General features: G+C 69.7%; 97 protein-coding genes (1 of these 97 cut by a window edge). 44 read left to right on the forward strand and 53 right to left on the reverse strand.

Features of this window, described 5'->3' with window-relative positions:
* Positions 1-246 carry the final stretch of a KpsF/GutQ family sugar-phosphate isomerase gene (locus ACT541_RS16815; protein ID WP_476138253.1) on the forward strand. The gene continues 723 nt to the left of window position 1, outside the view, so 246 of the gene's 969 nt are visible here — the last part of the coding sequence; the start codon falls outside the window, past its left edge; its stop codon occupies positions 244-246.
* Between the two features lie 39 nt (positions 247-285).
* Here the strand turns inward: ACT541_RS16815 and ACT541_RS16820 are convergent, their stop codons facing one another.
* The 3 genes from ACT541_RS16820 to hemH are packed head-to-tail and all read right to left on the reverse strand — an operon-like array spanning position 286 to position 2867.
* Positions 286-741 carry an NfeD family protein gene (locus ACT541_RS16820; RefSeq protein WP_476138254.1) on the reverse strand — a complete coding sequence of 152 codons (456 nt, stop codon included), beginning with the start codon at positions 739-741 and terminating at the stop codon, positions 286-288.
* A gap of 30 nt (positions 742-771) precedes the next feature.
* Positions 772-1761 (reverse strand): SPFH domain-containing protein, encoded by a 990-nt coding sequence (locus ACT541_RS16825; RefSeq protein ID WP_476138255.1) that lies wholly within the window; start codon positions 1759-1761, stop codon positions 772-774.
* A 53-nt stretch (positions 1762-1814) separates the two neighbouring features.
* Positions 1815-2867: a ferrochelatase gene (gene hemH / locus ACT541_RS16830; RefSeq protein ID WP_476138256.1), complete on the reverse strand. Its 1053-nt coding sequence runs from the start codon at positions 2865-2867 to the stop codon at positions 1815-1817.
* A 127-nt stretch (positions 2868-2994) separates the two neighbouring features.
* Here hemH and ACT541_RS16835 point away from each other — a divergent pair, with 127 nt between their 5' ends.
* From ACT541_RS16835 to ACT541_RS16860, 6 genes are read left to right on the forward strand one after another with little or no spacing between them, the layout of a single operon-like run.
* Positions 2995-3270 (forward strand): hypothetical protein, encoded by a 276-nt coding sequence (locus ACT541_RS16835; protein WP_476138257.1) that lies wholly within the window; start codon positions 2995-2997, stop codon positions 3268-3270.
* Entirely contained in the window at positions 3267-4007 is a 741-nt protein-coding gene (locus ACT541_RS16840; protein ID WP_476138258.1) for a metal ABC transporter ATP-binding protein, read from the forward strand. Before ACT541_RS16835 ends, ACT541_RS16840 begins: the two co-directional genes overlap by 4 nt.
* Before the next feature lie 14 nt (positions 4008-4021).
* On the forward strand, positions 4022-4891 hold the full coding sequence (locus ACT541_RS16845; RefSeq protein WP_476138259.1) for a metal ABC transporter permease: 870 nt from the start codon (positions 4022-4024) through the stop codon (positions 4889-4891).
* A 60-nt stretch (positions 4892-4951) separates the two neighbouring features.
* Positions 4952-5905 (forward strand): metal ABC transporter substrate-binding protein, encoded by a 954-nt coding sequence (locus ACT541_RS16850; RefSeq protein ID WP_476138260.1) that lies wholly within the window; start codon positions 4952-4954, stop codon positions 5903-5905.
* Between the two features lie 36 nt (positions 5906-5941).
* Positions 5942-6913, forward strand: a complete 972-nt coding sequence (locus ACT541_RS16855; RefSeq protein WP_476138261.1) for a CobW family GTP-binding protein — start codon at positions 5942-5944, stop codon at positions 6911-6913.
* A gap of 4 nt (positions 6914-6917) precedes the next feature.
* Positions 6918-7895, forward strand: coding sequence for a WD40 repeat domain-containing protein (locus ACT541_RS16860; protein WP_476138262.1), 978 nt, complete (start codon positions 6918-6920; stop codon positions 7893-7895).
* A gap of 13 nt (positions 7896-7908) precedes the next feature.
* Here ACT541_RS16860 and ACT541_RS16865 read toward each other — a convergent pair whose 3' ends face one another.
* The 6 genes from ACT541_RS16865 to ACT541_RS16890 form a co-directional block, all read right to left on the reverse strand.
* Positions 7909-8439 (reverse strand): hypothetical protein, encoded by a 531-nt coding sequence (locus tag ACT541_RS16865; RefSeq protein WP_476138263.1) that lies wholly within the window; start codon positions 8437-8439, stop codon positions 7909-7911.
* Positions 8440-8515: 76 nt separating this feature from the next.
* Positions 8516-10192: a methyl-accepting chemotaxis protein gene (locus ACT541_RS16870; RefSeq protein ID WP_476138264.1), complete on the reverse strand. Its 1677-nt coding sequence runs from the start codon at positions 10190-10192 to the stop codon at positions 8516-8518.
* Positions 10193-10356: 164 nt separating this feature from the next.
* Positions 10357-11787, reverse strand: coding sequence for a homospermidine synthase (locus tag ACT541_RS16875; RefSeq protein ID WP_476138265.1), 1431 nt, complete (start codon positions 11785-11787; stop codon positions 10357-10359).
* 173 nt (positions 11788-11960) lie between these two features.
* Entirely contained in the window at positions 11961-12452 is a 492-nt protein-coding gene (locus ACT541_RS16880; protein WP_476138266.1) for a hypothetical protein, read from the reverse strand.
* Between the two features lie 99 nt (positions 12453-12551).
* Positions 12552-13112: a GNAT family N-acetyltransferase gene (locus ACT541_RS16885; protein ID WP_476138267.1), complete on the reverse strand. Its 561-nt coding sequence runs from the start codon at positions 13110-13112 to the stop codon at positions 12552-12554.
* A 102-nt stretch (positions 13113-13214) separates the two neighbouring features.
* The gene (locus ACT541_RS16890) at positions 13215-14345 is read right to left on the reverse strand and encodes a type III PLP-dependent enzyme (RefSeq protein ID WP_476138268.1); all 1131 of its coding nucleotides are present in this window, start codon (positions 14343-14345) and stop codon (positions 13215-13217) included.
* Positions 14346-15158: 813 nt separating this feature from the next.
* Here ACT541_RS16890 and ACT541_RS16895 point away from each other — a divergent pair.
* The 3 genes from ACT541_RS16895 (at position 15159) to ACT541_RS16905 (ending at position 17862) form a co-directional block, all read left to right on the forward strand.
* Positions 15159-16067: a LysR family transcriptional regulator gene (locus tag ACT541_RS16895; RefSeq protein ID WP_476138269.1), complete on the forward strand. Its 909-nt coding sequence runs from the start codon at positions 15159-15161 to the stop codon at positions 16065-16067.
* 89 nt (positions 16068-16156) lie between these two features.
* A complete protein-coding gene (locus ACT541_RS16900; RefSeq protein ID WP_476138270.1) occupies positions 16157-16828 on the forward strand; it encodes a DUF1007 family protein in 672 nt (223 codons plus the stop codon).
* The gene (locus ACT541_RS16905; RefSeq protein ID WP_476138271.1) at positions 16825-17862 is read left to right on the forward strand and encodes a nickel/cobalt transporter; all 1038 of its coding nucleotides are present in this window, start codon (positions 16825-16827) and stop codon (positions 17860-17862) included. The genes ACT541_RS16900 and ACT541_RS16905 overlap by 4 nt, the downstream gene beginning before the upstream one ends.
* Positions 17863-17883: 21 nt before the next feature.
* Here the strand turns inward: ACT541_RS16905 and ACT541_RS16910 are convergent, their stop codons facing one another.
* The 9 genes from ACT541_RS16910 to ACT541_RS16950 form a co-directional block, all read right to left on the reverse strand.
* Positions 17884-19131: a phenylacetate--CoA ligase family protein gene (locus ACT541_RS16910; RefSeq protein WP_476138272.1), complete on the reverse strand. Its 1248-nt coding sequence runs from the start codon at positions 19129-19131 to the stop codon at positions 17884-17886.
* 13 nt (positions 19132-19144) lie between these two features.
* Complete coding sequence (locus tag ACT541_RS16915; protein WP_476138273.1) at positions 19145-19972, reverse strand: ABC transporter ATP-binding protein; 828 nt, start codon at positions 19970-19972, stop codon at positions 19145-19147.
* Between the two features lie 215 nt (positions 19973-20187).
* Positions 20188-21516, reverse strand: coding sequence for an ABC transporter substrate-binding protein (locus ACT541_RS16920; RefSeq protein WP_476138274.1), 1329 nt, complete (start codon positions 21514-21516; stop codon positions 20188-20190).
* Between the two features lie 112 nt (positions 21517-21628).
* The gene (locus tag ACT541_RS16925; RefSeq protein ID WP_476138275.1) at positions 21629-22705 is read right to left on the reverse strand and encodes a branched-chain amino acid ABC transporter permease; all 1077 of its coding nucleotides are present in this window, start codon (positions 22703-22705) and stop codon (positions 21629-21631) included.
* Between the two features lie 15 nt (positions 22706-22720).
* Positions 22721-23677: a branched-chain amino acid ABC transporter permease gene (locus tag ACT541_RS16930; protein ID WP_476138276.1), complete on the reverse strand. Its 957-nt coding sequence runs from the start codon at positions 23675-23677 to the stop codon at positions 22721-22723.
* A gap of 13 nt (positions 23678-23690) precedes the next feature.
* Positions 23691-24485: an ABC transporter ATP-binding protein gene (locus ACT541_RS16935; RefSeq protein WP_476138277.1), complete on the reverse strand. Its 795-nt coding sequence runs from the start codon at positions 24483-24485 to the stop codon at positions 23691-23693.
* On the reverse strand, positions 24482-26461 hold the full coding sequence (locus ACT541_RS16940; RefSeq protein ID WP_476138278.1) for an AMP-binding protein: 1980 nt from the start codon (positions 26459-26461) through the stop codon (positions 24482-24484). The genes ACT541_RS16935 and ACT541_RS16940 overlap by 4 nt, the downstream gene beginning before the upstream one ends.
* Positions 26462-26989: 528 nt before the next feature.
* Positions 26990-28579 carry a TRAP transporter large permease gene (locus tag ACT541_RS16945; RefSeq protein ID WP_476138279.1) on the reverse strand — a complete coding sequence of 530 codons (1590 nt, stop codon included), beginning with the start codon at positions 28577-28579 and terminating at the stop codon, positions 26990-26992.
* Between the two features lies 1 nt (position 28580).
* Positions 28581-29123, reverse strand: coding sequence for a TRAP transporter small permease subunit (locus ACT541_RS16950; RefSeq protein WP_476138280.1), 543 nt, complete (start codon positions 29121-29123; stop codon positions 28581-28583).
* A 246-nt stretch (positions 29124-29369) separates the two neighbouring features.
* On the opposite strand from ACT541_RS16950, the gene ACT541_RS16955 reads away from it, so the two are divergent.
* A complete protein-coding gene (locus tag ACT541_RS16955) occupies positions 29370-30128 on the forward strand; it encodes a gamma-glutamyl-gamma-aminobutyrate hydrolase family protein (RefSeq protein ID WP_476138281.1) in 759 nt (252 codons plus the stop codon).
* A gap of 247 nt (positions 30129-30375) precedes the next feature.
* On the opposite strand, the gene ACT541_RS16960 is transcribed toward ACT541_RS16955, so the two are convergent.
* Entirely contained in the window at positions 30376-31089 is a 714-nt protein-coding gene (locus ACT541_RS16960) for a GNAT family N-acetyltransferase (RefSeq protein WP_476138282.1), read from the reverse strand.
* A gap of 184 nt (positions 31090-31273) precedes the next feature.
* On the opposite strand from ACT541_RS16960, the gene ACT541_RS16965 reads away from it, so the two are divergent.
* The 3 genes from ACT541_RS16965 to ACT541_RS16975 all read left to right on the forward strand — a co-directional run bounded on the left by ACT541_RS16965 (position 31274) and on the right by ACT541_RS16975 (position 36285).
* Positions 31274-33514: a heavy metal translocating P-type ATPase gene (locus ACT541_RS16965; RefSeq protein WP_476138283.1), complete on the forward strand. Its 2241-nt coding sequence runs from the start codon at positions 31274-31276 to the stop codon at positions 33512-33514.
* Between the two features lie 158 nt (positions 33515-33672).
* Positions 33673-35268, forward strand: coding sequence for an OpgD/OpgG family glucan biosynthesis protein (locus ACT541_RS16970; RefSeq protein ID WP_476138284.1), 1596 nt, complete (start codon positions 33673-33675; stop codon positions 35266-35268).
* 186 nt (positions 35269-35454) lie between these two features.
* The gene (locus ACT541_RS16975) at positions 35455-36285 is read left to right on the forward strand and encodes a tellurite resistance TerB family protein (RefSeq protein WP_476138285.1); all 831 of its coding nucleotides are present in this window, start codon (positions 35455-35457) and stop codon (positions 36283-36285) included.
* Between the two features lie 79 nt (positions 36286-36364).
* Here the strand turns inward: ACT541_RS16975 and ACT541_RS16980 are convergent, their stop codons facing one another.
* The 3 genes from ACT541_RS16980 to ACT541_RS16990 form a co-directional block, all read right to left on the reverse strand.
* Positions 36365-37399: a LacI family DNA-binding transcriptional regulator gene (locus ACT541_RS16980; RefSeq protein WP_476138286.1), complete on the reverse strand. Its 1035-nt coding sequence runs from the start codon at positions 37397-37399 to the stop codon at positions 36365-36367.
* A 172-nt stretch (positions 37400-37571) separates the two neighbouring features.
* Entirely contained in the window at positions 37572-38060 is a 489-nt protein-coding gene (locus ACT541_RS16985) for a MarR family winged helix-turn-helix transcriptional regulator (RefSeq protein ID WP_476138287.1), read from the reverse strand.
* Positions 38061-38110: 50 nt separating this feature from the next.
* The gene (locus tag ACT541_RS16990) at positions 38111-38878 is read right to left on the reverse strand and encodes an ABC transporter ATP-binding protein (RefSeq protein ID WP_476138288.1); all 768 of its coding nucleotides are present in this window, start codon (positions 38876-38878) and stop codon (positions 38111-38113) included.
* A gap of 126 nt (positions 38879-39004) precedes the next feature.
* Between ACT541_RS16990 and ACT541_RS16995 the strand changes: the two genes are divergently transcribed.
* Together ACT541_RS16995 and ACT541_RS17000 are read left to right on the forward strand one after the other, a co-directional pair.
* Positions 39005-40345 carry an 8-oxoguanine deaminase gene (locus tag ACT541_RS16995; RefSeq protein WP_476138289.1) on the forward strand — a complete coding sequence of 447 codons (1341 nt, stop codon included), beginning with the start codon at positions 39005-39007 and terminating at the stop codon, positions 40343-40345.
* Positions 40346-40356: 11 nt separating this feature from the next.
* On the forward strand, positions 40357-41157 hold the full coding sequence (locus ACT541_RS17000; protein WP_476138290.1) for a creatininase family protein: 801 nt from the start codon (positions 40357-40359) through the stop codon (positions 41155-41157).
* Between the two features lie 170 nt (positions 41158-41327).
* Here the strand turns inward: ACT541_RS17000 and ACT541_RS17005 are convergent, their stop codons facing one another.
* The 5 genes from ACT541_RS17005 to ACT541_RS17025 all read right to left on the reverse strand — a co-directional run bounded on the left by ACT541_RS17005 (position 41328) and on the right by ACT541_RS17025 (position 48250).
* Positions 41328-41762: a GlcG/HbpS family heme-binding protein gene (locus tag ACT541_RS17005; RefSeq protein WP_476138291.1), complete on the reverse strand. Its 435-nt coding sequence runs from the start codon at positions 41760-41762 to the stop codon at positions 41328-41330.
* Positions 41763-41773: 11 nt separating this feature from the next.
* Positions 41774-43072 (reverse strand): glycolate oxidase subunit GlcF, encoded by a 1299-nt coding sequence (gene glcF, locus ACT541_RS17010; protein WP_476138292.1) that lies wholly within the window; start codon positions 43070-43072, stop codon positions 41774-41776.
* An 11-nt stretch (positions 43073-43083) separates the two neighbouring features.
* Positions 43084-44298: an FAD-binding protein gene (locus ACT541_RS17015; RefSeq protein WP_476138293.1), complete on the reverse strand. Its 1215-nt coding sequence runs from the start codon at positions 44296-44298 to the stop codon at positions 43084-43086.
* A complete protein-coding gene (locus tag ACT541_RS17020) occupies positions 44298-45791 on the reverse strand; it encodes an FAD-linked oxidase C-terminal domain-containing protein (RefSeq protein ID WP_476138294.1) in 1494 nt (497 codons plus the stop codon). Before ACT541_RS17020 ends, ACT541_RS17015 begins: the two co-directional genes overlap by 1 nt.
* 293 nt (positions 45792-46084) lie before the next feature.
* Entirely contained in the window at positions 46085-48250 is a 2166-nt protein-coding gene (locus ACT541_RS17025; protein WP_476138295.1) for a malate synthase G, read from the reverse strand.
* Positions 48251-48477: 227 nt separating this feature from the next.
* Between ACT541_RS17025 and ACT541_RS17030 the strand changes: the two genes are divergently transcribed.
* Positions 48478-49314, forward strand: a complete 837-nt coding sequence (locus ACT541_RS17030; protein ID WP_476138296.1) for an IclR family transcriptional regulator — start codon at positions 48478-48480, stop codon at positions 49312-49314.
* Positions 49315-49391: 77 nt separating this feature from the next.
* Positions 49392-50489: a GNAT family N-acetyltransferase gene (locus ACT541_RS17035; RefSeq protein WP_476138297.1), complete on the forward strand. Its 1098-nt coding sequence runs from the start codon at positions 49392-49394 to the stop codon at positions 50487-50489.
* 47 nt (positions 50490-50536) lie between these two features.
* Here ACT541_RS17035 and bcsN read toward each other — a convergent pair whose 3' ends face one another.
* From bcsN to bcsA, 5 genes are read right to left on the reverse strand one after another with little or no spacing between them, the layout of a single operon-like run.
* Positions 50537-51427, reverse strand: coding sequence for a cellulose biosynthesis protein BcsN (gene bcsN, locus ACT541_RS17040; RefSeq protein WP_476138298.1), 891 nt, complete (start codon positions 51425-51427; stop codon positions 50537-50539).
* A gap of 1 nt (position 51428) precedes the next feature.
* Entirely contained in the window at positions 51429-53456 is a 2028-nt protein-coding gene (locus ACT541_RS17045; RefSeq protein ID WP_476138299.1) for a hypothetical protein, read from the reverse strand.
* On the reverse strand, positions 53447-54640 hold the full coding sequence (locus ACT541_RS17050; protein ID WP_476138300.1) for a family 8 glycosyl hydrolase: 1194 nt from the start codon (positions 54638-54640) through the stop codon (positions 53447-53449). Before ACT541_RS17050 ends, ACT541_RS17045 begins: the two co-directional genes overlap by 10 nt.
* Entirely contained in the window at positions 54637-57015 is a 2379-nt protein-coding gene (locus tag ACT541_RS17055) for a cellulose biosynthesis cyclic di-GMP-binding regulatory protein BcsB (RefSeq protein WP_476138301.1), read from the reverse strand. The genes ACT541_RS17050 and ACT541_RS17055 overlap by 4 nt, the downstream gene beginning before the upstream one ends.
* A gap of 22 nt (positions 57016-57037) precedes the next feature.
* On the reverse strand, positions 57038-59272 hold the full coding sequence (gene bcsA, locus ACT541_RS17060; RefSeq protein ID WP_476138302.1) for a UDP-forming cellulose synthase catalytic subunit: 2235 nt from the start codon (positions 59270-59272) through the stop codon (positions 57038-57040).
* 512 nt (positions 59273-59784) lie between these two features.
* On the opposite strand from bcsA, the gene ykgO reads away from it, so the two are divergent.
* The 4 genes from ykgO (at position 59785) to ACT541_RS17080 (ending at position 61996) form a co-directional block, all read left to right on the forward strand.
* Positions 59785-59910: a type B 50S ribosomal protein L36 gene (ykgO, locus tag ACT541_RS17065; protein WP_333825316.1), complete on the forward strand. Its 126-nt coding sequence runs from the start codon at positions 59785-59787 to the stop codon at positions 59908-59910.
* A gap of 92 nt (positions 59911-60002) precedes the next feature.
* The gene (locus tag ACT541_RS17070; RefSeq protein WP_476138303.1) at positions 60003-60641 is read left to right on the forward strand and encodes a tetratricopeptide repeat protein; all 639 of its coding nucleotides are present in this window, start codon (positions 60003-60005) and stop codon (positions 60639-60641) included.
* Between the two features lie 24 nt (positions 60642-60665).
* Complete coding sequence (locus ACT541_RS17075; RefSeq protein WP_476138304.1) at positions 60666-61055, forward strand: YbaN family protein; 390 nt, start codon at positions 60666-60668, stop codon at positions 61053-61055.
* Entirely contained in the window at positions 61052-61996 is a 945-nt protein-coding gene (locus ACT541_RS17080) for an alpha/beta fold hydrolase (protein ID WP_476138305.1), read from the forward strand. Before ACT541_RS17075 ends, ACT541_RS17080 begins: the two co-directional genes overlap by 4 nt.
* Before the next feature lie 45 nt (positions 61997-62041).
* On the opposite strand, the gene pyk is transcribed toward ACT541_RS17080, so the two are convergent.
* The 3 genes from pyk to ACT541_RS17095 all read right to left on the reverse strand — a co-directional run bounded on the left by pyk (position 62042) and on the right by ACT541_RS17095 (position 65145).
* Complete coding sequence (pyk, locus tag ACT541_RS17085; protein ID WP_476138306.1) at positions 62042-63478, reverse strand: pyruvate kinase; 1437 nt, start codon at positions 63476-63478, stop codon at positions 62042-62044.
* A 100-nt stretch (positions 63479-63578) separates the two neighbouring features.
* Positions 63579-63998 carry a DUF1036 domain-containing protein gene (locus ACT541_RS17090; protein WP_476138307.1) on the reverse strand — a complete coding sequence of 140 codons (420 nt, stop codon included), beginning with the start codon at positions 63996-63998 and terminating at the stop codon, positions 63579-63581.
* A gap of 229 nt (positions 63999-64227) precedes the next feature.
* Entirely contained in the window at positions 64228-65145 is a 918-nt protein-coding gene (locus ACT541_RS17095) for a DMT family transporter (protein WP_476138308.1), read from the reverse strand.
* A 124-nt stretch (positions 65146-65269) separates the two neighbouring features.
* On the opposite strand from ACT541_RS17095, the gene ACT541_RS17100 reads away from it, so the two are divergent.
* Together ACT541_RS17100 and ACT541_RS17105 are read left to right on the forward strand one after the other, a co-directional pair.
* A complete protein-coding gene (locus tag ACT541_RS17100; RefSeq protein WP_476138309.1) occupies positions 65270-66112 on the forward strand; it encodes an N-formylglutamate amidohydrolase in 843 nt (280 codons plus the stop codon).
* 129 nt (positions 66113-66241) lie between these two features.
* Positions 66242-66505, forward strand: a complete 264-nt coding sequence (locus ACT541_RS17105; RefSeq protein ID WP_476138310.1) for a DUF2312 domain-containing protein — start codon at positions 66242-66244, stop codon at positions 66503-66505.
* 88 nt (positions 66506-66593) lie between these two features.
* Here ACT541_RS17105 and mepK read toward each other — a convergent pair whose 3' ends face one another.
* The 3 genes from mepK to ACT541_RS17120 all read right to left on the reverse strand — a co-directional run bounded on the left by mepK (position 66594) and on the right by ACT541_RS17120 (position 72959).
* The gene (gene mepK / locus ACT541_RS17110) at positions 66594-68372 is read right to left on the reverse strand and encodes a peptidoglycan L,D-endopeptidase MepK (RefSeq protein ID WP_476138311.1); all 1779 of its coding nucleotides are present in this window, start codon (positions 68370-68372) and stop codon (positions 66594-66596) included.
* Positions 68373-68746: 374 nt separating this feature from the next.
* Entirely contained in the window at positions 68747-71278 is a 2532-nt protein-coding gene (locus ACT541_RS17115) for a L,D-transpeptidase family protein (protein WP_476138312.1), read from the reverse strand.
* A gap of 106 nt (positions 71279-71384) precedes the next feature.
* The gene (locus ACT541_RS17120) at positions 71385-72959 is read right to left on the reverse strand and encodes a sigma-54-dependent transcriptional regulator (protein ID WP_476138313.1); all 1575 of its coding nucleotides are present in this window, start codon (positions 72957-72959) and stop codon (positions 71385-71387) included.
* A 230-nt stretch (positions 72960-73189) separates the two neighbouring features.
* On the opposite strand from ACT541_RS17120, the gene ACT541_RS17125 reads away from it, so the two are divergent.
* The 7 genes from ACT541_RS17125 (at position 73190) to pntB (ending at position 81010) form a co-directional block, all read left to right on the forward strand.
* Complete coding sequence (locus tag ACT541_RS17125) at positions 73190-75031, forward strand: M3 family oligoendopeptidase (RefSeq protein WP_476138314.1); 1842 nt, start codon at positions 73190-73192, stop codon at positions 75029-75031.
* 349 nt (positions 75032-75380) lie between these two features.
* On the forward strand, positions 75381-75605 hold the full coding sequence (locus tag ACT541_RS17130; protein ID WP_476138315.1) for an AbrB/MazE/SpoVT family DNA-binding domain-containing protein: 225 nt from the start codon (positions 75381-75383) through the stop codon (positions 75603-75605).
* A complete protein-coding gene (locus ACT541_RS17135; protein WP_476138316.1) occupies positions 75602-76030 on the forward strand; it encodes a type II toxin-antitoxin system death-on-curing family toxin in 429 nt (142 codons plus the stop codon). The genes ACT541_RS17130 and ACT541_RS17135 overlap by 4 nt, the downstream gene beginning before the upstream one ends.
* Positions 76031-76122: 92 nt before the next feature.
* Complete coding sequence (locus ACT541_RS17140) at positions 76123-77484, forward strand: ABC1 kinase family protein (protein WP_476138317.1); 1362 nt, start codon at positions 76123-76125, stop codon at positions 77482-77484.
* Positions 77485-77653: 169 nt separating this feature from the next.
* A complete protein-coding gene (locus ACT541_RS17145) occupies positions 77654-77788 on the forward strand; it encodes an aa3-type cytochrome c oxidase subunit IV (RefSeq protein ID WP_476138318.1) in 135 nt (44 codons plus the stop codon).
* 231 nt (positions 77789-78019) lie between these two features.
* Complete coding sequence (locus ACT541_RS17150; protein WP_476138319.1) at positions 78020-79591, forward strand: Re/Si-specific NAD(P)(+) transhydrogenase subunit alpha; 1572 nt, start codon at positions 78020-78022, stop codon at positions 79589-79591.
* A gap of 12 nt (positions 79592-79603) precedes the next feature.
* Positions 79604-81010: a Re/Si-specific NAD(P)(+) transhydrogenase subunit beta gene (gene pntB / locus ACT541_RS17155; RefSeq protein ID WP_476138320.1), complete on the forward strand. Its 1407-nt coding sequence runs from the start codon at positions 79604-79606 to the stop codon at positions 81008-81010.
* A 148-nt stretch (positions 81011-81158) separates the two neighbouring features.
* On the opposite strand, the gene ACT541_RS17160 is transcribed toward pntB, so the two are convergent.
* The 6 genes from ACT541_RS17160 to ACT541_RS17185 all read right to left on the reverse strand — a co-directional run bounded on the left by ACT541_RS17160 (position 81159) and on the right by ACT541_RS17185 (position 85001).
* Complete coding sequence (locus tag ACT541_RS17160; RefSeq protein ID WP_476138321.1) at positions 81159-81428, reverse strand: bacteriocin; 270 nt, start codon at positions 81426-81428, stop codon at positions 81159-81161.
* A gap of 177 nt (positions 81429-81605) precedes the next feature.
* Positions 81606-82451 (reverse strand): tetratricopeptide repeat protein, encoded by an 846-nt coding sequence (locus tag ACT541_RS17165; protein WP_476138322.1) that lies wholly within the window; start codon positions 82449-82451, stop codon positions 81606-81608.
* Positions 82452-82633: 182 nt separating this feature from the next.
* Complete coding sequence (gene rpsU, locus ACT541_RS17170; protein ID WP_333825715.1) at positions 82634-82864, reverse strand: 30S ribosomal protein S21; 231 nt, start codon at positions 82862-82864, stop codon at positions 82634-82636.
* Positions 82865-83115: 251 nt separating this feature from the next.
* Positions 83116-84219, reverse strand: coding sequence for a 5-(carboxyamino)imidazole ribonucleotide synthase (locus ACT541_RS17175; protein ID WP_476138323.1), 1104 nt, complete (start codon positions 84217-84219; stop codon positions 83116-83118).
* Entirely contained in the window at positions 84212-84709 is a 498-nt protein-coding gene (gene purE / locus ACT541_RS17180) for a 5-(carboxyamino)imidazole ribonucleotide mutase (protein WP_476138324.1), read from the reverse strand. The genes ACT541_RS17175 and purE overlap by 8 nt, the downstream gene beginning before the upstream one ends.
* An 85-nt stretch (positions 84710-84794) precedes the next feature.
* Entirely contained in the window at positions 84795-85001 is a 207-nt protein-coding gene (locus ACT541_RS17185; RefSeq protein ID WP_476138325.1) for a YdcH family protein, read from the reverse strand.
* A 310-nt stretch (positions 85002-85311) separates the two neighbouring features.
* Between ACT541_RS17185 and ACT541_RS17190 the strand changes: the two genes are divergently transcribed.
* The gene (locus ACT541_RS17190) at positions 85312-85491 is read left to right on the forward strand and encodes a YdcH family protein (RefSeq protein WP_476138326.1); all 180 of its coding nucleotides are present in this window, start codon (positions 85312-85314) and stop codon (positions 85489-85491) included.
* Positions 85492-85558: 67 nt separating this feature from the next.
* Here the strand turns inward: ACT541_RS17190 and ACT541_RS17195 are convergent, their stop codons facing one another.
* On the reverse strand, positions 85559-86320 hold the full coding sequence (locus tag ACT541_RS17195) for a sulfite exporter TauE/SafE family protein (protein WP_476138327.1): 762 nt from the start codon (positions 86318-86320) through the stop codon (positions 85559-85561).
* Positions 86321-86565: 245 nt separating this feature from the next.
* Between ACT541_RS17195 and ACT541_RS17200 the strand changes: the two genes are divergently transcribed.
* The 4 genes from ACT541_RS17200 (at position 86566) to ACT541_RS17215 (ending at position 94003) form a co-directional block, all read left to right on the forward strand.
* Entirely contained in the window at positions 86566-88467 is a 1902-nt protein-coding gene (locus tag ACT541_RS17200; RefSeq protein ID WP_476138328.1) for a propionyl-CoA synthetase, read from the forward strand.
* Between the two features lie 309 nt (positions 88468-88776).
* A complete protein-coding gene (locus tag ACT541_RS17205) occupies positions 88777-92892 on the forward strand; it encodes a Pls/PosA family non-ribosomal peptide synthetase (protein ID WP_476138329.1) in 4116 nt (1371 codons plus the stop codon).
* Positions 92892-93365 (forward strand): GNAT family N-acetyltransferase, encoded by a 474-nt coding sequence (locus tag ACT541_RS17210; RefSeq protein WP_476138330.1) that lies wholly within the window; start codon positions 92892-92894, stop codon positions 93363-93365. Before ACT541_RS17205 ends, ACT541_RS17210 begins: the two co-directional genes overlap by 1 nt.
* Complete coding sequence (locus ACT541_RS17215; protein ID WP_476138331.1) at positions 93362-94003, forward strand: 4'-phosphopantetheinyl transferase family protein; 642 nt, start codon at positions 93362-93364, stop codon at positions 94001-94003. The genes ACT541_RS17210 and ACT541_RS17215 overlap by 4 nt, the downstream gene beginning before the upstream one ends.
* Here ACT541_RS17215 and ACT541_RS17220 read toward each other — a convergent pair.
* Complete coding sequence (locus ACT541_RS17220; RefSeq protein WP_476138332.1) at positions 93990-94343, reverse strand: DUF6476 family protein; 354 nt, start codon at positions 94341-94343, stop codon at positions 93990-93992. The two genes, ACT541_RS17215 and ACT541_RS17220, sit on opposite strands and share 14 nt — an antisense overlap.
* A gap of 18 nt (positions 94344-94361) precedes the next feature.
* Here ACT541_RS17220 and ACT541_RS17225 point away from each other — a divergent pair, with 18 nt between their 5' ends.
* The 5 genes from ACT541_RS17225 to ACT541_RS17245 all read left to right on the forward strand — a co-directional run bounded on the left by ACT541_RS17225 (position 94362) and on the right by ACT541_RS17245 (position 99593).
* Positions 94362-95540, forward strand: coding sequence for an RluA family pseudouridine synthase (locus ACT541_RS17225; protein ID WP_476138333.1), 1179 nt, complete (start codon positions 94362-94364; stop codon positions 95538-95540).
* A 194-nt stretch (positions 95541-95734) separates the two neighbouring features.
* Positions 95735-96622 (forward strand): RNA polymerase sigma factor RpoH, encoded by an 888-nt coding sequence (gene rpoH, locus ACT541_RS17230; protein ID WP_476138334.1) that lies wholly within the window; start codon positions 95735-95737, stop codon positions 96620-96622.
* A gap of 110 nt (positions 96623-96732) precedes the next feature.
* On the forward strand, positions 96733-98322 hold the full coding sequence (locus ACT541_RS17235) for a peptide chain release factor 3 (protein WP_476138335.1): 1590 nt from the start codon (positions 96733-96735) through the stop codon (positions 98320-98322).
* Positions 98323-98454: 132 nt separating this feature from the next.
* Complete coding sequence (locus ACT541_RS17240) at positions 98455-98889, forward strand: c-type cytochrome (RefSeq protein ID WP_476138336.1); 435 nt, start codon at positions 98455-98457, stop codon at positions 98887-98889.
* Positions 98886-99593: a cytochrome b/b6 domain-containing protein gene (locus tag ACT541_RS17245; RefSeq protein ID WP_476138337.1), complete on the forward strand. Its 708-nt coding sequence runs from the start codon at positions 98886-98888 to the stop codon at positions 99591-99593. Before ACT541_RS17240 ends, ACT541_RS17245 begins: the two co-directional genes overlap by 4 nt.
* A 72-nt stretch (positions 99594-99665) precedes the next feature.
* Here the strand turns inward: ACT541_RS17245 and ACT541_RS17250 are convergent, their stop codons facing one another.
* The 5 genes from ACT541_RS17250 to ACT541_RS17270 form a co-directional block, all read right to left on the reverse strand.
* Positions 99666-100571: a PfkB family carbohydrate kinase gene (locus ACT541_RS17250; protein ID WP_476138338.1), complete on the reverse strand. Its 906-nt coding sequence runs from the start codon at positions 100569-100571 to the stop codon at positions 99666-99668.
* Between the two features lie 109 nt (positions 100572-100680).
* Entirely contained in the window at positions 100681-102498 is a 1818-nt protein-coding gene (locus tag ACT541_RS17255; protein ID WP_476138339.1) for a cation:proton antiporter domain-containing protein, read from the reverse strand.
* A 108-nt stretch (positions 102499-102606) separates the two neighbouring features.
* Positions 102607-103218: an HAD family hydrolase gene (locus ACT541_RS17260; protein WP_476138340.1), complete on the reverse strand. Its 612-nt coding sequence runs from the start codon at positions 103216-103218 to the stop codon at positions 102607-102609.
* 77 nt (positions 103219-103295) lie between these two features.
* Positions 103296-104459, reverse strand: coding sequence for a polyphosphate kinase 2 (ppk2, locus tag ACT541_RS17265; protein WP_476138341.1), 1164 nt, complete (start codon positions 104457-104459; stop codon positions 103296-103298).
* A gap of 153 nt (positions 104460-104612) precedes the next feature.
* Positions 104613-105425, reverse strand: a complete 813-nt coding sequence (locus ACT541_RS17270; RefSeq protein ID WP_476138342.1) for a class II glutamine amidotransferase — start codon at positions 105423-105425, stop codon at positions 104613-104615.
* Between the two features lie 253 nt (positions 105426-105678).
* Here ACT541_RS17270 and ettA point away from each other — a divergent pair, with 253 nt between their 5' ends.
* The gene (ettA, locus tag ACT541_RS17275; protein ID WP_476138343.1) at positions 105679-107346 is read left to right on the forward strand and encodes an energy-dependent translational throttle protein EttA; all 1668 of its coding nucleotides are present in this window, start codon (positions 105679-105681) and stop codon (positions 107344-107346) included.
* Positions 107347-107621: 275 nt separating this feature from the next.
* Entirely contained in the window at positions 107622-108914 is a 1293-nt protein-coding gene (gene lysA / locus ACT541_RS17280; RefSeq protein ID WP_476138344.1) for a diaminopimelate decarboxylase, read from the forward strand.
* 150 nt (positions 108915-109064) lie between these two features.
* Here the strand turns inward: lysA and ACT541_RS17285 are convergent, their stop codons facing one another.
* Entirely contained in the window at positions 109065-110876 is a 1812-nt protein-coding gene (locus ACT541_RS17285) for an ABC transporter transmembrane domain-containing protein (RefSeq protein ID WP_476138345.1), read from the reverse strand.
* Between the two features lie 310 nt (positions 110877-111186).
* On the opposite strand from ACT541_RS17285, the gene rpmE reads away from it, so the two are divergent.
* Complete coding sequence (gene rpmE, locus ACT541_RS17290; RefSeq protein WP_476138346.1) at positions 111187-111408, forward strand: 50S ribosomal protein L31; 222 nt, start codon at positions 111187-111189, stop codon at positions 111406-111408.
* Between the two features lie 153 nt (positions 111409-111561).
* On the opposite strand, the gene rcdA is transcribed toward rpmE, so the two are convergent.
* Positions 111562-112092, reverse strand: coding sequence for a protease adaptor protein RcdA (rcdA, locus tag ACT541_RS17295; RefSeq protein ID WP_476138347.1), 531 nt, complete (start codon positions 112090-112092; stop codon positions 111562-111564).
* Between the last annotated feature and the right edge of the window lie 513 nt (positions 112093-112605).

Raw genomic sequence — 112605 nt, forward strand, 5'->3', positions numbered from 1 at the left:
GAGGGGCTGCTGATCGGCATCGTCACCGACGGCGACCTGCGCCGCCATCTCTCGGACGATCTCCTGTCGGCCCGGGTCGACGACGTGATGACGCGCAACCCCAAGGTCACGCGCCCCGACGCGCTGCTCGGCCGGGTGATCGCGACGCTGAACGTCGCCTCGATCACCGCGCTCTTCGTCGTCGAGGACGGCCGCCCGGTCGGCGTCGTCCACGTCCACGACCTGCTGCGCGCCGGCGTGGCGTGAGGCCGACGGCCGACCGCGCGGAAGCCGTATCCCGCCCGGTCAGCCGGCCTCGACCACCAGGATCGGGCCTTCGACCGAACGGACGACGACGCGGCTGCCGGCGGGCAGCAGCGGGCCGCGGATGCGCCAGAGCGTGTCGTCGATGGTGAGGTGGCCGCCGTTCTCGCCCAGCGGTTCGGCCAGCGTGAAGGTCCGGCCGATCAGGCGGCCGGCACGATCGTTGATGAAGGGGTCCTGCGACGCCGCCTGGGTGCGGTGGAACCAGCCGCGCCCGACGATCAGCAGCACGATCGACAGGATCGCCCAGACCAGCGCGAGGCTGCGCACCGACCAGTCGACGACGAGGGCGAGCACGCCGACCAGCACGGCGCTCGCCCCGAACCACACCAGGACGAAGCCGGGGACGACGATTTCGAGCCCGAGCAGCACCAGGCCGAGCAACCACCAGCTCCAGGCGCCGTATTTCAGGAACAGCGTTTCGACGAGGTCGAACATCGGGTTTCCTCCCCGTGGGGCCGGATGGGATCAGCCGCGGCTGTCCGGTACGCCGGGGCGGCGGGCCTGGGACGAGCCCTCGCCGAAGCTCGCCTTGGCGATCTCGGCGATGCCGGCGACCGATCCGAGGATCGAGGTGGCGTCGACCGGCAGCATCAGCACCTTCTGGTTCGGCGCCGAGGCGAGGTGGCCGAGCGCCTCGACGTATTTCTGGGCGACGAAGTAGTTGATCGCCTGGACGTCGCCCTCGGCGATCGCCTTGGAGACCAGCTCGGTCGCCTTGGCCTCGGCCTCGGCGGAGCGTTCGCGCGCCTCGGCGTCGCGGAAGGCGGCCTCCCGGCGGCCCTCGGCGGCGAGGATCAGCGCCTGCTTCTGGCCCTCGGCCTTGAGGATCTCGGACTGGCGCAGGCCCTCGCTCTCGAGGATGGCGGCGCGCTTGTCGCGTTCGGCCTTCATCTGGCGGCCCATCGAGGCGACGAGATCGGCCGGCGGCACGATGTCCTTGATCTCGATGCGGGTGACCTTGATGCCCCAGGCTTCGGCGGCGGCGTCGACCACGTGCAGCAGCTTGGTGTTGATCTCGTCGCGGTGGCTGAGCAGCAGATCGAGTTCCATCGAGCCCATGACGGTCCGGATGTTGGTCATGGTCAGGTTGAGGATCGCCAGTTCCAGCTGCTGCACCTCGTAGGCGGCGCGGGCGACGTCGAGGATCTGGTAGAAGGCGACGCCGTCGACGGCGACGGTGGCGTTGTCCTTGGTGATGACCTCCTGGGTCGGCACGTCGAGGACCTGTTCCATCACCGAGAGGCGGGCGCCGATCTGGTCGACGAAGGGAACGATGACGTTGAGGCCGGGCTTCAGCGTGCGGGTGTAGCGCCCGAAGCGCTCCACCGTCCAGTTCTCGCCCTGGGTCACGGTCTTCACGCCCTTGAAGAAGACGAGCACGACCAGCGCCAGGAAGGCGATGACGACGATGTCGAACCCGCTGAGGGGCAGACCGTTGAATGCCGCTTGGTTCATGGCTTCCTCCTTGCGCGGGTGCCCGTCGCGACGGGGGCCACGCCTGTGAAACGTCAGATCCAGCCGCCGAGCTCGCGGCGGACGACGGTCTCGATCACGTCGAGGCCGTCGGGTGCGTCGTTGAGGCAGGCGACGCGGTGGAACCGCTCGCCGCCGTTCGTGTGGAAGATCTCGGCATTTTCTACCCCGATCTCTTCGATGGTTTCGAGACAGTCGGCGGCGAAGCCCGGGGTGATCACCGCGAGGCGCTTCACGCCCGAGCGCGCCAGTTCGGCGATGGTGTGATCGGTATAGGGCTTCAGCCATTCCGCCTTGCCGAAGCGCGACTGGAAGGTCATCGGGAGCCGCTTCTCGTCGAAACCGGTCGCCGCGCGCAGGAGGCGCATGGTCTTGGCGCAGTGGCAGTAGTAGGGGTCGCCCTTGTCGAAGTAGCTCTTCGGGATGCCGTGGAAGGAGGCGACGATCACCTCCGGCTCCCAGTCGAGCGCCGCGAGATCGGCCTTCAGGGAGGCGGCGAGCGCCTCGACGTAGACCGGTTCGTCGTGCCAGGGCGGGGCGATGCGGACGGCGGGCTGCCGGCGCATCGCCTTCAGCGCGTCGAAGGTCTTGTCGGCGACGGTCGCGGTGGTGGCGGCGGCATATTGCGGATAGAGCGGCACCATCAGGATGCGTTCGCAGCCGGCCTCGGTCAGCGCCTCGAGCCGCGAGGCGATCGAGGGGTTGCCGTAACGCATCGCCCAGTCGACGACGAGGCGATCGCCCAGGGGGGCGAGGCGTTCGGCGAGTTTCTCGGCCTGCGACCGGGTGATGGTCTTCAGCGGCCCCTCGTCGCGCTCGGTGTTCCAGATCGAGGCGTAGTCGCGGCCCTTTCGACCGGGGCGCGTCGTCAGGATGATGCCGTTGAGGATCGGCCACCAGATCGCCCGCGGCACCTCGATCACCCGGCGGTCGGAGAGGAACTCCTTCAGATAGCGCCGCATCGACCACCAGTCGGTGGCGTCCGGCGTGCCGAGATTGACGAGGAGGACGCCGACGCGACCGAAGGCCACCGCGGGATGGTCGGCGGGCGCATGGGCGGAAGGGGCGGATCGATCGGGGAAGGACATCGGGACGGACGGACTCCGGGGCGGGATTCGTACGCGGCCACTCTACACCAGCGGCGGTGGTCCGGTCTGCCTGCACGGGCAACGACGCGTGCTTGTCGAGTGTCGAGTGTTACGTTATAACATTCCCATGATCGCGACATCCTCCGCGCCGCTCACGGCGCACCACGACCACGCCGACCATGGACACGGCCATTCCCACGCCGCCCATGGCCATGATCACGACCATGGTCCTGCACATGGTGCTTCGCCCCGGGTCGCGCAAGCGGTGCCGGGCGTGACGCTGTCGCCGTCGTTCCTGCGGGCCTCGCTGGGCGCGCGGCTGGCGCTCGCCGGCGGGCTCGCCGTGCTGATCTGGGCGCTGGTCCTGTGGGCGCGGATGCCGATCGGTGGAGGCGCCTCGTGACCGCGCTCCTCACCTTCGACGACCTGACGCTCGGCTACGACCGGCATCCGGCGGTGCATCACCTCTCGGGCGAGATCGCCACCGGCAGCCTGACGGCGATCGTCGGGCCGAACGGCGCGGGCAAGTCGACGCTGCTCAAGGGCATCGTCGGCATGCTCCGGCCGATCGGCGGGCGGATCCGCCTCCACGGGCTCGACCGTCGCGCCGTTGCCCATCTGCCGCAGGCCGCCGAGATCGACCGGAGCTTCCCGATCTCGGTCTTCGACTTCGTGGCGCTCGGCGGTTGGGCTCGGATCGGCCTCTTCGGCGGCATCGGCGCGCGCGAGCGCCACCGGGTCGAGGAGGCGCTCGAGACCGTCGGCCTAGAAGGCTTCGAGAACCGGCCGATCGGCACGCTGTCGGGCGGGCAGATGCAGCGGGTGATGTTCGCCCGCCTCGTCATGCAGGACGCCGCGGTGATCCTGCTCGACGAACCCTTCAACGCCGTCGACGCGGCGACCCAGGCCGATCTCCTCGCGCTCGTCCATCGCTGGCACGGCGAGGGGCGGACGCTGATCGCGGTGTCGCACGATCTCGATCTGGTGCGGCGTCACTTCCCCGATACGCTGATGATCGCCCGCGAGGCGGTCGCCTGGGGGCGGACGGCCGCGGTGCTCACCGCAGCCAATCTCGCCGCGGCCCAGGCGATGATCGAAGCCTTCGACAGCCACGCGCACGTCTGTGCGCGGGTGGCCTGAGGGGAGGCGGCACCATGTTCCACGATGTCTTCGTCGCGCCCTTCGCGGACTTCGAATTCATGCGCCGGGCGCTCGCCGGCAGCGTCGCCCTGGCGCTCGCCTCGGCGCCGATCGGCGTGATGCTGATGCTCCGACGGATGTCGCTGACCGGCGACGCCATGAGCCACGCCATCCTGCCGGGTGCGGCGATCGGCTATCTCTTTGCCGGCCTCTCCCTCTCCGCCATGGCGCTCGGCGGGCTCGTCGCCGGCATCGTGGTGGCGGTGGCGGCGGGTGCCGTGGCGCGGTCGTCGCGGCTCGGCGAGGACGTGTCGCTCGCCGCCTTCTATCTCACCTCGCTGGCCCTCGGCGTCACCATCGTGTCGCTCAAGGGCTCCAACGTCGACCTGATGCACGTGCTGTTCGGCTCGGTGCTGGCGCTCGACGACGACGCGCTGATCATGATCGCCTCGATCGCCACGCTGACGCTCCTCGCCTTCGCCGCGATCGTCCGGCCCTTGGCGCTCGACAGCGTCGATCCCGGGTTCCTGCGCGCCGTCGGCGGCCGGTCCGGGGCGGCGGTGCATCTGGTCTTCATGGGCGTCGTGGTTCTCAACCTCGTCGGCGGCTTCCATGCGCTCGGCACGCTGATGGCGGTCGGGCTGATGATGCTGCCGGCGGCCGGCGCCCGGATGTGGGTCGACGACCTGACGGCGCTGGTCGCGGTCGCGGCGCTGATCGGCGTCGGCTCGGCCTTCGTCGGGTTGATCGTCTCCTATCACCTCTCGCTTCCCGCCGGTCCGGCCATCGTGCTGACGGCGGGAGCGGCCTGGTTCGTCTCGCTTCTGGCGGGACGGCGCGGCCTTCTCGCCGACCGGCTCGGCCGGCGACATCTGGAAGCCTGAGCCGACGCGACGCCGGCTCTTCTCATCCTTGGCACAACGTCAAACCGGGAGATTCGTCTCATGGCCGGAACGACCCGTCGTACCCTTCTCCTCGCCTCCGCCGGCGTGTTCGCCGCAGGTCTTCTCGCCAAGCCGGCCTTCGCCGACGGGCCGCTGCCCGTGGTCGCCTCGTTCTCGATCCTCGCCGATCTCGTCTCCCGCGTCGGTGGCGACCGCGTGACGATCGCGACGCTGGTGGGTGCGGGCGGCGACGCCCACGTCTTCCAGCCCAAGCCCGCCGACGCCAGGAAGCTCGCCGAGGCGAAGCTGGTCTTCGTCAACGGCCTCGGCTTCGAGGGCTGGATGGACCGGCTGGTGAAGTCGTCCGGCACCAGGGCGCCGGTCGTCGTCGCCTCCAAGGGCATCACACCGCGCAAGGCCGAGGAAGAGGAGGATCACGCCGAGGGCAAGGGTGGTCACGGCCACGAGGGCCACGACCACGGCGGCATCGACCCGCACGCCTGGCAGTCGATCGCCAACGTGAAGATCTACGTCGCCAACATCCGCGACGGCCTCGTCGCCGCCGATCCGGCGGGCAAGGACACCTATGTAGCCAATGCCGCGGCCTTCCTCGCCGAACTCGACGGGCTCGAGGGCGAGGTCACGGCGGCGATCGCCAAGATTCCGGCCGAGAAGCGCCGGGTGATCACCTCGCACGACGCCTTCGGCTATTTCGCCGCCGCCTACGGGCTCGAGTTCCTGGCGCCGCAGGGCATCTCCACCGACGCCGAGCCCTCGGCCAAGGGGGTGGCCAAGCTGATCGGCCAGATCCGCAAGGAGAAGATCCGCGCGGTCTTCGTCGAGAACATGACCGACGGCCGTCTGGTCGAGCGCATCGCCAAGGAGACCGGCGTCAAGCTCGGCGGCGCGATCTTCTCCGACAGCCTCTCGCCGAAGGGTGGACCGGCCACCACTTATGTCGATATGGTCCGCCACAACGTGAAGCTCCTCACGGCGGCGATGCTCGATTCGTGATCGGATCGGCCGGAGGAGGCTCGACGAGGTTCATTCATGACGTCTCAGACTTCCCCGGCCATTCCCGTCACCGTGCTCACCGGCTACCTCGGTGCCGGCAAGACGACGCTCCTCAACCGCATCCTCACCGAGGACCACGGCAAGAAATACGCCGTGATCGTCAACGAGTTCGGTGAGGTGGGCATCGACAACGACCTCGTCGTCGACACCGACGAGGAAATCTTCGAGATGAACAACGGCTGCATCTGCTGCACCGTTCGCGGGGATCTCATCCGCATTCTCGAAGGGCTGATGAAGCGCAAGGGCAAGTTCGACGCGGTGATCATCGAGACGACCGGTCTCGCCGATCCCGCGCCGGTCGCCCAGACCTTCTTCATGGACGACGACGTGCGTGCCCGCACTCGGCTCGACGCCATCGTCACCGTGGTCGACGCCAAGAACCTGCTCGCCCGCATCGACGACAGTCCGGAAGCCGAGGATCAGGTCGCCTTCGCCGACGTGATCCTGCTCAACAAGATCGATCTGGTCACGGCCGAGGAACGCGCCCGCGTCCGCGCCGAGATCCGCGCCATCAATCCGCAGGCCCGTGTCGTGGAGACCGAGCGCTGCGCCGTGGATCTGGCGGAAGTGCTCGATCGCGGTGCCTTCGATCTCGACCGTATCCTGCTGGTCGAGCCGGAGTTCCTGACCTCCGACCACCACAGCCACGACGAATCGGTGAAGTCGATCAGCCTCGAGGCCGGCGACATGGAGCCGGAGGCCTTCTTCGACTGGGTCAACAAGGCGACCCAGGAGCAGGGCCCCAACATCCGCCGCCTCAAGGGCATCATCGCCTTCAGGGACGACCCGGAACGCTACGTCGTCCAGGGCGTCCACATGATCGTCGAGGGCAATCACCAGCGTGAGTGGAAGGCCGACGAAGAACGGCGCACCCGCCTCGTCTTCATCGGCCGCGATCTCGACTTCGCGGCGTTGAAGGCCGGTTTCGACGCCTGCAAGGCGGCGTGATCCCATGCCGAGCATCGACCCGAAGATCCTCGACGCCTATGTCGTGGCCGCCGGCTTTCTCGGTGAAGCCTCCGTCTTCGTACTCGGTGACGGGCATGTCCGCGTCGCCCTCGGCGAGATGGACCTGACCATCGAGGTGCACGACGGCGGCATCCTCGCCGCCCGCTTCGCCGCCGACGGCAAGTCGCTCCTGACCTCGGGAGACGACGGTCGCGTCGTGCGCACGACGCTGCCGGGCGAGACCGAGGTGCTGTTCGAGAGACAAGGCAAGTGGCTCGACCAGTTGGCCGAAGGACCGCAGGGGGCGATCGCCACGGCTTCCGGCCGCGTCGCCTGGGTGCGCCTCGCGAACGGCGAGGTCATGGAGTTTCCCCACGAGAAGGCGGTGGGTGGCGTCGCCTTCCTGCCCAAGGGGCTCAGGCTCGCCACGGCGACGACCGACAAGGCGGTGCTGCACTGGGTCTCCGCCAAGGGCGCGCCGGTCGACATGCCGTGGAAGGGTGCCCACACCGGCATCACCACCTCGCCCGACGGCCGCTTCCTCGTCACCACGATGCAGGAGCCGGCGCTGCACGGCTGGCGGATCGACGACATGAAGCACATGCGGATGACCGGCTACCCGACCAAGGTGAAGTCGATCTCCTGGTCGGCCAAGGGGCGGTTCCTCGCCACGGCCGGGGCCAATGCCGCGATCCTGTGGCCGTTCCTCTCGAAGGACGGGCCGATGGGCAAGGCACCGCTGGAGCTCGCCCCGCGCGACCGGATCGTCACGGCGGTCGCCTGCCACCCGAGCGAGGACGTGGTGGCGATCGGCTACGACGACGGCATGATCGTCGCCGCGCGTTTCACGGATTCGGCGGAAGTGCTGCTGCGCCATCCCGGTGCCGCGCCGGTCTCGGCGATGGCCTGGGACAAGGCGGGTGTGCGCGTCGCCTTCGGCTGCGAGAACGGCGAGGCCGGAACGATCGACATCCGCGGCTGAGGCGTCGCGGCGATCAGATGCGCGAGGGCGGCAGCGGCGTGTAGCCGAGGTCGTCGGGGCCTTGCGCCGGCGCCAGGCCGAGGACGGCGCCGGCGAAGAGCGCGGCGAGCGCCGCGCCGATCGGCGACAGGCGGATCTCGGCGATCAGCGGCAGACCCCACTCGAAGGCGACCAGCATGAAGGTCGTCGCCATCAGGGCATAGGCGAGACCGCTCCACAGCGGCTTGAAGGTGTTCCAGCGGGCGGCGTCGCCGAAGGCGTTCTCGGCCGCCCACAGGAGCAGTGCGCCGGGCAGGTTGATGACCATGAAGATGGCGATGCCGAAGGGCAGGTCGATCGCCACGCGGGTCAGCGCCGAGCCTTCGGCGTAGAAGGCCAGCAGATGGCGGAAGTTGATCGCGAGATCCGGGAACCACGCGCCGAGGAGGTCGGGCAGGCGGAACGAGGCGACCAGCGACTGGCCTTCGCCCAGCATCACGATCCACATCGTCGCGACGAAAGAGGCCACGCAGGCGGCCACGACGAAACCGGACAATCCACGCATCTCTTCCCTCCAGGTCCCTCGGGCCATGTTGAGCCCGGGGTTCTTTCGATCGCGTTTACGCAGCGCGAGCTTCGGCTCAGGCGGCGGCGATCGTGCGCAGGAAGGCGTCGACCCGAGACTTCAGGTCGGTGGTGCGGCCGTCGAGAGTCGCGGCGAGACTGTCGAGGCTCTCGGCCGAGCGTGCGGCGGCTTCAACCGAGGCATCGACGCCGCGGATGTTGGCGTCGACGTCCTTGGCCGCGCTGGCGGCATGGGTGACGTTGCGGGCGATCTCGTCGGTGGAGGCACCCTGTTCCTCGACGGCGGCGGCGACCGACATGGTGATGCCGTCGATGGTGCGGATCGTCGTGCGGATCTCTTCGATCGCGTCGACCGAGGCGCGGGTGGTCTGTTGCATCTCGACGATCTGGCCGGAGATCTCCTCGGTCGCCTTGGCCGTCTGGTCGGCGAGCGCCTTGACCTCGGAGGCGACGACGGCGAAGCCGCGGCCGCTCTCGCCGGCGCGCGCCGCTTCGATCGTGGCGTTGAGGGCGAGGAGGTTGGTCTGCTCGGCGATCGAGCGGATGAGGTCGACGACGGCGCCGATGCGGGCGGCCGAGCCGGCGAGACCCTGGACGGCCGACGACGAGCGCTCGGCGGTGTCGACCGCTTCGCGGGCGGTGCGCGAGGCATCGGCGACGCGGGCGTTGATCTCGGCGATCGAGGCCGACAATTCCTCGGCGGCGGCGGCGACGGTGCCGACGTTGGCGGCGGAGCGTTCGGAGGCGGCGGCGACCTCGCGGGTGCGGCGGCCGGCCTCGCGGGCGGCGCCGGTCTGCTCGCCGACGGCGTCGGAGAGCGTGCGGGCGGCGCTGGTGAGTTCGGCGGTCAGAGACTGGATCTCGGCCTGAAAGCCGGAGATGGTCGCCTCCATGCGACTCTGCCGTTCGGCGCGGGCGCCGGCCTCGTCGGAGAGCGAAGTCTGCATCGAACGGGCGCGTGCCACGGTCTCGCGGAACTCGGAGACGGCGGCGGAAATGGCGCCGATCTCGTCGCCGCGGGTGGCGTGCGGCACGGTGACCGAGGTATCGCCGGCGGTGATCGCCGACATGACGTCGACCAGATCGTCGATCGGCCGGGTGATGCGGGAGCGGACGTTCCAGAAGCCGAAGGCACCGACGGCGACGGCGACGGCGATCAGCGCGCCGACCGCCAGACGGGCGCGGTCGGAGACCTGGGCGAGGTCGGTTGCGGCGGTCTCGGCCTGCTGCGACAGACCGTCGGCGAGCGCCTCGAGGTCCTTGTTGAGGGCGGAGCGGACCGAGCGGTTGGCGTCGTTGTCGCCGTGCTCGCGGGCGGCCTCGTGGCCGATCTCGCGACCGCGACGGGCGGTCTCGAGGCGGAACTCGCGGAACTGGGCGACGCGGGCCTCGAGCGTCTGGAAGCGGCTCATCAGCGCCGGGGCGACGTCCTTCTTCCAGTCGGCGACTTCCTTCGTCATGCGGTCGAGGTTCTTCGCCATGCCGTCGGCGTACTTGGCGAGAACCTTCGGATCGGCCGACATGTAGACGCCGCGGCTGTCCATGACGACGGCGTAGATCAGGCCGTTGATGCGCTCGACATAGGCCTGACCGGCATAGGCGCGGCGCATCTCCTCGTCGATCGCCCGCTGGCTCGCCTGGGTCATCAGACCCACGACACCGACCACGATCGCCACGACGACCGTCGCTGCAAAGAGGAGGGCGAGTTTGACGGCGATCGAGGCGTTCTTCATGGAAAGCGTCCTTTCATGGGTGTCGCAGAATGCGCCAGAATCGGTAAACAAAAGGTTTTGACGAGTATTTCCTCTCATGGAGCCAAGATCTTGATCGCACGTATGAAAATGAAAGAGCCCGGAGGGTTCTCCGGGCTCCGTTCGTCAAGTCGGAATACCGAGGGTCAGCGCACCAATATGTTGCGGAACGACCACGGATTCGCGGTATCGATGTCTTCCGGGAACAGGCCCGGACGGCCGTCGAGCGGCGTCCAGTCGGAGTAGTAGCCGCAGACCGGGCCGAGATAGGGGGTCTGCACCTCGAGGCAGCGCTCGTGATCCATCTCGTCGGCCTCGACGATGCCGGCCTCCGGGTTCTCGAGCGCCCAGACCATGCCGGCGAGCACGGCCGAGGAGACCTGCAGGCCGGTGGCGTTCTGATAGGGCGCCAGCACGCGGGTCTCTTCGATCGAGAGCTGCGAGCCGTACCAGTAGGCGTTCTTGGCGTGGCCGTAGAGCAGCACGCCGAGTTCGTCGATGCCGTCGACGATCTCGTTCTCGTCGAGGATGTGGTTCACCGGCTGCTTGCGGCCTTCCGCGCCGAACATCTCGTGCAGCGACAGCACGGCGTCGTTGGCGGGATGGTAGGCGTAGTGGCAGGTCGGACGGAACGCCGGCTTCTCCTTGTCGCCGACCGTATAGTAGTCGGCGATCGAGATCGACTCGTTGTGGGTGACGAGGAAGCCGTACTGGGTGCCCGGCGTCGGGCACCAGGTGCGGACGCGGGTGTTGGCGCCCGGCTGCAGCAGGTAGATCGCCGCCCTGCAGCCCGCCTCGTGGGTGCGGGCGTTGTCCGGCATCCAGTCTTCCGCGGTGCCCCAGCCGAGTTCGGCCGGCTGCAGACCTTCCGAGACGAAGCCCTCGACCGACCAGGTGTTGACGAAGACGTTGGCGGGCTTCGGGTTCTTCGAGCGCTGGGTGTCGCGTTCGGCGATGTGGACGCCCTTGACGCCGAGCGACTGCATCAGCTCGCCCCAGCCCTCGCGGGTGGTCGGCTTGGCGACGGGAGCGCCGGTGTCGCGGGCGAGGTTGAGGAGCGCCGCCTTGACGAACCACGAGACCATGCCCGGATTGGCGCCGCAGCAGGAGACGGCGGTGGTGCCGCCCGGGTTCGCGGCCTTCTCGGCGCGCACGGTCTCGCGCAGCGCGTAGTTGGAGCGCGAGGCGGTGGTGGCGGCCTTGTCGAAGTAGAAGCCGAGCCAGGGCTCGACCACGGTGTCGATGTAGAGGGCGCCGAGCTCACGGGCGAACTTCATCAGGTCGAGCGAGCCGGTGTCGACCGACAGGTTGACGATGAAGGGCTGGCCTTCGCCGCGCTTCAGGAAGGGCGTCAGCAGGTCGCGGTAGTTCTCGCGGGTGACGGCCTGATGGACGAAGGCGTAGCCGCGCTCGTCGACGAGCTTGCGGTCGGCGTCGGACGGGTCGATCACCACGAGGCGCGACTTGTCGAATTTGAAATGGCGTTCGATCAGGGGAAGGGTGCCGCGGCCGATCGAGCCGAAGCCGATCATCACGATGGGGCCGGTGATTTCGCCGTAGATCGGCCAATTCGTCATTCGTTTCCACTCCGAGGCAGGTCCGGCCGGGGGCCGGGAAGAGTTCTTCGGGACCTCCCGCACGGATGCGCGGGGATCGTGATCACAAATCAGGGAACGCGGTCCCGGTCAACGGGAATCCGCGTCGTCGAAGCGTCTTTCGCGGCGGTTTTCCGCCGCCGGTCCGGCATCGCTCAGTCGTCGTCCCCGTCGCGGCCGGCGCGCGCCACGAGATCGGCGATGCGGGCGGCGCCGAAGCCGTCGGACGGGTCGATCGCCACCGCCTTGGCGAGCGCCTCGAGACCGAGCTCGACGTTGCCCGATCGGGCGTTGCACCAGCCGAAGGCGACGAGCGACTGGACGAGGAAACGCTGCGGCTTCGGAAAGCCGGTGCAGTCGGCCGAGCCGGGGTCGAGGCTGCGCCAGTCCTCCGACAGGCCCAGCGCGCGGGCGCCGTCGCGGATGCACCACAGCGCATGCGGCGCGGCCTCGGAAAGGCGATTGGCGTAGAAGTAGAACTTGTAGGCCCCCATCCGCACGTCGCGATCGTCGGGGGCGACCTGGAGGGCGGCGAGAACGGCCGCCTCCGAGCGTTCGGGATCGCTGCGGGCGGCACGCGCGCCTTCGAGGATCGCGAAGGGGTCGGGCGGCGTGTCGCCGTCGTCGAGATCGAACGAGAGGGTCAAGGCTTGCGTCTCCTTCGCGACGAAACGTGACAGAGCTCACGCGGGCGAGGGGGCTCGTCCGCGGGACGCTCGGGGAGAAGCAGGATCGATGCCGCGATCTCAGGCGGCGCGGGCGATCGTCTCGAAGGCGCCGGTCGCCTCGACCATGCCGGTCGCGCCGTCGAGGGCACCGTCGACGAGGTCCAGCGCCAGGAAGCGGGCGCGCTCCACCGGGCCGGGCAGGTCGAGGCCGAGCGTCGCCTCGGCGCGGAAGCCGAAGCGGCGATAGTACGGCTCGTCGCCGACCAGCACGACGGCGCGATGACCGAAGCGGCGGGCGCGCTCGATCGCCACCCGCATCAGGGCCCCGCCGAGGCCGAGCGAACGGGCCTCGTCGGCGACCGCGATCGGGCCGAGCATCAGCGCCGCACCGGCCGAACCCGCCTCGACGTGCCACAGTCGCACGGTGCCGATCAGGCGGCCGGAGGCATCTTCCGCCACGAGCGCGAGGCCTTCGGCGGGCAGGCGGCCTTCGCGCAGGCGCTCGCAGGTCTTGGCGAAGCGGGCGGGGCCGAAGGCGGCGTCGAGCAGGCGTTCGCGCGCGGCGACGTCGCCCGCGGTCTCGTCACGGACGAGGAAGGCGGGGGTGGCGAGCGCGAGGTGCGGACGGACGTGATGCATGGTCGAAGATCCCTCGGGCGAGCGGACGACGACCCTCGTGCCGGAAAGACCGGCCGGTCGGGAACGGATCTGGGAAAGGGGCGGGGAGAGGCTCCCCGCCGGTCAGATGACGTAGCTCTTCAGCGGCTCGAAGCCGTTGAAGGCGACCGCCGAATAGGTGGTCGTATAGGCGCCGGTGCCTTCGATCAGGACCTCGTCGCCGATCTCCAGGCTGATCGGGAGCCAATAGGGCTCCTTCTCGTAGAGAACGTCGACGGAATCGCAGGTCGGGCCGGCCAGCACGCAGGGTGCCTTCTCGTCCTCGTCCCGCTCCGTCCGGATCGGGTAGCGGATCGCCTCGTCCATGGTCTCGGCGAGGCCGCCGAACTTGCCGATGTCGAGATAGACCCAACGGACGTCGTCGTCGTCGGACTTCTTCGACACCAGGACGACCTCGGCCTTGATCACGCCGGCGGAGCCCACCATGCCGCGACCCGGCTCGATGATGGTCTCCGGCACGTGGTTGCCGAAGTGGGCGAGGATCGAGTCGGAGATCGCCTGGGCATAGGCCTGGACCGCCGGCACGTTCTTCAGATAGCGGGTCGGGAAGCCGCCGCCGAGGTTGACCATCTTCAGCGTGATGCCGCGGTCGGCCATCTCGCGGAAGATGCCGGCGGCCGACGCCACCGCGGCGTCCCAGGCCTTGGTGTTGCGCTGCTGCGAGCCGACGTGGAAGGACACGCCGTAGGCCTCGAGGCCGCGGACATGGGCGAGCTCGAGCACGCGCGGCGCCATCGCCGGATCGCAGCCGAACTTCTTCGACAGCGGCCACTCGGCGTCGGCACCGTCCGACAGGATGCGGCAGAACACCTTGGAGCCCGGGGCGACGCGGGCGATCTTCTCGACCTCGGCCTCGCAGTCCACCGCATAGAGGCGGATGCCCAGCTCGAAGGCGCGGGCGACGTCGCGCTCCTTCTTGATGGTGTTGCCGTAGGAGATGCGGTCGGGCGTCGCGCCGGCGGCGAGCGCCATCTCGATCTCGGCGACCGAGGCGGTGTCGAAGCACGAGCCGAGTTCGGCGAGCAGGGCGAGCACTTCCGGCGCCGGGTTGGCCTTCACCGCGTAGAAGACGCGGGTGTCGGGCATCGCCTTGGCGAAGGACGTGTACTTCTCGCGCACGACGTCGAGGTCGACCACCAGGCAGGGACCGTCGGGACGTCGGGTGCGGAGGAATTCGCGGATGCGGTCGGTCATGGCGGGATCCTTCCGGGATGCTACCAGCAGTGCCGGGCGAGCCCGGCGGTTCGGTCATCCCCGGCTCGCCTCGCGGCGCTCCGGGCGTTTCCTCCGCGAGAGGGCCCGCGAAGGTCGTCGGGGATGCATGCCGCGCCGCATGACGTCGCTTTGGAGACGACGAAACGCGGGTTGCATGAACCCGATGAGCCGATCGTCCGATCGGCCCGAACCCGCGCGAAACGAGGGGCGCGGCCCTTCCGGTCACGAGACCCGTAGGCTCGATCCCGAAGTTTGCTGCCATGGCTTGGAAGGGAAATCCCGTCCGCACGCCGGCAAGGAAGTAGTTGCCTCTTCAGTAACCCCGGCCTTTGGACGAGCCGGCAGAGACCAAAAAAGCCCTCTACGTCGTTGCTTCAAGCCACGTTCCCCGCGTGAGACGCGAGGTGCGCCGGTTCAGATCTCCGGCTGCCGGTTGCCCCGGTAGGTCCGAGCCTCTTGTCTCGGGTGGTCCACCGACCGGCACGCGGCCACAGGCACGTGCGAATTTGGGCAGCCGGGATATAGGGGCTTTCGCCCTGCGGTACAAGTGATTTCTCGAAGACGGACCGACATTTTCACACCCCGGACAACTCCTTGGCCGGCAAAGCGAATTTCGGGAATTTCGCGAAGGCCTCCGAGGGGGTCGGAAAGGGCCGTGCGACGTCTCGTCCGCGCTGTTTCTCCCGCGTTCGCGAAAGCGGTCCACGTCGCGGAAAATGCCGGGCGGCGGCTGTATTCTCGGCGACGATCGGCTAGATTCGGCGTCGATCGTTCGACAGACGGAGACGGACCATGGACACGCTCACCCGCATGCAGGCCTTCGTCCAGGTGGTCGATGCCGGCGGCTTCTCGGCGGCGGCGCGCAAGGCGGGCAAGTCCAAGGCGCTCCTTTCCAAATACGTCCGCGACCTCGAGGACGAACTCGGCGTCCGCCTCCTCAACCGCACGACGCGCCAGCTGTCGCCGACCGAGGCCGGCACCGCCTATCATCGCGAGGCGCAGGACATCCTGCAGCGGCTCTCCGATCTCACGGCGTCCGTGCGCGACACGCACACGCAGGCGCGCGGGCATCTCAGGGTCTCGGCGCCCCGCTCCTACGGCGATGCCGAACTCGGTGCGGCGGTGGTCGAGTTCCTCGCCGCCCATCCCGACATCACCGTCGATCTCCGCCTCGACGATCGATTCGTCGATCTGGTCGAGGAGGGCTTCGACGTGGCGATCCGGATCTCGGAGCCGCTCGATTCGAGCCTGATCGCCCGGCGCCTCGCCGCCTTCCGGGTGGTCACCGTCGCCTCGCCCGCCTGGATCGAGCAGCACGGACTGCCGGAGCGGCCGGAGGATCTGCTCGGTCTGCCGGCGATCTGCGACACCAATGCGCGCAACTGGCACCACTGGCCCTTCACCGTCGACGGCGAACGCATGGTGGTGGCGGTCAATCCGCGGATGAACGTCAACGGACCGCAGGTGACGGCCGCGGCGGCGATCGCCGGTATCGGCGTGGCGCGGGTGCCGCTCTTCGCGGTGGCGCGTGCGCTCGAGGAGGGTCGCCTCGTCGCGCTGCTCCGGGACTTCGAGATCTCGGGCCTGACGGTCCACGCGGTCTATCCCCACCGCCGCCATCTCTCGGCCAAGGTGCGGGTCTTCGTCGACTTCCTGGTCGGCTGGTTCGATCGTCGCACCAAGCGCGATCCCTGCCTGTGATGTCGCGTCGCCTGTCCCGGATGTTGCCGCAATGCGATGATTCTCTCTCGCGAATCGGAGACCCCGCGCGGGGCCGTCCCGGAGGTTCCATGCCGTCTCGTCCGAAGTCGTTTCTCGCCTCCGTCGCGCTCGCCGCGGGCACTCTTCTCGCCGCGGTCGGCGGAGCGGCGGCGCATCCGCACGTCTTCGTCGACGCGCGCACGCAGGTCGTCTTCGACGCCGAGGGCAGGATCACCGCGGTGCGCCAGATCTGGCGCTTCGACGACGCCTTCTCGGCCTTCGCCTCCCAGGGCCTCGACAAGAACGGCGACGGCGTCCTGTCGGTCGACGAGCTGCAGCCGCTGGCCAAGGTCAACGTCGATTCGCTCAAGGACTACGACTACTTCACCTTCCTCCGGGTCGACGGCAAGCGCACCGGGTTCAAGATCCCGACCGAGTACTGGCTGCAGTCGAGCGACGGCTACCTGACGCTGTTCTACACGCTGAACCTGATGCAGCCGGTGAAGCCGGACGCCAAGGGGGTGACGCTGGACGTGTTCGATCCGGGCTATTTCGTCGATTTCCAGTTCGTCGAGAAGGACCCGGTGGTGCTGGAGAAGGCGCCGGCGACCTGCAAGGCCGAGATCCAGCGCAAGGGCGCGCCGGATGCCGCGACCGCGGCGATCCTCGGCCAGATCCCGGCGAGCGAGCGCGACCTGCCGCCGGAGCTCAAGGCGCTGACCTCCGGCCTCGCCAACCGCATCACGGTGCGTTGCCCGTGAGGTCGGGATCGCGCCATCGGGCCGCCATCGTCGCCGGGTTCGCGGCGGGCCTCGTCTGTCTCCTCGGCGCGGCGGCGGCCCATGCCCAGGCCGGCCCCTTCGGCGTCGGCGCGCCGGAACTCGGCGCGATGCCCGGTCACGGCACCTTCTTCGACTGGGTGATGCACCAGCAGAACCAGTTCTATCTGTCGCTCAAGGCGGGGCTCAGGGCGATGAAGTCCGACCCGCACGCCGGGCTGTGGATGGCGGCGCTGTCCTTCGGTTACGGCGTCTTCCATGCCGCCGGCCCCGGCCACGGCAAGGCGGTGATCACCTCCTACGTGCTGGCCAACGACGAGACGCTGAAGCGCGGCATCATGCTCTCCTTCGTCTCCGCCTTCCTGCAGGGGATGGTGGCGATCGTGCTGGTCGGCGGGGCGATCCGCATCTTCAATCTGACCGCGGTGCAGATGACCGACGCCACGACGGCGCTCGAATACACCTCCGCCTTCGCCGTCCTCGGCCTCGGCCTGTGGCTGGGGTGGACCAAGATTGTCGAGCCGGTCCTCAGGGCACGGCGCGCGGCGAAGGCGATGCCGGCCGCGGCCAGCGAGGCCGACGTCGTCGACTGCGCCATCGGTGGCGATCCGGCCGCGGTGGCGGCGGCCTGCCCCTGCGGCGTCGCGCACATGCCCGATCCGGCGCTGATCAAGGGGCCGTTCAACTGGCGTCGCGCCCTCGGAGCGATCGCCGCGGTGGGCATGCGGCCCTGTACCGGCGCGCTGATCGTGCTGGTCTTCGCCCATGCCCAGGGCATGGCGCTCGCCGGCATCGCCTCGGTCCTTGCGATGGCGCTCGGTACCGGCTTCACCGTGTCGCTGCTCGCCTCGATCGCCGTCGGCGCGCGCGGGCTGGCGCTCCGGATCGCCGGCGACGAGGGGCCGTGGGCGATGCGCGTGCTGCGCTCGGCCGAGGTCGGCGGCGCGCTGATCGTCATCGCCGCCGGCGTGACGCTCGCCGGCGCGGCGCTGTTCGGTCACCCGACCGGCGGGTGAGGCGGCTCCGTCGTCTACGGATCAGCCGACCGGCCGCTCGTCGGCGATGACCTTGCCGTCGCGCGGCAGGCCGCCGGGGGCGACGCGGGTGACGGCGCCCTTGAGCTTGGTCACTGCCTGGAGCGTCGAGGCGACCCTGGTCAGCAGGGTGGTCTCCTCCACTTCGGTCTCGATGCGGAGTTCCATCGCGTCCTGTTCCTTGTCGCGGGTGACGACGAGACGGGCGAGGCGGATCTCGGGGTGGCGCTTGACCACCCGGTCGATGTCCGACGGATCGACGAACATGCCCTTGACCTTGGCCTTCTGGTCGGCGCGACCCATCCAGCCGCGGATGCGCGGGCCGGTGCGGCCGCAGGGCGAGGGCTCCAGCATCAGCGCCGAGAGGTCGCCGGTGCCGAGCCGGATCACCGGATGGACGGCGTCGGCGCGGGAGACGACGATCTCGCCGACCTCGCCGGGGGCGACGCGGTCCGACGTGCCGGGGCGGACGATCTCCAGCACGATGCGCTCGTCGACCACCATGCCGGGATTGGGCGTGCCGTCGGGCGCGTCGGTCTCGTAGGCGACGAGGCCGACGTCGGCGATGGCGTAGCACTGGCGGACCTTGACGCCGCGGCCTTCCAGCTCGGCGCGCAGGCTCGCCGGCAGGGCGGCGCCGGTGACCAGCGCCACCTCGATCGAATCGGTGTCGCGTCCGAGCTCGCGCCCCGCATCGAGCAGGATCTTGAGGAAGTCCGGCGTGCCGACATAGGCGCGGGGGCGATAGTGCTCGATCAGCTCGAGCTGCGCCTCCTTGTTGCCGGGACCGGCCGGGATCACCGGACAGCCGAGCGCGCGGGCGCCGGCATCGAGGATGAAGCCGCCGGGGGTGAGGTGATAGGCGAAGGTGTTGATCACCACGTCGCCCCTGCGGATGCCGGCGGCATGCATGGCGCGCGCCGTGCCCCACCAGTCGGGGCTCGAGCCTTCCGGCTCGAAGATCGGGCCGGGCGAGGTGAAGAGATGGGCGACGCCGTCGAGGCCGGCGGGGGTCAGCTCGGCGAAGGGACGGTTCTCCGACTGCAGCGTCTTCAGCTGGTCCTTGCGCAGCACCGGGATCGCGGCGAGGTCGCGCCAGTGGCGCATCGCCGTCGGGTCGACGCTCGAGAAGCGGCGGCGCCACAGGCGTTTGCGGGCGAGCACGGCGATCGCTTCCGACAGCGCCGCCATCTGTTCGCGTTCGCGCACCCGGGGGCCGCGGGTCTCCAGCCGATCGTAGCCACGCGCCATGGGACGCCCCCTCTCATGCCAGCCAGCGCTTGCGCCGCTTGTAGTGTTTGACTTCCTTGAAGCTCTTGCGGCCCGCGGCGGCGACGCCGAGGTAGAACTCCTTGACGTCCTCGTTGGCGGCGAGCGCCGAGGCCTCGCCGTCCATGACGATTCGGCCGCTCTCGAGGATGTAGCCGTAGGTGGCGTAGCGCAACGCGACGGCGGTATTCTGTTCGGCGAGCAGGAAGGACACACCCTCCTCGACGTTGAGGCGGTGGACGATCTCGAAGATCTCGTCGACGATCTGCGGCGCCAGACCCATCGAGGGCTCGTCGAGCAGGATCATCGTCGGGCGCGACATCAGCGCGCGGCCGATCGCCACCATCTGCTGCTCGCCGCCGGAGGTGTAGCCGGCCTGGCTCCTGCGGCGCTGGCGCAGGCGGGGGAAGAACTCGTAGACGCGCTCGAGGTCGGCCTTGACCGCGCCGCGCCCGTCGGTCCGGGTGAAGGCGCCGGTGAGCAGGTTCTCCTCGACGGTCAGATGGCCGAAGCAGTGACGCCCCTCCATCACCTGGATGCAGCCGCGGCGCACCAGTTCGTTGGGCGAGAGGTCCTGCACCTCCTCGCCGCGGAAGACGATCTTGCCCTTGGTGACGTCGCCGCGCTCGGCGTGGAGCAGGTTGGAGACGGCCTTGAGCGTCGTCGTCTTGCCGGCGCCGTTGGCGCCGAGCAGCGCCACCACGCCACCCTTCGGCACGGTCAGCGACACGCCCTTCAGCACCAGGGCGACGTGGTCGTAGACCACTTCGATGTTGTCGACGCCGAGGAGGGGCGCCTGGTCGGTCGGGGTCGCTTCGGTCATGCGCATCGTCTCGCGGGCATGGCCCCGGAGGGCGGAACGGGAAGTCTCGAGATCGCCGTGGACGGTGCGCGGGTCAGACGGCTCCGCCCACGGCGACTGCTCGGATCGACCGCGAAGGCCGTATCGAGCTCCGGAGGCGCGGCGGCGAGGCCGCCGCGCGGGTATCGGCAACGAGCCTCGGCGACCGGCCGGGATCGTCGGCGGATGCGTCGGCCTCAGCGGCCGCCGCAGGCCTCGGTACGGGCCGGCCAGGGCGCGTTCTTGTCGGCATAGGCCTTGGCGTCGGCGAGAAGCAGCGGACGGACCTTGTCCTTCATCGGCTCGATCCAGTCCGAGGCCTTCACCCACTTGGTGCCGTCCCACTGCTGGACGTAGACCGCATGGGCGCCGGAATGGTCGTCGCAGGTGACCTTGACCGGGGCCATGAAGCCTTCCAGACCGAGCTCCTTGATGCGGGCGGCGTCGATGTTCAGCGTCTCGAGACCGGCGCGGACGTCGGCCGCGTCGACCTTCTTCTTGCCGGAGATCTTCTGCGCGTTGCGGATCGCTTCGGCGATCAGCATCGAGTTGTAGACGCCGTGATTGTAGTTGTTCTCGCCGATGCGGCTCTCGTCCTTGGCGGTCGACAGGCCCTTGGCGAAGACGTGCTTCTTGATGTCGGCGAGGGCCGGGAAGCCGGCGCCGGTGCCGTTGAAGTTCAGCGTCAGGAAGCCCTTGGCGCCGGCACCGCCGGCCTTGGCGTCGTCGTCGCCGCCCGACCACCAGACGCCGATGAACTTGTCCATCGGATAGCCGATCTTGGCGGCTTCCTTGACGGCGGTGGGGTTCATGGCGCCCCAGCCCCACATGATCACCCAGTCCGGGCTGTCGGACTGCACGTTCAGCCACTGCGACGACTGATCCTGCATCTTGTCGCCGGGGACCGGGTACTTCATCAGCTCGAAGCCGTTCTCCTTGGCGAGCTGCTCGAGCAGCGGGATCGGCTCCTTGCCATAGGGCGCGTCGAGATAGATGAAGCCGACCTTCTTGCCCTTGAGCTTGGCCATGCCGCCGGACTTCTCGGCGATGTACTTCACCGCCACCGAAGCGCCGTCCCAGTAGGTCATCGGCGGGTTGAACACCCAGGGGAAGGTCTTGCCGTCGGCCGCGGCCGACAGGCCGTAGGCCATCGACAGGACCGGGATCTTGTCGACGCCGGCCTTGGGGATCAGCTGCAGGGTGATGCCGGTCGACCACGGATTGTACATCAGGGCGCCCTTGCCCTTGGTCGCCTCGTAGCACTCGACGCCCTTCTGCGAGTTGTAGCCGGTCTCGCATTCCTCGTAGGCGATCTTGATGCCGCCGATGCCGCCGTCGCGCTGGTTCAGCATCTCGAGGTAGTCGTGCATGCCGTCGGCGATGCCGATGCCGGAGCCGGCATAGGGGCCGGTGCGGTAGGTCAGAAGCGGCACGTAGAGGGTGTCCTCGGCGTGCGCCTGGACGGGAGGCAGCACGGCGGCGAGCACCGAGGCCACCGAGAAGGCAAGTCCAAGACGTCCGAACATCGTCGTTTCCTCCACTGTGAGGCCGTCCCGATCTCCCGCCGGGATCGCCCTCGAGGCCTGATCGTACGCCGCCCCCCGCTCGGCCGTGGCCGGGAGACGGTCCGGGCTCCCCTCACCAGGGGAAGGGCCAGACCCGGAGCTTCTGCTTGGTCACCGCCCAGAGCCTGGCGAGGCCGTGGGGTTCCACGATGAGGAAGAAGATGATGAGCGCGCCGACGATCATCGAGTTGAGATGCTCGACGGTGGCCGACGGGATCTCGATGCCGAAGAGGTTCGGGGCGAACTTCAGGACCACCGGCAGCGCCCAGATGAAGGCGGCGCCGAACCACGCGCCGAGCAGCGAGCCGAGCCCGCCGATGATCACCATGAACAGCACCTGGAACGACAGCGAGATGCCGAAGGACGACGGCTCGGCCGCGCCCAGCCAGAAGAACACCATCATCGCGCCGGCGACGCCCGCCAGATAGGACGACACCGCGAAGGCCATCAGCTTGGCCGGCAGCAGGCGCACGCCCATCAGTTCGGCGGCGATGTCCATGTCGCGCACCATCATCCAGGTCCGGCCGATGCGGCCGTGGACGAGGTTGGAGGTGACGAAGGTCAGGAAGACGACCAGCCCCAGCACGACGAAGTAGCGGGTGAGCGGTCCGGCTTCGGGGCCGGTGATCGGCAGGCCGAAGAGGTTGCGTCGCACTGCCTCGATGGCGCCCGACGACGAGTAGTCGGTGAGCCAGCCGACCCGGACGAAGCACCATTCGAGGAAGAACTGCGCGGCGAGCGTCGTCACCGCCAGATAGAGCCCCTTGATGCGCAGCGACGGCAGGCCGAAGACCACGCCGATGCCGGCCGAGAAGACGCCCGAGGCGAGGATCCAGACGATGATGTTCACGCCGGGAAAGGCGTTGGCGAGCTTGTAGGCGGCGTAGGCGCCCACCCCCATGAAGGCCCCGGTGCCGAGCGAGATCTGGCCCGCATAGCCGGTCAGCACGTTGAGCCCGATCGCCGCCAGCGTGAAGACGAGGCCGGGGATCATGATCGACGTCAGCACGAAGTCGTTGGAGACGAGCGGGATCACCACGACGGCGAAGGCGAGCATGACGAGGATGCCGACCCGATCCTGGCGGATCGGGAAGACCGCCATGTCGGCCGCATAGGTGGATTTGAACTGTCCGACCTCACGATAGAGCATGAGAAGCGTTCTCCGTCAGACGCGTTCGATGATCTTCTCGCCGAACAGGCCCTGCGGCCGGAACAGCAGGAAGGCGAGGGCGATGAGATAGGCGAGCCAGCTCTCGATGCCGCCGCCGAAGAGACGGCCCCAGTAGATCTCGCCGACCTTCTCGCCGATGCCGATCATCAGGCCGCCGACGATGGCGCCGGGCACCGAGGTGAAGCCGCCGAGGATCAGCACCGGCAACGCCTTCAGCGCGATGATCTCGAGGTCGAACGACACCTGGGAGCGCGCGCCCCACATGATGCCGGTGACGAGCGCGACGCAGCCGGCGGCGAACCACACGATCACCCAGATGCGCTCGAGGCTGATGCCGACCGAGAGCGCCGCCTGATGGTCGTCGGCGACGGCGCGCAGCGCCCGGCCGATCTTGGTCTTGGCGAAGAACACCGCGAGGAAGCCGACCATCAGCATCGCCACCACGGCGGCGGTGATGTCGATCTCCTTCATCACGAGGTTGCGGCCGAAGAGTGGGAAGCGCAGCACGTCGGTCGGGATGCCGAGTGCCTCGGTGATCATCACCTTGGGCTCGCCGCCGAAGACCATCTCGCCGAGGCCGACGAGGAAGCGCGTCAGGCCGATCGTCGCCATCAGGAGGATGATGTCGGGCTGGTTGACCAGGGGTCTCAGCACCAGCTTCTCGATGCCGATCGCCAGCACCAGCATCACCGCGACGGTGAAGGCGAGGGCGATCCAGGCCGGCATGCCCTTCTCGGCGAGGCCGACCAGCGTCAGGGCGGCGAAGACCACCATGATTCCCTGAGCGAAGTTGAAGACGCCCGAGGCCTTGTAGATCAGCACGAAGCCGAGGGCGACGAGGGCGTAGAGGATGCCCGAGACGAAGCCCTCCCAGACGACCTGCGTCAGGAAGGTCGGGTTGGTCGCCATCCTCAGGAAGGGGTCGACGAAGATCGAGGCGAGGAGATCCATGGATGCGTTCTCCTCAGTGCGGGCGGCCGAGATAGGCGTCGATGACGGTCGGATCGTTCTGCACCGCGTCGGGGGTGCCGTCGGCGATCTTGCGGCCGTATTCGAGCACCACGACGCGGTCGGAGAGATCCATGACGACGCCCATGTCGTGCTCGATCAGGGCGATCGTGGTGCCGAAGGTCTCGCGGATGTCGAGGATGAAGCGGCTCATGTCCTCCTTCTCCTCGAGGTTCATGCCGGCCATCGGCTCGTCGAGCAGCAGCAGCTCGGGCTCCTGCGCCAGCGCGCGGCCGAGCTCGACTCGCTTCTTGAGGCCGTAGGGCAGCTTGCCGACGGGGGTCTTGCGGATGTGCTGGATCTCGAGGAAGTCGATGATCTCCTCGACCTTCTTGCGGTGGTCGATCTCCTCGTTCAGCGCCGGGCCGAAGCGCAGGCACTGCCAGAAGAAGCCGCGCGTCATCTTCAGCGTGCGGCCGGCCATGATGTTGTCGAGCGTCGACAGGCCCTTGAAGAGCGCGACGTTCTGGAAGGTGCGGCCGATGCCGCGGCGCGCCGCCTCGTGCGGCTTGCGCCCCGTGCGGGCCTCGCCGCGATGGACCACGCGGCCGATCTGCGGGTGGTAGAAGCCGTTGATGACGTTGAGCATCGACGTCTTGCCGGCGCCGTTCGGGCCGATGATGGCGCGGATCTCGCCGGCGACGATGTCGAAGGAGACGTCGGTGAGGGCCTTCACGCCGCCGAAGGAGAGCGAGATGTTCTCCACGGCGAGGATCTGGCGACCCTTCTCGATGGGGGTGAGTGCCGTCATTCTGCGGCCTCCTTGGCGGCGGTCGGGTAGATCGGCATGGTCTCGATCGCGACGTCGCCGGTGATCGTGCCCTTGCGGCCGTCTTCGAAGGCGATCTCGGTGACGACGTGCTTGCGCTCGGTGCCGTCCCACAGCGCCTCGACGAGGGGGGCGTAGCGATCGGCGATGAAGGAGCGGCGGACCTTCTGGGTGCGGGTCAGCTCGCCGTCGTCGGCGTCGAGTTCCTTGTGCAGGATCAGGAAGCGGCGGATCTGCGCGCCGGCCATCATCGGCTCGGCCGCGAGGTCGCGGTTGACGCGGTCGACGCAGGCGCGGATGCGCTCGTAGACGCGCGGGTGGCCGGCGAGTTCCTGATAGCTGGCGTAGGTGACGTCGTTGCGCTCCGCCCAGGCGCCGACCGACCCGAGGTCGATGTTGACGAAGACGCCGACGCAGTCCCTGTCCTGACCGAAGGCCACCGCCTCCTTGATGTCGGCGAAGAACTTGAGCTTGTTCTCGATGTATTTCGGCGCGAAGAGCGTGCCGTCGGCGAGGCGGCCGACGTCCTTGGCGCGGTCGATGATCTTGAGGTGGCCGGTCGCGTCGACGAAGCCGGCGTCGCCGGAGCGGACCCAGCCGTCGGGCGTCTTGGTCTCGGCGGTCGCGGCGTCGTTCTTGTAGTAGCCGACGAAGACGCCGGGGCTGCGATAGAGCACCTCGCCGGTGTCGGAGATCCTGATCTCCACGTCGGGGGCCGGCACACCGACGGTATCGGCACGGATCTCGGCGTCGGGCTGCATCGTCACGTAGACGGCGGCTTCCGTCTGGCCGTAGAGCTGCTTCAGGTTGATGCCGAGCGAGCGGAAATAGCGGAAGATCTCCGGCCCGATCGCCTCGCCGGCGGTATAGGCGACGCGGGTGCGCGAGAAGCCGTAACGGTTCTTGAGCGGGCCGTAGACCAGGAACTCGCCGAGCGCGTAGGCGAGCCGGTCCTTCAGCGAGACCGGCTTGCCGTCGAGGATCGCCTCGCCGACCCGGTCGGCGACGGCGAGGAAGTGCTCGAACATCTTCTGCTTGAGCTTTCCCGCGTCCTGCATGCGGACATGGGTGCGGGTGAGCATGGATTCGTAGACGCGCGGCGGGGCGAAGACGTAGGTCGGGCCGATCTCGCGGCGGTCGTCGTCGGTCGTCTCGGCGCTCTCGGGGCAGGAGACGCAGAAGCCGGCGATCAGCGACTGGGCGTAGGAGAAGATGTGGTCGCCGACCCAGGCGATCGGCAGATAGGCGACGACCTCCTCGGTCTCGTCCAGGTGATCGAAGGTGATGCCGTTCCGGGCCGAGATCAGCACGTTGTCGAAGGAGAGCATCACCCCCTTGGGCTTGCCGGTGGTGCCCGAGGTGTAGAGCATCACCGCGAGATCGCTGCCGCGGCCGAGGGCGATGCCCTCCTGCCAGCCGGCGAGCAGTGCCGGCTCCCTGGTCAGTGCCGCCCGGCCGGCCGCCGAGACGTCCTCGAAGGCGTGCAGCCGGCCGCGTTCGTAGTCGCGCAGGCCGCGGGGATCGTCGAAGACGACGTGGCGCAGCGCCGGCAGGCGGTCGGAGACGGAGAGGACCTTGTCGGTCTGCTCCTGATCCTCGGTGACGGCGAAGGCGACCTCGGCGTGCTCCAGCACATAGGCCATCTCGTCGGCGACGCTGTCCTTGTAGACCGGCACCGGCACGCCGCCGAGCGACTGCACGGCGGCGAAGGTCCAGTAGAGGCGGGGGCGGTTGGCACCGACGATGGCGACCTTGTCGCCGGGCTCGAAGCCGAGCGTGCGCAGGCCCAGCGCGAAGTCGCGGACCTCGTCGGCGACGTCGCCCCAGGTCCAGGTCTGCCAGATGCCGAAATCCTTCTCGCGCATCGCCGGACGGTCACGGCGATGCGCGGCATTCCAGAGCAGAATCTTGGGAAACGTGTCCCGTTCGCCGGAACGGGTCTCTCCCGCCGTCGCCATGAGCGTCTTCTCCCCTCGTCGTCGAGCCATTCTCATCCGTCACCGGCGGCGCTCGATCGTTCGATTAAATCGGATGAAAACCGAAAATTGCCCCGGATGCAAGTCGTCCCATAGTCGTGGAGAGCGAAATTCCGCACGTCATCGACGCATGTAGAATGCATGTCTAATGATGCGGTGCGGGATGGCGGACGCCGTCCGCGCCGTGGCGACGGACGGTTTCGAAGGCGCCGTCGCGGGAAGGCGGAAATGCTGCGGCGCAAGCCGGGCGGTCGGCGGTGCGACGGCCGGCGGGCGTGGAATTCCGCGGCGGAGCGCGGTGTCGGGACGGGACGGTGCCGGCGCGCGCGCCGACCGCCGTGCGAATCGTCTCCGTGCGGCGCGCGGCCCGCCGATCGGCGGGCAACCGGACGGGCGGAAGGGTGCGGTTCGACGAGGGGCGTCGACGCCGTTCGACGTTTCGGCGTCCGGAAGCGAACGCGCGTTCGCCGCGATGCCCGAAAGGGCCATCGCGGCGTCGCGGCGTGTCGTTCAGTGGCCGCCGTAGAGCAGGTTCGGCAGCCAGGTCGCCAGATGCGGCCACTGCCACAGCACGCCGAGCATGCCGAGCTGGATGCCGACGAAGGGGATGATGCCCCAGTAGATGTCGGAGGTCTTCACCGACGACGGGGCGACGCCGCGCAGATAGAACAGCGCCACGCCGAAGGGCGGGTGCATGAACGAGGTCTGCAGGTTGACGCCCATCAGCACGCCGAGCCACACCGGGCTCATCGGCGAGCCGTCGGGCATGGTCATCTTCAGGAGCACCGGCGCGGCGATCGGCACGACGATGTAGCAGATCTCGATGTAGTCGACGAAGAAGCCGAGGACGAACATCGCCAGCATGACGACGGCGGTCGCCCCGAGCGCGCCGCCGGGCAGCGAGGTCAGATAGCGCGAGACGAGCTCTTCGCCGCCGAGGCCGCGGAAGATCAGCGAGAAGAACGCCGCGCCGATGACGATGGCGAAGACCATGGCGGTGATCTCCATGGTGGCGCGCATCACCGGCACGAGGACGTTCTCGCGGAAGGTGATCCAGGTCGCCACGGCGATCGAGGCGATCAGCAGCAGCGTCAGCGCCGCGGCGGCGATCGTGGCGGTGAGCTGGAGGCCGGAGACCGTGTTGCGGCCGAGCCGCATGTCGACCTTCCAGGCGAGCGCCACCAGGATCGCCAGCGCCGCCCAGCCGGCGAGGAACAGCGGCCGCCACTTGGGTGACAGGCGCTGGCCGGCGAGCAGGATGGTGCCGACGGCGCCGACGGAGGCCGCTTCCGACGGCGTGGCGATGCCGGCGAGGATCGAGCCGAGGACGCAGAGGATCAGCGCGATCGGCGGGACGAGGGCGTTCATCACCTCGGAGACGGTGACGCGGCCGAGTTCCGGCGGGGCGGCCGGCGACTTCTCGGGCGAGACGATCGCCACCACCGCCTGATAGACGATGTAGAGGCCGGAGAGCACCAGGCCGGGGACCAGCGCGCCGGCGAAGAGATCGGGCACCGAGACCGTGTCGGGGGCGAAGTTGCCGAGGTCGGTCTGGGCCTTCTGATAGGCGTTGGCCATGACGTCGCCGAGCACCACCAGCACGATGGCCGGCGGCAGGATCTGGCCGAGCGTGCCGGCGGCGGCGATCGAGCCGGTGGCGAGCCGCGTGTCGTAGCCCCAGCGCAGCATGGTCGGCAGCGCCAGCAGGCCCATCATCACCACGGTGGCGCCGACCATGCCGGTCGAGGCGGCGAGCAGCGCGCCGACGATCGTCACCGAATAGCCGAGACCGCCGCGCACCCGGCCGAAGAGACGACCCATGGTCTCGATCAAGAGGATCGCCACCTTGGACTTCTCCAGCATCACGCCCTTGAAGATGAAGAGCGGGATGGCGATCAGGATGGCGTTGGTCATCACCCCGTAGATGCGCTGGGGGATGGCCGAGAGGAACGTCGGGTTGAAGACGCCGAAGGTCCAGCCGAGTGCGGCGAAGATCAGTGCCGTGCCGGCGAGCGTGAAGGCGACCGGGAAGCCGCCGAGAATGAAGAGACAGGCGACGACGAACATCGCGATGTCGAGGATCTGTGCCACGGCGTGCATGTCAGTGGCCTCCGCCCAGCGCCGCGGAGCGGACTTCGACATGTTTGGCCCGGCCGGTCAGGACCAGGATCGAGCGGATGACCGTCGACAGGCCCTGCAGCGTCAGCAGTGCCGCGAAGGCGAGGATCTCGGCCTTGAGGAGATAGACGAAGGGGATGCCCGAGGTCTCGCGCGAGCCTTCGAGGATGCGGAACGAGGCCGAGACGTAGGGCCAGGCGGTCCACAGGATCAGGATCGTCACCGGCCAGAGGAAGACGAAGGTGCCGATCAGGTTGACCGCCGCCTTGGCCTTGGGGCCGGCCTCGCGATACCACATGTCGACGCGGACGTGGCCGTCGGAGAGCAGCGCCGCGGCGGCGCCGAACATGAACAGGGTCGCGAAGACGTAGGCGATCGCCTCCTGCACCCAGACCGAGCCGATGCCGAAGACATAGCGCGTGATGACCATCGCGAACTGGAGAATGCCCATCACCAGGGTGCCCCAGGCGACGACCCGCCCGATGGTCCGGTTGAGCGCGTCGATGGCGTCTGCCAACTTGTCCATGTCTCGTTGCCCCGTCGCCGGCCCGCCCGCGAGATCCGCGCGTGCCGGTTCCGGGCCTTCTTAAACACTGAGATCCCTCGGGTCGAGCATTCCCGGCAAGGGAGCCATGCGACGAAGGGATGCGATCTGGTCGTTTCCTGCATGGCGTGGCATATCTGCCGGACGACCGCTCGAGAGGCGGGCTCCGACCGACGGCACGGTGCCGCGGTGGGAACGGCCCTCGACGCCGCCAATTCGGGAGAAGCCATGACCGCGACGCCGCTCGTCCTGCTCACCTGCGACCACAAGGTCATCGACGGTCTCGCCTGGCACATGACGCCGGCGCCCTACATCGAGGGCACGCTCGCCGGGGCGGGCGCGGTGCCCGTCCTGCTGCCGGCGCTCGGTGCCGCGATCGATCTCGACGCGGTGCTCGACCGGATGGACGGCGTGGTGCTGACGGGCTCGCGTTCCAACGTCCACCCGAGCCTCTACGGCGAGGAACCGACGCCGGCGCACGAGCCCTACGACACGGCGCGCGACGCCACCAGCCTGCCGCTGATCCGCCGGGCGCTGGAGAAGGGCGTGCCGCTCTTCGCCATCTGCCGCGGCTATCAGGAACTGAACGTCGCGCTCGGCGGCACGCTCGCGACCGAGATCCAGACCTTCGAGGGTCGGATGGACCATCGCGCCCCCGACGTCGCCGACTGGGACGAGCGCTTCGCCATCCGCCATCCGGTCCACGTGGTGGCCGAAGGCTGCATCGGCCGCATCCTCCAGTCCGACACGGTCGAGGTGAACTCGCTGCACCGTCAGGGGCTGGCGCGGCTGTCCGATCGTCTCGCCATCGAGGCGACGGCGCCGGACGGCACGATCGAGGCGGTGAGCGTGCGCGACGCGAAGGCCTTCGCGGTCGGCGTCCAGTGGCATCCCGAATACTGGGTGCGCTCGGACGCGCCCTCGGCCAAGCTCTTCGCCGCCTTCGGCGACGCGATCCGGGCGAGGGCCGCGGCGCGGGGCAAGTGAAACGCGGACCCGTGACGACCCTCGGTGGAGGTCCTTCATCCTGAGGTGCGAGCGCGAGCGAGCCTCGAAGGGCGAAGGACCGAGAGGCACGGCCCGTCGTGGCTTCGCCCTTCGAGGCCCGACCTCGCGATCGGGCACCTCGGGGTGAAGCCGAACAGATGGACCGCCTCCTCGGCTGTTTGGAATGCGGCATCAAACGAAAAGGCCGGGCTCGCGCCCGGCCTTCGATTTTCCGGATCGCCCCGCCTCAGTGGGCGTGGGCCGCCTTCGGCCGGAGATTGGCGAGCGGCGCCTTCTGGTGGCCCTCGGCGTCGAAGTTCTCCGGCTTCAGCCAGGCCGCGAAGCCGGCCTTCACCGTCGGCCATTCGGCGTCGACGATCGAGTACCAGGCGGTGTCGCGGTTGCGGTTCTTGATCACCATGTGACGGCGGAAGATGCCCTCGAAGGTGAAGCCGAAGCGGATCGCGGCGGTGCGCGACGGGGCGTTCAGCGCATCGCACTTCCATTCGAAGCGGCGATAGCCGAGGTCGTCGAAGGCGTGACGCATGGCGAGATAGATCGCTTCCGTCGCCGCGCGGGTCTTCTGCAGCACCGGCGAGAAGAAGATGTGGCCGATCTCGATCGCGCCGTTGGCGGGGCGGATCTCCATCAGCGTCAGCACGCCGAGCGCCTTGCCGGAGGCGGCGTCGACGACCGCATAGGCCAGCGGATCGGTCAGTTCCTCGCGGCCCGAGAGCCAGGCGAGGAAGGCGGCCTCGTCCGGGAAGGGTCCGTAGGACATGTAGGTCCAGACCGAATCGTGGCCCTTCACCGCGGCCCACAGGTCGGCGCCGTGCTTGGCGGCGCTCAGCGGCTCGAGCCGCCCCCAGGTTCCGACGATGGTGGCGCGCACCGGGCGGGCCCTTTCGCTCCATCCCTCGACGATCGGTCCGATGGGGCGTTCCTCGCGTGTTCCGGCCATCCGGTGGCTCTCCTGTCCGTCACGTCGACGACGGCGACGTTTCCTCGTTCACCCCGCGACCTTAGGCGTCGGCGCGGGATGAGATCAACGGTCATCCGCGCTGACACGGATGTGACGACGCCGAACGACGAAGCGAGACGTGCCCTCTCGACCCGGCGACGCGAAAGGGGCAAAGTCGGCGCCCATGAACCAAGTCGCCGCCAGACGTGCCCTCGCCGACGAACCGACTGCCGAGCCGATCGTGCTCGACGTCACCGGCATGACCTGCGCCGCCTGCTCCGCCCGCATCGAGAAAGTGCTCGGCCGCACCCCCGGCGTCGAACGGGCAATCGTCAATCTGGCGCTGGAGACGGCGGAGGTGGTGGCCCCCGGCGTCGCCGCCGACACGATCGTCGAGGCGATCGAGCGCGCCGGCTTCGGCGCGCGACCGCGCGACACCGCCATCGCCGCCCGCCGCGCCGCGCTCGCAGCGGCGGAAGCGGCGCGTGCCGAGGAGGAGAAGCGTTCCTTCCGCCTCTTCGTCTTCGCCGCGGTGCTGACCGCGCCCTTCCTCGTCGCCATGGTGCCGATGGCCTGGGGCGCGCATGGCCATTGGCTGGCGCCGTGGATGCAGCTGGCGCTCGCCACGCCGGTGCAGTTCGTCGCCGGTCGACGCTTCTACGTCGGGGCGTGGAAGTCGCTGCGCGGGCTCGCCGCCAACATGGACGTGCTGGTGGCGCTCGGCACCACGGCCGCCTGGGGCTTCTCGGTCTGGGCGATGATCCAGCACGGCGAGCATGCCGGACCGCATCTCTATTTCGAGGGTTCGGCGACGGTCCTCACCCTCATTCTCCTCGGCAAGCTGCTCGAGGCGCGGGCCAAGCGCTCGGCGAGCGCGGCGGTCGCCAAGCTGATGCAGCTGCGCCCCGACGTCGCCGTCCGGATCGCCGCCGACGGTACGCAGGAGACGGTCTCCGCCGATCTCCTCAGGCGCGGCGATCGCATCCTGGTGAAGCCGGGCGAACGGGTCGCCGCCGACGGCACGGTCGCGGAAGGCGCGTCGGAACTCGACGAGAGCCTCGTCACCGGCGAGAGCATGCCGGTCACCAAACAGATCGGCGACAGGGTCGTCGCCGGCACGATCAACGGTGCCGGCGCGCTCACCGTCGCCGTCACGGCGGCGGGCGAGGACACGACCGTCGCCCGCATCGCCCACCTGGTGGAACAGGCGCAGATTGCCAAGGCGCCGGTGCAGCGGCTGGTCGACCGCATCGCCGCCGTCTTCGTACCGGCGATCGTCGCCATCGCGCTCGCGACCTTCGCGGCGTGGTGGCTGATCGGCGCCGACTTCGAGGCGGCGCTGGTGCCGGCCGTCGCCGTGCTGGTCATCGCCTGCCCCTGCGCGCTCGGGCTCGCCACGCCGACGGCGCTGGTCGCCGGCACGGGCGCGGCGGCGCGGGCCGGCATCCTGATCCGCGACATCGAGGCGCTGGAGCGGGCCCATGCCGTCGATTGCGTCGTCTTCGACAAGACCGGCACGCTGACCGAAGGCCGCCCCGCGGTCACCGACGTCTTCGTCCTCGGCGGTTCGGGCGACGAGATGCTGCGGCTCGCCGCGGCGGTGCAGGCGACGAGCGAACACCCCCTCGCCAAGGCCTTCGTGGCGGCGGCGGAGGCGCGCGAGCTCTCCCTGCCGCTGGCGACCGACTTCCGCGCCGAGGTCGGCCGCGGCGTCACGGCGACGGTCGAGGGCCGTCGGGTGGCGATCGGCAATTCCCGGCTGATGGGCGAACTCGACGTCGATCTCCGCCTCTTCGAGATCGAGGCGCGGCGGTTGTCGCTCGAGGCCAAGACCGTGGTGGTGGTGGCGCGCGACCAGGAGGCGCTCGGCCTCGTCGCACTCGCCGACCCGCTGCGCGACACGGCGAAACCGGCGATCGACCGGCTCGCCGCCGACCGCATCTCGACCCAGCTGGTCACCGGCGATGCCCGCGCGCCGGCCCATGCCGTGGCGCAGGCGGTCGGCATCGACGTCGTCCGGGCGCAGGTACTGCCGGCCGGCAAGGTCGAGGCGGTCGAACTGCTGCGTCGGTCGCAGCTGGTGGTGGCGATGGTCGGTGACGGCATCAACGACGCGCCGGCGCTCGCCGCCGCCGACGTCGGCATCGCCATGGGCTCGGGCGCCGACGTGGCGATGGAGACGGCGGGCATCACGCTGATGCGCTCCGATCCGCGCCTCGTGCCGGCAGCGCTGGAGATCGCGCGGGCGACCTGGGCGAAGATCCGCCAGAACCTGTTCTGGGCCTTCTTCTACAACGTCGTCGGCGTGCCGCTGGCGGCGACCGGCCATCTCACGCCGGCGCTCGCGGGCGCGGCGATGGCGCTGAGCTCGGTCACGGTGGTCACCAACGCGCTGACGCTGACGCGGTGGAAGCCGCGAGCATGACCCGTCGAACGTGCATGAACGGGCGGGCGATCGTCGCGGGTGGGGCAGCGTCGCGATTCCGCCGGATTGCAGTGGCTGATGGCGCAGACTAAATGAAGGCGGTGCCGAGCCTCGGCACGCTTCGTTTCGGTCATTCCCTCGCATCCTCGGGACCCTCGATGAGCGCCGACCTTTCTCGCCGTGATATCCTCTCCGCCGCCCTCGCCACGTCGGTCGCGAGCCTCCTCGGGGCCACCGGCCCGGCGGAAGCCGCACAGCTGAAGTTCGGCCCGGCCAAGCCCTTCTCCTTCGCGGCGCTCGCCGACCGGGCGCGCAAGCTCGCGGCCAAGGCCTACATGCCGCCGCGCAAGCCGGCGCCCGAGATCGTCGACCAGATCGGCTACGAGCAGCACGGCAAGATCAAGTTCCGGCCCGATCACGCCATGTTCTCCGACGAGAAGGGCGTCTACCCGGTGACGTTCTTCCCCGTCGGCAAGTACTTCCCCAAGACCATCAAGATGCATGCGGTCGAGGGCGACAAGGCGGCCGAGGTGCTCTACGAGCCCGAGTACTTCGACATGCCGGACGACAGCCCGGCGCAGAAGCTGCCGGAGGACACCGGTTTCGCCGGCTTCCAGATCCGCGAGGCCAAGTCGCGGCCGGACTGGCAGAAGAAGGACTGGTGTGCCTTCCTCGGTGCGTCCTATTTCCGCGCCATCGGCTCGCTCGGCGAATACGGCCTGTCGGCGCGCGGCGTCGCCATCGACACGGCGAGCCCGAAGGCGGAGGAGTTCCCCGACTTCACCGAGTTCTACCTGCAGCCGGCGAGCGCGGAGACCCAGCCGCTGGTCGTCTACGCGCTGCTCGACGGTCCGTCGATCACCGGCGCCTACAAGTTCACCATCCGCCGCTCCGAGGGCGTGATCATCGACGTCGAGTGCAGCCTGTTCATCCGCAAGGACATCGGCAAGCTCGGCATCTCGCCGATGACGTCGATGTACTGGTTCTCCAACTACGACAAGAGCTATCAGCTCGAGTGGCGCGAGGGCGCGCACGACAGCGACGGTCTGGCGATGTGGACGGGTGCCGGCGAGCGCATCTGGCGGCCGCTGGTCAACCCGCCGGGGCCGTCGACCTCGGCCTTCGTCGACGACAATCCGCGTGGTTTCGGCCTGATGCAGCGCCAGCGCGACCCCAAGGCCTACATGGACCGCTACCTCAACTACGAGCGGCGGCCGTCGCTGTGGATCGAGCCGGTCGGCGGCTGGGGGCAGGGCGCCTTCCATCTCGTCGAGTTCCCGACCGATCACGAGGACTTCGACAACATCGGCTGTTTCTGGGTGCCCAAGCAGCCGATCAAGGCGGGCCAGGAGCTCGACTTCCGCTATCGCATGTACTGGAACGCCGACGAGCCGGAGCGTCCGGATCTGGCGCGCGCCAGCGCGACGCGGATCGGCCGCGGCGGCTTCCCCTACACCCGCGCCAACCCGCCGGAGATCAAGCGCATCGTCGTCGAGTTCACCGGCGGCACGGCGCTCGCGGCCTTCCCGCGCGACGACAAGACCAAGAAGCCGGAGGCGGTGATCACGCCGTCGCGCGGCGAGATCTCGTCGGTCTTCCTCGAGACCACGACCTGGAACGACGCCTGGCGCCTGCAGTTCGACATCAAGGCCGAGGGGCCGGATCCGGTCGACATCCGCGCCTATCTGCGCGACGGCGAGACGGCGCTGACCGAGACCTGGATGTTCAAGCTGCACCCGCAGAAGACCTGGTGAGGCCGACGGCCGAGCCGACGACGAGGGCGCCTTCGGGCGCCCTTCTTCGTTTTCGGATCGCGCGAAAATTCTCCCTTCCCCGGTGGCGGCGGGATCTTGCGGCGGACTTTCGCGGTCACCAGATTCGTCGGGCCGCCGCGCGCTCCGGATCCTCCGGGGCCTTCCGGCGGCTTCGGAGGACGTGACATGTTCGACGCCACCAGGCTTCTGGAGCAACTGCTCGGGCCGCAGGCCGCCGCAACCGCGCAAGGCTACATCGAGCAGGGCACCCGGGCGGTCGAAGGCGTGGTCGGCGCCGATCGACTGGCTCGCGGCAAGGCCTTCCTCGGCGAGAGCCTGCAGTCGCTCGAGACCACGGCGACGCAGACGATCGGCGCCGAGAACATCGCCAAGGCCAAGGACTACGTCCAGAACAACCAGATGGCGACGGGGGCCGCGGCAGGCGGTCTGCTGGCGCTGCTCGTCGGCACGCAGACCGGGCGCAACGTCGCCGGCTCGGCGGTGAAGATCGGCACGCTCGCCGCCCTCGGCGGCCTCGCCTGGAAGGCTTGGCAGGCGTCGCAGGCGGGTTCCGCCGCGCAGGCCCCGGTCGACGCTTCCGTCGCCCCCGCGCCCGTTCCGCCCGCCGCGCCGACGCCTCTGCCGGAGACGATGGCGAGCGATCCGGCGACGACGCAGCGGCTGGCGGCGGCGACGATCATCGCCATGATCCAGGCGGCCAAGGCCGACGGCCACGTCGACGACGCCGAGCGTGCGGCCATTCTCTCGCGGGTGGGCCATGTCGAGGCCGCGGCCAAGGCCTTCCTCGAGACCGAGCTCGCCCAGCCGCTCGATCTCGACCGCGTCGCGAGCCTCGCGACGACGCCGCAGGAGGCCGCCCATCTCTACGCCGCCTCGCTGCTCGCCATCGATCCCGACCAGCCGTCGGAACAGGCCTATCTCGAGGCGCTGGCCGGCAGGCTCGGTCTCGATGCCGGGCTGGTGGCGGAGATCACGCGGCAGGTGAAGGGCGCCTGAGGGCGTTTCTGTCCCGGACAACAAGAAACGGCGCGTCCCGCGGGGCGCGCCGTCTTCGTTTCGGGTGGGCCGCGACCGATCAGGCGGTCGGCTTGCAGGTGGTCTCGCGCAGGCGCAGCACCGGCTTGACCAGCGCGCGCATCTCTTCCGGCCGACGGCCGGCGACGATGTCGACCAGGGTCTGGGCGGCGAGGCGGCCGACTTCCTGCTGGCCGTTCCACACCGTGGTCAGACCGGGCGACCAGACCGAGGCCTCGTCGATGTCGTCGTAGCCGGTCAGCGAGATGTCCTGGCCGGGGTCGATGCCGCGCCGCTTCAGCTCCATCATGATGCCGAGGGCGAGGAGATCGTTGAAGCAGACGATGGCGGTGGGCTTCGCCTCCAGCACGTCGCCGCAGATGTCGCGGCCGGCGCGGCGCGAGCCGGCGGCCGGGAACTCCAGGGCCGGGTCGACCGGCAGGCCGGCGGCGCGCAGCGCGTCCTCGTAACCGGCGCGGCGCTCGGAGGCGGCGGAACTGTCCTGCTGACCGCCGACCAGCGCGATGCGGCGATGGCCGAGGCCGATCAGATGTTCGACGGCGAAGCGGATGCCGGTGCGGTCGTCGCCGCGGATGACCGGGACTTCCGGCAGATCCGGCAGTTCGCGGGCGATCAGCACGGTCGGCAGGCCGGCATCGACGATGCGGGCGACGTCCTGCGGCTTGGAGCCGACCGCCGGGCACAGGATCATGCCGTCGGCGCGATACTGCAGCAGCGTCTCGAGGAACTGACGCTGGCGGAGCGGATCGTCGCCGTGGTTGAACAGGATGACCGTCTGGCCGCGGCGGCCGAGTTCGGTCTCCACCGCCGAGACCAGCTCGGCGAAATAGGGGTTCAGGATGTCGTGGACGACCAGACCGACGATGTTGGTGCGTGCCGTCCTGAGGCTCGCGGCCGAGCGGTTGTAGATGTATCCGAGCTCCTCGGCGAGCGCGTGCACGCGCTTGCGGGTCTCCTCGGCCACCAGCGTCGAGTTGCGCAGGGCGAGCGAAACCGTCGCGGTGGAGAGATCGAGCCGTTCCGCGATCATCGCCAGAGTGAGACGTCGTTTCGGCGTGGCGCCAGGGCTGTCCATCGTCATCTCGAAAGAGGGGATAAGGGGTTTCGGCGCGTCGCCCCCCCAGCGCGCGCGTTCGATCGTTATTGCCGGAAAGTCGTATCCCGCGCAACAACCCCCCGCAGTGAAACGTATGCCGCTTTGCCGCGCCGACCGGCGGCACGCCGTCGCGTCGTCTCGGTGGGGTCGATCAGTCTTCCGGATCCTCGTCCGGTTCCTCGACCGAAGCCGGCTCGGCCAGGCCGTCGAGGGGGAGCGTCAGGTTGCGCTCGATGGCGCGCAGGAGCTTGCGCAGCTTCTTCTTGTCCTTGTCGTCGAAGCCGGCCAGCGCCTCGCGCTCGATGCGGGTCCAGATCCGGTCGATCTCGTCGATGCGGCCGCGGCCCTCCTCGGTCAGGAAGACGCGGGCGAGGCGGCCGTCGGTCTGCGAGGCGACGCGCTGGACGAGGCCGGCGGCGGCCATGCGCGAGATCATCTTGGTGACCGTCGGCGGCTGCACGCCGAGCACCTGGGCGAGGTTGCTCATGGTGCGGCCGTCTTCCTCGCCGAGTGCCTTGAGCACCGACTCCTGACCCGTGTGGAGGCCGATCCGCGCCAGATGGGTGCCGGAGCGGGCGCGGTGCGCCTTGGCGGCCATGGCGAGACGATGGGTGACGGACTTGCGATGTTTGAAGCTCATGTCCGATCCCTGCCATGGTCGTGCAACAGTTTTACGACGGCTATCGAATTTTATCCGCCGGCGGCCGCGACGTCGACGGTCGCCGGTGTCGCGACCGCCGCGAGTGCCTCGGAGACGCGTGCCGCGGTGGCTGCGAAGAGCGGGCTCGCGCGAAACGCCGCGCCGCGCGGGGCGTCGGGGACGACCGCGATCTCGGCGGCGACGCGACCGGGCGCCGGCGTCATGACGAGGATACGGTCGGCGATCGACACCGCCTCGAACACCGAATGAGTGACGAAGAGCACGCCGATGCCGGTCTCGCCGGCGAGGTCGCCGAGGTCGTCGGCGAGGCGGAAACGCGTGATCTCGTCGAGGGCGGCGAAGGGTTCGTCCATCAGGAGGAGCCTCGGTTCGACCACCAGCGCGCGGGCGACGGCGACGCGCATGCGCATGCCGCCCGAGAGCTCGCGCGGCCGCTTGTCGGCGGCCTCGAGGAGATGGACGCGGGCGAGCGCGGCGCGCGCCCGTTCGCGGGCCTCGGCGCGCGGCACCTTGGCGAAGCGCAGCGGCAGGGCGACGTTGTCGAGCGCGCTCGCCCAGGGCATCAGCGTCGGGTCCTGGAAGACCAGACCGAAACCCTTCGGCGGGGCTTCGACGCGGCCGGCGTCGGTCACCTCGAGCCCGGCGACGAGGCGCAGCGCGGTCGATTTGCCGCAACCGGAGGGGCCGAGCAGCGCGACGATCTCGCCGGGAGCGATCGCGAGCGAGACGTCGTCGACGATCGCCTCGCCGGCGAAGGACTTGGTGACGTGGTCGAGGGCGGCGAGCGGCAGGGGCAAGGGTGTGCGACCTCTTCGGGCGGGACGGGCGGAGACTAACGGTCCGCGGGGGCGCCGTCGACCGTCGCGCGGTGACGGAGCGTCGTGCCTCGTCTAGGATGCGGCGCGAAGAGACGAGGTGTCGGCATGCGGTCGTGGTTGAAGAATCCCCTGTCCATCCTGGCGGAGAACGCCGGCGGCGGTGTCGTCGTCGAGGGCGGGCGCATCGTCGAGCTGGTGGCATCCGGGGCTTCGCCGGCGACGCCGGTCGACACGATCTTCGACGCCTCGCGCCACGTGGTGATCCCGGGCCTCGTCAACACCCACCACCACGTCTACCAGACGCTGACGCGCGCCCACCCCAAGGCGATCAACAAGGAGCTCTTCCCCTGGCTCCAGGCGCTCTATCCGATCTGGACCAAGGGGTTGTCGCCGGAAGCCTTCCGGCTGGCGGTGAGGCTCGCCGGCACCGAACTGCTGATGTCGGGCTGCACCACGGCGGCCGATCATCACTACATCTTCCCCGAGGGGCTCGAGGACGCGGTCGACATCGAGGTCGAGGAGGGCCGGGCGCTCGGCATCCGCATGACGGTGTCGCGCGGCTCGATGAACCTGTCGGTCGAGGACGGCGGCCTGCCGCCGAAGGCCGCGGTGCAGGACGAGGAGACGATCCTCCTCGACAGCGAGCGGGTGCTCGCGAAGTACCACGACCGCTCGGAGGGCTCGTTCACGCAGATCGCGCTGGCGCCGTGCTCGCCCTTCTCGGTGACGCGCTCGCTGATGAAGGCGACGGCGGATCTCGCGGCGAAGCACGACTGCCGCCTCCACACCCATCTCGGCGAGACCCACGACGAGGACGCCTTCTGCCTATCGAAGTTCCAGTGCCGGCCGGTCGACTATCTCGAAGAGGTCGGCTGGATGAGCGACCGCACCTGGCTCGCCCACGGCATCCATTTCGGCGACGAAGAAGTGGCGCGCCTCGGCCGCCACGGCGTCGGCATCTGCCATTGCCCGACCTCAAATGCGGTGCTCGCCTCCGGCCTCTGCCGCACGCGGGAACTCGAGGCTGCCGGTGCGCCGGTCGGTCTCGGGGTCGACGGTTCGGCGTCGAACGACAATTCCAACCTGATGGAAGGCGTCCGCCACGCGCTGATGCTCGGCCGACTGCGCTACGACGCGACGCTCTCCCACCTCGACGTGCTGCGCTGGGCCACGAAAGGTTCGGCGCGCTGTCTCGGCCGCGACGACATCGGCGAGATCGCGGTGGGCAAACAGGCGGATCTCGCGCTCTTCACCCTCGACGAACTGCGCTTCTCCGGCGCCGGCGATCCGCTCGCCGCGCTCGTCCTCTGCGGGGCGCATCGCGCCGATCGGGTGATGATCGCGGGCGCGTGGAAGGTCGTCGACGGACTGCCGGTCGACGTCGACGTGAGCCGCTTGCGCCACGAACACGGGGCGGCGGCACGCGCCTTCCTCGAATGCCTGTGAAGGAACATCCGATGACCCCCCGTCGCTTCTGGTCCGATCTCGTCGCCACGGATTTCGCTTCGCCGGACGTGGCAGAGTGGGTCGCCGTGCTGCCGATCGCGGCGGTGGAACAGCACGGGCCGCACATGCCGCTCGGCACCGACACGATCATCGCCGACGGTCACGTCGCCGCGACGATCGCGCGTCTGCCGGAGGCGCTGCCGGTCGTCTTCCTGCCGACGCAGGCCGTGGCGTGGTCGGCGGAACACGAGGCCTCGCCGGGAACGCTGACGCTGTCGTGGGAGACCGTCGCCAGGGTCTGGCTGGAGATCGGCGCCTCGGTGGCGCGGGCGGGGGTGCGGCGGCTGGTGATCGTCAACGCCCACGGCGGCAACGTGCCGATCATGGATCTCGTCGTGCGCGAGCTGCGCATGCGTCACGGCATGCTGGCGGTGGCCTCGTCGTGGTCGCGCTTCGGACGGCCCGAGGGGCTGTTCGACGCCGACGAACGCCGCCTCGGCATCCATGCCGGCGACGTCGAGACCTCGATGGTGATGGCGCTCCGGCCGGATCTGGTGCGGAGGCAAGCCTTCGCCGACTTCCCGTCGCTGCAGGGGGAGATGGAGCGGGAGTTCCGCCATCTGCGCGCCTACGGGCCGCACGCCTTCGGCTGGGCGGCGCAGGACCTCAATCCGACCGGTGCGGTGGGTGATCCGCGGGGTTCGTCGGCGGAGAAGGGCCGCGCGGCGATCGACCATGCGGCGGCGGGCTTCGTCGAGCTGCTCGAGGACGTCGCCCGCTTCGATCTCTCGCGGTTGGCGGAGATCGGGTGAGGCGGGTCGGGACGTCGGTGCGCGATGCTTCGAGACGGGCCGCCGAAAGGCGGCCCTCCTCAGCATGAGGCGCTTCTTCATGTTCGAGACAGCCCCTTACGCCTCATGCTGAGGAGGGCGCCCGCATGGGCGCCCGTCTCGAAGCATCGCGCACGAAGCCGCCCACGTCCTCAGCCGACGTCGGCCTTGAAGCCGGCTTCCTCGATCGCCACGACCAGCGCCGCCTCGTCGTTGTCGGAGGTGTCGCCCGACATGCCGGCGGCGCCGACGATGTTGCCCTTGTCGTCGCGGATCAGCACGCCGCCCGGAACCGGGACCGCGCCGCCGGCGCCGATCACGCTCTCGAGGCCGGCGAGGAAGTGCGGACGATCCTTGGCGATCGCCTCGATCTTGCGGGCACCGGCGCCGAAGGAGACGCAGGCGTTGGCCTTGCCGAAGGCGATCTTCCAGCGGACGATCGGGCAGCCGTCTTCGGCACCCGCCGCCTTCAGCGCGGCGCGGCCGTCGAGAATCACCACGGCCATCGGGTTGAACTTGCGCTCGCGTGCCACGGCGAGCGAACGGGCGACGATTCCTTGCGCCTTCTCGAGGGTCAGATGCGACATGGGAGTTCTCCTCAGTTCGTTGGTCCGAGAGCCTCGGGCCGGGGACCGCCGGTCGCCCAGTCGAGAAGCTCCACGGTGTGGACGATCGGTATGTCGGTGCCGGCGCCGATCTGCATCATGCAGCCGATGTTGCCGGCGGCGATGACTTCGGGCGAGACCGCGTCGATGTTGCGGACCTTGCGGTCGCGCAGGCGGCGGGCGAGTTCCGGCTGGAGGATGTTGTAGGTGCCGGCCGAGCCGCAACAGACGTGGCTCTCCGGCGGGGTGACGACCTCGAAGCCGGCCGTCGCGAGAAGCTCCGCCGGCAGCGACGTGATCTTCTGCCCGTGCTGCATCGAACAGGCCGAGTGATAGGCGACGCGCGGACGGGTGTCCTTCACCACGGCGCTCGAAAGATCGAGCATGGCGACGACTTCGGACACGTCCTTGGCGAGCGAGGCGACCTTCGCCGCCTTGTCGGCCCAGGCCGCGTCGAGGCGGAACATGTGGCCATAGTCCTTCATCGTCGTGCCGCAGCCCGAGGTGGCGATGACGATGGCGTCGAGCCCGTCGCCGTCGACCTCGGCCATGAAGGCGTCGATGTTGCGGCTCGCGCGGGCATGGGCGGCGTCGGTCTCGCCCATGTGATGCTCGAGCGCGCCGCAGCAGCCCATGCCCTTCGGCACGACGATCTCGGCGCCGAGACGGGTCAAGAGCCGCACGGTCGATTCGTTGATCGCGCTGTCGAGCGCCGCCTGGGCGCAGCCGGTGAGCAGCGCGACGCGCAGTCGCCTCGGGCTCGTGGCGGCGATCACCTGCGGTCGCTCGACCCAGGAGGGGGTTGCGAGCTTCTTCGGCGCGAGACCGAGCACCGCGCCGACCGGGCGAGGCAGGAAACGCGCGAAGGGCCGGACCAGCGCCGTGGCGGCGAGCGCCAGGCGGAAGATCGTCGGGTTGGGGATGACCCGGCCGAGCAGCTTGCGGAAGAGGCGATCGACCAGCGGTCGCCGGTAGGTGCGCTCGACATGGGCGCGGGCGTGGTCGACCAGATGCATGTAGTCGACGCCCGAGGGGCAGGTCGTCATGCAGGAGAGGCAGGTGAGGCAGCGATCGAGATGCTTCACCGTCTGCGGATCGGCGGGCCGATCATGCTCCAGCATGTCCTTGATCAGGTAGATCCGCCCGCGCGGGCTGTCGAGTTCGTCGCCGAGTTCGAGGAAGGTCGGGCAGGTCGCCGTGCAGAAGCCGCAGTGGACGCACTTGCGCAGGATCTTCTCGGCGAGCGCGGTGTCCGGGTCTTCGAGCAGGTGAGGCAGGAAGTGGGTCTGCATCGTGCCTCTCCTCAGCGAGCGGGGTTGGGGATCGCGACCATGCGGCCGGGCGAGAACAGGCCTTCGGGGTCGAAGGCCGCCTTCACCCGCGCGGCGAGCGCGGCGAGGGGCGCGGGCTGGGGATGGAACACCGGCACCGCGGTGCGATCGGCCTCGGTCGCGCGCACCAGCGTGGCGTGACCGCCGAAGCGGTCGACGGCGGCGCGGACGCGGTCGGCCTGCGGCCCGGCGTCGACGTCCGTCGCCAGCCAGACCAGGCCGCCGGCCCAGTCGAAGAACCAGGCGTCGAGGACCGCGACGTCGCGCAGCGCGGCGACGAGGGCCGGCCCGTCGGACGGGGCGAGCGACAGGCGCCAGATCGGGCCGGGCCGCGTCGTGATCGGCGCCGCCTCGCGGATCGAGGCCCAGAGGGCGAGGGATTCGTCCTCGCCGAGGATCTCGACGGCGCCGAGGCCGCGCCAGCGGGCGACGAGATCGGCCTCGCGGCTCGCCACCGACACGGCGGGCCCGTCGAGGCGGATCAGCGTGGCGGCGGTGCCGTGGAACGGGCCGTCGACGCCGGCCGGCAGGTGGGCGGCGGCGTCGACTTCCTGCGGCAGGCCGGTCGCCTCGCGCATCAGCCGGCCGGCGGCGGCGTCGTCGAGGCCGAGGACGGCGACGGTCTCGCTGGTCTCGGCACGCGGCATGACCTTGAAGGTCACCTCCGAGAGCACCGCCAGCGTGCCGAAGGAGCCGCAGACCAGCTTGGAGAGGTCGAAGCCGGTGACGTTCTTCATCACCCGGCCGCCCGACTTGAAGGCCTCGCCGAGGCCGTTCACGGCACGGAAGCCGAGGAGATGGTCGCGCGCCGCGCCCCGTTTCGGCCGGCGCGGGCCGCTCGCGTTGATCGCGAAGGCGCCGCCGATCGAACCGGAGCCCGGATCAATGCCGAAGAGGGCGGCGTGGTCGATCGGGTCGAAGGCCAGTTCCTGGCCGCGGGCGGCGAGCGTCGCGCGGATCTCGGCGAGCGGCGTACCGGGCAGCGCGGTCATCACCAGTTCGGCCGGCTCGTAGAGCGTGATGCCGGAGAGGCCGGCGAGCGACAGGGTCGCGTCGGCCTCGACCGGGTGGCCGAGGGCGCGGCGGGTGCCGCGGCCTTCGATGGCGAGGGTCTGGCGGGCGGCGCGGGCCGCGCGCACGATCTCGACCAGGTCGGCCTCGTCGCGGGGGGCGTGGGTCGCGGCCATCAGAACCTCGGGATCTCGGGGAAGGGAAGATCGCCGCCGCGGACGTGCATGAAGCCCATCTCGGCGCAGCGATGGAGCGTCGGGAACACCTTGCCCGGGTTGAGCCGGTGGTTCTCGTCGAAGGCGCACTTGACCCGCTCCTGCTGGCCGAGATCGACGGCGTCGAACATCTCGCCCATCAGGTCGCGCTTCTCGATGCCGACGCCGTGTTCGCCGGTCAGCACGCCGCCGACGGCGACGCAGAGCCGCAGGATGTCGGCGCCGAAGGCCTCGGCCTTCTCGGTGTCGCCGGGGATCGAGGCGTCGTAGAGGATCAGCGGGTGGAGGTTGCCGTCGCCGGCGTGGAAGACGTTGGCGACGCGCAGGCCGTGGAAGGCGGCGAGCTCGTCCATCCGCGTCAGCACCTCCGACAGGCGGCCGCGCGGGATGGTGCCGTCCATGCAGAGATAGTCGGGGCCGATGGCGCCGACGGCGGGGAAGGCGTTCTTGCGGCCGAACCAGAAGCCGATGCGTTCGGCCTCCGAGGTCGAGACGCGGCAGGAGGTGGCGCCGTTGGCGCGAGCGATCTTCTCCACCTCGTCCACCAGATGGTCGACCTCGGCCGCGGTGCCGTCGAGTTCGACGATGACGAGCCCTTGCGCATCCTCGGGATAGCCGCAGGACTTGAAGGCTTCGGCCGCATCGATCGCGGCCTTGTCCATCATCTCCATGCCGCCGGGGATGATGCCGGCGGCGACGATGGCCGCGACGCAGTCGGCGCCGGCCTTCACCGTGTCGAAGCCGAGGAGGACGCCGCGCGCCGTCTCCGGCTTCTGCAGGATACGGACGGTGACCTCGGTGACGACGCCGAGCAGGCCCTCGGAGCCGACCACGAGGCCGAGCAGGTCGAGGCCCTCGGCATCGAGATGCTTGCCGCCGAGGCGGACGATCTCGCCGCCGATCAGCACCATCTCGACGCCCAGCACGTTGTTGGTGGTGAGCCCGTACTTCAGGCAATGCACGCCGCCGGCGTTCTCCGCGACGTTGCCGCCGATCGAACAGGCGATCTGCGAGGAGGGATCGGGGGCGTAGTAGAAGCCGCGGTGCTCGACCGCCTTGGTGATGGCGAGATTGGTGACGCCGGGCTGGACGCGGGCGACGCGGTTGTCGAAATCGACCTCGAGGATGCGGTTGAACTTGGCCATGCCGAGCAGGATGCCGTCGGCGAGCGGGAAGGACCCGCCCGACAGCGAGGTCCCGGCGCCGCGCGGCACCACCTTCACGTTCATCTCGGCGGCGAGCCTCATCACCGCCACCACCTCGTCGATGGTCTCGGGCAGGGCCACGACCAGCGGCTTCTGGCGATACATGGTGAGCGCGTCGCACTCCCACGGCGTCAGTTCACGCTCGAGATGGATGACGCTCTCGGGCTTCAGGATCGCCTGCAGGCGCGCGACGATGTCGTCGCGGGCCGCCAGGATCTCCGGCTCCGGCAGGGGCATGGTCAGGGACATCGTTTCCTCGCCCGATTATCGGCTTGTGCTTTTGCCGGACATTGGCTCGAGACGCGGCGATCGTCGAGGGGGTCTGGTGAAGTTTTTTGACCACGGTGTTTTCGTGGGCAAAATCGACGCCGAAATCCCCGCGCCTTCTCGCGAATCGCTCCGCCGATCCGCCGCATCGCGATGGTGCGAAGCCTGCGTCGCGAAGCCCATGCGGCATCCTAGCACCCGCACCGGGCGGCGGGCATCCCGTCCGTCCGTCGAGGGGGGCGAGGGGGCGGTCTCGCCCCCTCCGCCGTCCTTGCTCAGCCGCGCGCCTTGGCCTCGCGGCGATAGGTCGTCAGCACGAACTCGGTGTAGCCGTTGGGCTGGGCGAGGCCTTCGAAGACCAGCGCCCGCGCCGCACGGAAGGCCGGGCCGTCGAAGCTCGGGGCCATCGGGCGATAGGCCGGATCGCCGGCGTTCTGGCGATCGACGACGACCGCCATGCGCTTCAGCGCCTCGTCGACCTGAGCCTCGGTGACGATGCCGTGGCGCAGCCAGTTGGCGATGTGCTGGGACGAGATGCGCAGCGTCGCGCGGTCTTCCATCAGGCCGACGTCGTGGATGTCCGGCACCTTGGAACAGCCGACGCCGAGATCGACCCAGCGCACGACGTAGCCGAGGATGCCCTGCGCGTTGTTGTCGAGTTCCTCGCGGACTTCCTCGGGCGAGAAGTTCGACTTGGCCAGCGGCAGGGTCAGGATGGCGTCGAGCGAGGCGGGCGTGCGGCCGGCGATCTCGGCGCGGCGGGCCTCGACCGAGACGTCGTGATAGTGCAGCGCATGCAGCACCGCCGCGGTCGGCGACGGCACCCAGGCGGTCGAGGCGCCGGACTGCGGGTGGCCGATCTTCTGGGTCAACATGTCGGCCATCCGATCGGGGGCCGCCCACATGCCCTTGCCGATCTGGGCGCGGCCGGTGAGCCCCATCGCGATGCCGACGTCGACGTTGTTGTTCTCGTAGGCCCCGATCCAGGCCTCCGCCTTCATCGAGTTCTTGCGGACGACCGGGCCGGCCTCCATCGCGGTGTGGATCTCGTCGCCGGTGCGGTCGAGGAAGCCGGTGTTGATGAAGACGACGCGGTGACGCGCCGCGTCGATGCAGGCGGCGAGGTTGACCGTGGTGCGGCGCTCCTCGTCCATGATGCCCATCTTCAGCGTGTGGCGCGGCAGCTTCGCGACGTCCTCGGCGCGAGCGAAGAGCTCGTCGGCGAGGGCGACCTCGGCGGGGCCGTGCAGCTTGGGCTTCACGACATAGACCGAACCGGCGCGCGAGTTGCGGATGTCGCCGGTGCCGAAGAGGTCGTGGCGGGCGATGACGGCGGTCACCGCGATGTCGACCATGGTCTCGGGGACCGGGCGGCCCTCGGCGTCGAGCACCATGTCGGTCGCCATGTGGTGGCCGACGTTGCGCACCAGCATCAGCGAGCGGCCGTGCAGCGTCAGCGTGCCGCCGTCGGGCCGGCCCCAGACGCGGTCGGGGTTGAGCCGGCGCGTCACCTTGCGGCCGCCCTTCTCGAACGTGTCCTCGAGCGTGCCCTGCATCAGGCCGAGCCAGTTGCGATAGACGCGGATCTTGTCCTCGGCGTCGACGGCGGCGACCGAGTCCTCCATGTCCATGATGGTGGAGAGGGCGGATTCGAGCACGACGTCGGCGATGCCGGCCGGGTCGGTCGAGCCGACCGGGGTGGTGCGGTCGACGATCACCTCGGCGTGGATGCCGTGGTGGCGGAAGAGCAGCGCCGTCGGGCGCTCGTGCTCGCCGCGGAAGCCGGCGAAGCCCGACGGGTCGGCGAGGCCGGTCTCGCGGTCGTCGCAGAGCGACAGGACGAGACCGCCGTTCTCGACGGCGAAGCCGACGACGTCGGCCCAGCCGCCGGCGGCGAGCGGGGCGATCTCGTCGAGCCGGGCCTTGGCGGCGGCGACCACGCGGGCGCCGCGGGCGGCGTCGTAGCCGGCGCCCTCGGCGGTGTCGCCCAGCGCATCGGTGCCGTAGAAGGCGTCGTAGAGGCTGCCCCAACGGGCGTTGGCGGCGTTCAGCGCGTAACGGGCGTTGTCGATCGGCACGACCAGCTGCGGGCCGGCGAGGGTGGCGATCTCGGGATCGACGTTCTCGGTCGCGACCGCGCGCGGGGCCGGCGCCGGCAGCAGGTAGCCGATCTCCTCGAGGAAGGCGCGATAGGCGGCCGCGTCGTGCGGCTTGCCGCGACGGGCGCGGTGCCAGTCGTCGATCTTTCCCTGCAGCGCGTCGCGGGCGGCGAGGAGCGCGGCGTTCTTCGGCGAGAGGTCGTTCAGGAGGCCCGACAGGCCCTTCCAGAAGTCGGCGGCGGCGATGCCGGTGCCCGGCAGGGCTTCCTGCTCGACGAAGGCGACGAGCGCGGCATCGATCGAGATGTCGGCGATGCGGAGGTGTTGCCGGGATGCGGACATGGAAGGTCTCCGAAGGGCTGCGGGCGCCGTCGTCGGGCCGAAACGGCCGGGCGCCACCGTCATGGGGCAAGATGGCGCAGGCGGGCCGCCGGGTCAATTTTTCTGGAAACGTTTTTCATTTTTCTTCGAACATGGTACATGTCACTGAGGATACGGCGAAAAGTCGATTTCCAACGGTGAATTTCAAACGTTTGGGGCGTGACTTTTTTCGCGTCCGGGAGGCAGACGTGGCGCTGAGAGGCAGACCGAGGGGGACGGGGCGGTCGCAGGTCGACACCGGCGGCGTGCAGTCGCTCGACCGCGCCCTGCGGCTGACGGCGGCGATCGCCGAGAGCGACGGGGCGACGCTGACGGCGCTCGCCGAGCGGGTCGGACTTCCTGTCTCCACCGTCCATCGGCTGATCGGCACGCTCGCCGCCCACGGTTTCGTCGAGGCCGACGAGGCGACGCAGACCTGGGGCATCGGCATCGAGGCCTTCCGCGTCGGCCAGGCCTTCCAGCGGCGGCTGCGGCCGATCGAGCTCGCCCGCCCGGTGATGCGCGAGCTGATGGAGGCGACCGGCGAGACCGCCAATCTCGGCATCTTCGAGGGCGGCGACGTCGTCTTCGTGTCGCAGGTCGAGAGCCACGAGCCGATCCGCGCCTTCTTCCGCACCGGCGAGCGGCGCGAGGCCCATGCCTCGGGCATCGGCAAGGCGCTGCTCGCGGCGCTGACGCCGGCCGACCTCGCGCGCTGGCTGCGCGGACGGGTGCTGACCCGCCACACGCCGGCGACGATCGGCACGGCGGAGGGCCTGCGCGACGCGCTGGCGGCGATCCGGGCGCGCGGCTACGCGGTCGACGACGAGGAACGCAGCGCCGGCATGCGCTGTATCGCCGCGGCGATCTGGGACGACAACGGCGAGGCGGTCGCCGGCCTGTCGATCTCGGGGCCGAGCCACCGGGTGACACGCGAGCGGATCGGCGAAATCGGGCCGCAGGTGGCGGCGGCGGCGGCCCGCGTCACCCGGGCGATCGGCGGACACGCGCGCCGGAGCGCCGACGCCGGCCCGGTGCCCCGCTAGATGCTTCGCATTTTCTTAGTTTTCCGGGCCTAGTGTCGCGCGATCGGGGCGCCTGGCTCTGGAACGGGACGGAGTCTATGACGGGTTCGACATGGCGGGTCGCGATAAGCGCCGATCGCGAGGAGATCGCGCGGCTGGTCGGCGTCGACCGCGCCGACCTGGAACGATCGCCATTCCAGCGTGCCCAATGGCTCGAGACCTGGTTCGGGTCCTTCGCCGCCGAGGCGCCGAACGCGCTGCTCGCCGCGACGATCGAGGATCCCGCCACCGGCGAGCCGGTCTTCGTGCTGCCGCTGACGGTGATGCGGCGCGGCGGCATCGTCCGGCTCGAGGCCTGGGACGGCGGCGTCTCCGACTACAACGGCCCGGTTCTGTCGAAGGACTTCCACCCCGAGCCCGGCGACATGCGGCGGCTGTGGCGTGAGATCGTCGGGGCGCTGCCCGGTGTCGACGTGGTCGACTTCGAGAAGGTTCCGGCGGTGATCGGCGACGTCGACAATCCGCTGCTGATGGTCGAGGGCGTGCGTCCTTCGCATTTCGCCCGCCATCCCCTGCCGCTGCCGGCCGACGGCGACTTCGAACGGCTGGCGGCGACCCGCTTCGATCCGAGCCATCGCCGGACGCTGGCGAAGAAGCGCAAGAAGCTCATGAACAAGGGCCGGCTCGAGTTCGCGCTCGATGCCGGGGCCGACGCGCTGCCGACGCTCGAACGGCTCCTCGAGTGGCGCGGCGCGCGCTTCGCCCAGGGTACCGATCCGGAGGAGATGCGCCGCATCGACGCCTTCTACCGTTCGCTGTGCGGCCACACCGACATCGCCCTCGTCGGGCGGCTGACGCTCGACGATCGGCTGATCGCCGGCTGTTTCGGCACGCTGACCGATCGGACGTTCCAGCTGCTCGTCGTCGCCCACGACGGCGCCTTCAAGAACTGGTCGCCGGGCCTTCTCGCGATCGAGAGCTCGATCGCCCATCTCTGCGCCCGCGGCGTCACGGTCTACGACTTCACCATCGGCGACGAGCCCTACAAGCTCGACTTCGGCGTCGAGACCGAGAAGCTGTGGGACCTGCAGTCGGCCCTGACTCTGAAGGGTCGGCTCTATCTCGTCGCCCGGCATCTCGCCGAGCGTACCCGAGAGGCCGCACGCCGCCATTTCGGGCGCAGGCGCTTCGCCTGAGGCGGCACGCCGCCCGCCACCCCGTCCGCGTTCTCGATCCTTCGTCCTCAGCCGCCCGAGGCGGGCAGGGGGATCGGCGCCGCGATCGTCGCGGCGGTGGTCTGCGCCGGTGCCTCGAACGGGCGCGCGGCGGTCTTCGTCACGACCGGGGGCTTCGCCGCGGCGCGCACGGGGTCGACGGCACGGGCCGCCACCGCCGGCTTCGGCGCGGCGACGGCCGCGGGCGCGACGGCCGGCGTGGCCGAGGCGTAGCCGGCCGCGGCGAGCGCGTCACCGCCGCTGCCGGCGACCGGCCGCGTGGCGAGGTCGGCACCGAGATCGGAGCGGATGCGCAGGCCTTCGGCAAGCGCGATCAGGCGGGTCTCGTCGAGGCCGCGGCGGCAGAGCCGCACCCGGACCGACAGATCCGACTTGGTCGAGGACGAGATCGAAAGGCCGAGCACCTCGGTCGCACCCGAGCGGCCGCGCGCCTCCGCCGTCGACCAGGCATAGAGACAGCCGCGACCGTCGGCACTGCGGCCGGTGGCGACGCCGACCGGGCCCGAAGGCGTGGCGACGACGCGGGACGAGACCGTCATGGCGACGCCGGGCAGCGCCTCGGCCATCTCGGCCTCGATGGTCTCGGCCTCGAGCCGCGGCCGGGCGGCGGCGAAGCGGCGCTCGCGCGCCTCGACCTCGATGCGGTCGTCGCCGCGGGCGGCGGCATCGCCCATCAGCGTGATGGTCTGGTTGACGGTGCCCTCGGCCCGGCGTTCGACGACGGAGACGACGTTGCCGGCTTCCGGCGGCAGCGCGGCCATGGCGCGTTCGGGGGCGACGGCGACGCCGAGGCCGGCGGTGGTGCCGGTGGCGTCGGCGGTCATCGGGCTCGAGGCGCAGCCGGCGAGGGCGAGGGGCGCCAGCATGGCGGCGAGGAGGGCGGGTCGAATCATCGTCATGTCAGATTCTCCCGCCGCGCACCGGGCTCGACGCGGCGGCGAGGCCCGCGCGGCTCTCGGAGGTGGACAGCTGTCGGTCGAGCAGGGTGAAGACCTCGAAGGCCTCGGCCCGCAGCCCGAGGTGATAGAGCGACCAGCCGCGCATCGCCATCAGGTCGCGCGGCTCGTCGGCATGGGCGCGGCGGCGGTTCAGCGTGTCGATCGTGGCGCGGTAGTCGCCGCGGTCGAAGAGCGCGATCGCCTGCTGCGCCAGCACGATGCGGCCGATCTCGTCGCGCCGCTCGCGGGCGAGCCCGCCGGAGGCGGCGACGCGGGCGGCGTCGTCGGTGCGGCCGGAGCGCAGGGCGGCGAGCGCCTGACCATAGGCGGCCTCCTGCATCACGGTGGCGTCGCCGGTGCGGCGGGCGGCGTCGAAGGCGGCGGCGGCTTCCTCCGCGCGCTTCATGTCCATCAGGCACCAGCCGGCGGCGAGCGCCTCGGCGGCGCTTGCCGAACGGCCGAGCACGCGGTCGGCGACGAGCGCCGGGCAGGCGCGCTTCGGCGCCGCCGGGGCGGCGGCGACGTGGGTCGCCGGGGCGGCCTTGCGCGGCTCGTCGAAGACGACGCGGGCCATCTCGGGGAAACGGCCGCGGTAGTCGGCGTCGAGCCTACGGAAGGCGTTGCGATTCTTCAGCGCGGCAAGCGCCAGGAGGTGACCCTCGGCCGACTTCGCCGACGGGCGCCAGGCCATCGCCTTGGCGAACCAGGCGCTCGCGGCCTCGTACTGGCGGGCGCCGTGGGCGTACCAGCCGAGCGCCTGGGCGGCGTCGCCCGATTCGAGCTTCTCCGTCACCGCGGCGATGCGGGCGAGGCGGGCGGCGGGGATCGTCCCGGCGTTCGGCCGCACGAGGTCGGCGGTCGCGAGATCGAGGAAGAGCGCGGCGGCCTCGGCGTCGTCGGTCGCGCCCTCGAGCAGGGCGACTGCCTCGGTGTGACGGCCGGAGCCCTCGCGCACCAGCGCCGCGCCGATCGCCGCCTTGGCGCCGCCGCCCCGTTTCGCCGCGAGGTCGAACCAGCGCTGCGCCGGAGCGGCGGCCTTGCGGCGATGTTCGACCCAGCCGAGCAGCAGGGCGTCGTCGGCGGCGCCGGTATCGGCCTCGGCGACGCGGGCGACACGGTCGAAGGCCTCCTTCGGCACCGGCTTGCCGGCGTCGGCGCGCAGCCAGTCGGAGAGGGTGGCGCGGGCGACGTCGACGCGCAGCGGTTCGAACTCGCCCTTGCCGTCGGGGCCGATGCGTTCCTCGGCCAACAGCGGACCGGCGGCCTCGGCGCCCATGGTGGCGAGCGCCTTGCGCACCGTGCCGGCGCGTTCGTCGGGCGTCTTGGCGCCGGCGAGCGCCATGCGATAGAGCTCGAGTGCGCGCGGGCGGGCATCGGTCCTGGCGGCCGCCTCGGCGACGCGCCAGACCACTTCGAGATCGTCGGCGGAAACCAGCATCGGGTCGCGCTCGGCCATCTTCTGGACCTTGGTCCAGTCGGCGGAATCCGACGCCTTGAGGAGTTCGAGGCGCTGTTCCTTGCGATGCAGCTTGTCGAGCATGTCCTGCGACGGGCGCCAACCGGGCTGACGGGCGGCGCGGCGCTCGATCTCGAGCTTCAGCTCGGCGACCTGATCCTTGCCGTAGAGATCCCACAGGCCCTGCTCGTCGGCGGCCGGGCGATAGAGATCGGCCGGCGGCTCCCAGCCGGGATAGAGGGCGCGCAGACGGCGGATCTCGGCATCGACGCGGGCGGTTGCGTGCTGGGCGGCGTAGTAGCGCAGGGCGCTCTCGTCGACGCGGGCACCGGCGGCGGGCTTGGGGTCGGCCGGCGGCGCGGCGAAGGCGCGGTCGGCCTCGTCGCGCGTCATCCGGCCGGCGTCGAGCGTCGCCTGGGTCCAGCCGGCGCGCTCGCCGGGACGGGCCGGCTCGGCGGCGGCGACGGGCCAGGCGACCGAAGCGGCGAGGACGAGGGCGAGCGTGCGGGGCAGACGGCGGGTTCTCACCAGCATGTCGGGTGCCTCATGTTGACGGCGACGAGCGCGAGGGCGCGCAGCGTCGCGGGGTAGTAGTGGTCGACCTCGGCGGTGCGCAGCGCATCGGGGAAGCGCGTGCCCTCGAGGCCACAGGCGACCAGCGCGGCGATCGCGCGGTAGCCGGGATCGGCGAAGGGTTCGAGGTCGCGGCCGGTCTCGAGATCGACGACGGCGAGCTTCGGCTTCGCGGAGCCCTCGGCCGACCAGCGCGCCATGAAGGGGGCGAGGCCCTCGCGCTTCTCGCCGGCGGTCATGGCGAGGTAGAGAGGCACGCGCAGCGCGTTGTAGCCGAAGGTCGCCGGGAAACCCTCGGCGGTGGCGACGCCGTCGCCGGCGAGCGACACCCATTCGGGCGGCAGGCCGGTCCTGCCGTTGCGGGTGGCGGCGAGGAGGCCGCGGCCGGCCTCGGCGAGGCGCGGCCAGTCGCGATCGGGGACGGCGCGGGCGAAGTCGGCGAGCGCCGGGAAGACCCAGTAGGACGGATTCACCACCGGTCCGTCGCGGCGATCCTTGGCGCGGAAACCGTCGACGGCGGGCAGCATCACCGGGCCGAGGCGGGTCGTGACCACGGTCTCGTCCCACACCGCACGGGCGATCTTCCGGCCGGCGGTGGCATAGGCCGCCTCGTTCCAGGTGTCGCCGGCGACGATCAGCGCCCAGGCGATCAGCACGTCGCCGTCGGTGGCGTTGTTGGGATCGCGGACGTTGGGGGCGGGGCCGGGCTGCCACTTCCACGAGGCGAGGCCGTCGCGGCGGACGAAGAGATTGGCGCGGGTCCAGGTCCAGATGCGGCGGAAGGCGTCGCGATCGTCGGCGGCGAGCGCCAGGATCAGGCCGTAGCCCTGGCTCTCGGAATGCGAGATGCCGCCGTTGACGTCGTCGACGACGCGGCCCTCCGTCGTGACGAAGCGGGCGGCATAGGCCTTCCACAGACCGGGCACCGGCAGGGCGCCGCGCAGGGTCGCGTCGGGGGCGGCGGTCGCGGCCTCGGCGGGGGCGATCTCGGCGCGGCCGAGGAGAAGGCCCGTGGCGACGGCCGCCACGGCGAGCGCGGCGCCGAGCCCGCCGAAGACGGCGCGGCGGCCCGGCCGCCGCGGGGCGGTCGCGGGGGCGGCGGGGGCCGGTTCGGCGGCGGGCGGTGTGGCGGTGACGACGATCACGACCGGCCCCCCAGATGCGGCAGCATGCGCGAGGTGGCGAAGCCGAGCAGGACGGTCGCCGCGAGCACGTAGAGGGCGAAGACGATCGGGTGATCGCCGACCCAGCCGGCGGCGACGAGGCGCAGGTTGGCGGGCGACCAGCCGGCGGTCATGAAATGGGCGCGAGGCTTGGCCGATCCGGTCTCGAGCTTCTCGTCGACCTTGTCCCAGGCGGCGACGTCGCCGCTCATCTCGCTCCAGCGGCCGGCCGCGGTGACGGCCTCGGCGCCGTCGGCGAGTGCGGCGGCGGTGGCGGCGGTGGTCAGCGTCCAGACGCCGCCGCCGGCCGACAGCGCCTGGGCGACGAGGATGCCGGTGGTCGGGCGCGGCGAGAAGGGGGCGGCGGCCGGCGCGTCGGCGAAGAGCGGGCCGAAGGCGCGGGCGACGCGGCCCTCGACGGCGCGGCCGAAGGCGGCCGGCGACCACGGGTTCTCCATCGAACGGCGCCACTGGTCGACGAGATCGCCGCTCTTGCCGCCGGTCGCCGGGCGGAACTGCACCGACCCGGTGACGATCATGTCGTAGTCCTCGTCGAGCGCGGCGAGGCGCAGCATCGCGGCGCGGGCGGCGACCGGGTCGTCGAGCGACGACACGCGGTCGGTCGCCGGCCGCTTCGACCAGGCGTCGCGCACGGCGACGGGCTCGATGCCGACGACGCCGGCGATCGTCGCCGGCAGATCGGAAAAGGCGCCGATCACCCAGGCCGAGGGGACGTCGGCGGGCGGATTGCGGAAGGCGATCTCGGGCACCTGGACGCGGCCGGCGGTCACCGCCATGCGGGTCGTCAGCGTGGCGAAGGCCGACATGGCGAGGCGGTCGGGGCGCGGCATCCACACGGCCGGGCGCACCTTCTCGTCGAGCGTGGCGAAGACGCCGGCGCCGGTGGCGTCGAGGTCGGGCAGACGGGCCGAGCGGGCGAAGGCGGGGAAGGCGATCGAGCCGGTGTCGACGAAGAGGAAGCGCTTGGGCGCGTCGATCTGGGCGGTCGGATCGCAGGCGCGGTCGTCGGCGGCCGGCACCGCGGCCTCGATCTCGATCCGGTTGCGGCCGGGGCGGAAGGCCGACAGCGGAATCTCGACGCGGCGATCGGCGAAGGTCTCGCCGGAGCGGGCCGAGAGCGGCGCGCCGGCGACCTGACGGCCGTTGACCCGCAGCGTCAGTCGGCCGTCGCGGTCGAGGCCGGGGGCATAGCCGCCGGCGAGGCGGATCGATGCCTTGGCGTAGTCGGCGGCGTAGAAGTCGCCGGGCAGGCGGACGTCGACCGACGTACGGAAGAGGCGACCGCCGAACTCGGTCGAGCGGGCGCCGAGGTCGGCGAAGCTCACGGTCTCGCCGCCGGAGACGGCGATGCCGCCGAGTGCCACGCGGGCGCGACGGCCGGGTTCGCTGCCTTCGGGGTGGGCGGCGGTGTCCTCGAGATCGACGATCAGCCGATCGAGGGCGTCCGGATCGTCCGGCAGGGCGAGGGTCAGGCGGGTCGGATCGGTGTCGTCGAGCAGGGCGACGACGTCGGGGGCGACGCCCTCGAGGCCGGCGACGCCGTCGCGCGCCCTGGCGCCGATCAGGATGTCGGCGCCCGGCCCCTTGGCCGGCGTGCGGGCGATCGAGACGACCGGATCGAGGAAGCCGCCGGCGAGCGCCAGCGCCTGGGCGAAGCGGGTGGCGCGGGCGAGGCGGGCGGGGTCGGGATCCTGCGCCATGACGAGGCGCAGCCGCACGCGGCCGGTCTCGTCGGGCGCGAGGTCGGCGATGTCGGCGAGGCTGCGGCGCTCGGGCTGGAAGCCGTCGGCGAAGACCAGACCGGAGCGGGCGCGGTCGATCTCGGTCCACAGTTCGTAGGTCGAGGCGGCGGTGCATTCGACGCGGTGGCGCTGTTCGGCCTCGACGCGCAGGGCGTTCCAGCCGGGATGCAGGCTGCCTTCGGGCAGGGTCACCTCGACCGTCTTGGGCGAGCCGTTGGTGGCGATCGGGAAGCTCGCGACCCGGCGGTCGTCGACGAAGACGGCGAGATGCGAGGCTTCCGGCATCACCGAGACGGCGGCGACGTGGGTCAGCCGCAGGCGCGGTCGCGCGGCGGCCTCGGCCGGGGTCAGGTACACCGGCCAGGCGATGCGGTCGATCTCGCCGGAGAGCTTGGACGGCCGGCCGACCGAGGGCAGCCGGCGCAGCACGCCGGTCTCGGCGGCGACGGTCACGACCGCGTCGTCGGGCGACGGCGTCGGGGCGACCGGGGCCGGGGCGGCGGCGAAGGCGGCCGTGCCGGCGAGGAGGCCGGCGAGGACGAGGCCGGCGAGGGCCGACGTCCGGCGGGCGAGGGGGGGGCGGCGATCCGTCATGGCGATGTCCTCGTGCGACGCGTCAGGCGAATCGCGTGGTTTCGGTCGGGACCGGAACGGTGACGGGGGCGAGATCGCCGTCCTCGATCGCGTCGCGCGGGCGGGCGGGGCGGGCGTCGGTGGCGGCGAGCCGCAGGGCGCGGCCGGTCTGGGAGACGGCCCAGGCGATGAACTGCAGCGAGCCGGCGAAGAGACTGCGACCGGAGCGGCGGCGTTCGCGGAAGCCGTCGAGCACGGCGGCCTGGCCGTACATGACGTCGGCGACGGCGACGTAGCCGGCGCTGGTCAGCTGGTCGAAGGCCATGCCGATGAACTGGCCGTGGTCGTCGGAGGCGACGCGGCGGATGACGACGCGGATCGGCGTCGGCCGACCGCCGGCGCGGTCGGGCACCAGCAGGGTGGCGAGCGCCCCGGTCATGCGCGGGCCGGCGAGGGTGGCGCCGAGCGGACGCAGGCGGACGCCGCCGGTCGAGATGTCCTCGATCACCACCGAGACCGAATCGTTGCCGACCATCAGCTCGGCGCGGCGGGTGACGTCGAGGCGCTGGGCGCGGCGACGCTCCGGCTTCTCGGCGACGACGCCGAGGGCGACGCCGGCGATCACCAGATTGAAGGTGTTCCACAGGCCGACGACCAGCATCAGGTCGTTGACCTCGGGTTCGGCGATCACCCGCTGGAAGGCGACGATCGAGGCGAGCGCCAGCACGCCGAAGATGGCGAAGTAGCGCGGCGCCAGCTCGCTCAGATGGGCGGTGTCGGAGGTCAGGCCCTTGGCGGTGACGTTGAAGGTCGGCTTGCGCGGGTTGCGGATCACCGAGACGATGGCGCCGACCAGATAGGGCATCTGGACGTATTCGTAGAGCTCGCTGATCCAGGGCCAGCGCACGCGGCCGTAGAGGTAGTTCTGCATCAGCATGTTCACGATCATGTAGGTGACCGTGTAGGCGACGAACTCGGAGAAGTTCGCGACATAGAGCTTCACGCCGAAGAAGATGTAGAGCAGCGGCGCGACGATGAAGGCGAGGCGCGGCAGCGGGAACAGCCAGAACAGCGCGCTCGAGGCATAGGCGACGCGCTGAGCCACCGACAGGCCACGCTTCATCAGCGGGTTCTTGAGCAGCAGGATCTGGATCATGCCGCGGCACCAGCGCGAGCGCTGGCCCATGAAGGTGGCGAGCGTCTCGGGCTGCAGGCCGGCGATCATCGGCTTGTCGACGAAGCGGGAGTGCCAGCCGCGCGCATGCAGGTCGAGCGCGGTCTCGCAGTCCTCGGTGATGGTGACGCCGGAGAAACCGCCGGCCTCCTCCACCGCGGCGCGGCGCAGCACCGCGGCCGAGCCGCAGAAGAAGGCGGCGTCCCAGCGATCGAGGCCGCGCTGGATCACCGAATAGAACATCTCGTTCTCGGACGGCATGCGCGCCCAGGTCGAGAGGTTCTTCTCGATCGGATCCGGGTTCAGGAAGAAGTGCGGCGTCTGGACGAGGAACAGGCGCGGGTCGTCGACGAAATGGCCGACCGTCTCGCGCAGGAACTCGTGGGTCGGCGCGTGGTCGGCGTCGAAGACCGCGATCAGGTCGCCGTCGGTATGGGCCAACGCGGCATTCATGTTGCCGGCCTTGGCGTGCTCGTTCTTCTCGCGCGTCAGGTAGCGGGCGCCGAGGCGCTGGGCGAGTTCGCGCATCTCGACGTGGCGGCGCTCGGCTTCGGCGGCCGCGACCGGATCGGCCTGGTTGCGCTTCTGCACCGTGCCGCCGTCGTCGAGGAGCCAGACGCGCAGCTTGTCGGCCGGCCAGTCCATGGTGGTGGCGGCGGCGAGGGTGGCGGCGACCAGTTCGGCCGATTCGTTGTAGGAGGGGACGTAGACGTCGACGGTCGGGCACTGGTCGTCGGTCAGACGGCGGGCGGGCGCGCGGCGGATCGGCTGGGCGACGACGAAGAGGCTGACGAAGAGCATGCCGACGCAGAACATCTCGGCCGCCCACAGCGTCACGCCGAAGCCGAAGCCGACCGGGTCGGAGAGCGACGGCAGGGTCTCGGTGGTGCGCCACCAGACGTAGCGCAGCACCACCAGCGTGCCGAGCGCCAGATAGATCTGGCGACGGGCCGCGGTCGGCTTCAGCCGGCGCACGATCACCATCGCGGCGACGACGACGATGCCGCAGATCGCCTGGGTCTCGACGCCCACCGGAGCGGTGGCCGCGGCGACGACCGCGAGCGTCGCGATGATCCAGACGAGAAGCGTACCGATCGGCGTCATGGGTGTGTCCACGAATGGTTATGTCCTGCACCCTGGTCTACAGACGAATTGACGCACCGGCAGTCGGCAAAATTTTCCGTCGAATTTTAAGGACAATTTTCAGTAAATCGTCATGGTTTACGAAAGGTTGACTTGAGGTGTCGGGCCGGCATCGCGGCATGGTCGTTCGTCGTCGGGCGATCGACCTGGTGATGCCCGCCGCTCTACGCGTGCGCGCGTGCCATTCTTCGGCGAGGGGGTGGTGCCGCGGCGATCGAGGCGAGCCGCGGCGGCGCGCAGTGGCGCGAGCGGCGGGAAGGTGGTCGAAAACGGCGGTTCGTCGGCCTTCGGACGATTGACAGGCGGCGGTCGCGTCCCTATGGTCCGGCCCGAATTCGAGGCAGGCGCGGGCGACCGCGCTCGCCCGTCCATGTTCCTCGTCGGCGACGAGGGGGCCTCGCGGGGCTTCCGACGCCGACGTCCGGAGCGGGGGTCAGGCCCGCCGTCCCGGATCAACCGATCGGTACCAGACGATGAAGATCAAGAACTCGCTCAAGTCGCTTCGGACCCGCCACCGGGACAACCGTCTGGTCCGCCGCAAGGGCCGCGTCTACATCATCAACAAGACCAACCCGCGCTTCAAGGCCCGCCAGGGCTGATGCTCGGGAACGGCGGCGCCTGCGCGCCCCGTCCGTCGATGATGTCCATCGATGATCTCGACGAGCCGCACGAAGGGGAGCAAACTCCCTTCATGCGGCTCGCTTCGTTTCGTCTCCATGGCCGGGGGCTCTCGCGTCCCCGATTCGGCCTCGCCCTCCTCGTCGTCCCGGCGATGGTCCTCGCCTGCGGACCGTCCGTCCCGCCCGCACGGGCGGCCGAAGAGCCGCCGCCGGCCGAGACGCGCGGCCGGCCGGGGGTGATCGACGACCTCCTCGCCCGTCTCGCGGCGAGTGAGAGCGACGCCGAGGCGGCGCGGATCCGGGCGCGGCTCGCGGCGATGTGGCTGGTCTCCGGCAGCGCCGGGGTCGATCTCCTGATGCAGCGGGCGCTGGCGCTCCACGGCGCCGGCGACACGCGCGCGGCGCTCGCGGTGCTCGAGGCCGCCATCCGGCTCGAGCCGAAATGGGCCGGCGCGCGCAAGCTGCGCGGCACCATCCAGCTGAAGCGCGGCGACCACGGGGCCGCGCGGGTGGACTTCACCCGGGCGCTGGCGCTCGAGGAGCGCGACTTCGCCGTGCTCGACATGCTGGGGCTGATCGAGATGAAGGACGGTCGGGCGCGCGAGGCGCTGGTGCTGCTGCGCCGCGCCCATGCGCTCGATCCGCGCGACGAGGAACGGGCCGGGGTGATCGAGCGGCTGACCGTCGAGGTCGACGGGCAGGAGCTCTGACGTGACGCATCGCGGAGCCGCCCCATGATCACGCGCTGGTTCTGGCTCGCCCTCGGCTGCCTCGCGCTCGCCCTGGCGGTCGCAGGCGCGATCCTGCCGCTGCTGCCGACCACACCCTTCCTGCTGCTCGCCGCCTGGGCCTTCGCGCGCTCCTCGCCGCGGCTCGAGGCCTGGCTGCTCGACCATGCGCACTTCGGCCCGGTGATCGCCGACTGGCGCCGCGAGGGGGCGGTGTCGCGGCGGGTGAAGCGGACGGCCGTCCTGGTCATGGCGGCCACGCTCGTCGGGGGCTGGCTCGTCGGCCTCTCGCTGGTGATCCTCGGGATCCAGTTGGCCGTATTCGTGGTGGTCGCGACGTTTCTCGTCGGTCGACCGGAGCCGCGGGCGGCACGTCCGGAGGGACGAAGCGAATGATGGTGACGGCAGTGGCGGCGGGCGTCGCGGCGCTGGCTCTGGGACGGGTGGCGACGGCGGGTCTCGATCGGCGCGTCGAACGGCGGGCGGCGCCCGTCGGGCGCTTCGTGACGGTCGGCGATCGGTCGATCCATGTCGTCGACCGGCCGGGCACGAGCGACCTCGTGCCGATCGTCTTCCTGCACGGCGCCAGCGGCAACCTGCGCGACCCGCTGATCGCCTTCGGCGACGCCTTTCCCGAACGCCGCCGCATCTTCCTCGATCGGCCCGGTCACGGCTGGTCGGATCGGGCGGGGGCGGCGGATGCGACGCCGACGGCGCAGGCGGCGATCGTCGCCGGGGTGCTCGATGCGCTCGGCATCGACCGGGCGGTGGTCGTCGGCCATTCCTGGGGCGCGGCGGTGGCGACGGCCTTCGCGGTCGACCATGCGGAGCGCACCGCGGGTCTCGTGTGTCTCGCGCCTGCGACCCATCCCTGGCCGGGTGGCGTCGACGTCTGGCACGGACTGGTGACCAAGCCGGTGATCGGCCCGGCGATCGCCACCTATGTCATCCCGCTCGCCGGGCGGGCGCTGTTCGACCGCATGCTGGCCTCCGTCTTCGCGCCGTGCCCGGTGCCGTCCGACCTGCGCGAGGCGGCGGGGCTCGACATGGTGCTGCGGCCGGCGGAGTTCGTCGCCAACTCGCAGGACATGATCGCGCTGAAGCCGGATCTCGAGCGCCGCGCGCACCGCTACGGCGAGATCGCCGCGCCGACGCTGATCGTCCAGGGCGACGGCGACACGGTGGTGTGGCCATCGATCCATGCCGAGGCGCTGGAGCGGCAGATTGCGAATGCGCGGCTGGTCACGCTCGGCGGCGTCGGCCACATGCCGCACCACGGCGCGCGGGCCGAGACGATCGAGGCGATCGAGGCTCTGCTGGCGAGGGTCGACGGCTGAGCCGTTCCCGGCGCGCTCAGAGCACGCCCGAGACCGACTGCGCGCTCAGAGCGCGCCGGAGCCGTCCGCGCCGACGAAGGCGATGCGCAGCATGTTGGTCGAGCCGGGGGTGCCGAAGGGCACGCCGCCGACCACGATGACGCGCTGGCCCGGGCGCGCCCAACCTTCGGCATGGGCGATGCGGCAGGCGCGGTCGACCATGTCGTCGACGTCGCGGGCGTCCTGGGCGACGACGCAGTGAACGCCCCACACCAGCGCCAGACGCCGCGCCATGGCGGGCGAGGCGGTCAGCGCGACGATCGGCGTGAAGGGCCGCTCGCGGGCGGCGCGCAGGCCGGTCGAGCCGGACTGGGTGAGGCAGACGATGGCGGCGACCGACAGGGTCTCGCCGATCTGGCGGGCGGCGGCGGTGATGGCGTCGGCGCCGGTCGCCTCGGTCTCCGGGCGCTGGGCGGCGACGATGCCCTTCCAGGTCGGATCGGCCTCGGTCGCCTCGGCGATGGCGTTCATCATCGTCACCGTCTCGACCGGGTACTTGCCGGCGGCGCTCTCGGCCGAGAGCATGATGGCGTCGGAGCTCTCGTAGACGGCGATGGCGACGTCGGAGACCTCGGCGCGGGTCGGCACCGGCGAGGAGATCATGCTCTCGAGCATCTGCGTGGCGACGACCACCGGCTTGCCGGCCTTGCGGCAGGCGCGGCTGATCTGCTTCTGCAGGCTCGGCACGCGCTCGAGCGGCATCTCGACGCCGAGATCGCCGCGCGCCACCATGACGGCGTCGGAGAGTTCGATGATCTCGGCGAGGCGATCGATCGCCTGCGGCTTCTCGATCTTGGCCATGATGCCGGCGCGGCCGCGGGCGATGCGGCGGACCTCGGCGAGGTCGTCGGGGCGCTGGACGAAGGAGAGGGCGACCCAGTCGACGTTTTCGGCGAGCGCCGCGTCGAGGTCGTCGCGGTCCTTCGGCGTCAGCGCGCCGATCGGCAGGTCGGTGTCGGGCAGCGACACGCCCTTGCGGTCGGAGACGCGGCCGGCGACCACCACCTCGCAGACGAGGGTGTGGCCGCGCTTCTCGACACAGCGCAGCTTGACCTTGCCGTCGTCGATCAGCAGGTGATGACCGGGCTCGACCGCCTCGAGGATCTCGGGATGGGGCAGGTGGACGCGGGTTCCGTCGCCCGGCGTGGGATCGGCATCGAGCATGAAGAGCGCGCCGGGAGCGAGCTCGACCGGACCGGCGGAGAAGGCGTCGAGCCTGAGCTTCGGCCCCTGGAGGTCGGCAAGGATGCCGATCGGCCGGCCGACACGCGCCTCGATGTCGCGAATGGTCGCGACCAGCTCGGCGAGCTTGGCGTGATTCGTGTGGCTCATGTTGATGCGGAACACATCCGCACCGGCCAGGAACAGCTTCTCGATGGTCGCAGCATCGGAGGAGGCAGGCCCGAGGGTGGCCAGAATCTTCACTCGCCGGTCGCGCTTCATGGGGTCCCCCTGATCGTCTTTTCGACGTTCATAGACCCTGACGCAGCGTCTGCACAGGCGCAAAATCAGCGTAAGACGCAAATTCTTTCAGGATGAGGGATCATTGCATCCCGGCCGAGGAGCGACCCGGTTCGGTGAGCTGGACCGTCCAGGTCCGCTGTTCGCCGGTGTCGATCTCGAAGAAGCCGGTGCGCTCGAAGCCACGCTTCAGGCAGTCGTCGATGCCCTTGATCGTGAACGTTCTTTCCTGCGTGCACATGAAGGAGCGGCCGCTCCACTCGCCGCCGTGGTCGTAGTCGACGGCGTAGAGGTAGTAGAAGCGGGAGACCAGCGGACCGGCGAGCAGCGTCTCGCAGGAATTGGCGGCGACGTTCCACCACCCTTCGGTCTTCCAGGACTCTTCGTCCTTGTAGCCGACGGCGACGCCGATGCGGCTGGTCGTCTTGTTGCAGATGCGCAGGTCGGCGTGGGCGGGGGCGGCGTAGACGATCGCCGGCAGGCCGAAGGCGAGCGCGGCCAAGACGGCACGACGAAGGCCGCGGGCAAAAGCCGTCGGGGCTCGGCGTGTCTCGGCTCTGAGGGCGTCCTGGCGCTTCTGCATGTCGCAACGTGGATCGTCGATGTCGGCGCGAGTGTCAATGGCCGACGGGCGAGATGTCAACCGTGGCAAGGTGTTCCGGGCGTGTCGCGGGCTTTTCGGGGCTCCGCGGGCGCTTCGGACTCGGTATCCCGGCACCGTGGCGTCGGGATCAGGGTGCGGCCGGCCCCTCTTCGGCATGGGCGCCGCGCGGGCGGGCGACCCAGATGCCGGCGAGGATCGCCAGACCGCCGACGATCTGCCAGAAGCCCAGCGTCTCGCCGAAGAAGATCCAGCCGAACAGCGCGCCGGCCAGAGCCTCCAGGAAGATCACCAAGGACGAAAAGGCGGCAGAGAGATGGCCGAGCGCCCAGGCGAGTAGGCCCTGGCCGCCGACGTGGCTGATCGTGGCCATGGCGACGAGCGCCACGACACCGCCGAGCGTCGCCGGCACCCACGAATTCTCGGCGACGCCTGCGATCACCGCGAGGCCGGCGGCGGTGATCACCGTCGAGCGCGCCAGCACCACGGCCGCCGGCGCGGTGCGGCGGGCGACGCGGACGGCGAGGAAGTAGAGGCCGAAGCCGAGCGAGGTGCCGATGCCGTAGAGATCGCCGAGCAGGCGTTCGGGCGCGAGCTGCCAGCTCGAGCCGACCAGCGCCACGGCGCCGGAGACGCAGAGCGCGAGGCCGGCCACCATGGGCCGCGTCACCCGTTCGCCGATGACCAGCGAGAACAGCATCACCCAGACCGGCGCCATGCAGGCGAGCAGCGTGGCGTTGGCGATGGTGGTGTTGAAGATCGAGAGGTGCCAGAAGAAGAGGTCGAGCACGAAGAACAGACCGGCGAGCACGTCGGCCCGGCTCCAGCGCTTCGGCACCGCCACCTTCGCCCGCTTCACCTCGATCGCCGCGAGCACCCACAGCAGCGGCAGGGCGAGGAAGACGCGGTAGAAGGCCGAGGTGAAGGGACCGACCCCGGCGTAGCGCACGAAGACCGGCGAGATGCCCATGGCGAAGGCCGCGACCACCAGCGCGACGAGGGCGACGGCGACGAACGAGCGCGGCTCGGCGGAACGGGTGGCGGGCATCGGGCCTCGTCTGAGTGGTGCGGCTCGAGGGCGCCGACGCGTTCTTCGCGGCGGACGGTTCTGTCGGAAGCGAACATGAACTAACCTCTCCTATTCGATCGTCCGAGGAAGGTCCACGCCGCGCATGCATGCCGCCCCACCGTTTTCTCTCGCCGTGCCGCTCCGCGACGAGGACGCCTACGAGATCGTGCCGGGCGATGCCGGCGCGGGCCTCGTCATCGTCGCCGATCATGCCTCCAACCGGGTGCCGGACGATCTCGCCGGTCTCGGTCTCGCGGAGGTGCAGTTCCATCGCCACATCGCCTTCGACATCGGCGTCGAGCCGCTGGTGCGGACGTTGGCCGCAAGGCTCGGCGCCCCGGCGGTGATCTCGCGCTTCTCGCGGCTGGTGATCGATCCCAACCGCGGCGACGACGATCCGACCCTGGTGATGCGGCTCTCCGACGGGGCGGTGGTGCCGGGCAATGCGCAGCTCGACGCGGCGGGGCGCGAAGCGCGGATCGAACGGTTCTGGCGGCCCTACGACCGGGCGATCGGGGCGACGATCGACGCCGCCTTCTCCGGCGGGCGGGCGCCGGTGATCTTCTCGCTGCATTCCTTCACCCCGGTGTGGCGCGGCCGGCCGCGGCCCTGGCACTGCGGCGTGCTGTGGGACGCCGATCCGCGGCTGCCGACGTTCCTGCTCGATCGGCTGGCGGCCGATCCGGCGCTGGTGGTCGGCGACAACGAGCCCTACGACGGTGCGCTCGAGGGCGACACGATGTATCGCCACGGCACGCGGCGCGGCCTCGCCCATGCCATCCTGGAGATCCGTCAGGACCTGATCGCCGAGGAGGCGGGGCGGGCGGCCTGGGCGGATCGGCTGGTGCCGATCCTCGAGGAGGCGCGGCGACGCGCCGACTTCGCCGAGCCGCGGCTGCACGGCTCGCGCACCGGCCCGGTCCGCGACGCCGAGCGCGGCGCGTGAACGAAAGGGCCGGGGGAAGGCGCCGTCGAGGCGCTTGACCGGCCGGCCCGATTGGGGCTTCATCCGCGGCCACGAGATCCCCCGGTCGCGCGCCGTTTCGCCCGACCGCAGCCATTCCAGGAGACCGACATGTCCGATGCAGCCGGCGTCGCCGCCGATCAGCTCAAGTCCTTCGTCGAACGCATCGAGCGCCTCGAGGAAGAGAAGCAGACCATCGCCGACGACATCAAGGACGTCTATGCCGAGGCCAAGGGCAACGGTTTCGACGTCAAGATCCTGCGTCAGGTGATTCGCATCCGCAAGCAGGACAAGTCCGAGCGCGAAGAGATGGAAGCGATCCTCGAGCTCTACATGCAGGCGCTCGGCATGGGCTACGGCCGCGTCGAGAGCTGATCGCTCCGACCGACGATACGAACGACGACGGCGCCCCATGGGGCGCCGTTTTCGTTTGTCTGGTTTCGATCGCGCGAGTCCCGCGCGTTCACTTCGTCAGGATGACCGGCAGCGACACCACGGCGGGGCCGGAGAAGCCGTGCGAGCCCTCGAGGTCGAGCGAGGCGAAGGTGAAGCCGGTCGCCAGCGACATGCGCGGCTTGGTGAAGAGCGGGTCGAGCGCGTTCTGGTCGGGATGACGCATCTGCGCGAAGGTCTCGCCCTCGGCATGGGCGTCGGCGTCCCAGATGCGGTCGGCGACGGCGCGGTCGGTCTTGCCGCCGCGGGCCGAGACGGCGCCGCGATCGGACTTGCCGTTGCCACGAGCGGCGGCGGCGGGCGAGAAGCGGCTCTCGGGTGCCGCGTGGGCGGCACCGGCGGCGCTCGGCGCCGGCTGGGCGAGCGAGGCGAGGCGGAAGCCTTCATCGGCCGTCGACGCGGGCGCGCCGGCATCGGCATAGCCGAGGGCGACGCGGCTGCGGTCGTCGTCGCCGGTGAAGGCGGAGAGCGCGGCATGGGCGTTGCCGGCACCGGCATCGGCGGTGCGGGCGTTGGGCCGCGGCTTCGGCAGGGCGACGCCCGGCGGCAGCACGACGGCGGCGGCGATCATCTCGGGCACGCCGCGGCTCGGGCGGGCGACCGGCAGGGGCGCCGGCATCGGCTTGAGGCCGGGGGTGAAGGCGATCTGCTGCGGCCGCTCCTCGACCGCCTTGCCGGACGGACCCGCGACCCAGCCGGGAGGCAGGCCGTTGTCGGCGCCGGCGGGGCCGTAGCGCGAGGGCTGCGGCTGGGCGGCGGCGACGGCGCCCGGACGGGTCGGGCCGGCGTTGGGGCCGGTCACCGGCATGGCGACGAGCGAACCGCCGGAGACGGCGGTCGGCACCGGCGCGGCGGCGACCTGGGTCGGGCGCGGCGTCGGGGTGGCGACGGCGACCGCGACCGGGGCCGGCGGCGGCGCGGTGCGCGCAGCCTTGGGGTCGACGCCGGGCAGCGGGCCCTGACGCAGTTCCTGCTGACGACGCGGGGCGGGCGCCGAGGCCTCCTCCTCGTCGTCGCCGGCGACGGGCGCGCGGGAACTCGAATAGGACGACGACGACGACGACGACGAGCCGCCGCCGAACAGCGCGGCGAGGAGGCCGCCGCCGGAGCTCGAGCTCTCGACCGGTCCGCCGCCGCTCTCCTTGCGCGACTGGGCCTCGGCGAGCGCCTGCTCGTAGCCGGGCAGCGGCGCGCCGTCGGAGGGCAGATGCGCGGTGCGGCCGTCGGGGAAGAGGCGGACGAGCTGGTCGCGGGTCATGCGCGGCCAGGCGCGCACCGAGCCGGTGTCCATGTGGACGAAGGGCGAGCCGGAAGTCGGGTAGAAGCCGACGCCGCCCATCTGCAGCTTCATGCCCGTCTCGCGCAGCGTCGAGAGCGGGACGTCGGGCAGGTAGAAGTCCATCGCCTTGCCCAGCATGTGCTGGGAGAAGCGGGCGACGCCGCGCGAACGGTTGCGCAGGGCGGAATTGGTGGCCGGCGAACGATAGCCCGAGACGATGTGGATCGGCTCGTGCGAGCCGACGCGGCGATAGACGTCCCACACGAGGTCGAACAGCATGGGATCCATGCGGGTGACTTCGTTGCGGCGCCAGTCGCGCAGCATGTGATTGAGCTCGGTCAGGCCGCGCTGGTCGTAGGAGCCGTCGCGCTTGAAGACGATCGTCGCGCGTTCCTGCGTGTGCGTGTTGATGAGGCTCAGGGCGCGCGTCTCGGCCTCGGCGGCGGAGGTCGCCGCGGCCAGGAGAAACGTACCCGCGAGAAGCCTCGCAACGTCACGGCGTCTTTTCATCAATACGCGCCTCGACCGACCCGAAAGGTTCATTCCACGGAACGCACGACGATGAAACCGAACATCGTGTCCACATCGGGACATTCCGCCTCAAGGCCTCAGTTTCGGCCGACAACGGTTAATGAAGCTTTTACCTTAGGACGCCGTCGTAAGGAATGCGTTCACCCTCCGCAGGATGCCGAAGTGTGCGAATTTGTCGCACATCGCCCGACGATGTGGCGGAAATCCGAGGTGGCGTGTGCCTTTCGCGCCACGGCACTCCATGCGGGGCCCGCCGAAAGGGTCGATTCGTCGCGTCGGATGCGGTTCGAAAAAAAAAGCCCGCGCGCCGGGTTCGACCGACACGCGGGCTCTCGAACGGATCGCGCGGCGCCTCAGAGGCCGAGGATGCGGCGCATCTTGCCGTCGTGGCCGTAGACGTCGCGGCGGGTCTGCACCTGGCCGGCGTCGTCGACGAAGACGGTGAAGTAGGTGATGTGGACCGGCACCTGGCGCTTCAGATTGATCTGCTGCTCGCCGCGGCCGATCATCTTCTTCAACTGCGCGCCGCCGAGCCCGCTCGGCTCCTCGCCGAGCACCGCGTCGGCGAAGGCGAAGGGCTCGTGGACGCGGACGCAGCCGTGCGACAGGGCACGGTAGGTCTGGGCGAACAGGCCGCGCGACGAGGTGTCGTGGATGTAGACCGAGTGCTTGTTCGGGAACAGGAACTTGATGTTGCCGAGCGCGTTGCCGTCGCCGGGGCGCTGGCGGATGGCGACGCGGCTGGGGTCGACGGTCGCCCAGTCGACGGAGGCCGGATCGACGGTCTGGTTGCCGACCTCGACCTCGAAGGAACCGCCGAGGCGGCTGCCCGACTGCAGCTTGCCCATCATCTCCTTGCGGATGATCGACTGCGGCACGTGCCAATAGGGGTTCACCACGACGAGCTTCATCGTCTCCGAGAAGATCGGTGTCTGGTTCTCCGGCCGACCGGTGATGACGCGGGCGTGGTGGATCGACTTGCCGGCCTTCATCACGTCGAGGTGGAAGTCGGGCACGTTGACGAAGACGTGGAGCTCGCCGAGGTCGCGCGGCAGCCAGCGCCAGCGCTCCATGTTGACGACCACCTCGGCGATCTTGCCGCCGTTGCCCTGCGCCTCGTCGTTGAGGGCGGCGACCGTCGATTTGCCGACCTTGCCGTTGGCGACGAGGCCGCGCTCGCGCTGGAAGGCCTTCACGGCGTCGGCCAGCACGGTGTCGTAGGTCTGGGGATCGGCATCGGTGGCGGTCGCGGTGACGCCGAGGCGTTCACGCAGCAGCGCCACGCGCTGGTCCTTCTGGCCGGGATTGATCAGCGGCCCGTCGGGCAGGCGCACCACCGGCGTCTCGACCTCGCCGCGCAGGCGGGCGAGTTCGGTCCTGAGGCGGCGATAGCCTTCCTGCGGCGGTGCGTAGTCGGCGATCTTCGCCGTGACGTCGCCGCCGGAGCCGAGGGCGCGCAGCACCGCGGCCGGGTCGGGGCGGGGCAGCGTCGGCGTCACGAGGTCGGACAGACGACCGGGATCGAAGCGGCCGGAGGCGAGATGGCGGACGTAGCGCAGCGCGGTCTCGGCGGTCGCCCATTCGGCGGCGGCGCGGGCCTCGGGCGTCGTCGCCTGGAGCTTCGGCACGACGTAGTCGCGCGGCTCGAGACCGTCGCGGTCGGCGACGGCGATGGCGGCGACGAGGGCGCGGCCCTCCTCGGTCAGGTCGGTGCGGCCGACGAAGAGCGGACGCCACTGGCGTTCGCGATAGAAGGCGAGGGCGGCGGCGCGCTCGGCACGCTCGTCGGCGGTGCCGGCCTTGTGGGCGGCGTTCGGCGCGGCCTTCTCCATCGCCTCGGCGACGGCGCGTTCGTCCTCGGCGGCGGCGATGGCGGCATCGGTCGCCGGCGTCGCGACCTTGTCGGCGGGGGCCGCGACCGGCGCGGCCGGCGTGGTGGCGACGGTCTCGGGCACGATCACCGCGGCGACCGGCTTCGGCGCCTCGGGGGCGGTCGCGACCGGCTTCGGTGCCTCGGGGGTGGGTTCGGCGGCCTTGGCGGCGACGGGCTCGGCGGTCGGCGCCGGCGCACTCGCCGTCGGCAGCGGCGCGGGTTCGGCGGGCTTCGCCGGTTCGGCGACGACCGGCGTGGGGGCCACGGCGGGCGTCTCGGCGACCGGCTTCGCCTCGGCCTTGGGGGTCTCGGCGGCAACGGCCGGTTCGGCCGGCTTCGCGGGCTCGGCGGCGGGCGTCGCGGCGACGGCCGGCGCGGCCGGTTCGTCGGCGGGCTTCGGCGAAGCGGCGGTCTCGAAGGTCTTCGGCGCCTCGGCGGCCGGGGACGCGGCCTCGACCGGAGCGGCAACCGCCTCGGCGGCCGGAGCCGCGGTCTCGGCGACGGGCTTCTCGTCCGCCTTCGGCACTTCGGCCGCGACGGGCTTCTCCTCGGTCTTCGGCGCTTCGGCGGCGATCGGCGCGGGGGCGGTCTCGACGGGCTTCGGGGCTTCGGCGGCGACGGCGGGGGCCGTCGGCTCGGCCGGCTTCGGCGCCTCGGCGACGGGAGCCGCGGGCTTGGGGGCCTCGGTCGCCTCGGCGTGGGTGGCCGGTGGGCGCGGCGCCTCGGGGCGCGGCATGTCGCCGGCGGCGGCGCTCTTGCGGCCTTCCTCGATCGGACGCAGGCCGGCGCCGTCGCGCGGGGCGAGCGGCTTCAGGCCGCCGGAGCCCGCGCCGTTCAGAGCGGCGATCGAGCCGGTGAGGAGGTCGGTGTCGGCGTCGGGCGGCGTTGCGGCGGCCGCGTCGACGGTGACGGGCGCGTCGGCACGCGCCGTCTCGTCCGCCGCGCGCAGCGGCAGGACGGCGACGGAGGCCAGAAGTGCTCCCAGGAGCAGCGAGGACCCGACGGACTTCATCTTCCCACCACCCCCGAAAGGCTTCGAATCGGTCCAGGAGGCCCGCGAACTGCGACGATATGACGTGATTGACGTCCGGGAAACAAACAGACGCGTGATCCCGAAATCACTCGGCCGCTTCGACGCCGGACCCTTCCTCCAAACCATATTCCTTGAGCTTGCGATAGAGGGTCGAGCGGCCGATTCCGAGCCGCTTGGCGACCTCCGTCATGCGACCGCCATAGTGGTCGATCGCCACCTTGATCATCTCTTCCTCGATCGCCGCGAGGTCGCGGACGTGGCCGTCGGAATCGAGAGAACGCAAGAAGCCGAAAGGCGTTGGCCCCGATCCGGAGGTCAGGCCGGCGGCGCTCGGCGACCAGCCGGTCATGACCGGCTGGGCGTCGGTCTCGATGCGGGAACGCAGGCTTTCGTCGCGCATCGTCTCGCCCGTCGCCTTCGCTCCACCGTCGATCGCCACCAGCCTGTGGTGTCGCGGCAACACGGGCGCGTTGCCGACCTGGGCGGCGATCTGGGGGAACTCGTCGACCGTCAGCCACGGTCCGTCGGAGAGGACCACGGCGCGGAAGACGGCGTTCTCGAGCTGGCGGATGTTGCCGGGCCAGTCGTAGCTCTCGAGCAGAGCGATCGCCTGCGGGTCGACGCCGATCAGGCGACGGCGGCCTTCTTCCGCCGCGAAGCGGGCGACGAAGGTCTTCACCAGCGCCGGGATGTCCTCGCGGCGGTCGCGCAGCGGCGGGATCCAGATCGGGAAGACGTTGAGGCGGTAGTAGAGATCCTCGCGGAAGCGGCCTTCCTTGGTCATCTCCAGCAGCGAACGATTGGTCGCCGAGATCAGGCGGAAGTCGACCTTCACGGGTTTGCGCGAGCCGACCGGATCGATCTCGCCTTCCTGGATGGCGCGCAGCAGCTTGACCTGCACCTCGGGGGGCAGTTCGCCGACCTCGTCGAGGAAGAGCGTGCCGCCGTGGGCCTCCTGGAACTTACCGACGTGTTTGTCGACGGCGCCGGTGAAGGCGCCCTTCTCGTGGCCGAAGAGGATCGACTCGACGAGGTTCTCGGCGATGGCGCCGCAGTTCACCGTGACGAAGGGGCGGGCGCGGCGGTCCGACGAGCCCTGGATGGCGCGGGCGATCAGTTCCTTGCCGACGCCGCTCTCGCCTTCGACGAGGATCGGAATGTTGGAGGAACTGGCGCGGCGGCCGAGGCGGATGACGCGTTCCATCGAGGGCGAGGAGGTCGCCAGATCCTCGAAGGTCAGGGTGCCGGTGACGGTGCGCCGGGCGCGCGCCACCTCGTCCTCGAGGGCGCCGAACTTCAGCGCGTTCTGGATCGAGACCTGGAGACGTTCGGGCGAGATCGGCTTCACGACGAAGTCGAAGGCGCCGGCGCGCATCGCCGAGACCACGGTGTCGATGCCGCCGTGACTGGTCTGGACGATGACGGGGACGGAGACGCCGGACTCGCGCAGCTTCAGGAGCACGGCCATGCCGTCGAGATCGGGCATCACCAGATCGAGAATCACCAGGGCGACGCCGCGCCCCTCCGGTCCGGTCATGCGGGCGAGCGCCTCGACGCCGCTCTCCACGACGATCGGCAGATGACCGAACCTTCGGACCGCCTCCTCGAGCAGGCGGCGCTGGATGGGATCGTCGTCGCAGATCAGGATGCGCTCGGCCATGACGCGGGGATCACTCCGCTTAAGGGATTCGTCTCGATTCGGGTCGATCGTGGCGGGGGGAGGTTGACCAGAGGTTAACGCGAGGCCGTCGTCCCCGTTCTTCACCGTCGCAGGTGTCGCGAAACGAAACGCCTCGGGACGGTTGAAGCCGCAGGCGCGAACCCGATATGGATGGTCGACCGTTTCCAACCCGGCCGGCGCTGCGTCGCCGCCGCGACGAGGTATCCGCCATGACCGTGTCCTTCCCCTCCGCCGTCCACGACAAGGCCGCCGGTGCCGGCGGCGACGGTCCCTTCGGGCCGATGCCCGAATGGGATCTCTCCGATCTCTATCCGTCGATGAACGGGCCGGAGGTGAAGGCCGATCTCACTCGCGCCGAAGAGCGCTGCCGCGCCTTCCAGACGCGAGCGGAAGGCAAGCTGGCGGCGCTCGTTTCGGCCGGCGATGCCGCCGAACTCGCGTCGCTCGTCGTCGAATACGAAGCGATCCAGGATCTCCTCGGCCGGGTCGCGTCCTTCGCCGGTCTCGTCTACTCGGGCGACACCACCGATCCCGAGCGCGCCAAGTTCTACGGCGACGTGCAGGACGGGCTGACCAGGGCGACGACGCGGCTCCTGTTCTTCGAACTCGAGCTCAACCGCATCGAGGATGCGGCGATCGACGCGCTGATCGCCACGGACGCGCAGCTCGGGCATTACCGTCCGTGGCTCGAGGACATCCGCAAGGAGAAGCCGCATCAGCTCTCGCAGGAGATCGAGCAGCTCTTCCACGAGAAATACGTGACGGGCGCGGCGGCCTGGACGCGGCTCTTCGACGAGACGGTGGCGTCTCTGCGCTTCCGCGTCGGCGACGAGGAACTGACGCTCGAGCCGACGCTCGCCCGTCTGCAGGACGGCGACGAGGCCCGGCGCCGGCAGGCGGCGGAGGCGCTCGCGGTCACCTTCAAGGCGAACCTGCGCACCTTCACGCTGATCATGAACACGCTGGTGAAGGACAAGGAGATCTCCGACACCTGGCACAAGTTCGGCGACTTCGCCGACGCCCGCCACCTCTCCAACCGGGTCGAGCCGGAAGTGGTCGCGGCGCTGGTCGAGGCGGCGCGCGGCGCCTTCCCGAAGCTGTCGCATCGCTACTACGCGCTCAAGGCCAAGTGGCTCGGCAAGGAGCAGCTCGAGCACTGGGACCGCAACGCGCCGCTCGCCTCGGCGCCGTCGCGGGCGATCCCCTGGGCCGAGGCGGTCTCGACCGTGCTCTCGGCCTACGGCCGCTTCTCGCCGAAGCTCGCCGATCTTGGCAAGAAGTTCTTCGACAATCCGTGGATCGATGCCCCGACCCGCCCGGGCAAGGCGCCGGGGGCCTTCGCCCATCCGACCGTGCCGTCGGCGCACCCCTATCTGTTGGTCAACTACATGGGCAAGGTGCGCGACGTGATGACGCTCGCCCACGAGCTCGGCCACGGCGTGCACCAGCTCCTCGCCGCCCCCAACGGCGCGCTGATGGCGCCGACGCCGCTGACGCTGGCGGAAACCGCGTCGGTCTTCGGCGAGATGCTGACCTTCCGCGCGCTGCTGGCGGACGCCGCCACGAAGGAGGAGAAGCGGGCGATGCTCGCCTCCAAGATCGAGGACATGATCAACACGGTCGTGCGCCAGATCGCCTTCTACACGTTCGAGCGCAAGGTCCACGCCGCCCGCCGCGAGGGCGAGCTGACCGCCGACGACATCTGCCGCTTCTGGATGGAGGTGCAGGGCGAGAGCCTCGGCCCGTCGATCCGGCTGGCGGAGGGTTACGAGACCTTCTGGGTCTACATCTCCCACTTCATCCATTCGCCGTTCTACGTCTACGCCTATGCCTTCGGCGACTGTCTGGTGAACTCGCTCTACGGCGCCTACCAGAAGAACCCGGCCGGCTTCGAGGACAAGTATTTCGCCCTGCTCTCGGCCGGTGGCACGCGGCATCACAAGGACCTGCTCGCGCCCTTCGGGCTGGATGCCACCGACCCGCAGTTCTGGTCGATCGGCCTCTCGGTGATCGAGGGCCTGATCGACGAGCTCGAGGCGATGGAGGCCTGAGGGCTTTCGGGCCTTCGACGAGACGGGACGGCCGGGCGAGAGCTCGGCCGTCGGCGTTTCGGGGGGCTTCGGGGAGCGTGTATCGAGGCCGTGCGCGATGCTTCGAGACGGCGTTCTGCGAACGCCTCCTCAGCATGAGGCGTTTTTCATATTCGATACGAACACATGGGCCTCATGCTGAGGAGGGCGACCTGCGGTCGCCCGTCTCGAAGCATCGCGCACCATGCGCACGGCATCGCTTCTCGACCCCCGCCCCGCCGTCGATCCGCCGGTATCGGCTCCGTTCAACATTGTGTATAACAGAACTCTGCGTTATACGTTTCGTTGAACGGATCGCGAGGACGCCGCCATGAAGCTCGAAGTGAAGAAGATCGGCAATTCGACCGGGCTCATCCTGCCGAAGGAGCTCGTGGCGAAGCTCGGCCTCGCGCCCGGTGCCACGCTGCACGTCGTGCCGGACGGGGCGGGCGGGCTGCGGCTGACGCCCTACGATCCCGACTTCGAGCGCTCGATGGCGATGGTCGACGAGATCATGGACGAGTACCGCGACACGCTCCGGGAACTGGCGAAATGACCGGGGTGCTCGGATTTTCCGACGTCGGGCAGGCGGGGTACGGCCCCGTCTGGCTGACGGTCGAGGAGGTGATCGCGCTGCACGAGCGGCAGATCGCGCGCTTCGGCGGACCGGCGGGCATCCGCGATCGCGGCGTGCTCGAGTCGGCGCTCGGCCGTGCGCGCAACAAATGGGAGTACGAGGGCGTCGATCTGGCGATGCTCGCCGCTGCCCATGCCTTCGGTATCGCGCGCAACCCCCCCTTCGTCGACTGCAACAAGCGCGCCGCCTTCGTCGCCATGATGCTCTTCCTGCGCAAGAACGGCGTCCGCTTCGCCCCGCCGCCGGCGGAGGCGACGCGGATCGTGCTCGATCTCGCCGCCGGGCTCGTCTCGGAGGAGAGTTTCGCCCGCTGGATCCGCGACCGCTGGCCCACGGACGGCTGACCCGCTCGCGCGGTCGTGACGGCTCCCCCTCTTCGCCTGTGCCGCCGCCCACCCCATATTGTCGGGCGAGAGCCGCCGCATGCGAGGACCCCATGGCCGACGACGAGAGAAATTCGCTTGCCGGGCGCGTGCTGCGTCATGCCCGCATCGGGGTCGACGTCGGTACGGCGGCCGCCAGAATCGCCGGCGGGCGGCTGATCGGCGGCGGTGATCCGGCGCGCGAGGGGCGACTCATCGCCGAGGCGCTCGGCGGCCTCAAGGGGCCGCTGATGAAGGTGGCGCAGTTCCTCTCCACCATTCCGGACGCCATTCCGGCCGAATGGGCGGCCGAACTCGCCCGTCTCCAGGCGCATGCGCCGCCGATGGGGCGGGTCTTCGTCAAGCGGCGGATGCAGGCGGAACTCGGTCCCGACTGGGCGAGCCGCTTCGCCGAGTTCGAGCACGAACCGGCGCATGCCGCCTCGCTCGGGCAGGTGCACCGGGCGGTGGCGCACGACGGGCGTAGGCTCGCGGTCAAGCTGCAGTATCCCGACATGGCCTCGGCGGTGGAGGCGGATCTCTCGCAGCTCTCCGGCGTCTTCGCGCTGATGCGGCGGCTGCGGCCGCAGATCGACACGACCGAGATCGCCGCCGAGATCGGCGAACGCATTCGCGAGGAACTCGACTACGAGCGCGAGCGCCGCCACATGCGGCTCTACGGGCTGATTCATGGCGACGATCCCACCGTGCGCATCCCCGAGCCGGTCGACGAACTCTCGACCGGTCGTCTGCTGACGATGACATGGCTCGAGGGCCGCGGGCTCCTCGCTCACAAGGAGGCGTCGCAGGCGGTGCGGAACCGCATCTCCGAGGCGATGTTCCGCGCCTGGTGGCATCCCTTCTGCCGCTTCGGCGTCATCCACGGCGATCCGCATCTCGGCAACTACGCCGCCTTCGAGGAGGGCGGTGAGGTCGGCGGCGTCAACCTGCTCGACTTCGGCTGTGTGCGGATCTTCCCCGTCCACTTCGTCGAGGCGGTGATCGAGCACTACCGCGGTCTCCTCCACGACGACCGCGATCGGGTGGCGGCGGCCTACGAGGCCTGGGGCTTCCGCAACCTGACGCGTGAGCTGATGGAGACGCTCGACATCTGGGCGCGCTTCCTCTACGGGCCGCTCCTCACCGACCGCACCCGCAAGATCGCCGAGGGCGTCTCGCCGATCGAGTTCGGCCGGGCGCAGGCGATGGCGGTGGCCGAGGCGCTGAAGACGCACGGGCCGGTCACGCCGCCGCGCGAGTTCCTCTTCATGGACCGCGCCGCGCTCGGGCTCGGCGGCGTCTTCATCCATCTCGACGCGGAACTGAACTTCCATCGCCTGTTCGAGACGGCGATCGAAGAATTCCAGGCGGCTCGTCTCCACGAGCGTCAATCTGCCGCGCTTCGCACCTGCGAATTGCTCTCCGCGGGGCAGTGACAGCTTTTTGCGCTGCGGCGAAAATGCCAGTCGGAGCATGGCGAAGAGCGAATTCCGCCTTTCGCAGGACGCTGCGACTTCGTCGTTGCGTTCGGCCGTGACTGCTGCTTCGATGATTTCATCATGGCCCCGCGACGAGGGCCTCGAAAGACTCGGGGGAGAGGACACCATGGCCGGACACGACACGAGCCGTTTCGCCGAACACGAGCAGACCTATGCCGGTTTCCTGACGCTGTTGCGTTGGGCGACGGGATCGATCGTGGTCGTTCTCGCCCTGATGGCGATCTTCCTGCTGAGGCATTGAGCTCTTCGGGCGCGCCGCCGGCTATCCGGACGGCGGCGGCGCCGTCCGCGACGACCAGAGGGGGCGCGATCGACGACGACACTTCGGGGGCGAAGACGCAACGCGAGCGCCAGGAGCGTCGTGCCACCGGGAAGACCGGGGCGCGGCGCCGATAGGCGCCATGCACGCCTGCCGACATCGGAACGGCGCGGCACGACATTCGACGACATGACGAGAACGGATGAGACCATCATGAGCTCGAACATCGGAATACCCAAGGAGACCTTTGCGGGTGAGCGTCGCGTCGCGACGGTGCCCGAGGTGGTCGAGAAGCTGATCAAGCTCGGCTTCACCGTCAGCGTCGAGCGTGGCGCGGGCGCCGCGGCCGACGTCCCCGACGAGCTCTACGAGGCGGCCGGCGCGACGCTGGTCGATGGTGCCGCGGCGCTTCTCGCCGGTGCCGACGTCGTCTTCAAGGTGCGTGCCCCCACGCCCGACGAAGTGGCGATGCTGAAGGACGGCGCGACACTGATCTCCTTCGTCTGGCCGGCGCAGAACCCGGAGCTGATGGAGATCCTCAAGGCGCGCGGCGTCACCGTGCTCGCCATGGACTGCCTGCCGCGTCAGCTGTCGCGCGCCCAGAAGATGGACGCGCTCACCTCGATGGCCGGCATCACCGGCTATCGCGCGGTGATCGAGGCGGCCAACGCCTTCGGCCGCTACTTCGCCGGCCAGATCACCGCCGCCGGCAAGATCCCGCCGGCCAAGGTGTTCATCGCCGGTGCCGGCGTCGCCGGTCTGGCGGCGATCGGCACGGCGGCCAACCTCGGCGCCGTGGTGCGCGCCAACGACACCCGCGCCGAGGTCGCCGATCAGGTGAAGTCGCTCGGCGGCGAGTTCGTCAAGGTCGACTACGAGGAAGAGGGCTCGGGCGGCGGCGGCTACGCCAAGGTCATGTCCGAGGGCTTCCTCGCCGCGCAGCGTCAGATGTACGCCACGGAAGTGAAGAACGCCGACATCGTGATCACGACGGCGCTCATTCCGGGCAAGCCGGCGCCGAAGCTGATCTCTGCCGAGATGGTCGCCTCGATGAAGCCGGGTTCGGTCATCGTCGACCTCGCCGGCGAGCAGGGCGGCAACTGCGAGCTGACGGTTCCGGGCGAGGCGGTGGTGCGCCACGGCGTCACCATCGTCGGCTACACCGACATGGCGAGCCGGCTCGCCAAGCAGTCCTCGACGCTCTACGCGACGAACCTCCTGCGCCTCACCGAGGAGCTGTGCAAGGCCAAGGACGGCAACGTCGTCGTCGACATGGACGACGACGCGATCCGCGGTCTGACCGTCGTCAAGGCGGGCGAGATCACCTGGCCGGCGCCGCCGCTCAAGCTGCCCGTCCCGCCGCCGCCGAAGCCGGCCGCGGCCGTCGTCGAGAAGAAGGCGTCGGGCCACGGTCACGGCTCGGGCGAGCCGATGGACATGAAGTCGCTCGCCATCACCTTCGGTGTCGGCGCGGTCCTCTTCGCGCTGGTCGGCGCCTATGCGCCGGTGGTGTTCCTCGGCCACTTCACGGTCTTCGTGCTGGCCTGCTTCGTCGGCTACATGGTGGTGTGGAACGTGACGCCGTCGCTGCACACGCCGCTGATGAGCGTCACCAACGCGATTTCCTCGATCATCTGCATCGGCGCGCTCGTACAGATCGCCCCGCCCGGACGTCCGAGCATCCTCATCGGACTGATCGCCTTCGTCGGCATCGCGCTGACGGCGGTCAACATGTTCGGCGGCTTCGCCGTGACCCGGCGCATGCTGGCGATGTTCCGAAAGTAAGGAGAACGAGCGATGTCTCTCGGACTTGTGACCGTCTCCTACATCGGAGCGACCATTCTCTTCATCCTGTCGCTCGGCGGCCTGTCGCACCCGGAATCGGCGCGACGCGGCAACTGGTTCGGCATCATCGGCATGGCGCTCGCCGTGCTCGCCACGGTCTTCGGACCGGGCGTCACCGGCGTCGGCGTGGTCTTCATCGTGATCGCGCTGGCGATCGGCGGCGCGGTCGGCCTCTATGCCGCGAAGACCGTGCAGATGACGCAGATGCCCGAACTCGTGGCGCTGATGCACTCCCTCGTCGGTCTCGCCGCCTGCACCATCGGCTTCGCCAGCTGGATCGATCCCTCGGCCCATTTCGCCACCCCGGCGGAAAAGACCATCCACGAGATCGAGATCTACGTCGGCATCCTGATCGGCGCGGTGACCTTCTCCGGCTCGATCGTCGCCTTCGGCAAGCTCTCGGGCAAGATCGGCGGCAAGCCGCTGCTCCTGCCGGCGCGCCACTGGATCAACCTCGCCGGTCTGATCGCGGTGATCGTCTTCGGTTGGGTCTTCGTCGGCTCGCAGTCGGGCCTCGTCGCCTTCTTCGCGCTCTTCGTCATGACCGCCGTGTCGCTCGCCTTCGGCGTCCACATGGTGATGGCGATCGGCGGCGCCGACATGCCCGTCGTCGTCTCGATGCTGAACAGCTACTCGGGCTGGGCGGCGGCGGCGACCGGCTTCATGCTGTCGAACGACCTCCTGATCGTCACCGGCGCGCTGGTCGGCTCGTCGGGCGCGATCCTCTCCTACATCATGTGCCGGGCGATGAACCGCAACTTCATCTCGGTCATCGCCGGCGGCTTCGGCTCGGGCGGCGGCACGGTCGCGGCCTCCGACGGGGCGCAGCCGCAGGGCGAGGTCACGGCGATCTCGGCGGAAGAAACAGCCGAGCTCCTCAACGACTCCAAGAGCGTCATCATCGTTCCGGGCTACGGCATGGCGGTGGCGCAGGCCCAGCACACGGTCAACGAGATCACCCGCAAGCTGCGCGACAAGGGCGTCGACGTGCGCTTCGCCATCCATCCGGTGGCGGGCCGCATGCCGGGCCACATGAACGTGCTGCTGGCCGAGGCCAAGGTCCCCTACGACATCGTCATGGAAATGGACGAGATCAACGAGGACTTCCCCGCGGCCGACGTCGCGATCGTCATCGGCGCCAACGACATCGTCAATCCGGCGGCGCAGGAGGATCCGACATCGCCGATCGCCGGCATGCCGGTGCTCGAGGTGTGGAAGGCGAAGACCTCGATCGTCATGAAGCGCTCGATGGCCTCGGGCTACGCCGGCATCGACAATCCGCTGTTCTACAAGGAGAACAACCGGATGCTGTTCGGCGACGCCAAGAAGATGCTGGAAGAGGTCGCCAAGAACGTCTGAGCGTGACCGGGCGTGGGTCGTTTCGATCCGCGCCCGGCCGTCCTTCCTGCCGACGACAACGAAAGAGCCCCGCATCGGTCGATGCGGGGCTCTTCGTCTTCATGGGATGCCTCACGCCGGTTGCCCGGCGCGGGCGGTCACGTCGTGCTCAGGGGCAGGCGACGCGGTAGCGGTGGCCGTAGTCGTCACGGGCCCAGCAACGCTTCGGCGTGGTGGCCGCGCCGACGATGGCGCCGCCGGCGCCGCCGATGGCCGCACCGGTGAGCACCGCGCCGGTGCCACCGCCGGTCGCCGCGCCGATCAGGGCGCCGGCACCGGCACCGATGGCGGCGCCACCGAGCGTGCGGTCGGTCTGGGACGTGGTCGAGCAGCCGGCCAGGGCGAGCGCGACGGCGAGGGGGGCGACGAATTTGATCATGGGCGTACTCCTCCCGACGGAAATGACGAACATAGGTGTCGCCGCATTTCGCGGTCGAATTGTGACACCGCGTCGGCCGGCGACGGCCTACGTTGCCCGACTGTTTCATCGAACACACGCCGCCGCAACGCCCGATGGTGGACCGGGTGTGCAAATTCTCGAGAAAAAAGCGAAAAATCAGACCCGGCCGGCGAGCCGCTTCATGCAGTCCTGGCCGATCTGCGACTGCGGCACCAGCGCGACGCCGCGGCTGCAGGAGGCCTGGGCATCCTGACGGTCGCCGAGCTGCTCTTCGACGACGCCGCGATTGATCCAGGCTTCGCCGTAGTTCAGGTCGTTGTTGAGGGCGCCGTTGAAGTCGTTGAGCGCGCCGCGCAGGTCGCCGTCGGCGGCCTTGAGCAGGCCACGGGCGTTGAAGGGCTCGGGCGCCGAGGCGTCGCGTTCGATCGCCGCGGAATAGTCGGCCATGGCGCCGGAGCGGTCGCCCATCGCCTGCTTGATCAGGGCGCGGTCGTGATAGGCGCCGGCATTGCGCGGGTCGACGCGGATCGCCTGGTTGAAGTCGGCGATGGCACGTTCGTTCTGGCCCATCAGGCGGAAGACGTTGCCGCGGCCGAGCAGGGCGGTCGCATAGTCCGGCTTGATGACGAGGGCCTGGTCATAGGCCTGGATCGCCAGATCGTTGCGGTTGATCTGGCGGAAGACGAGGCCCTTGTTGGCCCAGGCGCGGTACATGCCGGGGTCGATCTTGAGGGCGGTGTCGAAATCCGCCAGCGCCGCCTTGGCGTCGCCGGAGCGCGCATAGGCCGTGCCGCGCAGATTGTAGGCGTCGGCGTTGCGCGGGTTGGTGCGGATCACCTCGGAGAGCGAGGAGATGTTGGCGGCCGAACCGGCGCCGAGATCCTGGGTCGCCGAGCCACCGGCCGAGGACCAGCCGCTGTCGGAGCCACCGCAACCCGAGAGCGCCAGGGCGCCGAGCAGGGCTGCTGCGAGGGACGAACGGCGGAGCAACGACGACGTCATGGGAGCCTCGTGGGGAACGGCGACCGGGAGCGGGGTGGATCGCCGGAGACCGCCGGCACGGGCCAGGGCCGAAACGACGATCCCGACGCAGCGCGATCCTAGATCAAACGCGAAGAACCGTCACGCGGGTTGCCCACGTCACGGTTCCATGGGTCGAGATCGACCGGCCGCGGACGGCGGGATCAGCGCTTGGCGGCGGGCTTGCCGGGCAGCAGGCCTTCGCGCTGGGCGCGCTTGCGGGCGAGCTTGCGGGCGCGGCGGACGGCTTCGGCCTTTTCGCGAGCCTTCTTCTCGGAGGGCTTCTCGTAGTGGCCGCGGAGCTTCATCTCGCGGAAGATACCCTCGCGCTGCATCTTCTTCTTGAGCGCCTTGAGAGCCTGGTCGACGTTGTTGTCGCGGACGAGAACCTGCACGCGTTCGATCCCATCTGGTCAGTCGTTGAGCCGTCCCGCGCCGATTTCGAATGACCGACGCCGTTCGGTAAACCGAGCGAAGGCGTCGACGTCTTCGGAATGGGCACGGCCGAGCCTCGCCGGAGGCGCTGCTCGCGAAGTGGCGGACGAGTAGCAGAATCGATCGGAGATGTCCACACGGCGAACCGACAAACGGGAGGAAAAACGCCGAAAGCAGCGCTCTCCCGGTCGTCGGGTCGGTCGTGGAGGGGTCAGTTTCGGTCGCTGCGCGGTCGGATCCGATTAACGTGGCCCATCTTGCGGCCGGGACGGATTTCCGCCTTGCCGTAGAGATGGAGGCTCGCGCCCGGCTCGGCGAGGAAACGTTCCGGGTCGGCGGCGTCGTCGCCGATCAGGTTCTCCATCACCACATCGGAGTGCCGCTCGGCCGAGCCCAGCGGCAGGCCGGCGATCGCCCGCATGTGCGCCTCGAACTGCGACAGGAGGCAGGCGCTCTCGGTCCAGTGGCCGGAGTTGTGGACGCGCGGCGCGATCTCGTTGGCGACCAGCCGTTCGCCCGCGGGCGTGTCGAGCAGGAAGAGCTCCACCGCCACCACGCCGACGTGGTCGAGGGCGGTCGCCACCGCCGCGCCGATCGCCCGGGCGCGGGCCTCGGTGTCGGGCTTCAGCTCCGCCGGCACGCGGGAGTACTTCAGGATGTGCTTGGAATGCTCGTTCTCCGGCACGTCCCAGACGACGGTGGCGCCGTCGAGGCCGCGGGCGGTGAGCACCGAGATCTCGCGGCGGAAGGGGATCCAGCCCTCGAGGATCGCCGGCTGGCCCTTCATCGCCTCGAAGGCGTGATCGAGGTCGTCGGGATCGGCGATCTTGACCTGACCCTTGCCGTCGTAGCCGAAGCGGCGGGTCTTGAGCACGGCGGGGAAGCCGATCTCGGCGATCGCCGTCTCGAGGTCGGCGCGGGTGTCGACGGCGCGGAAGGGCGCGGTCTCGATGCCGAGTTCGGAGAGGAAGGTCTTCTCCGCCAGCCGGTCCTGCGACACCGCGAGCGAGCGGGTGCCGGGGCGGACGGGGACGCGGGCGTCGAGGAAGGCGGCGGTGGCCGCCGGCACGTTCTCGAACTCGTAGGTGACGACGTCGACCGAGGCCGCGAAGGCGGCGAGCGCCGTCTCGTCCTCGTAAGGAGCGACGACATGGGCGGCCGCGACGTCGAAGGCGGGGCTCTCCGGATCGGGGCAGTAGACGAACGACTTCAGGCCGAGGCGGGCGCCGGCCAGCGCCATCATGCGGCCGAGCTGGCCGCCGCCGAGGATGCCGATCGTGCGGACGGGGCCGCGACTGGACGAGGCCTCAGACATGATCGACCGGCCGCTCGGCGACCGCCTCCGTCTGGCGCTTGCGCCAGGCGTCGAGCCGCTCGGCGAGCGCCTCGTCGGTGAGGGCCAGCACGGCGGCGGCGAGGAGGGCTGCGTTGACCGCGCCGGCCTTGCCGATCGCCAGCGTGCCGACGGGCACGCCGGCCGGCATCTGCACGATCGACAGGAGACTGTCCTTGCCCTTCAGCGCCTTGCTCTCGACCGGCACGCCGAAGACCGGCAGCGGCGTCATCGAGGCGCACATGCCGGGCAGGTGGGCGGCGCCGCCGGCGCCGGCAATCACCACCTTGAAGCCCGTGGCCTTGGCCGAGCGGGCGAAGTCGAAGAGGCGCTCGGGGGTGCGGTGGGCGGAGACGATGCGCGCGTCGTGGGCGACGCCGAGCGCGTCGAGCGTCTCGGCGGCGTGGCGCATGGTCTCCCAATCGGACTGGCTGCCCATGATGATGGCGACCGGCGGAGTAGAGGAGGCCATCGAGCCCTCGCGTCGTGGATAGGTCGGGAAAGCGCGCCGTATAGGCGAAGGCGGCGGACGGCGCAAGCCGCCCGCCGACGCATCGTCAGGCGATGATGTCGGGGACGAGGCGGTCCTCGAGCCGATTGATCTGGTCCTTGATGGCCAGCTTCTTCTTCTTCAGGCGCTGGATCGTCAGATGATCGCCCCGCCCGCTGTCGACCAGCGCGGCGATGGCGCTGTCGAGATCGCGGTGCTCCTGGCGCAGATGGACGAGCTCGGCGCGGATGTCGTCTTCTTCGTCTTCCGTCATGGGCGAGCAATTTCCCGACCGAGCGGCGCAGCGGGCGCCGCGGGCTGTGACCGATACGAAGCGGCTGGGAGCCGCCGTTCGCCGCAGCATAGAGCATCGCGCGGCAAAAGGGGATATGCCGCACGCGGCCATGCCGTCGCGTCGACGCGAACCGATTGGAATCAACTTTCGTTGAGTGTGCGTCGCACCATCAAAAAAGCGTCGAGCAATCCGGCATTTGCCGGATCTGCGAATCGACGCGTCGACGTTGCGCGCCGGAGGATTTGTGACATGCTGACGACGTGAGGTTCCAACGACGGAGGCATCGCCAATGTCCATCCAATCGCATCTCGCGGAACTCGAACGCCGTCATGCCGCTCTGGAGACCAAGATCAAGGACGCCATCGCCCATCCCAGCAGCGACTCTCTCGCGATCGCCGAGATGAAACGCCGCAAGCTGCAGCTGAAGGACGAGATCAACAAGCTCCGCGGCGAAGGTACGCTGCACTGAGGGGAGCTTCCTCCATCGAGGCATGTCGACGCCGCGGACAGGGTCCGCGGCGTTTTCGTTTTCGCCCTCAGACCTGCATCAGGCCGCGCGCGCCGTCGACGACGAGTTTCAGCGAGACGACGGCCAGCGCGATGACGATCAGGCGGAAGAACAATTTGTCCGGTACGATCTTCGTCAGCCGCACGCCGGCGAAGGTCGCGGCGACGGCGGCGGGGATCAGGATCAGGACGGCCTTCAGATTGTCGAGCGAGAGCTGGCCGAGCGCCCAGTAGGGGATCAGCTTCACCGCGTTGACGACGGCGAAGAAGACGGTCGTCGTGCTGGCGAAGGCGACCTTGGAGAGGTGCTGCGGCAGGACGTAGACCTGATAGGGCGGGGCACCCGAATGCGACACGAAGCTGGTGAAGCCGGTGACCGCGCCCCAGAACAGGCCACGCGGCACGTCGGCGGGGCGCACGGGGCGTTCGCGGCCCATGGTCAGCAGGCGGTCGAGCGAGAAGGCGAGGCCGATCAGACCGACGGCGAGCGTCACGGCGTCTTCCGGCACGATCGTCGCGGTCAGCCAGCCGAGGCCGACGCCGACGACGGCGCCGGGGATGAGGATCTCGAGATTGCGGCGCGAGACCTCGCGTCGCCAGGCCCACAGGCCGAACATGTCGGAGACGACGAAGATCGGCAGCAGGAGGCCCGCGGCCTGGACCGGCGGGACGACCAGCGCCAGGATCGGCACCGCCAGCATGCCGACCATCGGCAGCCCGCCCTTCGACAGGCCGACCAGCATGGCGGCCGGCACGGCGGCGAGGAGGAAGGCGGCGTCCTGGGTGATCATGACGGGGCTCTCGGGGCTCGGGCGCGGGGAGGGGCCTGCGCCGAAGGTCGTAGTCTCTAGCGGTTTTCCCTGATCGACGAAAGTCGTTCCCGAGACACCGCTTCGCGACGTCGATCCGGCACAAGGCGAATTGCCGCGGGAAGCGTAGTCGAACGTAGAATTGCGGGGCAGGCGCGCCGGGTGACAAAGCACTCGCGGAGCCGATCGGGATGCAGCGCGCCACGATCGGAAGCGGAGGAGAGCCCATGACGAGCCGTTACGCCGAAGTCTACCAGAGCTGGAAGGCCGATCCGGAAGCCTTCTGGGCGGAAGCCGCGAAGAGCATCGACTGGGTGAAGCCCTGGGACAAGGTGTTCGATCCCTCCTCCGGTCCCTACGGCCGCTGGTTCGTCGGCGCCGAGATGAACACCTGCTGGAACGCCGTCGACCGCCACGTCAAGAACGGCCGCGCGCAGCAGGACGCGATCATCTACGACAGCCCGGTCACGGGCGTGAAGGCGAAGATCTCCTACGCCGAACTGCTGGAGCGCGTGCAGGCGACCGCCGCGGCGCTCGCCGACGTCGGCGTGGTCAAGGGCGACCGCGTCATCGTCTACATGCCGATGATCCCGGAAGCGCTGGTCGCCATGCTCGCCGTGGCGCGTCTCGGCGCGATCCACTCGGTGGTGTTCGGCGGCTTCGCTCCGCGCGAGCTCTCCACCCGCATCGACGACGCCAAGCCGAAGGCGATCATCACCGCCTCCTGCGGCATCGAGGGCAAGAAGGTCCTGCCCTACAAGCCGCTGCTCGACGAGGCGATCGAGCTCTCGGTCCACAAGCCCGACGCGGTCTTCGTCACCCAGCGTCCGCAGGTGGCCGCCGAGCTCAAGGCGCCGCGCGATCACGACCTCGGCGCGCTGGTCGAGACCAACAAGGGCCGTGACGTGCCCTGCGTCCCGGTCGCCGCCACCGATCCGCTCTACATCCTCTACACCTCGGGCACGACGGGCAGCCCGAAGGGCGTGGTGCGCGACAACGGCGGCCATGCCGTGGCGCTCTACTGGACGATGAAGAACCACTACGGCATCGAGCCGGGCGAGGTGTTCTGGGCGGCGTCCGACGTGGGTTGGGTCGTCGGCCATTCCTACATCTGCTACGCGACGCTGCTCTACGGCGCGACCACCATCGTGTTCGAGGGCAAGCCGGTCGGCACGCCCGATCCGGGCACGTTCTGGCGCGTCATCTCCGAGTACAAGGTCTCGGGCTTCTTCACCGCGCCGACCGCCTTCCGCGCGATCAAGAAGGAAGACCCGAACGGCGAGTACCTGAAGAAGTACGACATCTCGTCGCTGCGTACCCTGTTCCTCGCCGGCGAGCGCGCCGATCCGGACACGGTGAAGTGGGCGGAAGACCAGACCAAGGTGCCGGTGATCGATCACTGGTGGCAGACCGAGACGGGTTGGGCGATCGCCGGCAACCCGGTCGGCCTCGGCCTCCTGCCGGTCAAGTACGGTTCACCAACGGTGCCGATGCCGGGTTACGACGTGCAGATCGTCGACGACGGCATGCATCAGGTGAAGCCGGGCGAGATGGGCTCGATCGTCATCAAGCTGCCGCTGCCGCCCTCGTGCCTGCCCACCCTGTGGAACGCCGACCAGCGCTTCAAGGACAGCTACCTGATCGACTTCCCGGGCTACTACAAGACCGGCGACGCGGGCTTCATGGACGAGGACGGCTACCTCTTCATCATGGCCCGCACCGACGACATCATCAACGTCGCCGGCCATCGCCTGTCGACCGGCGGCATGGAAGAGGTGCTCGCCTCGCATCCGGACGTCGCCGAATGCGCCGTCATCGGCGTCCACGACGAGATGAAGGGCCAGATGCCCTGCGGCTTCGTCGTGCTCAAGGCCGGCGTCACCAAGGACGCCGAGACGCTCGAGAAGGAGCTGGTGGCGCTGGTGCGCGCCAAGATCGGCGCGGTCGCGGCCTTCAAGGTGGCGATCACCGTCGATCGTCTGCCCAAGACCCGCTCCGGCAAGATCCTGCGCGGCACGATGCAGAAGATCGCCGATCACCAGGAATGGAACATGCCGGCGACGATCGACGACGCCTCGGTGCTCGAAGAGATCGAGGCGGCGATCCGCGAGCGTGGCATCGGCGTCTGACGGGTATCGTTCAGGCGGTACGACACGAAGTTGCGAAAGGGGTTGCGGTTCGCCGCGGCCCCTTTCGTCGTTTCGGGATCGATGCCGTTTTTGTTTTCTCCAATGTAAAACTGTCTCTTTTCAAGCAAAACGGCCTCCTCTAAGAATGCCGCCGTCGGGCATGGGGGGCTTGTCCGGCGACGCTCGGGGGCGACATGCGGGGGCGGTGCGTCGGCATCGATCCGGCGTGGCCGGGCGCTCGGAACCGACCGGGAGGTCGGATCGTTCCGTATTCGGGTCCGCAGCCCTCGCGGACCGGAGCGTCGCCCGATGAATTTCGACAGTCTCGACACCCAGGACCCGGCCGCCACGATCAGCGCGGACGCCGCCGCCGATCCGTTGACGGCGGGCGGCGGCACCCTGGGCGCAGCGAAGCCCGGTACCATCCTGACGGCTCCGGGCGGCGCGCCCTGGGCGGGGCCGGAGGATCGTCTCGAAGACCTCTTCGCGGCGACGGCGCGACGTTTCGAGGCGCGCCCGGCGGTCGACACCGGCACCCGGATCTGGACCTACCGCGAGGTGGACGAGGAGGCGAACCGGCTGGCGCGGGTGCTGATGGCGCGCGGCGTGAAGCCCGGCGACCGCGTCGGACTGCTGCTCGACCGCTCGATCGAGACCTATGTCGGGCTCCTCGCGGTGCTGCGCGCCAAGGCCGCCTACGTGCCGCTCGCCACCGCCTTTCCGCCGGATCGCATCGCCTACATCCTGGCGGATTCGCAGATCGGGCTGGTGGTCTCGGTGTCGATGTTCGACGAGCGGCTGGCGACGATGGGCGTGCCCAGCCTGACGATCGACACGATCGGCGAGGAGATCGCGGCGCAGTCGCCGCTGGCGCCGACGGTCGAGGAGACCGGGCCGGTCGAAGACACCGTCTGCTACATCCTCTACACCTCGGGCACGACCGGCAATCCGAAGGGCGTGGTGATCGAGCATCCCTCGATCTGCAACTTCGTCCGGGTGGCGGCGGCGACCTACGGCTATCGCCCGGACGACCGCGTCTATCAGGGCATGACCGTCGCCTTCGACTTCTCGGTCGAGGAGACCTGGGCGCCCTTCATGGCGGGCTGCACCATCGTGCCGGGTCCGGCGGGGACGACGCTGCTCGGCGAGGAACTCGCGGATTATCTGCGCTCCCGCGCCATCACCTTCATCGCCTGTTCGCCGACGCTCCTGTCGACGATCGAGAGCGACGTGCCGCTGCTGCGCATCCTGCTGGTCGGCGGCGAGGCCTGTCCGCACAATCTCGTCGTGCGCTGGTATCGCACCGGCCGGCGCATCCTCAATTCCTACGGACCGACCGAGGCGACCGTCACCGCGACGCTGACCGAACTCGTCCCCGACAAGCCGGTGACGATCGGCACGCCGCTGCCCTCCTACGCGGCGGTGATCCTGCATCCGACCGAGCCGATGCTGATGCCCGACGGCGAGCAGGGCGAGATCGGCCTCGCCGGCATCTGCCTAGCGCGGGGCTATCTCAACCGCCCGGATCTGACGGCGCAGAAGTTCATCCCCGACTTCGCCGGCGTCCCGCACAATCCGTCGGCGCGGATCTATCGCACCGGCGACCTCGGCCGCATCAACGCCGAGGGCGAGATCGAGTATCAGGGCCGCATCGACACCCAGGTGAAGATCCGCGGCCACCGCATCGAACTGGGCGAGATCGAATCCGTCCTGCTCGATCATCCGAAGGTGGCGCAGGCGGCGGTCACGACCTTCGAGCCGGTCCCCGGTCAGGTCGAACTCGTCGGCTATTTCGCGCCCAAGACCGGCCTCGAGAAGCCGACGAAACAGGACCTCGTGCACGCGCTCAAGGCGCGGCTGCCCGACTACATGGTGCCGGCCTTCCTCGAGGAACTCGACGTCATCCCGATGACCGTCTCCAACAAGGCCGACCACCGTCGCCTGCCGCCGCCCAAGGGGGCGCGTCTGACGTCGGAACGGCCGATGGTCGCGCCCTCGACGCCGACGCAAGAAAAGCTCGCCGCGGTGATCGCCGAGGTGCTCCGGCTCGAGGCGGTGTCGGTCGAGGATCACTTCTTCGACGAACTCGGCGCCAACTCGCTGCTGATGGCGCGGGTGACGGCGAAGCTCCGGGCGCTCGCCGATCTGCCGCCGCTGTCGATGCGCGACGTCTATCTCAACCCGACCGTCGCCCGTCTCGCCGCCCATGTCGACGCGCTCGGGCGCGAGGGCGACATCGCCGAGGTCGAGGAGGCGTTCCACACGCCGTCGGTCCTCTCCTACTGGACCTGCGGCGCGCTGCAGCTCGGCTTCTACCTCGCCTACGGCTGGCTGATGGCCTGGGCGGCCGACATCGGGCTCGAGTGGATCTATGACGTCTACGAACAGCTGCCGGTGCTCTACATGCGGGCGGTGCTGGTGTCACTGGGCGGCTTCTTCGGCCTCACGGCCCTGTCGATCGCGCTCAAATGGGCGCTGATCGGGCGCTGGAAGGCGGAGAAGATCCCGATCTGGTCGCTCGCCTATTTCCGCTTCTGGGTGGTCGCCACCATGACGCGGCTGGCGCCGGTGACGATCTTCCGCGGCAGCCCGCTCTATTCGGTCTATCTCCAGCTGCTCGGCGCCAAGATCGGCCGCAACGTCGTGCTCGAGTGCCGCACCGTGCCGGTGTGCACCGACATGATCTCGATCGGCGACGACACGATCCTGCGCAAGGAGGTCGTGCTGCTCGGCTATCGCGGCCAGTCGAACTTCATCCACGTCGGGCCGATCACCATCGGTGCCAACGCCTTCGTCGGCGAGGCGAGCGTGCTCGACATCCACACCGAGATCGGCGACGGCGCCCAGCTCGGCCATGCCTCGTGCCTGCAGTCGGGTCAGTCGATCCCGGCGGGCGGGCGCGCCCACGGCGTGCCGGCGGTGCCGACCACGGCCGACTACTGCCCGATCGAGAGCGTACCGAGCACGCTCCTGCAGCGCACGGTGTTCGAGGCGTTCCAGCTCTTCCTGCTGGTCGCGGTGATGATGCCGACGCCGCTGCTCGCGCTGTCGTGGTGGGAGCACCTCGCCGAGAACAGCGACGCCAATCTGTCGGCCTCGGTGTTCTGGGCGTCGCTGGCGGTGGTGTTCGGCTCGCTCGCCGGCTCCTTCGTGGTGGCGACGGTCGTGCCGCGGCTCGTCCGGCCGTTCCTGGTGCCGGGCAGGGTCTACTCGCTCTACGGCATCCACCATCTGGCGCAGACGCTGGTGTCGTCGGTCTCCAATTCGCGGATCCTGAACCTGCTGTTCGGCGACAGCTCGGCCGTCGTCCACTACATCCGCGCCATCGGCTGGAAGCTCGGCAAGGTCGAGCAGACCGGCTCGAACATGGGCACCAACCAGATCCACGACAATCCGCTGTTCTGCGAGATCGGCGCCGGCACGATGGTCTCCGACGGCCTGTCGCTGATCAACCTGCACAAGTCGGCGTCGTCCTTCTGCGTGCTGCCGACCAGGGTCGGCGATCGCAACTATCTCGGCAACGACATCCACTATCCGCCCGAGGGCAAGACCGGCGCCAACGTGCTGCTCGCCACCAAGGTGATGATCCCGATCGACGGACCCGTGCGCGAGAACGTCGGCCTGCTCGGCGCGCCGGCCTTCGAGATCCCGCGCATGGTCGACAGCGACAAGGCGCTGATCGGCGCCATCGACGAGGCGACCCGTCTCAAGCGTCTCTCGCGCAAGAACCGGCACAACTTCGCGACTATCCTGATGTTCCTGGCGAGCCACTGGTTCGTGGTGTGGGCGTCGCTGGTGATGTGGGACTACGTGCTCGACTGGTACTACGACATCGGCGTCGTCGCGCTGTGGGTCGGTTCGGGTGTCGACTTCCTGGCGATGGTGCTGTTCTACACGCTGGTCGAGCGGCTGAGCCTGTGGTTCCGGCCGCTCGCGCCGAAGATCGCGACGATCTACGATCCCTATTTCTGGAGCCACGAGCGGCACTGGAAACTGTCGGACTCGCCGGTGCCGCGGCTCTTCGCCGGCACGCCCTTCCGCTCGCTGGTGCTGCGCATGCTCGGCATGAAGGTCGGGCGCATGGTGTGGGACGGTGGCGCCATCACCACCGAGCGCACGCTGGTCGAGGTCGGCGACTACGCCAATCTCAACTTCGTCGCCATCATGCAGGCCCACTCGCTCGAGGAGGGCGCCTTCAAGTCCGACCGCATCCGCATCGGGCGCGGCGCCACGCTGGCGCCGGCGGCCTTCGTCCACTACGGCACGACGGTCGGCGAGCGGGCCGTGGTGGAGCCCGACAGCTTCCTGATGAAGGGCGAGGCGATCGGCGACTACGAGGTCTGGGGCGGCAACCCCGCCAAGCCGCAGCGCCGCATCGCGCGGCCCGCGGCCGAGGTGCCGGGCGAGGCGTCGAAGGAGGCGTGATGGGCGAGGGGCGCATCGTCGTCGAACCGGTCCGGGCGGCCGATCGCGCCGCGCTGGAGGCGCTTTCGACCGCCGAGGCACAGGCCGACTGGGTCGCCACCAACGCCGAATCCCTCGCCGAGGCCGAACACGACGCGGATGCCCGGCCGCGGGCGATCCGGGCGGGCGATCGGCTGGTCGGCTTCCTGATGTACGAGGCGCCGGAAGCCTCCGGCACCGCCAAGATCTACCGCTTCATGATCGATCGCGCCGCTCAAGGGCAGGGCCACGGGCGGCGGGCGCTCGCCGCGGTCCTCACTGAAATATCGGGACTCGCCCATGTTCGGCGCGTCGAAATCTGCTACATGCCCGACAACGAGGCGGCACGGCGGCTCTACGCGTCGGCCGGCTTCGTCGAGACCGGACTGGACGAGGACGGCGAACAGATCGCCGTGCTGGATCTCGCCGGCGCGGACCGGCGGGAGACGCGATGAGGCGTATCGATCAGTTGTCCCGGGCACTCGGCGCGATCGCGCCGGCCGGTGTCTCGATCGCCGCGGGCACCATCGACATCGACGATTCGCGATTTCTGCATGCCGACGAGAGGCGCGCCTTCGACGGCGCCAACGCGGCGCGGCTGGCGGCCGGCGGTGCGGTGCGGGCGCTGGCGCGCGAGCTGCTCTCGGTCCACGGCGTGGCGGCGCCGGTGATCGGCCGCACGCCCTTCGGCGCGCCGGTCTGGCCGAAGGGCATGGTCGGGTCGCTCGCCCACGACGAGAGCACCGCGGTCGCGGCGATCGCGCGGGCCGACCGCATCGGCCTCCTCGGCATCGACGCCGAACCGGCCGAGCCGCTGCCGGAAGAGGTGTGGGATCTGGTGCTCGATCCGCGCGACCGCTGGCGTGACGCGCTGTTCAAGGCGCCCGATCGCATCGCCTTCTGCGCCAAGGAGGCGGTCTACAAGGCGGTGCATCCGGTGATCGGGCGGGTGCTCGACTACGAGGACATCCGCGTCGACCTGCCCTCGCTCGCCGCCTGGACGGCGAGCGGGCACCGGCTGTCGCTGCGCGTCCACGAGAGCACGGAGATCGTGGTGATCGCCTTCGCCGAGGCCGACGTCAGCGGGCGTTGAGGTCGAGGCGGCGGATCGCCTTCATGGTGGCGACGTCGACGATCAGCACGGTGGCGCCCTTCGGGCCTTCCATGGTGACGAGGAGGCGGTCGCCCTCGAGCCGCGACGACGTCACTTTCGCGCCCTCGGGCAGCGGCAATTCGGCGACGACGGGGTGATCGGCGACGGCGGGCTTCACATCGACGCGGGTGACGCGATAGAAGATCGCGGCGAAGACGGCGACGAAGCCGACCACCATCACCAGCGTCGAGCCCATCAAGAGCCTCTTGAGCCTCGCCTGCAGGCGGAGCTGGGCGGCGTCGAGGGGCTTTTCTTCGTCTTCGAAATTCGGATTGGTCATCGACGCGAGGTCTCGGGCATGACGAGGGAAACTAGACGAGAGCGGTTGGCGCGTCGCGCCGCCGAGCTCGCGGCCGATGCCGCCGGACTTCTCGACGTCGATCCGACCGTCGCGGCGACGGACGATCTCGACGAGGTCGAGGAAGAGGCGACCGAAGCACCCGGTGCCGGACCCATCGCGATCACGATCGAGGCGGATGCCCCGGCCGAGCGTCTCGACGCGGCACTGGCGCGGCGTATCCCGTCCCTGTCGCGGTCGCGGCTGAAGAGCCTGATCGGCGAGGGCCGGGTCACGCTCGGCGGCGCGACCGTAACCGACGCCTCGCGCAAGATCAACGCGGGCGCCGTCGTGGTGGTCGATCTGCCGGCGCCCAAGGCCGCCGCCCCCGAGCCGGAAGACATTCCGCTCGACATCGTCCACGAGGACGACGAGGTGGTGGTGCTGGTGAAGCCCGCGGGGCTCGTCGTCCATCCCGGTGCGGGCAATTCCACCGGCACGCTGGTCAACGCGCTGCTCCATCATTGTGCGGGCTCGCTCTCCGGCATCGGTGGGGTGGAGCGGCCGGGCATCGTCCATCGTCTCGACAAGGACACGTCGGGGCTGATGGTGGTGGCCAAGACCGACCGCGCCCACAAGTCGCTCGCCGCGCAGTTCGCCGACCACGGCCGCACCGGGCCGCTGGAGCGCGCCTATCACGCGGTGATCTGGGGCGTGCCGAAATACACCGAGGGCACCATCACCACGCAGATCGGCCGCGATCCGCGCAATCGGCAGGCGATGGCGGCGGTGAAGACCGGCGGGCGCGAGGCGATCACCCATTTCAAGGTGCTCGAGGTCTTCGGCAGCCCGCGGCCCGGCGCCAAGGTGCGCGAGGCGGAGGCGGGACCGGTGGCGAGCCTGGTCGAATGCGTGCTGGAGACCGGCCGCACCCACCAGATCCGCGTCCACATGGCCGAGATCGGCCATCCGCTGCTCGGCGACGATCTCTACGGCTCGGGCTTCCGCACCAAGATCGAGAAGCTGGAGCGCATCGCACCCGACGCCGCGGAAGCGCTGAAGGCGCTCGGCCGGCAGGCGCTGCACGCCCATCTCATCGCCTTCGCCCACCCCGCCAACAAGCGCAAGGTGATGCGCTTCGACGAGGATTGGCCGGAGGACATGGACCGGCTGATCGAGGCGCTCCGGGCGCTCGCTTGAGGCGAGCCGCTCGCGCGTTCCTGACGTTCACGTGAACGACCGTGGCCCGAAAGCCGTCGCAATTTTGCCGAAGGTTGCATTATGATCACGGTCTCGGCACGCCCGGATCACGGGGTGCCGTCCGCGCGGCTCGCCGATGGTCGGGGGCGGCGCAAGGGGTTCGACCCCGCCACGGATGAAAGGGCGCTGAACGCATGGCCCAGGCTTCTCTCCCCGCGCTCGCCTCGCTCGAAGGCGGCCTCTCTCGCTATCTCGACGAAATTCGTCGCTTCCCCATGCTGCAGCCGCAGGAGGAGTACATGCTCGCCAAGCGTTGGCGCGAGCATCAGGACCCTTCCGCGGCCGAACGGCTCGTCACCTCGCACCTGCGCCTCGTCGCCAAGATCGCGATGGGCTATCGCGGCTACGGCCTGCCGATCGCCGAGGTGATCTCCGAGGGCAACGTCGGCCTGATGCAGGCGGTCAAGCGCTTCGAGCCGGAGAAGGGCTTCCGCCTCGCCACCTACGCCATGTGGTGGATCAAGGCGGCGATCCAGGAATACATCCTGCGTTCGTGGTCGCTGGTGAAGATGGGCACGACCGCCAACCAGAAGCGGCTCTTCTTCAACCTGCGTCGCGTCAAGAGCCAGATCTCGGCGCTGGACGAGGGCGATCTCAAGCCCGATCAGGTCAAGCACATCGCCACCAAGCTCGGCGTCAGCGAGGAAGAGGTCGTCTCGATGAACCGGCGGCTGGGCGGCGACGCCTCGCTCAACGCGCCGGTCCGGGCCGACGAAGAGGGTGCCGAGTGGCAGGACTGGCTGGTCGACCACGCCGAGACCCAGGAGACCGTGCTCGCCGACCGTCAGGAACTCGACGGCCGCAAGGCGCTGCTCGCCGATGCGCTGGGCGTGCTCAACGAGCGCGAACGCCGCATCTTCGAGGCGCGGCGTCTGGCCGAAGATCCGATCACGCTCGAGGAACTGTCGGTCGAATTCGGCATCAGCCGCGAGCGTGTCCGCCAGATCGAGGTCCGCGCCTTCGAGAAGGTGCAGGACGCGGTCATGAAGGGCGCGCAGGCGAAGGCCCTGCCGGCGGCGTGATGCGGCGGGCAGACCGCCTCTTCGGTTGACACGACGGCGCTTCCTCGGCATCTCGAAGACCCGCGCCGGGATCGTCCGCGCGCGACCCGTCATTCCCGAGACCGCACCCCATGTCCTCCCACGCCGCGGCCCCCTCCGCCGATCCCGTCTCCCGTCGTCGCACCTTCGCGATCATCTCGCACCCGGACGCCGGCAAGACCACGCTGACCGAGAAGCTGCTGCTGTTCGGCGGTGCGATCCAGCTCGCCGGTCAGGTGCGCGCCAAGGGCGATCGGCGTCAGACCCGGTCGGACTGGATGGGCATCGAGAAGGAGCGCGGCATCTCGGTGATGACCTCGGTCATGACCTTCGAGTACCGCGACTGGGTGTTCAATCTGCTCGACACGCCCGGCCACGAGGACTTCTCGGAAGACACCTATCGCACGCTGACCGCGGTCGACGCCGCCGTCATGGTGCTCGATGCCGCCAAGGGCGTCGAGGCGCGGACGCTGAAGCTCGTCGAGGTCTGCCGCCTGCGCGACATTCCGATCGTCACCTTCGTCAACAAGTGCGACCGCGACACGATGGATCCGTTCGAGCTGCTCGACGACATCGAGAACTCGCTCGCGCTCGACACCACGCCCAAGACCTGGCCGATCGGCCGTGGCCGGGCCTTCGCCGGCACCTACGATCTCGACGACAACACCATCCGCCTGAAGGATGCCGAGGCCTCGATCCCGGTCTCGGGTCCCGACGATCCGCGGATCGAGGCGCTGCTGCCGCCGCAGGACTTCGCCCAGTTCAAGGACGAGGTCGAGCTGGCGCAGGGCGCGTCCAAGCCCTTCGTCGCCCAGTCCTTCCTCGAAGGCCACATGACGCCGGTCTATTTCGGCTCGGCGCTCAAGGACACCGGCGTGCAGGACCTGATCGACGCGCTCGGCAAGTTCGCACCCAGCCCGCGCGAGCAGCGGGCCGCGACCCGCGTCGTCGAGGCGGGCGAGGCGAAGATGACCGGCTTCGTCTTCAAGATCCAGGCGAACATGGACCCGAACCATCGCGACCGCATCGCCTTCATGCGCGTGTGTTCGGGCCGGCTCCAGCGCGGCATGAAGGCGAAGCTGGTGCGCACCGGCAAGCTGATCGGCCTCACCGCGCCGCAGTTCTTCTTTGCCCAGGACCGTTCGATCGCCGACGAGGCCTTCGCCGGCGACATCGTCGGCATCCCGAACCACGGCACGCTGCGCATCGGCGACACGATGACGGAGGGCGAGGACCTGACATTCCGCGGCGTGCCGAGCTTCGCGCCGGAAATCCTGCGCCGCGTCCGTGTCGGCGATGCGATGAAGGCGAAGAAGCTGAAGGAAGCCCTGCAGCAGATGGCCGAGGAGGGCGTCGTGCAGGTGTTCCAGCCGCGCGACGGCTCGCAGCCGATCGTCGGCGTGGTCGGCAATCTCCAGCTCGACGTGCTGAAGGAGCGGCTCGCCGCCGAGTACGGGCTCGAGATCTCGTTCGAGACGACGCGCTTCTCGGTCGCCCGTTGGGTGACGAGCGAGGATCCGGACAAGATCGAGGAATTCTCGCGCCGCGACAGCTCGGCCAACTGCACCGACCTCGACGGCGATCCGGTGCATCTCGCCACCTCGACCTTCGCGTTGAAATACGAGGAGGATCGCTGGGACATGCTGCGCTTCACCGACGTCAAGGACTATCAGAAGGGCTGATCCGGCGACGGATCGTCAACGCGGTGGAGACGCGATTCACGCGAAGTTCAATGGAATCGTTCTCATGATCGTGCGATCGAAACCCGTCTTCCCGCCGCACCGTCCGCGGCAACTTCACGAGGATCCGACCGTATGATCAAGCTTCGTACCGCCGTGCTCGCCGGTGCCGTCCTGGCCGCCGCCGCCGGTATCGCCAATGCCGATGCCCTCTCCGATCGCCAGACCATCCTCAAGGGCTGGGGCGACGCGACGCGTCCGGTCGGCGGTATGCTGAAGGGCGAGGCGCCCTTCGATCTCGCCAAGGTGCAGGCCGCGCTCGACGCCTATGTCGCCGGTACCGAGAAGCTGCCGGGCCTCTTCCCGGACAATTCCAAGACCGGCAAGACCGAAGCTTCGCCGAAGATCTGGGAAGAGAAGGCCAAGTTCGAGGCGATCTTCGCCAAGCTCGGCGCCGACGCCAAGGCGGCCAAGGTCGCCATCACCGACGAGGCCTCGTTCAAGGCCAACATCGGCAAGGTGCTGGGCAACTGCAAGGCCTGCCACGACAACTACCGCGAGAAGAAGTGAGCCTCGCCATGACCGACGCCGCCGCTGCCACGCAGCCCGAGGTTCTCGCCTGGGACGGGCCGACGCGCCTGTTCAAGTGGGCACTGGTTCTGGCGGTGGCGAGCGGATGGGCGTCCGACAAGCTGGGCGGGGGCAACCCCGTCTGGCACGTCTGGAACGGCTATTTCGTCCTCGTCCTCGTCGTCTTCCGCCTGCTCTGGGGCGTGGTCGGCGGGTCGACGTCGCGCTTCGCCAATTTCCTGCGCTCGCCGATCGCCGCCCTCCGTTACGGGTTCGACCTCCTGCGCGGGCGCGAGGCGCACTATCTCGGCCACAACCCGATCGGCGGCTGGATGGTCATGGCTCTGATCGGCCTGCCGGCCCTGATGGGGCTCTCCGGTCTCTTCAACGCCGACGACGATCGGCTGATCGTCGAGGGGCCCTTCGCGGCCGGGCTCTCCGACAGGGCGGTGCACATCGCCCATCGCATCCACAGCTACGCCTTCGATCTCCTGATGATCGCGGTGGTGCTCCATGTCGCGGCGGTGGCCTTCCACGCCGTGGTCAGGAAGGAGCGGCTGGTGCCGGCGATGGCGACGGGCAGGAAGCCGGCGCGCGACTATGCCGACGAAGCCCGCGCGACGCCCGGATCGATCGTCGCGGCGATCGTCTGTTTCGCGGTCGCCGTCGCGGTGGTGTGGGGCGGCGTGCAGCTCTTCCGCTGATCCGGCGTCACGGATCCGAAATGCGAACGGGGGCCGAAGGGCCCCCGTCGTCGTTTCTGCCTGCGGTCGGTCTCAGGACGGATGCGACTCGAGGAACTCCTCGACCTCGGCGCGGGTCGGCACGCCGGCACGGCCACCGAAGCGCGAGCACTTGATGGCGGCCACCGCGGAGGCGAAGCGGAAGGCGTCGGGTTCCGGCATCTTCTCGGCGAGCGCCAGGGCGAAGGAGCCGTGGAACGTGTCGCCGGCACCCAGCGTGTCGACGGCATGGACCGGGAAGGACTGGAGGCGGCGGATGCGGTCGCCCTCGAGCCACATGACACCGCCCGAGCCGAGCGTCACGGCGAGGAAGGCGTCGGTCATCTTGGCGATGGCGAGCAGGCCCTTGGTCGGGTCGGAGATGCCGGAGGTGCCGCGCAGGCCCGGCGTGCCGAAGACCACGTGGGAGGCCGCCTGCAGCATCTGCGGCGCGTCGCCCTCGGCGCGGTCGCCGTCGAGCACGCCCGGAATGCCGCGACGTTTGGCCGCCTCGAGCAGCGGCACGGCGATCGAGGGGTAACGATCGTCGGTCATCACCGCGTCGACGTCGGCGACCAGCCGTTCGGCCTCCTCGTCGGTGATCTCGGGGGGCGCGACGTGCGGCGGGTGCCAGGTCAGGATGGTGCGCTCGCCGTCGCCGTCGACGATCGCCGAGCAGACCGGCGATTCGCGGCCGGGAATACGCAGGATCTTGGAGGTGTCGACGCCCTCGGCCTTGAGGCCGCGGATGATCATCTCGCCGATCAGGTCGTCGCCGAGCGGCGCCAGCACCTGACCCTTGCCGCCGAGGCGCACCACGGCGACCGCCGCGTTGGCGCCGGAGCCGCCGCCGATCGAGGTGAAGTCCTTGGCGCGGCCCTTGGTGCCGCGAGCGGGCGCGGCGTCGAAGCGGTAGATGAAGTCCTGCACGGCGGCGCCGGCGACGAGTACGGTGGGCATGACGGATCTCACTTCTCTTTCGGCAAGAAATTTCTACCACGCCGAATGTTGAGATTTCGAGATGGACGGATTCCCGTCGGGAGCGTTGCGTATGTGACTTTCGTAGGGGTCAGATGGGTTCGCGACGCCGGAAGCGCAGGCCCTGCTTGCGCGCCACCGACGAGGCCAGCGGCGACTGTGCGGCGGCGTCGGAGAGCTCCTTGCGGAAGACGTCGCGCTTCTCGTGGATCGAGGCGATGACCGGCCCCATGGCGACGCCGAGGCCGACGAGCGCGGCCTCGGAGAGCTGCAGGCTCGCCTCGATCGTCTCGGGGACGACGTCGGTGACGCCCTTGCGATAGAGCCGGCGGGCGTGGGCGGCGTCGCGGGCACGCACCATCAGCGGCACGTCGGGGCGCAGCGTCTTGACCGCCTCGACGATGGCGTCGACGGCGGCCGGGTTGTCGACCGTGACGACGACGGCGGCGGCCTCGGCGATGCCGCAGGCGCGCAGGAAGAGCAGATTGGTGACGTCGCCGTAGTAGACCGGGCGATCGGCGTTGCGACCTTCGGCGACGTTGGCGGCGTCGAGGTCGGCGGCGATCCATTTGACGCCGTGCTCGTCGAGCAGGTCGGCGACGACATGGCCGACGCGGCCCCAGCCGACGATCAGGGCGCGGGCGGCGTGGTTCTCCGGCGGGGCGACGCGGGTCGCGGGATCGACAGGGGCGTGGCGGACGATGACGGTGGAGACGCGCCGTCCCGCCATGTCGAAGAAGGGGATGGCCGCCATCGACAGGCCGACGACGGCGACGACGAAGGTGGCGGTGTCGGGGGCGACGACCTTCAGCGACACGGCGAGGCCGACGACGATGAAGGCGAATTCGCCGCCCGGGCCGATCAGCAGAGCCGTCTTCACCGCGTGCGCATGATCGATGCCGAAGAGGCGGGCGCCGAGGCCGGTGACGAGGCCCTTGAGGGCGACGAGGACGACCGAGCCGGCGACGATCGACAGCGGATGGGCGACGACGTAGTCGAGGTCGACGCTCATGCCGACCGAGAAGAAGAAGACGCCGAGCAGCAGGCCCTTGAAGGGCTCGATCATCGATTCGATGGCGCGGCGGTATTCGGTCTCGGCCAGCATCAGGCCGGCGACGAAGGCGCCGAGCGCCATCGACATGCCGGCGAGTGCGGTGGCGACGCCGGTGCCGATGGCGACGAAGAGGATCGTCGCCATGAAGAGTTCGACCGACTTGGTCTCGGCCACCGCTCGGAACAGCGGACGCAGTGCGACGCGGCCGAGCAGAATGATGGCGGCGACCGAACCGATGCCCTTGATCAGCGCCAGACCGAGGCCGATCCAGACGGACTCGCCGGTATGGCCGCCGCCGAGCTGATCGACCATGAAGAGGATCGGCACGACCGCGAGGTCCTGGAACAGGAGGACCGCGAAGGCGGTGCGGCCGGTGACGGTCGCCAGCCGCTTCTGTTCTGCCAGCACCTCGATGACGACGGCGGTCGAGGACAGCGCCAGACAGGTGCCGAGCACCAGCGCGGCGGCCGGCGTCTGGCCGAACTGCAGGGCCGTGGCGCCGATCAGGAAGGCTGAGAGCAGGACCTGAAAGCCGCCGAGGCCGAAGACGAGGCGTTTCAGCGCCGACAGGCGCGCCATCGACAGTTCCAGGCCGATGACGAAGAGCAGGAAGACGACGCCGAAGTCGGCGATGTCGGCGATCTCCTCCGAGGCCTGGAGTGTGATCCAACCGATCGGCGGAAAGGTGTCCGCGAGCCGCCCGAGCCCATGGGGCCCGAGGATGGCGCCGGCCATCAGGAAGCCGAGCACCGAGCCGACCTTGAGGCGATGCATCAGCGGCACGACGACACCGGCGGTGCCGAGGACGACCAGAACGTCCTTCATCTGCGTCAGGTCGATCGCCGTGCCCGCCATGCCACTCCTCGAATCCGTCGTTTGCGAATTCTTCTCAGAATGGCCCATACGACCACACGATGAAAGCGCGACCGACGCGCTTCTCGCATGCGCGGGGTCGCGCAGGCCTCACGGCACCGGCAGGCCGTGGGCGGCGAGTTCGACGGCGAAGGCCTGGGGGGTGACGAAACGGTGCGCCTTCATGCCGAGCGCGCGGGCGGCCTCGACGTTCTCGGGCATGTCGTCGACGAAGAGGCAGGTCTCCGGCGAAAGGCGATTGCGATCGAGGAGCACGCGATAGATCGCCGGGTCGGGTTTCACCAGCTTCTCGTGGGCGGAGACGACGGTGTCGCGGAAGCCCTGCAGGAAGGGGAAGCGCTCGCGTGCCTCGGCGTATTTCTCGCGCGAGAAGTTGGTGATCGAGAAGGTCGGCACGCCCTTCGCCCGCAGATGCTCGAGCAGGGCGACGGTGCCGTCGATGGCGCCGGGCACCATGTCGTGCCAGTGCTCGTCCCAGGCGCGGATCTCGCGTTCCCATTCCGGATGGGCGGCGATCCGCTCGGCGATACCGTCGGCGAAGGAGGTGCCGCGATCGAGCTCGAGGTTCCATTCGTGCGGCAGGATCGTCGCGAGGAACCAGGCGGCGCGACCGGGTTCGGGCAGCAGGCGGCTGTAGAGCAGCGTCGGATCCCACTGGATCAGCACGCGGCCGATGTCGAAGACGACGTTGGTGACGGTCATGACACATCCGGGAAAGAAGGCCCCGGCCGGGGCGGTCGGAGCCTTCGTGGCAGTCGAAAAGGGCGAAGGCGGGGCGATCAGCGTCCGCGCTTCAGCTCCGGATGGATCGCCTTCACCAGCATCTTGTTGTCGCGGCCGATGACGTGTTCGGTCGAGCCGACGATCAGCGGATCGACGCCGGTGACGATCGAGCCGTCCTTGGACGGATAGGGCAGCGATGACAGGAAATGCTGCATGCAGTTGAGGCGGGCGCGCATCTTGTCGTTGGACTTGATGATGGTCCAGGGCGCGTCGGCGGTGTCGGTGTAGAAGAACATCGCCTCCTTGGCCTCGGTGTAGTCGTCCCACTTGTCGAGCGAGGCGCGGTCGATCGGCGACAGTTTCCACTGCTTCAGCGGATCGTGCTCGCGGGCGTCGAAACGGCGCTTCTGCTCCTCGCGGGTGACCGAGAACCAGTATTTGAACAGGCGGACGCCGGAGCGCACCAGCATGCGTTCGAACTCGGGCGCCTGCCGCATGAACTCGAGGTAGTCGTTGGGCGAGCAGAAGCCCATGACGCGCTCGACGCCGGCGCGGTTGTACCAGGAGCGGTCGAACATCACGATCTCGCCGGCGGCCGGCAGATGGGCGATGTAGCGCTGGAAGTACCACTGGGTGCGCTCGCGCTCGGTCGGCTTCTGGAGGGCGACGACGCGGGCGGTGCGCGGGTTGAGGTGCTCCATGAAGCGCTTGATCGTGCCGCCCTTGCCGGCGGCGTCGCGACCCTCGAACAGCATGACGATGCGCTCGCCGGTCTCCTCGACCCAGCGCTGGAGCTTCAGCAACTCGCGCTGGAGCTCGAGCTTGTGGGCCTCGTAGACCTTGCCGCGCATCTTGGTGGCGTAGGGGTATTCGCCGCTCTCGAAGACATGGGCGATGGCGGCCGGGTCGCGGCGCATCTCGGCGAGATGGTGGCGGGTCTCGCCGCCGTCCTTCCTGTCCTTCTTGCCCCTGGAAGCGGGGGCCTCGTCGTCGACGTCGTCGTCGGTGGCGACGGGCGCGGCTTCGACGGCCGCCGGGGCGGGGGCGGCGGGCGCCGGGGCGGGGGCCGGCGTCTCGACCGCGATCGGCACGACATCGCTCGGCGTGGCGACCGGCGTCGCCGGTGCCGCACGGGTGCGACGGCGGGGCGCCGGGCGCGGCGCCGGTTCGATCGTGGCGGGCTGCAGGGTCTCTTCGTCGACGGCGTGTTCCATGGTCATGCGCGAGGGCCCTTTCGTGCGGGCGCCGCTCCGGAGGCGGCGACGCGGTCGACGACACGCCCCATGCTCCCGTGGGCGTGCCCGCGGGACTCGGGGCTCTTTGGCGAATGTCGTCAGCCTACGCGGCAGACGCGCATCCGGCCTTGAGGCGGATCAACCGGTGGCGGTGCCGCGCACGCGGGCGGCGCCGGCGATCAGCCGGTCGAGATCGCGGAAGATCGGCGGACCATCGGGTTCGACGGTCAGGAGAGCGGAGCGCGGGACGGGGACCCAGTCGTCGGCCTCCTCGTCGATCGGCTCGGAGACGACGACGTGGCCGTCCTCGCGGGCGCGCAGGTAGAGCGTCGGCGGGAAGGCGTCGGAGGACCAGCGGAAGGCCCAGATGCGGTTGCCGTCGGAGAGGCAGGCGGCGAAACGGAAGGCATCGGCGACGCCGGCCTCGGTCTGGAAGTCGACGACGGCGCGGATGGTGGCGGCGATGGCGCCGACCGGATCGGCGTCGAGCCCCTGGCCGAGGGCGGCGAGGAACAGCGCTTCCGAATCCGTCGCACCGACGCGCCGCTCGTAGAGTTCGTCGGGGATCATCGCCTCGAGCCGGCGGCGGATCTTCTTGTGACCGCCGATCTGGCCGTTGTGCATGAAGATCCAGCGGCCGTGGACGAAGGGATGGCAGTTGACGCGGGCGACCGCGGCTTCGGTCGAGGCGCGGACATGGGCGAAGAACAGGCGCGAGCGCACCTGCGAGCAGATCGAACGCAGGTTCTCGTCCGACCACGCCGGCAGGGTCTCGCGATAGAGGCCGGGCTCGGGGCGCTCGCCGTACCAGCCGATGCCGAAGCCGTCGCCGTTGGTCGTCGTCCGGCTCTCGTGGGCGTCGAGGGCCTGATGGACGAGCGAGTGTTTCGGGCGACAGACCAGATCCTCGAGCAGGATCGGGCGACCGGCGTAGGCGAGAATGCGGCACATGGGCGGGGATCCCTCGGATGGTTCCTTCCGCATGACGATTCCACGATGGTGCAACGGGCCGAGTTAACGATTGGTCAACCATGACGCTGCGGCGCGGTCGGTGTTCCGCCTCGAGCGCCCATTGCCCGGCGTCGCGGGTGCCGCTACATAGGGCGCGACCGCGGCTTTCGGGGATTTCCCCGATGCCGCACCCGAGTTTTGCGGGGGCGACGACCCCCGCCGTTCCCTTCCGCCCTGCGAGGATGCGCGCCACATGGCCTCCTACGAGTACGTCTATTACATGCACGGCCTGACCAAGGCCTATCCCGGCGGCAAGAAGGTGCTGGAGAACATCCATCTCCAGTTCTTCCCCGACGCCAAGATCGGCGTGCTCGGCGTCAACGGCGCCGGCAAGTCGACGCTGCTCAAGATCATGGCCGGGATCGACAAGGAGTTCACCGGCGAGGCCTGGGTCGCCAAGGGCGCGACCGTCGGCTACCTCGAGCAGGAGCCGAAGCTCGACGCGGACAAGACCGTGCTCGAGAACGTCATGGTCGGCGTCGCGCCGAAGAAGGCGCTGATCGACCGCTTCAACGAGATCTCCATGCAGCTGGCGGAAGACTATTCCGACGAGCTGATGGAGGAGATGACCAGGCTCCAGGATCAGATCGACGCGCAGAACCTGTGGGATCTCGACAGCCAGGTCGAGATGGCGATGGACGCGCTGCGCTGCCCGGCGCCGGACGCCGACGTCACCAGGCTGTCGGGCGGCGAGCGCCGCCGCGTGGCGCTGTGCCGGCTGCTGCTGTCGCACCCCGACCTGCTGCTCCTCGACGAGCCGACCAACCATCTCGACGCGGAATCGGTGGCGTGGCTGGAATCGCACCTGCGCGACTACAAGGGCGCCGTGCTGATCATCACTCACGATCGCTACTTCCTCGACAACGTCACCTCGTGGATCCTCGAGCTCGATCGCGGCCGCGGCATCCCCTACGAGGGCAACTACTCCTCGTGGCTCGGTCAGAAGCAGAAGCGCCTCGAGCAGGAGGGTCGCGAGGACGCCGCCCGCCAGCGCGCGCTGGCTCGCGAATCCGAATGGATCGCGGCTTCGCCGAAGGCCCGTCAGGCCAAGTCCAAGGCGCGTATCCAGCGCTACGAGGAACTGGTCGAGCGCGCGGCGAACAAGCAGGTCGGCACGGCGGAGATCATCATTCCGGTCGCCGAGCGGCTGGGCAACAACGTCGTCGACTTCGAGGGCATCACCAAGGGCTTCGGCGATCGCCTCCTCATCGACGACCTGACCTTCAAGCTGCCGCCGGGCGGCATCGTCGGCGTGATCGGCCCGAACGGCGCCGGCAAGACGACGCTGTTCCGCATGCTGACCGGGCAGGAACAGCAGGATGCCGGCACGATCAAGATCGGCGAGAGCGTCAAGCTCGGCTACGTCGACCAGTCGCGCGACGCGCTCGACCCCAACAAGACCGTGTGGGAAGAGATCTCCGGCGGCAACGACGTGATCTATCTGGGAAAACGCGAGATCAATTCCCGCGCCTACTGCTCGACCTTCAACTTCAAGGGCGGCGACCAGCAGAAGAAGGTCGGTGTGCTCTCGGGCGGCGAGCGCAACCGCGTTCACCTCGCCAAGATGCTGAAGTCGGGCGCCAACGTCCTGCTCCTCGACGAACCGACCAACGACCTCGACGTCGACACGCTGCGGGCGCTGGAAGAGGCGCTCGAGGACTACGCCGGCTGCGCCGTGGTCATCTCGCATGACCGCTGGTTCCTCGACCGTCTGGCGACCCACATCCTCGCCTTCGAGGGCGACAGCCACGTCGAGTGGTTCGAGGGCAACTTCCAGGACTACGAGGCCGACAAGGTCCGTCGTCTGGGCGCGAGCTCCGTCGAGCCGCACCGCATCAAGTACAAGCCGCTGACGCGCTGATCGCCGTCCTCGGTACGAGAAAAAAGAGCCCGGCGAGATCGCTCTCGCCGGGCTCTTCCCATCTGAAAGCACCGCTGAAAAGGTGAAGCAAGCTCGCGCCCGCCCCGTCTCGCAATAACGCCAGGGTAGCAGAGAAACGTCGTCGCAACATTGCGTGAAATCACCGATTGCGACCTGGTTCTTGCGCATTGCGAACGGGTGTGCGGCATGCTCTCCCCTCCGTCGGGAAAACGTGCTACGCCGCCCCATCCCCGCCAATCGACCGGACCCCGACGATGACCGAACTCCTGCGCCGCCTTCCCGCCTCCTGTTGGTCGACGATCGACGGCGAACTCGCGCTCGAGGGCGTCAAGGTCTCGGCGATCGCGGCAGACGTCGGCACGCCGTTCTATCTCTATTCGGCCAAGCGCCTGCGCGAGAACTACCGTTCGCTCGCCGATGCGCTGGCGCCGCTCGGCGTCTCGGTCCACTACGCCATGAAGGCCTGCGCCAACCGGGCGGTGGTGTCGATCCTGGCGAAGGAAGGGGCGGGCGCCGACATCGTCTCGGGCGGCGAGATGACGCGCGCGTTGGCCGCCGGCATTCCGGCCGATCGGGTGGTCTTCTCCGGCGTCGGCAAGACCGATGCCGAGATCGCCCAGGCGCTGCGGACCGGCATCCACCAGATCAACGCCGAGTCCTACGAGGAACTGTGGCGGATCGACCGGATCGCCGGCGAGCTCGGGCAGGTGGCGACCGTGGTGCTGCGCGTCAATCCGGACGTCGACGCCGACACCCACGCCAAGATCACCACGGGCAAGAAGGACAACAAGTTCGGCGTCGATGCCGACCGCCTCGGCCGGCTCGACAACGAGTTGAAGGCGATGGCGAACGTCCGCCTCGTCGGTCTCGCCGTCCACATCGGTTCGCAGATCCTCAAGACCAACCCCTTCGCCGAGGCCTATGCCCGCATGGCCAAGCTGGTGCGCGAGCTGCGCGCCCGCGGCCACGCGATCGAGCGGCTCGACCTCGGCGGCGGCTTCGGCATCCCCTATCGCAACGAACACGCGCCGACGCCGGCCGAGATCGCCGAGACGATCCGCTCGACGGTGGGCGATCTGGGCTGCCGGCTCGCGGTCGAGCCGGGTCGGTCGATCGTCGCGGATGCCGGCGTGCTGGTCACCCGGGTCGAGTTCGTCAAGGAAGGCGCCGACGTCGCCTTCGCGGTGGTCGATGCCGGCATGAACGACCTGTTGCGCCCGGCGATGTACGACAGCCACCACGACATCGTGCCGGTGCGCCAGCCGAAGGATGCCGAGCGGGTCGTCTACGACGTGGTCGGGCCGATCTGCGAGAGCTCCGACACCTTCGCCAAGCGCCGCACGCTGCCGCCGCTCGATGCCGGCGATCTGGTGGTGATGGCGACGGCCGGTGCCTACGGGGCGACGATGGCGGGCACCTACAATGCCCGCGCGCTGGTGCCGGAAGTGCTGGTCGAGGACGGCCGCTTCGCCGTGGTGCGCCGCCGCGTCACGGTCGAGGAACAGCTCGGCTGGGAGACGCTGCCGGCGTGGACCGCGGGCAGCTGAGGCGCGCGGAGGCCCTTCATCCCGAGGAGCCCGGCGCAGCCGGACCTCGAAGGGTGAAAGGCCGAGTGGCAAGGCCCGTCGTGGCTTCGCGCCTCACGAGGCTCGCTCCGCTCGCACCTCAGGGTGAAGCCGAACGAAGGGACGCCGCCCTCAATCGGCGAGCGGGCCCGCCTCGCCGGTGCGGAACTGCAGGCGCGCCAGACGGGCGTAGATGCCGTCCTTCGCCACCAGCTCGTCGTGGGTGCCCTGCTCGACCACGCGGCCGCCGTCGATGACCAGGATGCGGTCGCAGGCGAGCACGGTCGCCAGCCGATGGGCGATGACCAGCGTGGTGCGGCCGACCATCAGGCGCTCGAGCGCGGTGTGGACGAGGGCCTCGCTCTCGGCGTCGAGCGCACTGGTCGCCTCGTCGAGCAGCAGGATCGGTGCGGCGCGCAGCACGGCGCGGGCGATGGCGAGGCGCTGGCGCTGACCGCCGGAGAGCGTCACACCGCGTTCGCCGACCTGGGTCGCCCAGGCCGCCGGCAGCTTCTCGACGAACTCGTCGACCAGCGCGGTGCGGGCGGCGGCGATCACTTCCTCGTCGGAGGCGTCGCGACGGCCGTAGCGGATGTTCTCCATGATCGTGTCGGCGAAGATCACCGTGTCCTGCGGCACGATGGCGATGCGGTCGCGCACGGCGGTCGGGTCGGCGGCCTTCACGTCGACGCCGTCGATCGAGACGGTGCCCGACTGCGGGTCGTAGTAGCGCTCGAGCAGATGGAAGACCGTCGACTTGCCGGCACCCGAGGGGCCGACGAGGGCGATCTTCTCGCCGGGCGAGACCGAGAGCGAGAGGTCTTCGAGGATGACGCGGTCCGGCGCGCCGGGATAGGCGAAGCGGACGGCGTCGAGCCGCACCAGGCCGGTGGCGGGCTCGGGCAGGGCGACCGGGTTCGCCGGGGCGGCGATGGTCGGCTGTTCGGCGAGGAGCTCGGAGAGCCGTTCGGCGGCACCGGCGGCCTGGGCGATCTCGCCCCAGACTTGGCTGAGCTCGCCGAGCGCGCCGGCGGCGAAGACCGAATAGAGCACGAACTGCGACAGCGTTCCGGGCGTCAGGCGGCCCTCGAGCACGTCGGTGGCGCCGATCCACAGCACCGCGACGACCGAGCCGAAGACCATGAAGATGGCGACGGCGGTGAGGAGGGCGCGGGCGCGGGTCGAGGAGCGGGCGGCCTCGAAGGCGCGGTCCACCGCGGCGGTGAAGTGGCCGACGGCGCTCTTCTCGTTGGTGAAGGCCTGGAGCGCGCGCATGGCGCCGATGCTCTCGGTGGCGAAGGCGGCGGCGTTGGCGAGCGTGTCCTGGGCGAGGCGCGAGCGGGCGCGCACCTTGCGGCCGAAGGCGACCAGCGGCAGCACGATGAAGGGAATGGCGAGCAGCACCAGCGCCGAGAGGCGGGGGCTCGTCACCACCATCATCGCCACGGCGCCGACGAAGAGGAAGAAGTTGCGCAGCGCGATCGAGGCGGAGGCACCGACGGCGGACTTGATCTGGGTGGCGTCGGCGGTCAGCCGCGAGACGATCTCGCCGGAATGCGAGCGATCCCAGAAATCGGCCGAGAGCCGCGTCACGTGTTCGAAGACATGGGCGCGCAGGTCGGAGACGATGCGCTCGCCGAGCCAGGTGACGAGGTAGTAGCGGGTGGCCGAGGCCAGCGCGAGGGCGCAGGCCAGCACCATCAGGACGGCGAAGTAGCGATCGATGAAGGCGCTGTCGGCGGCGGAGAAGCCGTGGTCGATCATGCGCCGCACGGCGAGCGGCAGGGCGAGCGTCACGCCGGCGGCGGCGACCAGCGCGCAGAGGGCGGCGAAGACGTGACCGCGGTGGCGCGCGACATAGGGCAGGAGGCTCTTCAGCGGACGCACGGAACGGCGCTTGGCCGGCTCGCTGCCGGTCTCGGAGGTGCTCGTCTTTCTCGCCACCGTGGGTCCCTCGTCGCTCGGTCGAGCCGGACCTCTGCCGGCGCGACTTCCTTGAACGCTTCCAGCGGAGGGATCAAGTCCCGAGACCGTGAAAGCGACGAAGGTCGCGGGCGGTCGAGGCGGGGAAAGCGCCGGCGATCGGTGCGATCACCCTTGTTCGTGGAGCCCGATTGTTATATGAACGCCGCCGAACCGACGAGACGGCCGTGTCGCGCACCGACGCGGCCTCGTCTTTGTCGAACCTCATCGACACGATCGCGTGAGCGCGGCCGCCGAACCCGGCAGCGGTGTCACGGAACGGGGCACGACCATGAAGCAGGGCATCCATCCCGACTATCACACCATCAAGGTTGTGATGACCAACGGCACCGAGTTCACCACGCGCTCGACCTTCGGCAAGGAAGGCGACACGCTGAACCTCGACATCGATCCGTCGTCGCATCCGGCGTGGACCGGCGGTTCGCAGCAGCTGCTCGACCGCGGCGGCCGCATCTCCAAGTTCAAGGACAAGTTCAAGGGCTTCGGTCTCTGATCGACCCTTCGGACCCGTCCGAAACGATTGCCCCGGCCGAAAGGCCGGGGTTTTTCGTTTTCGACCCGCGTGTCGCGGCCGCCGCCGGCGAGAACGACGAAGGCCGGCGCGAGCGATCGCGCCGGCCCTTCTGTCCCGAAACGGGACGGATCGTCAGTCGTTGCGGCCGAAGGCGTGGGCGAGGAGGCCCAGCTGGTCGGCGACCGGGTTCGGCGCCGGTGCCCGTTCGGTTTCGGCATAGATGGCGTCGTCGAGCTTGCGGATGCGCTCCTGCAGGCGGCGCGAGCGCTCGACCAGATCGCGCAGCGTGTCCGGCACCTCGTCCCAGCCGGGGCCGGTGCGATCGGCGGGGCGATCCTCGATGCGGACCTTGGACTTCTCGAGGCCTGCCTGCTGCTGCGTCATTTCGCCTTCGTTGACGGCGCGCTGCAGCAGGAGCCAGGAGGCGAGCTGCATCAGGCGCGTGGTCAGGCGCATGGATTCGGTGGCGTAGATCAACGAGGCGGCGCGCGACAGACCGCGGCTCTCGGAACGGCCGGGGCCGTCGAGATAGGATGCGGTCTCCTCGACCAGCGCCATGCCTTCGCGGAAGAGCTGGCGGAAGGTCTCCGATCCGGCGAAGCGCGACGCGAAATCGACGGTCTCGGCGGCTTCGGTCTGGTCGGTGGGAACGTCCGGGTTCATCGCCATCTCCTCGAGCGACACGCGGGACCTGCCCCGAAGCGGGACACCGCGCGTTTCATCGACCTTCCCGTCGCAAGAGCCATGCCGTGTCCGGCGGGGAGGCGCGACGCGCGACCGCCGGCCGTTGTCGCCGCGGTCTCGGAAAAAAGGAGAGCCGCGGGATGCGCGGCTCTCGCCGAGTCTCTTAGGAGGCAACGAGCCGAGTGGGCAAGCCACTCGCGATCCGGAAATTCCGGATGTCACCATCATCGATCGGAAACCTTAATCGACGATGAAACGGCGCGCCATACGCCGCCGCTTCGGGCGTCGCCCGCGGCTGCGGACCGCGCCGCCGGGCGGATCGACGATCACGTCGTGGAGATCTCGACCGCGTCCAGTTCGCGGTCGCAAAAAAGACATGACCCACTGCGAGGAAGACCTCGCGAACGGCATCGCGGCCCGTCGTCTTCCGGTGGCGGCCGGATTCACGAAGGGTAAACCACGCTGATCGTTCACCGGGGACGAAAGTCACCT

The sequence above is a fragment of the Pinisolibacter sp. DMC100 genome (assembly GCF_056313705.1).

Excerpts from the sequence above, each read along its gene's own strand:
- ACT541_RS17215 (WP_476138331.1), top strand. The coding sequence starts at position 93,362 with ATGAGGCGTATCGATCAGTTGTCCCGGGCACTCGGCGCGATCGCGCCG.
- ACT541_RS17250 (WP_476138338.1), bottom strand. The coding sequence starts at position 100,571 with ATGCCCACCGTACTCGTCGCCGGCGCCGCCGTGCAGGACTTCATCTAC.
- ACT541_RS16875 (WP_476138265.1), bottom strand. The coding sequence starts at position 11,787 with ATGACGAATTGGCCGATCTACGGCGAAATCACCGGCCCCATCGTGATG.
- ACT541_RS17070 (WP_476138303.1), top strand. The coding sequence starts at position 60,003 with ATGCGGCTCGCTTCGTTTCGTCTCCATGGCCGGGGGCTCTCGCGTCCC.
- ykgO (WP_333825316.1), top strand. The coding sequence starts at position 59,785 with ATGAAGATCAAGAACTCGCTCAAGTCGCTTCGGACCCGCCACCGGGAC.
- ACT541_RS16940 (WP_476138278.1), bottom strand. The coding sequence starts at position 26,461 with ATGGCGACGGCGGGAGAGACCCGTTCCGGCGAACGGGACACGTTTCCC.
- ACT541_RS16890 (WP_476138268.1), bottom strand. The coding sequence starts at position 14,345 with ATGACCGACCGCATCCGCGAATTCCTCCGCACCCGACGTCCCGACGGT.
- ACT541_RS16955 (WP_476138281.1), top strand. The coding sequence starts at position 29,370 with ATGACCGCGACGCCGCTCGTCCTGCTCACCTGCGACCACAAGGTCATC.
- ACT541_RS17235 (WP_476138335.1), top strand. The coding sequence starts at position 96,733 with ATGTCCTCCCACGCCGCGGCCCCCTCCGCCGATCCCGTCTCCCGTCGT.
- ACT541_RS16985 (WP_476138287.1), bottom strand. The coding sequence starts at position 38,060 with ATGAGCTTCAAACATCGCAAGTCCGTCACCCATCGTCTCGCCATGGCC.
- ACT541_RS17205 (WP_476138329.1), top strand. The coding sequence starts at position 88,777 with ATGAATTTCGACAGTCTCGACACCCAGGACCCGGCCGCCACGATCAGC.
- ettA (WP_476138343.1), top strand. The coding sequence starts at position 105,679 with ATGGCCTCCTACGAGTACGTCTATTACATGCACGGCCTGACCAAGGCC.
- ACT541_RS17130 (WP_476138315.1), top strand. The coding sequence starts at position 75,381 with ATGAAGCTCGAAGTGAAGAAGATCGGCAATTCGACCGGGCTCATCCTG.
- ACT541_RS17025 (WP_476138295.1), bottom strand. The coding sequence starts at position 48,250 with ATGTCCGCATCCCGGCAACACCTCCGCATCGCCGACATCTCGATCGAT.
- ACT541_RS16965 (WP_476138283.1), top strand. The coding sequence starts at position 31,274 with ATGAACCAAGTCGCCGCCAGACGTGCCCTCGCCGACGAACCGACTGCC.
- ACT541_RS16835 (WP_476138257.1), top strand. The coding sequence starts at position 2,995 with ATGATCGCGACATCCTCCGCGCCGCTCACGGCGCACCACGACCACGCC.
- ACT541_RS17175 (WP_476138323.1), bottom strand. The coding sequence starts at position 84,219 with ATGTCTGAGGCCTCGTCCAGTCGCGGCCCCGTCCGCACGATCGGCATC.
- ACT541_RS16850 (WP_476138260.1), top strand. The coding sequence starts at position 4,952 with ATGGCCGGAACGACCCGTCGTACCCTTCTCCTCGCCTCCGCCGGCGTG.
- ACT541_RS16915 (WP_476138273.1), bottom strand. The coding sequence starts at position 19,972 with ATGACCGAAGCGACCCCGACCGACCAGGCGCCCCTCCTCGGCGTCGAC.
- ACT541_RS17220 (WP_476138332.1), bottom strand. The coding sequence starts at position 94,343 with ATGACCAATCCGAATTTCGAAGACGAAGAAAAGCCCCTCGACGCCGCC.
- ACT541_RS16930 (WP_476138276.1), bottom strand. The coding sequence starts at position 23,677 with ATGGATCTCCTCGCCTCGATCTTCGTCGACCCCTTCCTGAGGATGGCG.
- ACT541_RS16995 (WP_476138289.1), top strand. The coding sequence starts at position 39,005 with ATGCGGTCGTGGTTGAAGAATCCCCTGTCCATCCTGGCGGAGAACGCC.
- ACT541_RS17210 (WP_476138330.1), top strand. The coding sequence starts at position 92,892 with ATGGGCGAGGGGCGCATCGTCGTCGAACCGGTCCGGGCGGCCGATCGC.
- hemH (WP_476138256.1), bottom strand. The coding sequence starts at position 2,867 with ATGTCCTTCCCCGATCGATCCGCCCCTTCCGCCCATGCGCCCGCCGAC.
- bcsA (WP_476138302.1), bottom strand. The coding sequence starts at position 59,272 with ATGACGCCGATCGGTACGCTTCTCGTCTGGATCATCGCGACGCTCGCG.
- ACT541_RS16910 (WP_476138272.1), bottom strand. The coding sequence starts at position 19,131 with ATGGCGCGTGGCTACGATCGGCTGGAGACCCGCGGCCCCCGGGTGCGC.
- ACT541_RS16855 (WP_476138261.1), top strand. The coding sequence starts at position 5,942 with ATGACGTCTCAGACTTCCCCGGCCATTCCCGTCACCGTGCTCACCGGC.
- ACT541_RS16925 (WP_476138275.1), bottom strand. The coding sequence starts at position 22,705 with ATGCTCTATCGTGAGGTCGGACAGTTCAAATCCACCTATGCGGCCGAC.
- bcsN (WP_476138298.1), bottom strand. The coding sequence starts at position 51,427 with ATGACGATGATTCGACCCGCCCTCCTCGCCGCCATGCTGGCGCCCCTC.
- pyk (WP_476138306.1), bottom strand. The coding sequence starts at position 63,478 with ATGAAGCGCGACCGGCGAGTGAAGATTCTGGCCACCCTCGGGCCTGCC.
- ACT541_RS16935 (WP_476138277.1), bottom strand. The coding sequence starts at position 24,485 with ATGACGGCACTCACCCCCATCGAGAAGGGTCGCCAGATCCTCGCCGTG.
- ACT541_RS16870 (WP_476138264.1), bottom strand. The coding sequence starts at position 10,192 with ATGAAGAACGCCTCGATCGCCGTCAAACTCGCCCTCCTCTTTGCAGCG.
- rpoH (WP_476138334.1), top strand. The coding sequence starts at position 95,735 with ATGGCCCAGGCTTCTCTCCCCGCGCTCGCCTCGCTCGAAGGCGGCCTC.
- ACT541_RS17185 (WP_476138325.1), bottom strand. The coding sequence starts at position 85,001 with ATGACGGAAGACGAAGAAGACGACATCCGCGCCGAGCTCGTCCATCTG.
- ACT541_RS17240 (WP_476138336.1), top strand. The coding sequence starts at position 98,455 with ATGATCAAGCTTCGTACCGCCGTGCTCGCCGGTGCCGTCCTGGCCGCC.
- ACT541_RS17095 (WP_476138308.1), bottom strand. The coding sequence starts at position 65,145 with ATGCCCGCCACCCGTTCCGCCGAGCCGCGCTCGTTCGTCGCCGTCGCC.
- ACT541_RS16845 (WP_476138259.1), top strand. The coding sequence starts at position 4,022 with ATGTTCCACGATGTCTTCGTCGCGCCCTTCGCGGACTTCGAATTCATG.
- rcdA (WP_476138347.1), bottom strand. The coding sequence starts at position 112,092 with ATGAACCCGGACGTTCCCACCGACCAGACCGAAGCCGCCGAGACCGTC.
- ACT541_RS17270 (WP_476138342.1), bottom strand. The coding sequence starts at position 105,425 with ATGTGCCGCATTCTCGCCTACGCCGGTCGCCCGATCCTGCTCGAGGAT.
- ACT541_RS17075 (WP_476138304.1), top strand. The coding sequence starts at position 60,666 with ATGATCACGCGCTGGTTCTGGCTCGCCCTCGGCTGCCTCGCGCTCGCC.
- purE (WP_476138324.1), bottom strand. The coding sequence starts at position 84,709 with ATGGCCTCCTCTACTCCGCCGGTCGCCATCATCATGGGCAGCCAGTCC.
- ACT541_RS16820 (WP_476138254.1), bottom strand. The coding sequence starts at position 741 with ATGTTCGACCTCGTCGAAACGCTGTTCCTGAAATACGGCGCCTGGAGC.
- lysA (WP_476138344.1), top strand. The coding sequence starts at position 107,622 with ATGACCGAACTCCTGCGCCGCCTTCCCGCCTCCTGTTGGTCGACGATC.
- ACT541_RS17195 (WP_476138327.1), bottom strand. The coding sequence starts at position 86,320 with ATGATCACCCAGGACGCCGCCTTCCTCCTCGCCGCCGTGCCGGCCGCC.
- ACT541_RS17035 (WP_476138297.1), top strand. The coding sequence starts at position 49,392 with ATGACGGGTTCGACATGGCGGGTCGCGATAAGCGCCGATCGCGAGGAG.
- ACT541_RS17260 (WP_476138340.1), bottom strand. The coding sequence starts at position 103,218 with ATGACCGTCACCAACGTCGTCTTCGACATCGGCCGCGTGCTGATCCAG.
- ACT541_RS16950 (WP_476138280.1), bottom strand. The coding sequence starts at position 29,123 with ATGGACAAGTTGGCAGACGCCATCGACGCGCTCAACCGGACCATCGGG.
- ACT541_RS17015 (WP_476138293.1), bottom strand. The coding sequence starts at position 44,298 with ATGGCCGCGACCCACGCCCCCCGCGACGAGGCCGACCTGGTCGAGATC.
- ACT541_RS17135 (WP_476138316.1), top strand. The coding sequence starts at position 75,602 with ATGACCGGGGTGCTCGGATTTTCCGACGTCGGGCAGGCGGGGTACGGC.
- ACT541_RS16865 (WP_476138263.1), bottom strand. The coding sequence starts at position 8,439 with ATGCGTGGATTGTCCGGTTTCGTCGTGGCCGCCTGCGTGGCCTCTTTC.
- ACT541_RS16920 (WP_476138274.1), bottom strand. The coding sequence starts at position 21,516 with ATGTTCGGACGTCTTGGACTTGCCTTCTCGGTGGCCTCGGTGCTCGCC.
- ACT541_RS16975 (WP_476138285.1), top strand. The coding sequence starts at position 35,455 with ATGTTCGACGCCACCAGGCTTCTGGAGCAACTGCTCGGGCCGCAGGCC.
- ACT541_RS17140 (WP_476138317.1), top strand. The coding sequence starts at position 76,123 with ATGGCCGACGACGAGAGAAATTCGCTTGCCGGGCGCGTGCTGCGTCAT.
- ACT541_RS17100 (WP_476138309.1), top strand. The coding sequence starts at position 65,270 with ATGCATGCCGCCCCACCGTTTTCTCTCGCCGTGCCGCTCCGCGACGAG.
- ACT541_RS17200 (WP_476138328.1), top strand. The coding sequence starts at position 86,566 with ATGACGAGCCGTTACGCCGAAGTCTACCAGAGCTGGAAGGCCGATCCG.
- ACT541_RS17165 (WP_476138322.1), bottom strand. The coding sequence starts at position 82,451 with ATGACGTCGTCGTTGCTCCGCCGTTCGTCCCTCGCAGCAGCCCTGCTC.
- ACT541_RS17125 (WP_476138314.1), top strand. The coding sequence starts at position 73,190 with ATGACCGTGTCCTTCCCCTCCGCCGTCCACGACAAGGCCGCCGGTGCC.
- ACT541_RS17080 (WP_476138305.1), top strand. The coding sequence starts at position 61,052 with ATGATGGTGACGGCAGTGGCGGCGGGCGTCGCGGCGCTGGCTCTGGGA.
- ACT541_RS16860 (WP_476138262.1), top strand. The coding sequence starts at position 6,918 with ATGCCGAGCATCGACCCGAAGATCCTCGACGCCTATGTCGTGGCCGCC.
- ACT541_RS17000 (WP_476138290.1), top strand. The coding sequence starts at position 40,357 with ATGACCCCCCGTCGCTTCTGGTCCGATCTCGTCGCCACGGATTTCGCT.
- ACT541_RS16945 (WP_476138279.1), bottom strand. The coding sequence starts at position 28,579 with ATGCACGCCGTGGCACAGATCCTCGACATCGCGATGTTCGTCGTCGCC.
- rpmE (WP_476138346.1), top strand. The coding sequence starts at position 111,187 with ATGAAGCAGGGCATCCATCCCGACTATCACACCATCAAGGTTGTGATG.
- ACT541_RS17190 (WP_476138326.1), top strand. The coding sequence starts at position 85,312 with ATGTCCATCCAATCGCATCTCGCGGAACTCGAACGCCGTCATGCCGCT.
- ACT541_RS17045 (WP_476138299.1), bottom strand. The coding sequence starts at position 53,456 with ATGCTGGTGAGAACCCGCCGTCTGCCCCGCACGCTCGCCCTCGTCCTC.
- ACT541_RS17115 (WP_476138312.1), bottom strand. The coding sequence starts at position 71,278 with ATGAAGTCCGTCGGGTCCTCGCTGCTCCTGGGAGCACTTCTGGCCTCC.
- ACT541_RS17105 (WP_476138310.1), top strand. The coding sequence starts at position 66,242 with ATGTCCGATGCAGCCGGCGTCGCCGCCGATCAGCTCAAGTCCTTCGTC.
- ACT541_RS16900 (WP_476138270.1), top strand. The coding sequence starts at position 16,157 with ATGCCGTCTCGTCCGAAGTCGTTTCTCGCCTCCGTCGCGCTCGCCGCG.
- ACT541_RS17225 (WP_476138333.1), top strand. The coding sequence starts at position 94,362 with ATGACGAGGGAAACTAGACGAGAGCGGTTGGCGCGTCGCGCCGCCGAG.
- ppk2 (WP_476138341.1), bottom strand. The coding sequence starts at position 104,459 with ATGACCATGGAACACGCCGTCGACGAAGAGACCCTGCAGCCCGCCACG.
- ACT541_RS16980 (WP_476138286.1), bottom strand. The coding sequence starts at position 37,399 with ATGGACAGCCCTGGCGCCACGCCGAAACGACGTCTCACTCTGGCGATG.
- mepK (WP_476138311.1), bottom strand. The coding sequence starts at position 68,372 with ATGAAAAGACGCCGTGACGTTGCGAGGCTTCTCGCGGGTACGTTTCTC.
- ACT541_RS17120 (WP_476138313.1), bottom strand. The coding sequence starts at position 72,959 with ATGGCCGAGCGCATCCTGATCTGCGACGACGATCCCATCCAGCGCCGC.
- ACT541_RS16895 (WP_476138269.1), top strand. The coding sequence starts at position 15,159 with ATGGACACGCTCACCCGCATGCAGGCCTTCGTCCAGGTGGTCGATGCC.
- ACT541_RS17150 (WP_476138319.1), top strand. The coding sequence starts at position 78,020 with ATGAGCTCGAACATCGGAATACCCAAGGAGACCTTTGCGGGTGAGCGT.
- ACT541_RS16970 (WP_476138284.1), top strand. The coding sequence starts at position 33,673 with ATGAGCGCCGACCTTTCTCGCCGTGATATCCTCTCCGCCGCCCTCGCC.
- ACT541_RS17020 (WP_476138294.1), bottom strand. The coding sequence starts at position 45,791 with ATGTCCCTGACCATGCCCCTGCCGGAGCCGGAGATCCTGGCGGCCCGC.
- pntB (WP_476138320.1), top strand. The coding sequence starts at position 79,604 with ATGTCTCTCGGACTTGTGACCGTCTCCTACATCGGAGCGACCATTCTC.
- ACT541_RS17255 (WP_476138339.1), bottom strand. The coding sequence starts at position 102,498 with ATGGCGGGCACGGCGATCGACCTGACGCAGATGAAGGACGTTCTGGTC.
- ACT541_RS16885 (WP_476138267.1), bottom strand. The coding sequence starts at position 13,112 with ATGCATCACGTCCGTCCGCACCTCGCGCTCGCCACCCCCGCCTTCCTC.
- ACT541_RS16825 (WP_476138255.1), bottom strand. The coding sequence starts at position 1,761 with ATGAACCAAGCGGCATTCAACGGTCTGCCCCTCAGCGGGTTCGACATC.
- ACT541_RS17055 (WP_476138301.1), bottom strand. The coding sequence starts at position 57,015 with ATGACGGATCGCCGCCCCCCCCTCGCCCGCCGGACGTCGGCCCTCGCC.
- ACT541_RS16960 (WP_476138282.1), bottom strand. The coding sequence starts at position 31,089 with ATGGCCGGAACACGCGAGGAACGCCCCATCGGACCGATCGTCGAGGGA.
- glcF (WP_476138292.1), bottom strand. The coding sequence starts at position 43,072 with ATGCAGACCCACTTCCTGCCTCACCTGCTCGAAGACCCGGACACCGCG.
- ACT541_RS17160 (WP_476138321.1), bottom strand. The coding sequence starts at position 81,428 with ATGATCAAATTCGTCGCCCCCCTCGCCGTCGCGCTCGCCCTGGCCGGC.
- ACT541_RS17005 (WP_476138291.1), bottom strand. The coding sequence starts at position 41,762 with ATGTCGCATCTGACCCTCGAGAAGGCGCAAGGAATCGTCGCCCGTTCG.
- ACT541_RS17145 (WP_476138318.1), top strand. The coding sequence starts at position 77,654 with ATGGCCGGACACGACACGAGCCGTTTCGCCGAACACGAGCAGACCTAT.